Source organism: Desulfobulbus oralis (assembly GCF_002952055.1).
GTDB classification, from domain to species: Bacteria; Desulfobacterota; Desulfobulbia; order Desulfobulbales; family Desulfobulbaceae; genus Desulfobulbus; species Desulfobulbus oralis.
In genome coordinates, this window is the sequence record NZ_CP021255.1 from 1 (window position 1) to 115343 (window position 115343).

Annotated in this window: 86 protein-coding genes and 2 tRNA genes (1 of these 88 running past the window's edge); 49 read left to right on the forward strand and 39 right to left on the reverse strand. The window is 58.6% G+C overall.

All coding sequences use genetic code 11. From position 1 onward, the window contains the following. Positions 1 to 103: 103 nt before the first annotated feature. From dnaA to larC, 5 genes are all read right to left on the reverse strand, one after another. Positions 104 to 1423, reverse strand: coding sequence for a chromosomal replication initiator protein DnaA (gene dnaA, locus CAY53_RS00005; protein WP_146106329.1), 1320 nt, complete (start codon positions 1421 to 1423; stop codon positions 104 to 106). Positions 1424 to 1911: 488 nt separating this feature from the next. Next, positions 1912 to 4173 carry a glycosyltransferase family 2 protein gene (locus CAY53_RS00010; RefSeq protein ID WP_104935389.1) on the reverse strand — a complete coding sequence of 754 codons (2262 nt, stop codon included), beginning with the start codon at positions 4171 to 4173 and terminating at the stop codon, positions 1912 to 1914. A 174-nt stretch (positions 4174 to 4347) separates the two neighbouring features. Then, the gene (locus CAY53_RS00015) at positions 4348 to 7821 is read right to left on the reverse strand and encodes a glycosyltransferase family 2 protein (RefSeq protein ID WP_104935390.1); all 3474 of its coding nucleotides are present in this window, start codon (positions 7819 to 7821) and stop codon (positions 4348 to 4350) included. A gap of 9 nt (positions 7822 to 7830) precedes the next feature. Next, positions 7831 to 8796, reverse strand: a complete 966-nt coding sequence (gene larE, locus CAY53_RS00020) for an ATP-dependent sacrificial sulfur transferase LarE (RefSeq protein WP_104935391.1) — start codon at positions 8794 to 8796, stop codon at positions 7831 to 7833. Further along, entirely contained in the window at positions 8793 to 10004 is a 1212-nt protein-coding gene (gene larC / locus CAY53_RS00025; RefSeq protein WP_104935392.1) for a nickel pincer cofactor biosynthesis protein LarC, read from the reverse strand. Before larC ends, larE begins: the two co-directional genes overlap by 4 nt. A gap of 220 nt (positions 10005 to 10224) precedes the next feature. On the opposite strand from larC, the gene CAY53_RS00030 reads away from it, so the two are divergent. The 8 genes from CAY53_RS00030 (at position 10225) to CAY53_RS00065 (ending at position 16983) form a co-directional block, all read left to right on the forward strand. Continuing rightward, positions 10225 to 11031: an undecaprenyl-diphosphate phosphatase gene (locus CAY53_RS00030; RefSeq protein ID WP_104935393.1), complete on the forward strand. Its 807-nt coding sequence runs from the start codon at positions 10225 to 10227 to the stop codon at positions 11029 to 11031. A 1-nt stretch (position 11032) separates the two neighbouring features. Next, positions 11033 to 11644: a DedA family protein gene (locus CAY53_RS00035; protein ID WP_104935394.1), complete on the forward strand. Its 612-nt coding sequence runs from the start codon at positions 11033 to 11035 to the stop codon at positions 11642 to 11644. 73 nt (positions 11645 to 11717) lie between these two features. Continuing rightward, positions 11718 to 11966, forward strand: a complete 249-nt coding sequence (locus CAY53_RS00040) for an exodeoxyribonuclease VII small subunit (RefSeq protein ID WP_104935395.1) — start codon at positions 11718 to 11720, stop codon at positions 11964 to 11966. Between the two features lie 22 nt (positions 11967 to 11988). Next, on the forward strand, positions 11989 to 12885 hold the full coding sequence (locus CAY53_RS00045) for a polyprenyl synthetase family protein (protein WP_104937365.1): 897 nt from the start codon (positions 11989 to 11991) through the stop codon (positions 12883 to 12885). Between the two features lie 2 nt (positions 12886 to 12887). Next, a complete protein-coding gene (dxs, locus tag CAY53_RS00050; RefSeq protein WP_245874826.1) occupies positions 12888 to 14795 on the forward strand; it encodes a 1-deoxy-D-xylulose-5-phosphate synthase in 1908 nt (635 codons plus the stop codon). Between the two features lie 160 nt (positions 14796 to 14955). Next, on the forward strand, positions 14956 to 15897 hold the full coding sequence (locus CAY53_RS00055) for a L,D-transpeptidase family protein (protein WP_181040312.1): 942 nt from the start codon (positions 14956 to 14958) through the stop codon (positions 15895 to 15897). A 65-nt stretch (positions 15898 to 15962) separates the two neighbouring features. After that, a tRNA-Leu gene (locus tag CAY53_RS00060) sits at positions 15963 to 16049 on the forward strand. A 232-nt stretch (positions 16050 to 16281) separates the two neighbouring features. After that, positions 16282 to 16983 (forward strand): lysozyme inhibitor LprI family protein, encoded by a 702-nt coding sequence (locus CAY53_RS00065; protein ID WP_104935396.1) that lies wholly within the window; start codon positions 16282 to 16284, stop codon positions 16981 to 16983. Between the two features lie 217 nt (positions 16984 to 17200). On the opposite strand, the gene CAY53_RS00070 is transcribed toward CAY53_RS00065, so the two are convergent. Continuing rightward, a complete protein-coding gene (locus tag CAY53_RS00070) occupies positions 17201 to 18415 on the reverse strand; it encodes a bifunctional 3,4-dihydroxy-2-butanone-4-phosphate synthase/GTP cyclohydrolase II (RefSeq protein ID WP_104935397.1) in 1215 nt (404 codons plus the stop codon). A 215-nt stretch (positions 18416 to 18630) separates the two neighbouring features. Here CAY53_RS00070 and CAY53_RS00075 point away from each other — a divergent pair, with 215 nt between their 5' ends. The 17 genes from CAY53_RS00075 (at position 18631) to CAY53_RS00155 (ending at position 41839) form a co-directional block, all read left to right on the forward strand. Then, positions 18631 to 18825: a Trm112 family protein gene (locus tag CAY53_RS00075; protein ID WP_104935398.1), complete on the forward strand. Its 195-nt coding sequence runs from the start codon at positions 18631 to 18633 to the stop codon at positions 18823 to 18825. A gap of 17 nt (positions 18826 to 18842) precedes the next feature. Then, the gene (locus CAY53_RS00080) at positions 18843 to 20597 is read left to right on the forward strand and encodes a phosphohexomutase domain-containing protein (RefSeq protein ID WP_104935399.1); all 1755 of its coding nucleotides are present in this window, start codon (positions 18843 to 18845) and stop codon (positions 20595 to 20597) included. Between the two features lie 76 nt (positions 20598 to 20673). Then, positions 20674 to 21513, forward strand: coding sequence for a Fe-S cluster assembly protein NifU (gene nifU, locus CAY53_RS00085; protein WP_104935400.1), 840 nt, complete (start codon positions 20674 to 20676; stop codon positions 21511 to 21513). Next, complete coding sequence (gene nifS, locus CAY53_RS00090) at positions 21510 to 22691, forward strand: cysteine desulfurase NifS (RefSeq protein WP_104935401.1); 1182 nt, start codon at positions 21510 to 21512, stop codon at positions 22689 to 22691. Before nifU ends, nifS begins: the two co-directional genes overlap by 4 nt. A 62-nt stretch (positions 22692 to 22753) precedes the next feature. Beyond that, entirely contained in the window at positions 22754 to 23710 is a 957-nt protein-coding gene (locus CAY53_RS00095) for an FAD-dependent thymidylate synthase (RefSeq protein ID WP_104935402.1), read from the forward strand. 277 nt (positions 23711 to 23987) lie between these two features. Then, positions 23988 to 26297 carry a type IV-A pilus assembly ATPase PilB gene (gene pilB, locus CAY53_RS00100; RefSeq protein ID WP_104935403.1) on the forward strand — a complete coding sequence of 770 codons (2310 nt, stop codon included), beginning with the start codon at positions 23988 to 23990 and terminating at the stop codon, positions 26295 to 26297. Continuing rightward, positions 26294 to 27097 carry a glycosyltransferase family 2 protein gene (locus CAY53_RS00105; protein WP_104935404.1) on the forward strand — a complete coding sequence of 268 codons (804 nt, stop codon included), beginning with the start codon at positions 26294 to 26296 and terminating at the stop codon, positions 27095 to 27097. The genes pilB and CAY53_RS00105 overlap by 4 nt, the downstream gene beginning before the upstream one ends. Positions 27098 to 27336: 239 nt before the next feature. Beyond that, a complete protein-coding gene (locus CAY53_RS00110; RefSeq protein WP_181040314.1) occupies positions 27337 to 31818 on the forward strand; it encodes a lectin-like domain-containing protein in 4482 nt (1493 codons plus the stop codon). A 44-nt stretch (positions 31819 to 31862) separates the two neighbouring features. After that, the gene (locus tag CAY53_RS00115) at positions 31863 to 33362 is read left to right on the forward strand and encodes a TolC family protein (RefSeq protein WP_181040315.1); all 1500 of its coding nucleotides are present in this window, start codon (positions 31863 to 31865) and stop codon (positions 33360 to 33362) included. Between the two features lie 351 nt (positions 33363 to 33713). Further along, a complete protein-coding gene (locus CAY53_RS12820) occupies positions 33714 to 34166 on the forward strand; it encodes a Panacea domain-containing protein (RefSeq protein WP_181040317.1) in 453 nt (150 codons plus the stop codon). Further along, positions 34142 to 35149, forward strand: a complete 1008-nt coding sequence (locus CAY53_RS00125) for a RelA/SpoT domain-containing protein (RefSeq protein WP_104935408.1) — start codon at positions 34142 to 34144, stop codon at positions 35147 to 35149. Before CAY53_RS12820 ends, CAY53_RS00125 begins: the two co-directional genes overlap by 25 nt. A gap of 263 nt (positions 35150 to 35412) precedes the next feature. Next, positions 35413 to 36081 carry a CsgG/HfaB family protein gene (locus tag CAY53_RS00130; protein ID WP_219842679.1) on the forward strand — a complete coding sequence of 223 codons (669 nt, stop codon included), beginning with the start codon at positions 35413 to 35415 and terminating at the stop codon, positions 36079 to 36081. Then, positions 36056 to 36442: a DUF4810 domain-containing protein gene (locus CAY53_RS00135; protein WP_104935409.1), complete on the forward strand. Its 387-nt coding sequence runs from the start codon at positions 36056 to 36058 to the stop codon at positions 36440 to 36442. The genes CAY53_RS00130 and CAY53_RS00135 overlap by 26 nt, the downstream gene beginning before the upstream one ends. Beyond that, complete coding sequence (locus tag CAY53_RS00140; RefSeq protein WP_219842680.1) at positions 36432 to 37100, forward strand: DUF799 domain-containing protein; 669 nt, start codon at positions 36432 to 36434, stop codon at positions 37098 to 37100. The genes CAY53_RS00135 and CAY53_RS00140 overlap by 11 nt, the downstream gene beginning before the upstream one ends. Before the next feature lie 262 nt (positions 37101 to 37362). Further along, positions 37363 to 38250 carry an efflux RND transporter periplasmic adaptor subunit gene (locus CAY53_RS00145; RefSeq protein WP_146106331.1) on the forward strand — a complete coding sequence of 296 codons (888 nt, stop codon included), beginning with the start codon at positions 37363 to 37365 and terminating at the stop codon, positions 38248 to 38250. Then, complete coding sequence (locus CAY53_RS00150; RefSeq protein WP_104935411.1) at positions 38247 to 39662, forward strand: efflux RND transporter periplasmic adaptor subunit; 1416 nt, start codon at positions 38247 to 38249, stop codon at positions 39660 to 39662. Before CAY53_RS00145 ends, CAY53_RS00150 begins: the two co-directional genes overlap by 4 nt. Beyond that, positions 39662 to 41839 carry an HlyD family efflux transporter periplasmic adaptor subunit gene (locus CAY53_RS00155; RefSeq protein ID WP_104935412.1) on the forward strand — a complete coding sequence of 726 codons (2178 nt, stop codon included), beginning with the start codon at positions 39662 to 39664 and terminating at the stop codon, positions 41837 to 41839. The genes CAY53_RS00150 and CAY53_RS00155 overlap by 1 nt, the downstream gene beginning before the upstream one ends. 72 nt (positions 41840 to 41911) lie before the next feature. Here CAY53_RS00155 and CAY53_RS00160 read toward each other — a convergent pair whose 3' ends face one another. The 5 genes from CAY53_RS00160 to lon form a co-directional block, all read right to left on the reverse strand. Further along, entirely contained in the window at positions 41912 to 42385 is a 474-nt protein-coding gene (locus CAY53_RS00160) for a hypothetical protein (protein ID WP_146106332.1), read from the reverse strand. 62 nt (positions 42386 to 42447) lie between these two features. Continuing rightward, positions 42448 to 42891: an IS200/IS605 family transposase gene (tnpA, locus tag CAY53_RS00165; protein ID WP_104935414.1), complete on the reverse strand. Its 444-nt coding sequence runs from the start codon at positions 42889 to 42891 to the stop codon at positions 42448 to 42450. Next, positions 42884 to 45010, reverse strand: a complete 2127-nt coding sequence (locus CAY53_RS12350) for a tetratricopeptide repeat protein (RefSeq protein ID WP_146106333.1) — start codon at positions 45008 to 45010, stop codon at positions 42884 to 42886. The genes tnpA and CAY53_RS12350 overlap by 8 nt, the downstream gene beginning before the upstream one ends. 435 nt (positions 45011 to 45445) lie before the next feature. Continuing rightward, entirely contained in the window at positions 45446 to 46867 is a 1422-nt protein-coding gene (gene mltG, locus CAY53_RS00175) for an endolytic transglycosylase MltG (RefSeq protein ID WP_104935416.1), read from the reverse strand. An 83-nt stretch (positions 46868 to 46950) separates the two neighbouring features. Continuing rightward, the gene (lon, locus tag CAY53_RS00180; protein ID WP_104937369.1) at positions 46951 to 49380 is read right to left on the reverse strand and encodes an endopeptidase La; all 2430 of its coding nucleotides are present in this window, start codon (positions 49378 to 49380) and stop codon (positions 46951 to 46953) included. Between the two features lie 264 nt (positions 49381 to 49644). Here lon and CAY53_RS00185 point away from each other — a divergent pair, with 264 nt between their 5' ends. Further along, positions 49645 to 50460: an LbetaH domain-containing protein gene (locus CAY53_RS00185; RefSeq protein ID WP_104935417.1), complete on the forward strand. Its 816-nt coding sequence runs from the start codon at positions 49645 to 49647 to the stop codon at positions 50458 to 50460. Here the strand turns inward: CAY53_RS00185 and CAY53_RS00190 are convergent. Beyond that, on the reverse strand, positions 50408 to 50821 hold the full coding sequence (locus tag CAY53_RS00190; RefSeq protein WP_146106334.1) for a hypothetical protein: 414 nt from the start codon (positions 50819 to 50821) through the stop codon (positions 50408 to 50410). The two genes, CAY53_RS00185 and CAY53_RS00190, sit on opposite strands and share 53 nt — an antisense overlap. 25 nt (positions 50822 to 50846) lie before the next feature. Here CAY53_RS00190 and CAY53_RS00195 point away from each other — a divergent pair, with 25 nt between their 5' ends. The 8 genes from CAY53_RS00195 (at position 50847) to trpC (ending at position 58291) form a co-directional block, all read left to right on the forward strand. After that, on the forward strand, positions 50847 to 51452 hold the full coding sequence (locus CAY53_RS00195) for a hypothetical protein (RefSeq protein ID WP_104935419.1): 606 nt from the start codon (positions 50847 to 50849) through the stop codon (positions 51450 to 51452). 154 nt (positions 51453 to 51606) lie between these two features. After that, positions 51607 to 53124, forward strand: coding sequence for an anthranilate synthase component I (gene trpE / locus CAY53_RS00200; RefSeq protein WP_104935420.1), 1518 nt, complete (start codon positions 51607 to 51609; stop codon positions 53122 to 53124). Beyond that, entirely contained in the window at positions 53125 to 54069 is a 945-nt protein-coding gene (locus CAY53_RS00205; RefSeq protein WP_104935421.1) for a hypothetical protein, read from the forward strand. It begins immediately after the preceding gene. Beyond that, positions 54062 to 55069: a hypothetical protein gene (locus CAY53_RS00210; protein ID WP_104935422.1), complete on the forward strand. Its 1008-nt coding sequence runs from the start codon at positions 54062 to 54064 to the stop codon at positions 55067 to 55069. The genes CAY53_RS00205 and CAY53_RS00210 overlap by 8 nt, the downstream gene beginning before the upstream one ends. Next, on the forward strand, positions 55063 to 55692 hold the full coding sequence (locus CAY53_RS00215; protein ID WP_104935423.1) for an anthranilate synthase component II: 630 nt from the start codon (positions 55063 to 55065) through the stop codon (positions 55690 to 55692). Before CAY53_RS00210 ends, CAY53_RS00215 begins: the two co-directional genes overlap by 7 nt. Positions 55693 to 55700: 8 nt before the next feature. After that, entirely contained in the window at positions 55701 to 56453 is a 753-nt protein-coding gene (locus CAY53_RS00220; RefSeq protein WP_104935424.1) for a DUF4145 domain-containing protein, read from the forward strand. Between the two features lie 29 nt (positions 56454 to 56482). After that, positions 56483 to 57511 (forward strand): anthranilate phosphoribosyltransferase, encoded by a 1029-nt coding sequence (gene trpD, locus CAY53_RS00225; RefSeq protein WP_104935425.1) that lies wholly within the window; start codon positions 56483 to 56485, stop codon positions 57509 to 57511. Between the two features lie 3 nt (positions 57512 to 57514). Continuing rightward, a complete protein-coding gene (gene trpC, locus CAY53_RS00230) occupies positions 57515 to 58291 on the forward strand; it encodes an indole-3-glycerol phosphate synthase TrpC (protein ID WP_104935426.1) in 777 nt (258 codons plus the stop codon). A 66-nt stretch (positions 58292 to 58357) separates the two neighbouring features. On the opposite strand, the gene CAY53_RS00235 is transcribed toward trpC, so the two are convergent. After that, a complete protein-coding gene (locus CAY53_RS00235) occupies positions 58358 to 59248 on the reverse strand; it encodes a septal ring lytic transglycosylase RlpA family protein (protein ID WP_104935427.1) in 891 nt (296 codons plus the stop codon). A gap of 118 nt (positions 59249 to 59366) precedes the next feature. Here CAY53_RS00235 and CAY53_RS00240 point away from each other — a divergent pair. The 3 genes from CAY53_RS00240 to ppnN all read left to right on the forward strand — a co-directional run bounded on the left by CAY53_RS00240 (position 59367) and on the right by ppnN (position 61534). Next, positions 59367 to 59443 (forward strand) — tRNA-Thr (locus CAY53_RS00240). A 122-nt stretch (positions 59444 to 59565) separates the two neighbouring features. Then, the gene (locus CAY53_RS00245; protein ID WP_104935428.1) at positions 59566 to 59979 is read left to right on the forward strand and encodes a hypothetical protein; all 414 of its coding nucleotides are present in this window, start codon (positions 59566 to 59568) and stop codon (positions 59977 to 59979) included. A 175-nt stretch (positions 59980 to 60154) separates the two neighbouring features. Further along, positions 60155 to 61534: a nucleotide 5'-monophosphate nucleosidase PpnN gene (gene ppnN, locus CAY53_RS00250; RefSeq protein ID WP_104935429.1), complete on the forward strand. Its 1380-nt coding sequence runs from the start codon at positions 60155 to 60157 to the stop codon at positions 61532 to 61534. A gap of 938 nt (positions 61535 to 62472) precedes the next feature. Here ppnN and CAY53_RS00255 read toward each other — a convergent pair. Further along, a complete protein-coding gene (locus CAY53_RS00255) occupies positions 62473 to 63228 on the reverse strand; it encodes a thioesterase II family protein (protein ID WP_104935430.1) in 756 nt (251 codons plus the stop codon). A 968-nt stretch (positions 63229 to 64196) separates the two neighbouring features. Here CAY53_RS00255 and CAY53_RS12355 point away from each other — a divergent pair. From CAY53_RS12355 to CAY53_RS00290, 7 genes are all read left to right on the forward strand, one after another. Continuing rightward, a complete protein-coding gene (locus CAY53_RS12355; RefSeq protein ID WP_146106335.1) occupies positions 64197 to 64583 on the forward strand; it encodes a hypothetical protein in 387 nt (128 codons plus the stop codon). Further along, positions 64544 to 71299, forward strand: a complete 6756-nt coding sequence (locus tag CAY53_RS00265) for a non-ribosomal peptide synthetase (RefSeq protein ID WP_104935432.1) — start codon at positions 64544 to 64546, stop codon at positions 71297 to 71299. The genes CAY53_RS12355 and CAY53_RS00265 overlap by 40 nt, the downstream gene beginning before the upstream one ends. After that, the gene (locus CAY53_RS00270; protein WP_104935433.1) at positions 71299 to 75633 is read left to right on the forward strand and encodes a type I polyketide synthase; all 4335 of its coding nucleotides are present in this window, start codon (positions 71299 to 71301) and stop codon (positions 75631 to 75633) included. The genes CAY53_RS00265 and CAY53_RS00270 overlap by 1 nt, the downstream gene beginning before the upstream one ends. A gap of 39 nt (positions 75634 to 75672) precedes the next feature. Beyond that, complete coding sequence (locus CAY53_RS00275) at positions 75673 to 77859, forward strand: TonB-dependent receptor (protein ID WP_104935434.1); 2187 nt, start codon at positions 75673 to 75675, stop codon at positions 77857 to 77859. A 69-nt stretch (positions 77860 to 77928) separates the two neighbouring features. Continuing rightward, positions 77929 to 81204: a non-ribosomal peptide synthetase gene (locus CAY53_RS00280; protein ID WP_104935435.1), complete on the forward strand. Its 3276-nt coding sequence runs from the start codon at positions 77929 to 77931 to the stop codon at positions 81202 to 81204. Further along, the gene (locus CAY53_RS00285; RefSeq protein ID WP_104935436.1) at positions 81201 to 86762 is read left to right on the forward strand and encodes a non-ribosomal peptide synthetase; all 5562 of its coding nucleotides are present in this window, start codon (positions 81201 to 81203) and stop codon (positions 86760 to 86762) included. The genes CAY53_RS00280 and CAY53_RS00285 overlap by 4 nt, the downstream gene beginning before the upstream one ends. Continuing rightward, complete coding sequence (locus CAY53_RS00290; RefSeq protein WP_104935437.1) at positions 86759 to 87895, forward strand: saccharopine dehydrogenase NADP-binding domain-containing protein; 1137 nt, start codon at positions 86759 to 86761, stop codon at positions 87893 to 87895. Before CAY53_RS00285 ends, CAY53_RS00290 begins: the two co-directional genes overlap by 4 nt. Before the next feature lie 276 nt (positions 87896 to 88171). Here CAY53_RS00290 and CAY53_RS13635 read toward each other — a convergent pair whose 3' ends face one another. The 4 genes from CAY53_RS13635 to CAY53_RS12825 form a co-directional block, all read right to left on the reverse strand. Beyond that, the gene (locus tag CAY53_RS13635) at positions 88172 to 88804 is read right to left on the reverse strand and encodes a CatB-related O-acetyltransferase (protein ID WP_104935438.1); all 633 of its coding nucleotides are present in this window, start codon (positions 88802 to 88804) and stop codon (positions 88172 to 88174) included. Between the two features lie 61 nt (positions 88805 to 88865). Next, positions 88866 to 90632 (reverse strand): ABC transporter ATP-binding protein, encoded by a 1767-nt coding sequence (locus CAY53_RS00300; RefSeq protein WP_181040319.1) that lies wholly within the window; start codon positions 90630 to 90632, stop codon positions 88866 to 88868. Beyond that, complete coding sequence (locus CAY53_RS12360) at positions 90625 to 92457, reverse strand: ABC transporter ATP-binding protein (protein WP_146106336.1); 1833 nt, start codon at positions 92455 to 92457, stop codon at positions 90625 to 90627. The genes CAY53_RS00300 and CAY53_RS12360 overlap by 8 nt, the downstream gene beginning before the upstream one ends. Positions 92458 to 92474: 17 nt before the next feature. Further along, the gene (locus CAY53_RS12825) at positions 92475 to 92984 is read right to left on the reverse strand and encodes a hypothetical protein (protein ID WP_181040322.1); all 510 of its coding nucleotides are present in this window, start codon (positions 92982 to 92984) and stop codon (positions 92475 to 92477) included. On the opposite strand from CAY53_RS12825, the gene CAY53_RS00310 reads away from it, so the two are divergent. From CAY53_RS00310 to CAY53_RS00320, 3 genes are all read left to right on the forward strand, one after another. Next, positions 92967 to 95027 (forward strand): efflux RND transporter permease subunit, encoded by a 2061-nt coding sequence (locus tag CAY53_RS00310; protein ID WP_181040323.1) that lies wholly within the window; start codon positions 92967 to 92969, stop codon positions 95025 to 95027. The two genes, CAY53_RS12825 and CAY53_RS00310, sit on opposite strands and share 18 nt — an antisense overlap. Before the next feature lie 29 nt (positions 95028 to 95056). Then, positions 95057 to 95848 carry an outer membrane lipoprotein-sorting protein gene (locus CAY53_RS00315; protein ID WP_104935441.1) on the forward strand — a complete coding sequence of 264 codons (792 nt, stop codon included), beginning with the start codon at positions 95057 to 95059 and terminating at the stop codon, positions 95846 to 95848. A gap of 206 nt (positions 95849 to 96054) precedes the next feature. Continuing rightward, positions 96055 to 97278, forward strand: a complete 1224-nt coding sequence (locus CAY53_RS00320) for a DUF1302 family protein (protein WP_146106337.1) — start codon at positions 96055 to 96057, stop codon at positions 97276 to 97278. Between the two features lie 215 nt (positions 97279 to 97493). Here CAY53_RS00320 and ribD read toward each other — a convergent pair whose 3' ends face one another. From ribD to CAY53_RS00425, 21 genes are all read right to left on the reverse strand, one after another. After that, positions 97494 to 98633 (reverse strand): bifunctional diaminohydroxyphosphoribosylaminopyrimidine deaminase/5-amino-6-(5-phosphoribosylamino)uracil reductase RibD, encoded by a 1140-nt coding sequence (ribD, locus tag CAY53_RS00325; RefSeq protein WP_104935443.1) that lies wholly within the window; start codon positions 98631 to 98633, stop codon positions 97494 to 97496. Positions 98634 to 98635: 2 nt separating this feature from the next. After that, positions 98636 to 99106, reverse strand: a complete 471-nt coding sequence (gene nrdR / locus CAY53_RS00330; RefSeq protein WP_104935444.1) for a transcriptional regulator NrdR — start codon at positions 99104 to 99106, stop codon at positions 98636 to 98638. Positions 99107 to 99186: 80 nt separating this feature from the next. After that, positions 99187 to 99612: a ribose 5-phosphate isomerase B gene (rpiB, locus tag CAY53_RS00335; RefSeq protein ID WP_104935445.1), complete on the reverse strand. Its 426-nt coding sequence runs from the start codon at positions 99610 to 99612 to the stop codon at positions 99187 to 99189. 12 nt (positions 99613 to 99624) lie between these two features. Beyond that, positions 99625 to 100863, reverse strand: coding sequence for a beta-ketoacyl-ACP synthase II (gene fabF, locus CAY53_RS00340; RefSeq protein WP_104935446.1), 1239 nt, complete (start codon positions 100861 to 100863; stop codon positions 99625 to 99627). A 9-nt stretch (positions 100864 to 100872) separates the two neighbouring features. Then, positions 100873 to 101106: an acyl carrier protein gene (acpP, locus tag CAY53_RS00345; RefSeq protein WP_104935447.1), complete on the reverse strand. Its 234-nt coding sequence runs from the start codon at positions 101104 to 101106 to the stop codon at positions 100873 to 100875. A gap of 66 nt (positions 101107 to 101172) precedes the next feature. After that, entirely contained in the window at positions 101173 to 101919 is a 747-nt protein-coding gene (gene fabG, locus CAY53_RS00350) for a 3-oxoacyl-ACP reductase FabG (protein WP_104935448.1), read from the reverse strand. Then, complete coding sequence (locus tag CAY53_RS00355; RefSeq protein WP_104935449.1) at positions 101916 to 103106, reverse strand: FAD-binding protein; 1191 nt, start codon at positions 103104 to 103106, stop codon at positions 101916 to 101918. The genes fabG and CAY53_RS00355 overlap by 4 nt, the downstream gene beginning before the upstream one ends. Before the next feature lie 4 nt (positions 103107 to 103110). Continuing rightward, the gene (locus CAY53_RS00360; protein WP_104935450.1) at positions 103111 to 103896 is read right to left on the reverse strand and encodes an electron transfer flavoprotein subunit beta/FixA family protein; all 786 of its coding nucleotides are present in this window, start codon (positions 103894 to 103896) and stop codon (positions 103111 to 103113) included. Beyond that, entirely contained in the window at positions 103896 to 105044 is a 1149-nt protein-coding gene (locus tag CAY53_RS00365) for an acyl-CoA dehydrogenase family protein (protein ID WP_104935451.1), read from the reverse strand. The genes CAY53_RS00360 and CAY53_RS00365 overlap by 1 nt, the downstream gene beginning before the upstream one ends. A gap of 20 nt (positions 105045 to 105064) precedes the next feature. Further along, positions 105065 to 106042, reverse strand: a complete 978-nt coding sequence (locus CAY53_RS00370) for a beta-ketoacyl-ACP synthase III (RefSeq protein ID WP_104935452.1) — start codon at positions 106040 to 106042, stop codon at positions 105065 to 105067. Beyond that, entirely contained in the window at positions 106039 to 107079 is a 1041-nt protein-coding gene (gene plsX, locus CAY53_RS00375) for a phosphate acyltransferase PlsX (protein WP_104935453.1), read from the reverse strand. Before plsX ends, CAY53_RS00370 begins: the two co-directional genes overlap by 4 nt. A 6-nt stretch (positions 107080 to 107085) precedes the next feature. Further along, positions 107086 to 107271 carry a 50S ribosomal protein L32 gene (gene rpmF / locus CAY53_RS00380; protein WP_104935454.1) on the reverse strand — a complete coding sequence of 62 codons (186 nt, stop codon included), beginning with the start codon at positions 107269 to 107271 and terminating at the stop codon, positions 107086 to 107088. Between the two features lie 44 nt (positions 107272 to 107315). Beyond that, positions 107316 to 107858 (reverse strand): YceD family protein, encoded by a 543-nt coding sequence (locus CAY53_RS00385; RefSeq protein ID WP_104935455.1) that lies wholly within the window; start codon positions 107856 to 107858, stop codon positions 107316 to 107318. Between the two features lie 138 nt (positions 107859 to 107996). Continuing rightward, positions 107997 to 108632 (reverse strand): MlaC/ttg2D family ABC transporter substrate-binding protein, encoded by a 636-nt coding sequence (locus CAY53_RS00390; protein WP_104935456.1) that lies wholly within the window; start codon positions 108630 to 108632, stop codon positions 107997 to 107999. An 18-nt stretch (positions 108633 to 108650) separates the two neighbouring features. After that, positions 108651 to 109496 carry an MlaA family lipoprotein gene (locus CAY53_RS00395; protein WP_104935457.1) on the reverse strand — a complete coding sequence of 282 codons (846 nt, stop codon included), beginning with the start codon at positions 109494 to 109496 and terminating at the stop codon, positions 108651 to 108653. Between the two features lie 10 nt (positions 109497 to 109506). Then, positions 109507 to 109974: an outer membrane lipid asymmetry maintenance protein MlaD gene (gene mlaD / locus CAY53_RS00400; RefSeq protein ID WP_104935458.1), complete on the reverse strand. Its 468-nt coding sequence runs from the start codon at positions 109972 to 109974 to the stop codon at positions 109507 to 109509. Between the two features lies 1 nt (position 109975). Further along, positions 109976 to 110770: an ABC transporter ATP-binding protein gene (locus tag CAY53_RS00405; protein ID WP_104935459.1), complete on the reverse strand. Its 795-nt coding sequence runs from the start codon at positions 110768 to 110770 to the stop codon at positions 109976 to 109978. After that, the gene (locus tag CAY53_RS00410) at positions 110770 to 111603 is read right to left on the reverse strand and encodes an MlaE family ABC transporter permease (RefSeq protein ID WP_104937371.1); all 834 of its coding nucleotides are present in this window, start codon (positions 111601 to 111603) and stop codon (positions 110770 to 110772) included. The genes CAY53_RS00405 and CAY53_RS00410 overlap by 1 nt, the downstream gene beginning before the upstream one ends. A 14-nt stretch (positions 111604 to 111617) precedes the next feature. Then, positions 111618 to 112181 carry a hypothetical protein gene (locus CAY53_RS00415; RefSeq protein ID WP_104935460.1) on the reverse strand — a complete coding sequence of 188 codons (564 nt, stop codon included), beginning with the start codon at positions 112179 to 112181 and terminating at the stop codon, positions 111618 to 111620. Positions 112182 to 112313: 132 nt separating this feature from the next. Further along, entirely contained in the window at positions 112314 to 112919 is a 606-nt protein-coding gene (locus CAY53_RS00420) for a PAS domain-containing protein (protein WP_104935461.1), read from the reverse strand. Positions 112920 to 112956: 37 nt separating this feature from the next. Further along, on the reverse strand, positions 112957 to 113187 hold the full coding sequence (locus CAY53_RS00425) for a hypothetical protein (protein ID WP_104935462.1): 231 nt from the start codon (positions 113185 to 113187) through the stop codon (positions 112957 to 112959). 717 nt (positions 113188 to 113904) lie between these two features. Here CAY53_RS00425 and CAY53_RS00435 point away from each other — a divergent pair. Both CAY53_RS00435 and CAY53_RS00440 read left to right on the forward strand, forming a co-directional pair. Beyond that, a complete protein-coding gene (locus tag CAY53_RS00435) occupies positions 113905 to 115338 on the forward strand; it encodes a UbiA family prenyltransferase (RefSeq protein WP_104935464.1) in 1434 nt (477 codons plus the stop codon). Next, positions 115332 to 115343: the beginning of an FAD-binding oxidoreductase gene (locus CAY53_RS00440; RefSeq protein WP_104935465.1), read on the forward strand. 1287 nt of this gene lie beyond the right edge of the window; only the first 12 of its 1299 coding nucleotides appear in the window; it begins with the start codon at positions 115332 to 115334; the stop codon falls past the right edge of the window. Before CAY53_RS00435 ends, CAY53_RS00440 begins: the two co-directional genes overlap by 7 nt.

The window sequence follows — 115343 nt, forward strand, 5'->3', positions numbered from 1 at the left end:
GAAGACGAAAAAGCGGCGGACCGGATGTAAAATCGGGCAAAATAACCGATTGCCCCCTATCCGGCAAGGAAAGTGTTGCGCCCGGCGCCCGGCAAAGTCGGGATCAGCGGCGTTTTTCCAGATCCTTGGAGAGCAGGTCCACCTGCTCGCGCACCGCGGTATTCTGCGCCATTTTCTGGGTAATGGTCCTGATGGCGTGCAGGACCGTGGAGTGGTCGCGCCGGTAGAGGGCGCCGATCTCGGCAAGCGAATGGCCGGTAAACTTGCGGGTCAGGTAAATAGCCACCTGCCTGGGAAACACAATACTGCGTTTACGGGAACGGGAGCACAGATCCTCCCGGCCCACCCTGAAGCGGGAGCTGATGTGCTGGCAGATGGCCTCGGCCGTCAACTGGGCCGGCATGCACGCGAAACCGTCCAGAACCTCCCGGATCATGGCCAGATCCGGCGGGCTGCCGCGCAGCCGGCACCGTGCCCTCACATTCATGACAGCGCTTTCCATGCGGCGGATATCGCCGGTGAGCTGCTCGGCCATGTACTCGACCAGCTCGCCGGCCACCGCCATGTTCTGGGCGGCCAGCTTGTGCTGGATGATGCGCACCCGGGTTTCAAAGGCAGGCGCCTGAATGCTCGCCAACAGGCCCGAAGTCATGCGGCTTTTGAAATCGGTGTCCAGGCCGCTGATCCTGTCCGGCGGCAGGGAGGAGGTCAGGATGACCCGGCGGCCGCTCTTCAGAAGGCTGTCCAGCACCACGTTCAGCTCTTCCTGGGTTTTGTTCTTGCCGGTCAGGGTGTGCACGTCTTCCAGCAGGAGCATGTCGCAGTCGTCCAGATAGCGTTCGGCGAAGCGATCCATGGTCCTGGTCCGCAGCCCCTGCACCATCTCGGCGCTGAACTGCTGGGCCGTGAGATAGCGCAGACGGGTCGCGGGCGCGCTGCGCAGCACCTGATGCACCACGGCCTGAGTGAGGTGACTCTTGCCCAGTCCGGTTTCACTGCTCATGAACAGACAGCGGCCAAAGGTGTAATCGTTCAGGGCCAGGGCCTTGCAGGCCGACTGGGCCAGGATGTTGGATTCGCCGACCATGAACTGGTCGAAGGTAAAGGCCGGATGCAGGGAGCGGAGCCTGGCCTCGTGCCGGGGCAGGCCCGGCAGTCGCAGTTGCCGCTCGTCTGGGGCGGCAGGCGCGCCACTGCCCGCCACCCGCAGGGCAACCCGGCCCTGCCCGCCTGCGGCCAGATGTTTCTGCCGGATCAGTTCCAGATAGCGCTGTTCCACCCAGGCACAGAAAAAACGGTCCGGGCCGGCCAGCACCATGGCGTCGTTCTCATCCCCCTGGCAGACCAGGGGTTTAATCCAGAGCTCATACTCGCTGGCAGGCAGGGTCGAAGCCAGAGAGTTTCGGACAGCATCCCAAAGCATGCAAAAAACCACGAGATAATGATTGGACAGGAATACGGCAAAAAAAACAATGCCTCCTGCCGGTCTCCGATCGGGGCCCGGCTGCAAGCATGGGCCAGGATATAGCAGAGAGCGGAGCAGCAGGCAAAAACGACTGCCGGCTGTTTGCAGCACAAAAACAAATGCCGGCAAGCGGCTCTCCTATCATCCTGCAAAGACGTCAATATTTTGCCGCCACCCTTTCAGTTTCCCGATTTTCCGTTCATCCGCAGCCAGACCTGAGAAGAAACGTGAGAACGAGCGGATATCACGGCCAGCCGCAATTTTCCACAGTCCGGCTCAGGCAAAACGAGGTCTGCAGAACGCGATATTGCTCCACAAATCTCAAAAAACCTGCATTTTTTACATTGGCGAAGCCGGGCTGCAGCTATCCCACCGTGTCTGCATGCTTTTCCAGACAGCGGCCGGCAAAAAAATTCCGGCAACAGCGCCGGCGCACAAGCCGCCGCTCATGCCGGCCGGCCGCGAAACCAGGCCGTGAAATCGGCCTCGCTCACCCCGGAGCAGGCCAAAAGGTTCCGGTTGTACCAGGGGTCGCCCCTGTTCAGAAGTTTTTTCCAGCGCGCCTGCAGCAGCAGACGGTCCGCTTCCGCAGCGCTCAGCAGAGCTTCAGAAACGGCCACCGGCCCGCATTCCGCCACGGCCCAGGGCGTGTACACATGCCGCAAACCACGGTTGTGCAGGCGGAAGCAGAGGTCAAGCTGGGCAAAGGCCAGGGTCCGGAAGGCCGGATCATAGCCGCCGCCTGCCAAAAAGAGCCCGCGCCTCACCAGAAAGAGCTGCTCGGCCACGGCCCAGGCATACTGGGCGCAGTGAAAGCGGTTGTGCTGCACCGACACGTCCCGGAGAAAGCTGGCATAGTAGAGGGGCGAGGCATTGCCCAGATCCGGCAGCGAGCCCCGATGCCGGTGCGGGCCGGCCGGCTGTTCCAGCCAACCGGCGCTCAGGCCCAGGGCCATGTCCTGGCCGTACTCCAGCAGTGCGGTCAGGCATTCCGGCCGCAGGCGCCGCACTTCGGCGCCGACAAAGAGCAGATACCGGCCCTCCGCCCGCGCTGCCGCCCTGTTGCGCCACTCCACAGGGCTGTTGCCTCCAGCCGGCTCCAGCCACTCCAGATCCGGCCAGGAGTCCTGCAGGGCGGCCCGGCAGGCCTCCGGCAGGGCCTCATCCCCACAGACGCTCACCCTGCAGCACTCCGGCAGACGCCGCCGCGTCCTGTAGAAGAAGTGCAGCTCGGTGGCTTCGGCCCGGGCATCCAGATGTTCCCGCATCAGCGACGCTGCCAGGGCCCGGCGGCCGGCCTCGCCGGCATAGGCCTTCTGTTCGTGGTGGATGCTGGTGGAGCCGGCGTGGGCCCGCCAGTGATAGAGCACCCGGGGGATATGCCGGATTTTTTCGCTCCGCTCCGCGACCCTGAGCGCCAGGTCATAGTCCTGGGCGCCGTCACAGTCCGGATCCAGGCCGCCCAGCTCCTGAAAAAGCCGCCGCCGCAGCACAAAGAAGTGCATGAGGTGATTGTGCGTGCGCAAAAGCTCCCGGTTGAGCGCGCACTTGAAGAGCGTATCCAGGGGCCTGCTCTCCAGATTGATCAGGCGCTCGTCGCTGTAGAGCGCATCCGGCTCTTCCGCGTCGATCATGCGCGCCACCTGATACAGGGCATCGGGCGCCAGCTCGTCGTCATGATCCAGAAAGGCCAGCCACTCGCCCTCCGCCAGTTCGGCCGCCCGGTTGGTGGCTGCGGCAATGCCGCTGTTTTCCGGCATGGCCGCCACCCGGATGCGCGGATCCAGCCGGGCATACCCGGCCAGCAGCGGCGCTATATGGGCCTCGGTGCTGCCGTCGTCCACCAGACAGAGCTGCCAGTAGGGCCAGGGCTGCATCAGCACCGAATTTACGCAGCGCCAGAGCTGGTTTTCGCTGGTATTGTACACCGGGGTCAGAATACTGATGCAGGGCCGCTGCCTCCGGGCCAGCGCCGCCACCTCGGGGCAGGGATAGCGGCCCTCGTGCAGCCCCTGCCGCAGATAGTGCAATAGCGGATCGCCCGTCTGCCCGGCCGCCTGCATCTGCCTCCGGTAAAATTCTGGATCGAAGCAGGCATTGGGCCGGAAGCCGGCCCGCCGGCCCTCGTCCGCGTAGTGGAGCAGGGCGGCCAGCCGGGTGGCATCGGGTGTGAGGTACTGTTGCCGGTAAAAATCCGGGTCAAAGAGCGCGTTGGGCCGGCTCCCCTCCTCCGCCCCGTGGGCAAGGTAGTGCAGGAGCAGCAGCGTGGGCCAGGCCAGAGCCGCGCTGGGATTGGCTTTCCGGTAATAGTCCTGGTCAAAGAGGGGAAAGGGCTGCAGGGCCGGATCCCCTGCCCCTTCCAGATAGCGGGCCAGGGGCGTGATCCGGGAACCCGGCTCCGCTCCGGTTTGACGCAGCAACAGTCCGGTGTCGAAGAGCGGATGCGGCTCGCAGCCTGCGCGGCCGCCCTGGCGGATATAGTGCCAAAGCGGATTCTGCGGCTTTGCCGCGAGATAGCGCTTCCGGTACCAGTCGCCCAGAAAGAGCGGGTGCGGGTCGCGGCCCTCGCGCCAGCCGCGCAGCAGATAGTGCAGCAGCGGCAGGCAGCGCCACCAGCCCAGTTCCGGCGTGTTCCGGCGGTAAAAGCCGGGGTCGAAAAGACGGTAATCGGCGCCCAGAAGCAGGCGCGGCAACAGGTGCTTCAGCATGGCTGCACCGGAAAAAGGTCAGGCCCCCCGCCGGCGGGCGGCCTCGGGTCGTGAAATGGCATTGCGGGCATGGCTTGCACTTTCTGATGGTCCTCCTGCTGGCCACTCGGCTCGGTCGGCGTCCGCAGGCAGCGGGTGTCGATGCCTGGCGTTGCGGCGAAAACTGCCGCGGCTTCAGAAAAAGCGGATTCTGCAGGCAGGCAGCGCTTCGGCCAGACGCACGCTGTCCAGGCAGGAGAGCAGGTCCTCAGGTGCAGAGTCTGCGGCCAGAACCCGGCTGCATCCGGCCAGACTCAGGCCGTAGAGCCGCTCCAGCCCGGCCACGATGGCGGCATCCGGCATGCTCAGCGCCGCGGCGTGCACCAGCGACTGAAAGAGCCTGTTGTCCCGCTCCGGTTCCGGGGCCCCGGCAAAGGCCTCCAGCCCGGTCACGTCCATTACATAGGGCAGGCAGCGCATCAGGCTGCGTTCAAACCACATGAGCCCGGATGGGGGGGCGGCGAGCCACAGGGCGTCGAACCAGCCGTCAGCCTCTGGCGACACCTCGAAAAAGGCGGAGCCATGGGCTGCGGCATACGACTGAATCAGCCCCTGCCGGAGCAGCGCGCGGGCAAAGGCGAGGGGCCTGGAGTCCGGCCCCTTTTCGGGCAGCGCCAGCAGCAGCCTGAGGCCGGAACTTTTGGGGGCGACATAGCCGGCTGCAAAGGGACTGGGCCAGTGGCGCGTGTTCAAAAGCGTCCTGGGCTGCATGGACCGGTCGTAATCCACCTTGGACAGGGTCAGGTTCGGGTTGTAGGCCGGATCATGGTACCAGGCATTGGGCCAGCGTTTTTTCAGCAGCGACATCTCGTTCCAGAAACGGGCCTTTTTCTCCGGCGTACTGTCCGCGCCGCGGGAACGGGATTCGTGATGAAAGAGCATGGCTCTGGGCGTCCACAGGTTGCGCAGGCCCCGGGCGCGCAGTTTCAGGCAGAAATCGATGTCGTTGTAGCCCACCGGCAACGCGGCTTCGTCCAGCCCGCCCACCGCCTCGTAGACGGCCTTGCGCACCGCAAGACAGGCCCCGGTGACAGCGGAATAGCCGCGCAGCAGGAGCGCCAGATTGCAGTAGCCCTGCGCATCTTCCGGGAAATCCGCATAGGCGTGGGCCGCGCAGCCGGACATGCCCAGCAGCACGCCCGCATGCTGCAGGTGGCGGTTTGAGTACAGCAGCTTGGCGCCGACCGCGCCCACCTGCGGCAGGAGCGCCAGACTGGTCAGTTCGTGCAGCCAGTCGGGAGCGATGACCTCGGTGTCGTTGTTGAGGAGCACCACCACCTCCCCTCTGGCCGCGGCCACGGCCCGGTTGTTCAGGCGGGAATAGTTGAAGGCCCCCTTGTCGACAAGCAGCCGGACCCGGCCCTGCCGCTCCAGCTCGGAAAAGTACGCCACAGCCGCCGGATCGTCCGAGCCGTTGTCCACCAGCACAATCTCAAAGGCCGGGTAGCCGGTCTTTTCATAAATGCTGTCCACGCAGCCGCGCACCAGCTCCGCGCCGTTTCTCGTGGGAATCAGGATGGAAACCAGGGGCGCTTCGGCCATGGGCTGAAACAGCAACTGCTGCACCGAACCCATGGCCGGGTCGGTGCTCGCCCTGGCCGGAACGCCCATCCGGGCCAGATGCCCGCTCACCGCCTTCTGCGCCGCAAGGCGGGCATAGGGCTTTTCGGCAACGCTCGCGGCCGTGCTGCCCGCGCTCATGCGCCAGTGGTACAGGACCCGCGGGACATGCACGATCTGCGCCGCGCTCAGGTGCTCCACCGCCCGGGCTGCCAGATCATAGTCCTGCGAACCCTCATAGCCCGTGCGGAAGCCGCCGATGGCCGTCAGAAGCGCCCGGTGGTACACGCCCAGATGGGTTATCAGGTTGTGGCCGCAGAAGAGCCAGGGATCCCAGTCGCACTTGAAATACGGCTTGGTGCGCAGGCCCTGGCTGTCGATCTTGTCCTCGTCGGAGTAGACTATGCCCGCATCCGGCTGCCGGTTCAGCGCGGCCACCACCCAGAAGAGGGCGTCCTCGCTCAGCTCGTCGTCATGATCCAGAAGGGCCACGAATTCGCCGCCGGCCAGGGCCAGCGCCGAATTGGAGGCCCTGGAGATATGGCCGTTTTCCGGCCGGAACAGCACCCTGATCCGGCTGTCTTCCTGCTGGTAGCGGCGCAGGATGCCGGCGATTTCCGGCCTGGTCGAGGCGTCGTCGGCTATGCAGAGTTCCCAGTGCGGATAGAGCTGGGCCTGCACCGATCCGATGGCGGCCTCGAGAAAGGCCGGCTCCGGGTTGTAAACCGGCATGACCACGGAAATCAGCGGCTTGAGGGCAAAGTCTCCGATATGCCGCCGCATGAGCGCCCGGTCTTCTTCCTGCAGGCCGAAAAAGAGGTCGCTCCAGGCCACATAGCGGTTGCCCCGCCGGCCCTTTTCCCTGGGATCAAAGGGTGCCATGCCCGCCTGCTGCCCCAGCCGCAGGAAGTGCAGCAGCGGCGGCATGCCCGACCGGGCCGCGTCCGGGCACTGACGCAGGTACCAGGCGCTGTCGAAATAGGGGCCTGCCTCCCGGCCCTGGGCGGCGCCAATGCGCAGGTAGTGCACGAGCGGATTCATGGCCAGAGCCGCCACGTCGGCATAGCGCCACAGATACCAGTCCGTACTGAACCAGGGGCCGGGATCACGGCGTTCCTGCACCCCGAAAATCCAGTAGTGCAGGACCGGATCCAGCCCGTTTCTGGCGATTTCCGGGTACTGGCGCAGGTACCAGGCCTTGTCGAAATAGGGATTGGGATTGACCTCCGGATCATCCACATGCTGCAGGTAGTGGGCCAGGGGCAGCAGGCCGCCGGCCACGGCCTCCGGCCAGGTGCCCGCGTACCAGGCGGAATCGAAGAGCGGGCCGGGATCGCAGTGCTCCTCTGCCCCGTACTCCAGGTAGTGCTGAAAGGGATGCAGCCCCATCCGGGCGGCCTGCGGATAGGCCTGGGCATACCACGTGCTGTCAAAGTGGGCGCTGGGCTGGGGGCCGTGGGCCAGAAAATGGGCCAGCGGCTCCAAATCGTTTGCCCGCTGATGGGTACGCCGGTACCAGGCCGGGTCGAAGTAGGGGTTGGGCCAGCAGCCGGCGGCTGCGCCCTCGTGCATGTAGTGCCAAAGCGGGTGCTGGTCTTCCGGCAGTTCCGGATGCTGCTCCAGATACCAGCCGGTGAAAAAATAGGGATTGGGCTGGTAACGCGCCTCCCGCCCGTGCAGCAGATAGTGGAGCAGCGGGTTCATGCCGCTCCGCCGCACTTCAGGGTAGCTGGCCAGATACCAGGAGCTGAAAAAATACGGATTCGGGTTGCGGCCTTCCCGGATGCCCCTGCTGCAGTAGTGCCAGAGCGGGTCCAGGCCCGAGGCCGCCAGTTCCGGATCCGCCTGCAGATAGAAGTGCCGATCAAAAAGCGGGGTGTGGGCCAGGGCCGCTTTGAGCCGGCGGTAGGCCGTCCGCTGCCGGAAGGAGCAGCGGCCTGCCATGCGGGCCAGGAGCGACTGCCCGCCCCTGCCCGGCCGGGCGGAGTCCGGAGGCTCCTGCCAGGAGACCGCGCCCATGCGCTGGGAATACAGTGGGGGCTGCTGCATGCAAAGACCTCATGATCGGAAGAAGAGCGCATTGCAGCGCTGAAAAAGCCAATGGCCATGCCACAAAAAAAACCGGCGCGCGCGGCCCGGGCAGCGGCCGGGGATGCCCGGAGGGAGCGCCGGTGGAACAGCTAGGCCCCTTGCCGTGGGCCCCCCGGCAGAAAGGCCTGCCGGCAGACTGCAGCGCCCCGGCTGGTCAAGGGCCAGATCCAGCGTCACGTACCGGTAGCCCAGGCTGCGCAGGCGGGTCACGACCACTGTCCGCAGCTCGGCCTCCAGCAGGCGGGGCAGGTCCTCCGGCGGCACTTCGATGCGGGCCAGCTCGCCGTGGCTTCTGAGGCGCAGTTGCAGAAAGCCCAGGCTGCGCAGCAGGCCTTCGCCGGCATCGATGCGGCGGAGCGCCGCTTCGGTGACGGTCGCGCCGTGGGGCAGCCGGGTGAGCAGGCATGAGCCGGATGGCCGGTTCCAGACTGCCAGACCCTGGGCCCGCGCGAGCCGGCGAATCTCCGCCTTGACGAGCCCTGCCGCCAGCAGCGGACTCTGCACCCCCAGTTCCTGCACCGCCCGAAAGCCGGGGCGAAGCTCCAGGAGGTCGTCCGCATTGCTGCCCTCCAGCAGCGTCGCAAGCCCCTCCGCCCTGGCGATGGACAGCAGCTCGCCGAACAGCGCCCGCTTGCAGAGATAACAGCGCTCCGGCGGATTGGCCAGGATGGCATCCGGAATGGGGCGCTCCAGCAGGAGATGGCGGGTGCCGAGCGCTGCGGCAAGGCTTTTGGCTGCGGCCACATCGTCCGCCGGCGTGTAGGGCGTGACCAGGGTCACGGCCAAAAGCCGGTCGCCCAGGGCCTCACGGGCCGCGGCGAGCAGGAGCGCGCTGTCCACGCCGCCGGAAAAGGCCAGCACCGCGCCTTGCAGGCCACGCAGCCAGGACAGCAGATCTGCGTAGCGCCCTGCGGTCTCCGGGGAGGGCCTCATGGCCCATAGTGCCGCATGACCCGCGCCATCACGGCCGCCAGCGGCAGATCGTGCCGCGCCGCCAGGGCCCGGCAATCCTCGAATTCCGGCTTGGCGTGCAGGACCTGCCCCGCAAGCAGCGCCTCCTTGACGGCAACCGGGCCGAACTCCGTTGGCACCGTCACCATGCGCCGCTCCAGCTCCGTCTTCTCCAGCGGGAAACTCTTGAGCCCGAAGCTCGTGGTATGCCGCAGGACCAGCGCCCGGAAGCGGGCCTCGTCCCGGGCCGCGCACAGCAGCGAAAGCTGCACCGCAGGCCGGTTCTTCTTCATCACAATCGGGGTCAGGTGCACATCCATGGCGCCCGCATCCAGGAACAGGTCCACCAGGGCGCCCACCTGCTCGGGGCTCATGTCGTCCAGATTGCACTGCAGAAGCCGGGCCGCCACGGTCTCTGCCCCGGCCTGGCCGCCTGCGGACACTCCGGCCTCCCCATCCACCTCGGCCAGATGCACCCGCAGCACGTTGGGCAGCACGCCGCCCTGGCGCTGCCCGATGCCGTAGCCGGTTTTCCGCACCGTCATGGCAGGCCGGCTGGTAAAGCGCGCCACAGTGGCAGCCAGAATGGCCGCACCGGTGGGCGTGGTGGCCTCGAAATCCGTGCCGCCGCGCCGGGTCGGCATGCCGGCCAGAATGGCCTCGGTAGCCGGGGCCGGCACCGGCAGCAGGCCGTGGGCGCAGCGCACCGTGCCGCCGCCCAGCTCGGGGGCCGCCGCCCAGACCTCGTCCACGGCCAGACGCTCCAGACAGAGGGCCGCCCCCACGGCGTCCACGATGGAGTCAAGCGCGCCCAGCTCATGAAAGTGCACAGTGGCCACCGTCTGCCCGTGCACCCTGGCCTCGGCCTCGGCCACTTTCCGGAAAATCGTGAGCGCCGTTTTTTTGACGGAAGCCGCCAGTTCGGCCCTCCCGACAATCTCCTGAACGGCCGCAAAAGTCCGGCCCTGACCTTGCCCCTGCTCCTGGCTTCCTATCAGGCGCACATGCACGCTGAGACCGTGCATGCCGCCCTGGGCCGCCTCGCTCAGCTCCAGCGCGAATTCGCCGTCCAGCCCCAGGCGGGACAGGCCGTTCGCAAGATACTCCGGCTCCACGCCCAGATGGAGCAGGGCCGCCAGATTCATGTCGCCGCTGATGCCGGCAAAGCAGTCATAGTAGAGAATGCGCATAGTCGCTCCGTGCTCGCAGGGCAGAAGAACAGCACCTGAGGATAATGACGGAAAGCCCGACATTCTGCAAGCGCTCCCAGGCCAAAAAGCGTCTTTTCCGTCCCGATTGCCCCGAATAATGGCCGAAGGCCCGGCCCTTCAGCCACAATCTCCTTGCGGGACCAGGCCGCCGGCGGTATGGGGGAACGCAATTTTTCCTCTTCCGCTTAAAGAATAGAGCATGAGTCCTTTTGAACTGCTGCAATCCGTCATCCTGGGTCTGGTGGAAGGCCTGACCGAATTTCTGCCCATCTCCAGCACCGGCCACCTGATCATCGCCGGCAGGCTGCTCCACTTTGACAGTGAGCAGGCAGCCACCTTTGACATCGTCATCCAACTGGGCGCCATTCTGGCCGTGTGCTGGCACTACCGGCAGCGGCTGGGTCTGGTGCTGGTCACGCTGGGCAGCCGCTCCGACAGCCGCCGCTTTGTCCTGCATCTGATGCTGGCCATGCTGCCGGCTGCAATCATAGGCCTGTTGCTGCACCGCTTCATCAAGCTCTATCTGTTCAATCCCCTCACCGTGTCGCTGGCCCTCATCCTGGGCGGCTGTATCATGCTTTTCATCGAACGCGGAGAACGGCCGGTCCGCATCGGCACCGTGGAGCAGCTGGACTGGCAGGACGCCCTGAAGCTTGGCTGCGCCCAGGCCGTGGCCCTGCTCCCGGGCGTGTCCCGCTCCGGGGCCACCATCATGGGCGGCCTGCTCTTTGGCCTCTCCCGGCAGGCGGCCACGGAATTTTCCTTCTTTCTGGCCATCCCGACCATGTTCGCGGCCACCGGCTTTGACCTGTTGCAGTCCTGGCACGCGCTTTCACAGGAGGCACTGCTCTTTATCGCCGTGGGCTTTATGGTGTCCTTTGTCAGCGCTTTGGTGGCGATACGCACTCTCCTGTGGTATGTAGGCCATCACAACTTTCGCGCCTTTGCCTGGTACCGCATTCTTTTCGGGATGCTCGTTTTGCTCTTTTTCACCTATATCGCCTGACATGACCGAACTTATCAGTGAGATCGCCATAGCCATCCTGGAGCGCAGCACCTATTTCGGCGCCTTTTTCCTGATGATGCTGGAAAGCATGGTCGCGCCGGTGCCGAGCGAAGCGGTCATGCCTTTCGTCGGCTTTCTGGTGGCCGACGGCAAATGGCATCTCGGGCCGGCCCTCCTGGCCACCACCCTGGGCTCCTTCACGGGCTCGCTCGCCTCCTACCTCATGGGTTATTACGGCGGCAAGCCGCTGGTGCTGAAGGTGGGCCGCTATCTGCTCCTGAACCCCCGCGATCTGGAACGCACCGAACGTTTCTTCAGCCGCAGACGCGGGCTGGTCACGGTGTTTCTTGCCCGCTTCGTCCCGGTCGTGCGCCATCTCATCTCCATTCCGGCCGGCATGGGCAGGATGCCGGCGCTGCCCTTCCTGCTGGTCTCCACCCTGGGCGCGGCCCTGTGGAACGGCTTTCTGCTGTACTGCGGCATGGCGCTCAGAAGCCACTGGCAGACCGTGCAGCACTATGCGCACAAAATCGATCTGGTGGTGGTCATCATCTGCATCCTGCTGCTGCTGTGCTTCATTGTCCACCGTCTGAAAAGCCGGCAGAGCGCCTGAAAAGTGCCGGCAAAGGAGAGATTTCCGTGCAGACCGTCCCGTTTCGGAGTACCTTTCTGCAACATTGACGCCCATGGTGAAAAAAACCTTTGAAAACGCCCTGAACCGACTGGAACAGATCACGGCCGAGCTCGAGGCCGGGGATCTGAGTCTGGAGAAAAGCCTCGCCAAATTCAGCGAAGGCGTCGAACTGGCCAGATTCTGCAGCGAGGCGCTTCAGGAGGCGCGGGGCCGGGTCGAGCTGCTGCACAGCGCTGACGGTACGCTGAGGGCCGAGCCCTTTGCCGAAAACAGCGCGGACGACGAGGAGCAGCCCATCTGAGGGGCCGATGCCGGAGAAAACGATGGAAATACAAGCCTACCTGCGGGAGCGCCGGGAACTGGTCGAAGCGGCGCTGGCCAGACTGATGCTGTCCGCAAGCGGCCCCTTTGCCCGCCATATCGAGGCCATGCGCTACAGCCTCTTTTCCGGCGGCAAACGGCTCCGCCCCATTCTCTGCCTGGCCGCAGTCGACGCGGTGGACGGCAGCGAGGCCGCCCGCCAGGGGGCCATGCCGCCTGCCTGCGCCCTGGAGTGCATCCACACCTATTCGCTCATCCACGACGACCTGCCGGCCATGGACGACGACGAGTTCCGCCGGGGCAAGCCGACCAACCACACGGTGTACGGCGAGGCCGAAGCCATCCTGGCGGGCGACGGCCTGCTGACCTGGGCCTTTGAGCTTTTGAGCGGCAAGGCCACGGCCGGGCTGCCGGAACAGGCGCGGCTGGCCATCATCCAGTGCATCGCCCGGGCCGCCGGGCCGCTCGGCATGGTGGGCGGGCAGTCCCTCGACATGCTCTATCAGGGCAGGGATGCGGGCTACGATGTGCTGCACAGCATCCACAAGAGCAAGACCGGGGCCCTGATCTGCGCGGCCATCGAGGCCGGGGCCATCGCCGCCGGGGCCAGTCGGGAACAGACCCGTGCCCTGCACGACTACGGCGCCCAGGTGGGGCTGGCCTTCCAGATTGTGGACGACCTGCTGGACCTGGAATCCACCATGGAGGAGCTGGGCAAGAGCGTGGGCAAGGACGTGGAAGCCGGCAAGCTCACCTTTCCAGCCATTTTCGGCGTGGAAACCTCACACATCATGGCCAGAGACGCTGTCGGCGCGGCCCAGAAGGCGCTCGCGGACTTCGATGAAAAGGCCGACCCCCTGCGCGCCCTGGCGCGCTACATCGTGGAGCGGAGGAAATAGTCGTGCTGCTGGTGGACAAGGAACCGCTGGTCCGGAAAAAACTGCTGGCCGGCATCGGCTCGCCCCAGGATCTGCGTGAGCTGGCGCTTGCCGATCTGGAAGACCTGGCCGAGGAACTCAGGGAAAGCATCATCGAAACGGTTGCCGAAACCGGCGGCCATCTGGCGCCGAGTCTGGGGGTGGTCGAACTGACCCTGGCCCTGCACTACGTCTTCGATACGCCAAAGGACAAACTCATCTGGGATGTGGGCCATCAGGCCTATGCCCACAAGCTGCTCACAGGCCGGCTCGCCCGCTTTCATACCCTGCGGCAATACGGGGGCATCTCCGGTTTTCCCAAACGGGTGGAGAGCGAATACGACACCATCGAAACCGGCCACAGCTCCACCTCCATTTCCTTTGGCGCCGGACTGGCCGCTGCGGACCGCATCCGGAAAAACAGGCGCAAGGTGGTGGCGGTCATCGGCGACGGCGCCATGACCGCGGGCATGGCCTTCGAGGCGCTGAACCATGCGGGCGGCATGGACGAAGACCTGATCGTCGTTTTGAACGACAATGAAATGTCCATCTCGGAAAACGTGGGCGCGCTCTCGAGCTTCATGAGCCGCCGCATGACCGGCAAAACCGTCCGCCGGCTGCGCGACCACGTGGAGGAGCGCCTGCTGGCCCTGTCCACCGTGGGCGAAAACATTCTGGCCCTGCTTCGGAAGAGCGAGGAGTGCACCAAGGCCTTTTTCACGCCGGGCATGCTCTTCGAAGCCCTGAAATTCAAGTACGTGGGGCCTATTTCCGGCCACCAGCTGGAAGATCTGATCCCCACGCTCACGAACGTGCGCGACCACAACCACGGGCCGGTGCTGGTGCACGTGATCACCACCAAGGGCAAGGGCTATGTGCATGCGGAGCGCCAGCCCGGCAGCTACCACGGCGTCGGCAGCTTCGACATCGCCAGCGGCAAACCCAGGGCACAGCCGGAGGCCGCGCCTTCCTACACCAAAATCTTTGGCCAGACCCTCTGCCGCATCGCCGAAACGAACCCATGCATCGTGGGCATCACCGCCGCCATGCCGGACGGCACCGGGCTCGCGCCCTTTGCTGCGGCCTTTCCCGAGCGGTTCTTCGATGTGGGCATTGCCGAGCAGCATGCCACCACCTTTGCCGCCGGGCTCGCACTGGCCGGCATGCGGCCCTGTCTGGCCGTGTATTCCTCCTTCATGCAACGGGCCATGGATCAGCTCATCCACGACGTCTGTCTGCCCAATCTGCCGGTGACCATTGCCCTGGACAGGAGCGGCGTGGTCGGCGAGGACGGTCCCACCCACCACGGCGTCTTTGATCTGGCCTGCCTGCGCCCCGTTCCGAATCTGACCCTGATGATGCCTGCGGACGAAAACGAGCTGCAGCACATGCTCTACACCGCGCTCAATCTGGGCAGCCCGGCGGTATTGCGCTATCCGCGCGGTGCAGGCTGCGGGGTGGCGCTGGATGCCGAACTGAAGGCCCTGCCCGTGGGCAGGGGCGAACTGCTCAGGGCAGGAAGCGATCTGCTGCTGCTGCCGGCCGGCAACCGGGTGCATCCGGCACTGGCGGCGGCGGACAGACTGGCCAGGGCGGGCATCCAGGCAGCGGTCATCAATCCCCGTTTTCTGAAGCCTTTGGATGAGGGGCTGATCTGCGCCTGGGCCCGGAAAACCGGCAGAGTGCTGACCGTTGAAGACGGCTGCATCGCCGGCGGCTTCGGCAGCGCCGTCATGCAGTGCCTGCAGCGGCATGGCCTGTATGTGCCGGTCAGAACCCTCGGCTATCAGGACGCCTTTATCGAGCAGGGGCCGCAGGCCACTCTCTGGCGCGAGGCCGGCATCGACAGCGGAGGAATAGAGCAGAGCGCCCTGGCCTTCTTGAAGCGTTGAAAGGACCAAAGCCCCTGAAAAAGGGGGCAGGGGCCAACAAAAAAAAGCGCTGCAAGAAAAACCGCATTTTTTGCTGGACAGACCTGTCCCGGGCGGCGCATATATAGGGTAGCTTTCGAGGATTACTGATTTTCTTTCGCAAACCAGCACCCAGGCCCCCATGTTGCCCGCATCCCTGTTCCGCTTCTCTCGTCCTGACGGCCGGCGTCGCAGCGGCCTTTGGCTTTTGACCCTGTTGCTGCTGGCCCTGGCCTTCACCGGCTGCGCCCGGCAGGAGCGGCCCCAGACCCGCAACAACGGCAGCGCAGGCTCGCTGTCCCCGCTCTATTCCCGCCTGCCCGAACGCAGTGAAGAACAGCGGCCGCTCCTTGCCCACTCCAGCACGCCGCAGAGCGAGCTGTCGATCGCGGTCGGTCAGAGCCAGTCCCTGCGCCTTCAGGGCGAATTCCAGAAATCGGGCCTGGCGCTGGGAGCGCCGATCTTCATCCGCATCTTCAAGGAAAGCCACGAGCTGGAACTCTGGGTCCAGCGTGGCGAACGCTACTATCTCTTCAGAAAGTACCCCATCGCCTATTTCTCGGGCGGACTGGGCCCCAAATTGGAAGAAGGCGACCAGCAGGCGCCCGAAGGCTTCTATGCGGTCAGCCCGCAGCACATGAATCCGTGGAGCAATTTTCACCTGGCCTTCAACGTGGGCTATCCCAATCAGTACGACCTGGAGCACAATGCCTCCGGCGGCCTGATCATGATTCACGGCAAGCGGGAATCCATCGGCTGCTTCGCCATGACCGACCGGATTATCGAAGAGATCTACACCATTGCCGACCGGGCGCTCAATGCCGGCCAGCCCGCCTTCCACCTGCATATCTTCCCTTTCCGCATGACGCCCGCCAACCTGCAGCGCCACGCCCATTCGCCCCACTTTGCCTTCTGGCGCAACATCCTGCACGGCTACACGCTCTTTGAACTGACCCACGTGCCGCCGCTGGTCACCGTGCAGAACCGGCATTATGCCTTTTCTCCGGGTCGTGCCGGCCGGAATGCCCTGGCGCCCCCTGCCAATATGGTGAGTATCGGCCACGATCTGCAGGTGCTTCCCTAAGCGGCCACTTTGCAAAAGAAAGTCTTGACAAGGCCGCCCGAATACAGCATATTGGCCGCCGCAGTGCCGAAGTGGCGGAATTGGTAGACGCGCTAGGTTCAGGGTCTAGTTGGGGTTCCCCAGTGGAAGTTCGAGTCTTCTCTTCGGCACCAATCTGATACGCTGCAGCCTCTGTCGCTGCTTGTACCCCGGAAAGCTTCTGTTTTTCGGGGTTTTTCCTTACCTGCCCGCTCTCGCCAGCGAGAGCCGCCTTTCATTTTCACCTGCCCCGGGGCAGCGCCTGTCTGTGCCTTTGCCCTGTCCAGTGACTGGAGTATATTTGCGTATCCTGCGCCGTGGAGCTTGGCGCAGAGCGCCTCATCCCAACAATCAAAGGAGTCCCATATGTCTCTGTTTCGTTTCAGCGCCCTGGCTGTGGCCTGCCTGCTCGCCGCAGCGCCCGTTTTCGCAGAAGAACTCAAAATGACCGACAAGCTGCACCGGCAGCTTATCGACACCGACCCGGCCTACAAGGCTGCCGACGCCCTGTTGGAGCGAAGCTGGCAGCTTGCGAAAAAACGGCTGCCAGCCGCCACCTTCAAAAGTCTGCTGGCAGAGCAGCGCAACTGGGTGAGCATGGGCCGCAACGCCAGCGCCAATGAGCTGGCCGCCTCCATGCCGGCGGCTGCCGCCTTCACCCAGGCCACCCTGAATCAGGCGGACGAAGTGGCCGAGCTGGTCTCAGCGCCTGTGCATCCGCGCATCACCGGCGAATACCTGAGTCCGGACGCCAAAAAACCGGTTGCCTTCAAGGTGCTGATGAATGCGGACGACCGGGCCGTCTCCATCCGCATGGATGTGGGCAGCGGGGACGAACTCGCCTCCTGCTGGTACAGGAGCGCTCCCAAACCGGGCCGTGGCTGGATCCTGATGCAGCGGGACGAGAACGACGAGCCCAGCCTGACCGCTTCCACCCCCTCCACTGGCGGCGGCAGCGACGGCTTCCGCATCCTCTTCACCCAGGGCGAGGCCCATATCGAAGCCGGAACGACGCAGAAACTCTGCGACAAGGCGCTGAGCTTTTCCGGCGACTATCCCCAGAAGTAGGGCCTGATTGCCGTGCAATCGAACGCTTCGCCCTGAAGCCGTTGCCGGATCAGGCAACGATAGGGGCCAATACTTGGCCCGGCAAACAGAAGCCCGGCGCCTACAGACAACAGGCCGGGCTTCGGGGTGAACACGCTTTCTGCATGCAGGCCCAGGCATCCGCACGAACACCGCGCCGCTCCCCAGGGGAGCGGCGCTCCGGGCAGCGGCGGATTTTTCAGCGCAGATGGGAGCAGGAGAGCTTGTGGCCCATTTTCAAGGCCTTCACCCGCAGGTAGCCCTCGTTCTCCGGGCAGGCCTGCATCTCGATCGGCACGCGCTCGACAATTTCTATGCCATAACCGGAAAGTCCCACCACCTTCTTGGGGTTGTTGGTCAACAGCCGCACCTGGTGGATGCCCAGATCCACCAGCATCTGGGCGCCGGTGCCGTAATCCCGCAGATCGGGCGCAAAGCCCAGCTTGACGTTGGCTTCCACCGTATCGTAGCCCTGATCCTGCAGGGCGTAGGCCCGGATCTTGTTGGCCAGGCCAATGCCCCGGCCCTCCTGGCGCATGTAGAGGAGCGCGCCCCGGCCGGCCTGCTCTATCTGCCGGAGTGCAGCGCCCAGTTGACCGCCGCAGTCGCAGCGCAAGGAGCCCAGCGCGTCACCGGTCAGGCATTCGCTGTGGATGCGGGTGAGGACAGGCTCCGGCCCGGCAAGCTCGCCCTTGATGAGGGCCAGATGCGTGCCTGTCTCGATGTCGCTCTCATAGGCAATGACCCTGAAATCGCCGAAGCGGGTCGGCAAATGGGCCTCGGCCACACGGCGCACGCTCACCTGCCCCCGGTCCAGCCGGTAGCGGATGATGTCCCTGACCGCGGCGATCTTCAGGCCATGTTCTTCGGCAAAAAGCTCCAGATCGACCATCCGGGCCATGCTGCCGTCGTCCTTCATGATCTCGCAGATGACCGCCGCCGGTTTCAGGCCGGCCAGCCTGGCCAGATCCACACTGCCCTCGGTCTGGCCGGTGCGGGAGAGCACGCCGCCGCCCCGGGCACGGAGCGGGAACACGTGTCCCGGTGTCACCAGATCTTCGGGCCTGGCCCCATCGGCCACGGCAGCCCGGATGGTGGCGGCGCGATCCGCCGCGGAAATGCCCGTGGTCACGCCCTCCCGCGCCTCGATCGAAATGGTGAAGTTGGTGCCGAAGCGCGAGCCGTTCCGCTGGGCCATGAGCGGCAGGCGGAGCTGATCGATCAGGGCCGGAGCCATGGGCAGGCAGATGAGGCCGCGGCCGTATTTTGCCATGAAGTTGATGGCCTCGGGGCTCACGAACTGGGCGGCCATGGTCAGATCGCCCTCGTTTTCCCGTTCCTCGTCGTCCACCAGAATGATCATCCTGCCCTGCCTGATGTCAGCCAGGGCCTCTTCCACGCTGCACAGTGCCATGATGCGTCCTTTCCGCCCACAGGGGCCTTGAATTTTTGGGGAACAAGCAAACCGAAATTTTTTCTGCAAAATAGAAAACCGCCCGGCTTCTGTCAACCGGCGGCAGGGCCCGGAACCCCACGCTTCCTCTTTACTGTTTTGGCCGGCAGGGATACTATGATGACCTTTCGCCAGGATGGTCCTTTGCCAACCAAGCCCCCAACGGACGTGAAAACATGATTGCCCCCGAACTCGTGGAAATTCTCGCCTGCCCGGCCTGCAAGGGCCCGGTCGAGGCGGACGAAGCACGGCAGGCCCTGGTCTGCCGGAGCTGCAAGCTGGCCTTTCCGCTGCATGCGCACGGCGGTGTCATGCTGCCGGTGCTGCTCGTGGAAGAGGCCCGGCCGCTGGACCTCAGGTCCGAAAATTAAGCCCAAAGGAGCCGATTATGCCGACCACCGAAAGCATTGCCGCAAAGATCACCCCCTTCATCGTTCCCGGCGACCATGCCCAGAGCCGCTACTTCGAGGCGATAAAGGCCCTGGTGGCCGGCCGCGATCAGGCTAAGGGCAGCGAACGCGCCGCCTGGCAGCAGGCCATTGACGAGGTGTACGCGCTCGTGGCCGACGAGATCAGAAACCGTGCGGGACAGCCCCTGAAGCCCGTGTCCTTCGGCACCTCCGGCTGGCGGGGACTGCTCGGCAAGGAACTCTTCGTCCGCTCCGTGGCCGTGGTCACGGCCGCCATCCTGAGCCTCTACAAAAAGGCCGAACAGGATGGGGAGCTGGCCGGCGCCCTGGGTGTGGCCAGTTTCGCCGAAATGCGGGAGCGGGGCTGTGTGCTGGGCTTTGACAACCGCTTTGGCGGGCCGATGCTGGCGCTGGCGGTGGCCAATGTGCTGGCCGCAAACGGCGTCCGGATCCTGTATGCGGGCGAAGCCACCACCGGCGCGCTCTCCGCCTCGGTCCTGGTCAGGCACGCGGCCTTCTCCATCAATCTCACCCCCAGCCACAACCCGCTGGAGTACGGCGGCTTCAAGTACAATGCCGCGGATGCCGGCCCGGCCGCGCCCATCCTGACCGAACACATCACCCGCACGGCGCGGGACTGCATGGGCCGGCAGAGCGTCCCCCTCCTGCCCCCGGACCTCGACCTGCAAAAGCCGCTGGACCAACTGCCCGACGTGAACCACGAGGACGCGCTGGCCAGTTGGCAGCGGCTCGTCCGCGAGGGCAAAAGGCGTCACGGTCTGGACTATGACCAGCTTGTGCAGGATTTTGCCGCGCGTGACGACATCTTTGTCTGCCTGGACCCGGTGCACGGCGCGTCCCGCGACATGCTGGCCGCTCTTTTGGGCAATCCGGACGCCGGTCATCTGAAAATCCTGCGGCACACGGCCGACCCGACCTTTGGCGGCATCGCGCCGGAGCCCTCCTCCGCCAACCTGCGGCCCGTCATGGCCGAACTGCAGGCGGCCGGACAGCCGCTCAGGCTGGGCGCCATCATCGATCCGGACGGCGACCGCATCCGCTTTACGGACGGCCATGTGGAAATTTCCATGAACCAGTTCGGCGCCATGGCCTACCACTACCTGCACGAGCACAAGGGCAAACGCGGCATGGCGGCCAAGACGGTTGCCACGAGCAATCTGGCCAACGCTTTGGCCGCGGGCTTTGGCGAAGAGCTTTTTGAACCCCGGGTCGGCTTCAAGGAATTCAAGCCGGTCATCGGCAGGGCGCTGGTCTGCTTCGAGGAATCCGACGGCATCACCGTCATTGGCCATACCCCGGAAAAGGACGCCTTCATCGGCCTGATGCTGGCCCTGGACATGACCCTGACCCTCAAGAAGCCCCTGGGCGCCTATCTCCATGAAATCGAGGAGAGGTACGGCTATTACTATCCGGCCAAGGACAGCGCGCTCGTCTCGCAGCAGGGCGAAACGCTGCTGGCGGCTTTAAACAAACTGGCCCGCTACGATGTGGGCGCCACGCTGGAGGTGGGCGGCAGAGCGCACACAGTCAAGCGGGTCATTGCCATCGATGGCCGCAAGCTGATTCTGGACGACGATTCCTGGATCATGATCCGGCCATCCGGCACGGAACCCAAGGTGCGTTTCTATGTGGAGGCGCGCAATCCGGAAGGTTGCGGCCAACTGGTCGAAACCGCCAAATCGCTCCTTGCCGAAACCGGCCTTCTGCCATAAGGTAGGGCCAACATCGGCAGGCCGGGATTTGCATCCGGCACTCCGGTCATGTTTACCCAAAACAAGGTGAAACCTTATGTGGGACTATACAGATGCGGTGAAAGAGCACTTCATCCACCCCAAAAACGTGGGTGAAATTGAAAATCCGGACGGCGTCGGCAACGTCGGCTCCATTTCCTGCGGCGACGCGCTCCGCCTGACCATCAAGGTGGACAGGGCGACGGAGGTGATCACGGACGCGAAATTCAAAACCTTTGGCTGCGCCTCGGCCATCGCCTCCTCCTCCATGCTGACCGAAATGATCATCGGGATGAAGCTGGAAGACGCGGAAAAGCTGAGCAACGACGACATCGCCCGCGCCCTGGGCGGTCTGCCCAAGGAAAAGATGCACTGCTCGGTCATGGGCCGGGAAGCGCTGGAAGCGGCCATTGCCGACTACCGGGGCGTGACCCTGCCTATGGCCCAGGGCCAGATCGTCTGCGAGTGCTTCGGCGTGACCGACCTTGAAATCATCCGCGCCATCCGGGAAAACGACCTGAAAAGCATCGAGGACATCACCCACTTCACCAAGGCCGGCGGCGGCTGCGGCCGGTGCCACGAGCGGCTGCAGGAGATTCTGGACCGGGAATTGCACAGCGAGGCGGCCAGGACCGCGCCCCCCAGGAGCAGGCGCATGACCTCGCTGGAAAAAATCAGGAAAATCGAAGCGGTCATCGAACAGGAGATCCGGCCCACCCTGAAGAGAGACCACGGCGACATTCAACTGATCGACGTGGACGGCGACAGGGTCACGGTGGCCCTGCGCGGCGCCTGTGTGGGCTGCCACGCCGCCTCTGCCACCCTGAAAGACTATGTGGAAAAGCGCCTGCGCGAGCAGGTGCTGGATACATTGGTCGTCGAGGAGGAGCGGGCATGAGCGGGCAGCTTATCTACATGGACAACAACGCCACCACCGCGGTCGCGCCCGAGGTGCTGGAGGCCATGCTGCCCTATCTGAAGGAGATGTACGGCAATCCGTCCTCCATGTACGATTTCGCAACCGGCCCGGCCGCGGCCCTCAAAAAGGCCCGGGAGCAGGCGGCGGCCCTGGTCGGCGCCCAGCCGGACGAGATCGTGTTCACCAGTTGCGGCACGGAAAGCGATTCCACGGCCATCTTTTCGGCCCTGCAGCGCCAGCCCGGCAAAACCCACATCATCACCACCCGGGTCGAGCACCCTGCGGTCAAGAATCTGTGTGCGAACCTCGAAAACCTGAGCGGCCGCAAATACCGCGTCACCGCCCTGCCGGTGGACCGGGAAGGCCTCCTGGACATGCAGCAGTACCAGGACAGCCTGACGGACGACACCGCCCTGGTCAGCGTGATGTGGGCCAACAACGAAACCGGCGTGCTCTTTCCGGTGGAAGAGATGGCGGTGATGGCCAGGGAGCGCGGCATTCTCTTCCATACCGACGCGGTCCAGGCCACCGGCAAGGTGCCCATGCGCCTGGACGATTCGGCCATCGACTTTCTCTCCTGCTCGGGCCACAAGCTGCATGCGCCCAAGGGCGTGGGCTTTCTCTTCGTCCGCAGGGGCGCGCCCTTCATGCCCTTTCTGAACGGCGGCCATCAGGAGCGCGGCCGCCGGGCAGGCACGGAAAACGTGGCCGCCATCGCGGCTCTGGGCAGGGCCTGCGAACTGGCGGCCCAAAACATGCCGGAAGAAACCAGGAAGGTGCGGGCGCTGCGGGACAGGCTGGAGAACGGCCTGCTGGCGCGGGTGCCGAAGGCCCTGCTGAACGGCCACAAGACCCGGCGTCTGCCCGGCACCTGCAATATCAGCTTCGAATATGTGGAAGGCGAGGCCATCCTGCTGCATCTGAACCGGCACCGCATCTGCGCCTCTTCGGGTTCGGCCTGCACCTCGGGCTCCCTGGAGCCCTCCCATGTGCTGCGCGCCATGGGCGTCCCTTTTACCGCGGCGCACGGCTCCATCCGCTTCAGCCTGTCCGGCTACAATACCGAGGCCGAGGTGGACAGGGTGCTGGAGGTCGTCCCCGGCATCATTGCCGAGTTGCGGGAACTTTCCCCCTTCTGGGCCGATCTGAACCGGTGATTCGGGGAAAGCCCTTCAGGGCCGCCCTGTGGGGCGGCCCTTTCTTTTTTGCAGGGTGAGACATGCGTATCCTTGATCCTTCCTTTACCATCCTGGACAATCTGGACCGGCAGAGCCTGGCGGCGCGCGTGGAGTACTGCGGCCGGGTCTGCTACAAGAGCGAGGCCAGCATCGATGCCCATTCGGCCGGGCCCTTTGTGCGCAGGATGCTCCAGCGCCAGCACAGCTCGGTCTTTGAAATGGCCATGCTCAGCCTGGACATCCGGCTGCGGGACGAGGCGCAACTGGCCGCCCTTTTTGCCCGCCAGCCCAGATTCCTGCAGATCAGCCTGCCAGGGCCGGACAAAACGCGGCTGCTGCTGACCGGCTCCATCCGCGCCCTCCGGGACTTTCTGCAGGGGGAACAGGACGCCCTGCGCGACGCGCTTGGCGCCTTTCTGCTGGCGCGGCATCCGCTGTTCTTCGCGGATGTGGTCCCGGCTGCGGCCCAGGCGGATGCGGACATCGAGATCCGCAAACTGCCGCTTGCCGCGGTGGAGGAGCTGCCCCCGGCGCTCCTGGCCGAGCACCGCTTTCTGGCCGTGCGTTTTGTGGTCAACCGGGCCGTGAGCCACGAGCTGGTGCGGCACCGGCGCTGCTCCTTTCTGCAGGAGAGTCAGCGCTACTGCCGCTACAACAGCGAGCGCTTCGGCGGCGAGGTGGCCTTTATCCGGCCGCTCTTCTTCCCGGAGGGCAGTCCCGAATTCCTGCTCTGGCAGGAGGCCATGGCCCACTGCGAGCGCATCTACCTCAAACTGCTGGCAAGCGCCTCCCCCCAGGCGGCACGTTCGGTCCTGCCCAACTCCTGCAAGACCGAGATCATCGTCTCCGCCAATCTGGGCCAGTGGCGGCACATGCTGGCCCTACGCACCTCGCAGGCCGCGGATCCCAGTATGCGCGAGGTCACAATACCCCTGGCCCGGGAGCTGGCGCGGCGCTACCCGACGCTCTTTACCGCAGCAGAACACCGGAGCCAGTAAAAGTCGGGTCATACCTTCAGCTTTCTCCTTCGAGCCGGCAGCTTTTCTGAACGCACCAAGGAGCGCCCAGTGAAACACAATATCGGTGTTTTTTGGAGTCAAACTGTCCAATTATCGGCAGATCAACTAAAAAATATAATAAATCCAGTAAATTACATATAGAGTGCCAAAAAGATGCCTTCTTTTTTGACCCCTATCCCCTTTTTATGTACAATATGCCCCATGCATGAAGACGATGCAGGGTCATTCCTTTTTTTCTCCACCGTGACGGCACCCCATGGCTAAACCGACAGAAATGCGCACCTCGACCAAGAGAACGGTCAAGGATCAGTCAGGCGCCAGCAAGCAGAAGATTGGCGAACTGCTGAGCAAGGCAGGCTATATCAACTCCCAGCAATTCGAGCAGGCCAAAACCCTGAGCCGCCGCAGCGGCATGCCCCTCAGCAGGATTCTTCTGGAGAACGGGGTCATCGAGGAAGATACCATCCCCAACTTTCTGAGCCGCATGCACAACTTCACCCCCATCGATCTGGGGAGTGAAGAGCCCAGCCAGGAGGCGCTGAAAAAGCTGCCCTTCGACATAGCCCGGGACTACCTGGCCTTCCCCATCAAGGTCTTTGCCAACGGCATGCAGATCACGATGGTGGAGCCTACCGACACCGCGGGCGTCGAGGAGCTGCAGGACAGGCTGCGCACCAACCTGCAGGTGGGGGTTTCGAGCTACCGCTCGGTCATCGATGCCTACAAAAAATATTACGGCATCAGCAATGAGGAGTATGAACACTTCTTCGGACTGGACGAGGAAGCGGGCCACGAGGACGCGCCCAGCATGCTGGAGGTGGACGACTTCGGCTCCCTGGTCGCCGATGCGGCCGAGGAATTCGAGATCGGCCCGGACGAGGCGGCCGAGAGCAGCATAGCCGAGCAGTTTTCGGCCACCGACGCGCCCATCATCAAGCTGGTCAACGGCATTCTGGTGCAGGCCGTGCAGAGCGGGGTGAGCGACATTCATATCGAGCCCTTCGAAAAGACCATGCAGGTGCGCTACCGCAAGGACGGTTCGCTCTACAAGTCCATGAACCTGCCGCTCAACATCAAAAACGCCCTGGCCGCGCGCCTGAAGATCCTGGCCGGGCTGAACATCACCGAACGCCGCGTGCCGCAGGATGGCCGCATCCAGATCCGTGTGGGCCGCAACAAGGCGGTGGATTTTCGTGTTTCCACCCTGCCGCTCCTGCACGGCGAAGGCATTGTGCTCCGTATCCTGGACAAGGGCTCGCTGAACGTTGACCTGACCCAACTGGGCTTCACTCCGGACACCTTTGCCTCCCTGAAGCGCTGTCTCAAGCGGCCCCAGGGGCTGCTGCTGGTCACCGGGCCGACCGGTTCCGGCAAGACCGTCACCCTGTATTCGGCCCTCAACTCCCTCAACACCGAGGACATCAAGATTCTGACCGCGGAAGACCCGGTGGAGTTCAACTTCAAGGGCATCAACCAGGTCAACGTCAACACCGAAGTGGGCATGACCTTTGCCGCGGCCATGAAGGCCTTTCTCCGGCAGGACCCGGACATCATCATGGTGGGCGAGATCCGCGACATCGAAACCGCGGAAATCGCCATGAAGGCGGCCATGACCGGCCATCTGGTCTTCTCCACCCTGCACACCAACGACGCGCCGGCCACGGTCAGCCGTATGGTGGACATCGGCGTGCCCGCCTATATTCTGGCCTCCTCCCTCACCATGGTGCTGGCCCAGCGCCTGGGCCGGCGGCTCTGCAAGTACTGCAAGACGCCCGCCGTCTATGACGACGAGACCCTGCTCGCCGCCGGCTTCAAGGAAAGCGAGCTGCGGGATCTCCAGTTGTACAAGGCCAAGGGCTGCCCCAAGTGCAACGGCCGCGGCTACAAGGGCCGGGTCGGCTTCTTCGAGCTGATGGAGGTGACCCAGGATGTGGCGGCAGCCATTCAGGCGCAGGTTTCCGAGGAGCAACTGCGCAAGGTGGCTGCCCAGGCCGGCATGTACACCCTGCGCGAGGCGGCCCTGCAAAAAGCCCGGGAGGGCATCACCAGCCTGGAAGAGGTGCTCAAGCGCACCGTGGCCCACGAGGAGACCCTGCCGCCCTATCTGGTCAATCCGGACACCGAAGAGTACAAGGACGGGGACATCATCATCCAGGAAGGCAACAATGATACCGACTTTTTCCGCCTGATCCGGGGCAAGCTCTCCGTGCTCCGCTCCAATAAAAAGATTGCGGCCATCACCGAACCCGGCGAGTACTTCGGGGAAATGGCGGCCATTCTGGAACAGCCGCGCACCGCGACCGTGCGCTCCATGGGCCGCTGCAGCGTCAAGCGCTTCCCCGGCAACAAGCTCTGGGAAATTATCGAAAAATACCCGGACATTGCCAAGCCGCTCTTCCGCAGCCTGAGCGACCGCATCAACAAGACCGACAAGCTGATGGTGCAGATCGCGGACGCCCAGATTGCGGCCAGCCGCGGCGCGGCGGCCGCGCCCGCACCCGGGATGGCCCATCCCGGCCCGGCCATGCCGACCCAGATGCCCCATCCCGGCGCGCCCCAAGCATGAACCAGATTTCGGCATACATTATCGCCTACAATATCGCGGACAAAATCGAGGCCGCGATCAACTCGGTTCTGTGGGCGGATGAGATTGTGGTGGTGGACTCCCACAGCGAAGACGGCACCACGGAAATCGCCGGGCGCCTGGGGGCCCGGATCGTCCAGGTGACCTTCACCAGCTTTGGCGACCTGCGCAACCAGGCCATGGCCGCCTGCACGCACGACTGGATCTTTTCCCTGGATTCGGACGAGCGCTGCACGCCGGCGGCCCGGGATGAAATCCTGGCCTGCCTGGAAAACCCGCAGGCCGACGCCTACTATGTGCCCCGCCGGAATTTTTTCATGGGCCGCTGGATCTGCCACAGCGGCTACTATCCGGATTACCGCCAGCCCCAGCTCTTCAGAAAGGGCGCTCTGGTGTTCAAGGACGGCGATCCGGTGCACGAGGAGTTCCGCATTGTCAGCCCAAAGCCGGTGGGCTACCTCAAAGAGGCCATCTGGCAACTGCCCTTTGCCGATCTGGCCGAGCTGATGCGCAAGGCCGACCGCTACTCTTCCCTTGGCGCCAGAAAGCTCGACATGAACGGCCAACACGGCTCCATGGGCCGGGCATTCGGCCATGCCCTCTGGGCCTTTCTGCACATGTACCTCATGAAACGCGGCTTCCTGGACGGCTGGCCGGGCTTCATGATTGCCTTCAGCAGTTTTGAAAGCACCCTGTTCAAGTATGCCAAGCTCTATGAAATGCAGGCGAAACGGCAGGGGCAGTGGGAGCCGCCCCCTTCCCCACCCCTGCGCAGATCCTGAATCGGGCGGAAAGGGCCGGCGTCGCTGCCGGCCCTTTTTTTGTCCGATTGCACTTCCCGCCCGCTGCCAGGCGTGAAATGTCACCGCGGACAGGTGCCGCAGCTTCACATTGTCATTGCAATCCTGGGGGCGAAAGATGATAATGCGGATAAAAATTCACTTTGTTTTCCACTGCGCCGGGCCTGAGGAAAAAGCGGCGCCGTTACGACAATTTACGCAGATGTGCAGGAGAAATGCCCATGAGCGCCCAGCAAAAATCCCCTCGTCGTTCCACCCTTGCGGGCAAACGCCCGAGTCTGTTGATGGCCCTGGAACCCCGTATGCTCTACGACGGTGCAGGAGCGGAAGTGGTGGCCGATGCCGCAGCGGCAGAGGCTCTGGTGCCCCAGGACAGTAGCGCGGCCCAGGAGACGGCAAGTCCGGAAAACGGTGCGGCAAGCCAGCCCGCGGCCGAGCCTGCCGAGGCGGGCGCCCAGGAGACGGCGGCAGGCGAGGGGCAAGGCAGCAGTGACGACGCTGCCGCCGCGCCTGCGGTGAGCGGTCAGGAGGAGGCGGGAAGCGCTGCCGGGACTTCGCCCGCCGCTGCGACAAACGGAAACTCCGCTGCGAACACGACGGCCGCCTCTCATGATGCCGGCGCCGCACCGCCGGATGCCGAGGACGAGGAAACAGCCGCGGCAGCCACGGAGGCAACAGCCACCGGCAGCGCCGACCATGATGATCGGAGCGGCACCGAGGCGGACACGGCAGAGCCTCTGGCCGGGCTGGAGGGTCAGAGCATCCGCCAGGTGGTCTTTGTGGACAGCGCGGTGCGCGATCACCAGACTTTGGTTGATGGCATCAGCGGCGGCAGCGAGGCCGGGCCTGCCGGCACGGTGGGCACGAGCGGCTACAGCCTTTCCGGCAGCACGCTGGTGGTCACCCTGGGGGAAAAACCCCTGGACGACATGCATGCTGTGCTGGAGCACTGCCATGATCTGGATGCCGTGCACCTGGTTTCCCACGGCAGCGAGGGCGAACTCATGCTGGGCGGCAACCGCATCAACGCGGGCAATCTGGGCGAGCATGCGGGGCTCTTCGAGCGTCTGGGCAAATCCCTGAGCGCGGACGGCGATCTGCTGCTCTACGGCTGCAAGGTGGGCAGGGACGGTGCGGGTCAGGCCTTTATCGACCAGGTGGCGGCGCTTTCCGGTGCGGATGTGAACGCCTCGACGGATGATACCGGCAACGCCTCTTCCGGCGGCAACTGGAATCTGGAGGTGGCCACCGGGCCCATCGAGACCGCCGCCCTGCTCAACGAACAGAATGTGGGCAACTGGCAGGGCACCCTGGCACAGGTAACGATCGGGGGCCAGGACCTGCTGCGCCACATGACCTACAACGGGACCGGCGGTAATACGGCAGCGGCCGTCGACACCGATACCTTCCGTCTGACCCGGGCTGAAAAGCACACGAGCGGCTCGGCGATGTCCAATATCCTCATCGACCTGACAAAGGACTTTACCCTGGAATTCAAGGCCTGTTTCAGTGCCGAAGGCCAGTCCAACGACGCGGGCGCAGACGGCATCGCCTTTGTGCTGCACAAGGATCCCAGGGGCCTCCATGCCACCGGCAGCACCGGGAAAGGCATCGGTGCTCAGGGCATCGAAAAGGGTCTTGCCGTGGAGTTCGACACCTACTGGAACCAGGGCGAAGACGAGAATGGCTACAGAGATCACACCTCGGTGTGGGACACCGACGAGAGCGATCCGGCCACAAAATATCTGAATGTCCAATCAGGCGGCTCTTCCTCCCATATCCAGATACTGCCCAAGGAGCTGGAGGACGGCCAGTGGCATGCGGTCAGCATGTCCTGGAACGCGGACAGCAAAATGCTGAGCTACACGATAGACGGGAAGACGATGAGCGTGCGGGTCGACCCGAGGGCCTACTTCGGCGGCACGGAGGTCTACTTCGGCTTCACCGCATCCACCGGAGGCTCAGTCAATGAGCACAGCGTGCAACTGGTGAGCCTGAAGGGTACCCTGGTCAACAAGGAGCCGGTGGCGCACGCCGATACGGTCACCGCCCAGGCAGGCAAAACGGTTCAGGTGGATGTCGTGCAAAACGATACGGACGCCGATCCCGGCGATCAGGCCGCCCTGCATGTAACCGCCATCTACGACGAGCGGGACAGCGCCACAGCGATCCCGATCAACCCCGGCCAGACGATCACCCTGTCTTCCGGTACCAGGGTGACTCTGGAACATGACGGCAAACTGTCTGTCGTCATGGCCCAGGGGACAAACGACCAGGAGGCCTTCTACTACACGGTCAGCGATGACAAGGGCGGCTTCAGCAAGGCGGCGGTGCATCTGCAGCGGGACAGCGACGGCGACGGCGTGGCCAATGTGGAGGATATCGACGACGACAACGACGGCATCCTGGATGCCAACGAGGGGCACAAATGTGTGGTGAAAGAATCCTTCGAGACGCCGAAGAGCCAGAATGTACACAACAACTGGTACCCCGGAGGAACAAGCCTGAACGGTTTTGAGACCGATGGGGCAGGCTTCAACGTCATCGCGGTCGGCGACGGCAGCCCGGGAGAAACCCTGCATTACAATTATTCAGGCCCGGACGTGGCCCAGGACGGCCTGCAGTATCTGGATCTCGGTGGTACCGGCACCCTATCCAAAACCTTTACCCTGAGCGAACAGAGTCTGGTGGACGTGTCCGGCTGGTTCTCGCGCCGAGAACTTGCTTCCGGCACCGTCAAGATCGACATTCTCGACAGCAGCAACAATGTCGTCTTTTCCACGACAAGCGTGGATCTGGCCGGGGCCAGCCGGAACACCTGGTATCTCTCCCAGGCCTACGGCCAATCGCTTGCCGCCGGCACCTACACCCTGCGAATACAGCTCCCCAATAACCTGAACGTGGACAATATCCGCGTGTGCGCTTCCCGTGACAGCGACGGCGACGGCAAGGCCGACCGCCTGGACATCGACTCGGACAACGACGGCATCACCGACAATGTCGAGGCCCAGGCGACCAGGGGATACAAGCCGCCATCCGGACATGATGTGGATCGTGACGGTCTGGACGACGCCTACGACGCGAATCTCGGCGGTGCTGCCGCCTCCCAGGGCTTGACGCCGGTGGATACGGACAGCGACGGCACGGCGGATGTGCTGGATGCGGATTCGGATAACGACGGTATTGCCGACATTGCCGAGCGGGCTGACGGCCAGCCCACCACGCTGACCTCTCCTGCGGATACGGATGGGGACGGTCTGCTCGATATTTTCGAGGCTGGCAATGTGCATGACGGCTTTGACGTCAACGATAAAAACTGGGATAGCGGCCAGTTCAACCTGGGGCGCGTGCCCGCCCTGAACCCCGATGGCTCCAACGCCGTCCCCCTGACGGATGGTCAGAGTTATTCCCGTGACCTGCTCTTCCGCGATGTCAACGATCCGCCGGTGGCGGTGGACGATATCGTCACAACCCCGGAGGACACGCCGCTCAACGGCAATGTGCTGAACAACGACAGCGATCCCGACGGCGACACGCCCCTGATCGTGGGCAGTGCAAGCATCGATACGAATGGCGACGGCACTCCTGATTCTTTGAACTTGGGGACACCCACCACGCTGACCAACAATGCGGGAGTGACGATCGGCACCCTGCTCCTGCGGGCCAATGGCAGCTACACCTTCACCCCGGCTCTGAACTACAGTGGCCCGGTACCGGAGCTGAGCTATACGGTAAAGGATCCGGGTGGCAAGACAGCCACAGCGAAGCTTAAAATCGCCATCACGCCGGTCAACGATCCGCCGGTGGCGAATCCCGATACGGCCACGACTCCGGAGGATACGCCGATCAACAACATCAATGTGCTGGGCAATGACAGCGATCCGGACGGCGATCCCCTGAGCGTGACCAGTGCCACGGTCGATCCTGCCAAGGGCACGGTGGGCGTGAACCCGGACGGGACCCTGAACTTTGTCCCGACCCCTGGCTTCACCGGCACGGCCATCATCACCTACACCATCTCCGATGGGCACGGCGGTACCGCCACCTCCACGGTGACCGTGAGTGTGCAGCCGCCACACGGCGGGACGCACAGGCCAAGCCCTGCGCATCCCCACGTGCCTTCTGCGCCGTCTGCACCTGCCCCACGGCCGCCCTTTGGTTCCACCGGCCTGCACATCCTGTACGGCAGCCCGGCCAGCCATGGCCTGGGCGCCGGCCCCTGGTCGGGCGGACAGACGGCTGCAGGGCCTGAGGCCGCTTTTGCCGGAACAGGGGCAGAGGGCACGGAAACGCCCCGCATGCTTGGTCTGGACACGGGTCTCGATTTCGACCACAATGGGGATCAGCTCGTGGGCACGGAGATCAGCCAGTACATCCACGACACCGTCAACCACACCTGGGAGCGGGTTGAGCGCTGGTACGGCACGGGTACGCCCGGCGCCGAACTGCTCCGCTATGACGCCCTGGGTGGGGCCCAGGATCCCTTCAACGGCTTCCACAGCCCGATCGAGAGCAGGATGCTGGAGGATCTGGGCCGTCTGCTGGACAATGTGGTGAGCGGCTCGGCCCTGAGCGGCGACGGGGCGAGCGGGCTGCTGCCTGTTTTTGCCGAGTCCCGCACCCTGCAGAACCAGCTCAGCCGGGCTGATATCATGGGTCGGGAAGTGGATCGTTTGAGTCGAATCATGGATGGCGGGCACTGATGCGTCCATCCTCGGAGAATCAGAGAGACAGACAAGGAGACAAGATGAATGCAACGATGAAACGAACAGGCGTGACTCTGGGCATGGCGGTGCTTCTGCTGTCCGGCTGCGGCACGAAGAACCCGAAGCCGGACCTGGACCTGCGCCAGGAGCGGAGCGCGGCCTTCCACGAACGGATGGGCGCGGATGCGGCGATGGAGCCGATCCATGGGGAATTGACCCTGCCCCTGGCCATTGCGCGGGCGATCAAGTACAACCTGGATCACCGGGTGAAGCTGATGGAAAGCGCGGTGGCCCGGGAGCAGCTGACTCTGGCCCGGATGTCGTATCTGCCCACGGTGGTGGCCTCGGCGGGCTATTCCTCCCGCAGCAACGAGGCGGGTGCGGTGAGCCGTTCGCTGCTGACAGGCGACATCAGCCTGGAGTACTCGACCTCGCAGGAGAAGGACCACACCCTGAGCACGCTCAGGGCCTCCTGGGACATGATCGATTTTGGCCTGACCTATTTCACGGTGAGCCAGAAGACAGAGGAGATCGGCATAGCCGAGGAACAGCGGCGCAAGGTGGTGCAGAACATCATCCAGGATGTGCAGGAGGCCTACTGGCGGGCCTACATCGCCCAGGAGCTGCTGGCCGAAGTGGATGCCCTGGCTGCCGAGAGCGAGAAGGCACTGGTGCACTTCAAGGGTCTGGCCCACAAGGGCAAGGTGGATCCGAAGGAGGGCCTGAACCAGCAGCGGGAGTTGTTGCAGATCCGCTACAACATGCGGGGCCTGCAGGAGCAACTGGCCCAGGGCCGGATTCATCTGAACGCGCTTTTGAACCTGCCGCCGAACAGCCAGTATCATCTGCAGGCGGTGGTGCGGGAGTCGCTGCCGGTGATTGCGGCGAATGCGGACAAGCTGGAGGGCATGGCCCTGGCCATGCGTCCGGAGCTGCGCATGGAGGACAGCAAGCTCAAGATCAGTCAGGCCGAGGTGAAGAAGTCGATTTTGGAGATGCTGCCCCATGCGGAACTCTGGGGGCAGTTGAACAACGACACCAACCGGTACCTGTACAACGAGAGCTGGGGCGAGGTCGGCGCCCAGTTGAGCTGGAACCTGCTGGGGGCTGCCCAGGGTCTGGGCCGGCACGGGGTCTACAAGGCCGAGACCGAGCTGGCCGAGGCCCGGCATCAGGCCCTGTCCATGGCGGTGCTGGCGCAGGTGCATCTGGCGGTGAACCGCTACGGCATTGCCCTGAAGAAGTATGAAGACGCCTCGGAACTCGAAGAGGTGAGCGGGAATCTGGCCGCCATGCTGCAACGGGACAAGAAGCGCGAGGGCACGGCAGGTTATGGTCGCATCCGGGCCAACCTGCAGGCCACGGCGACGAAGATGGAGAGCATGCTGGCCTATGCGGAGGTACAGAACGCGCTGATGCGGGTCTACAACAGCCTGGGCGTGGATCCGATGGAGGAGATGACGGACGAGGCCGGTGTTGCCGAGCTTGCCGGCCGGATCGAGCGGCACCTGCAGAAGGTCAACGAAAGCCTGGTGCAGTGAGCTGAGCGAACAGCGTCTGCCTGCACGGAGGGAGCGGCTCTGCCGCTCCCTTTTTTTGTGGCAAAGGCCGAGCCGGGCAGACAGACAAGGGTTGAGCCACACCTGCTGCCGGCCTTTGAGTATTTTCCACGCTGCCCTGTATGCAAGTCTGCCTCGGCCCACGCTCACATTGTCATTGCAACACGAAGGGAAAAAAAGATAATTAAGGCAAGCAATGAAAAGGCGAAAGCGCAGCGGAATGAATACAGCGGAGCCCACACGCTTGGAGGATGCAAGTGGCGAAGGCCCCTCATGGCAGATGCCAAGCTGGGCATGAAGGCTGGCCTCGCCCGATTTTCAATGAGGTGGACAATGGTTGAAGCGGTTGACGTCGCAGCATATATCTTGACTCTGACCGGCCCGGTCACCACGATGAAGCTTCAGAAGCTGGTATTCTACACACAGGCCCGGTTTCTCGTCAAAAATGGCAAACCCCTGTTCAGGAACCGCATAGAGGCGTGGATCAACGGGCCGGTGGTGCCCGACCTGTTTCATCGGCACACGGGGATGTTCATGATAGGACCAGGACAGCTTGCGGCAAGCGCCGGGCTTTCGGACAGGGCCAGGGAGGCGGCGAGTGCGGTCGTCCGTGTGTTGGGGCCATTTTCCGGCGAACAGCTCAGACAGCTCAGCCACAACGAGAAGCCCTGGCAGGATGCACGCCATGGACGCGAACCGGAGGACAGGAGCGACCAGGAAATAAGCATTGAGGCGATGCGTACCTTTTACTCCAGCCCTGAATGCGCAAATCCCGCACTCAGGTGAACGAGGGCAAGGCCCCTTCCAAAAAGCAGATCAGGAGGGCCGGTGATTTGCTTGCCGGCCGCAAGGCTGGAGCAATGGCACCTGCGGACAAAACAGAGGCCTTGGCCATCCTGGGGTATTGGCGTGCGGTCCATATGGCTCCCCTGCACAAGACACTGGATCTGCTTGAATCAGTATGTGGCAGGGACGAATCAACCATTCTGGTCAGCCGATTGAAGAGGCTGGAATCCATCATTGACAAACTGAGGCGCTCTGGCCATCGATCTGATCTGAGTCAGATGCAGGACCTGGCCGGCTGCCGCCTGATCGTGCCGCATGATGACGATGTTCGCCGCATGGCCAACGAAATTGGGGCGGCCGGAGTTTCCATCAGGAAGGACTACCTGACTGTCCCACAAGACTCTGGTTACCGGGGCATGCATCTCATTTGCCGTCATGATGCGGCAGGCTATCAGGGGCTGCGTGTTGAAATCCAGATACGGTCGCGTCTTCAACACGCCTGGGCAACAGGAGTTGAAACCTATGATCTGATTGCCCGGGGCAACCTGAAGGCAGGCGAAGGCAAGGCGGAGGAGAGGCGATATTTTCAAATTCTCTCTGCCCTGATGAACTCCGGGCTTGAAGATGAAAGGACTTTAAGGGAAGAATTACAGGCAATTGACAGGCAATTAAATATTTATCATCGCCTGCGCGCGGCTGAGAATTCGATGTTTATCCAGGACAGCGATAAGCAGATTTGCCGCGCTGGAAGCTGTCTGCTCACCGTGAACACAGAGGAGCAAACCATCAACCTTGAGGTCTATTCAGCGCAAGAGGAGGCCGCTGCGGCGGACAAGTACACCGAGCTTGAAAGCCCAGGACAGGTGGGGCGCATTTACCTCCTGGCCCGCGCCGCCTCCCGGGAGCACCTGGAAATTGCCTTCCCTAATTACTTTTCGGGAATCAGGGAGTTCATGGCCCAACTTAAAGGGCTTTTGCAGTGAATCTGGCCGCAAGGCGCTGCCATTCCGCTCCTTGCCCCCAACGCCTGAGCGCAACCAAGCCGGACAGCCTCCTGGTAGAGAAAACTGCCGCCTGACGGGGGCCGAGCCGGGCAGACGAAGATGGTGGTGCAACGGGCCCGCTTTTGGTACAATCCTGCGCACAGGCGGGGCGTCTTCCCGGCCTGCGACATCATGGTCGCGGGCATGATCGGGCCAGGGCGCTCTCCGTTTTCTCTTCTTCCCTGACGATGTGAGGAAAACCCATGCATCTCATGAAAATTTGTGCTGCCGCCCTCCTTGTCTGCTGTCTTGGCGGCTGCGCCACGGAAAGCTCCAGGGTCGTGCCGACAGAAAAGGTCAAGGCCTATGACCGCCCCTACAGCGGCACCAGGACTTCTATTTCCGTGGGCAAATTCGACAATAAATCCAGCTACATGAACGGCGTGTTTTCAAACGGGGACAACCGCCTTGGCAGTCAGGCCAAGACGATCCTGCTCAGATGCCTGCAGCAGTCGGGCAGGTTTACGGTGCTCGACCGGGAGAACATGAGCGAAATCAGGCAGGAAGCCGGGCTGGCCAGGACCAGGCAGGAGATCCGGGGGGCCCGCTACGTCATCACCGGGGATGTCACCGCCTTTGGCCGGAAAAATATCGGCGACCGGCAGCTCTTCGGCATCCTTGGCCGGGGCAAGGAGCAGATCGCCTATGCCAAGGTGGATCTCAATGTGGTGCGGGTCAGCGACTCGGCTGTGGTGTATTCCGCGCAGGGGGCTGGAGAGTATGCCCTGTCGCACCGTGAAATCATCGGCTTCGGGGGTACGGCCGGCTACGATGCCACCCTGAACGGCAAGGTGCTGGATCTGGCCATCCGCGAGGCGGTCGACAACTTGGTGCAGGGGATCGACAATGGCGCCTGGACGCCTGCCGAATAAGCGGCCGCTCCTGGCCCTGCTGCTTCTGTTCCTGCCGCTTGCCGCCTGCACGCCAAGACACTTGCTCTACCAGTGGGGGCCCTATCAGCCCATCTCCTATCAACTGATGCAGCAGGATCCCATCACCTTGCAGGAGCAGATCCATGCCATGGAGGAGCACAGCCGGCAGGTGGACAGCGCCGGCGGCAAAGTGCCGCCGGGCTATCATGCCCAGCTTGGCCTGCTCTATGCCCACACCGGGAATATGGAGCGGATGCGTGCGGAATTCATGCGGGAAAAGGAGCTGTTCCCGGAGTCCGCGGTCTATATGGACTTTTTGCTGGCCGAGAAAAACAAGCCGGAGCGGCAGAGTGAAAAATAAATCTTTCCTGTACGTCCTGCTGATGGCGCAGACCCTGCTCTTTTCGGCCTGCGCCACGCGCGAGCCCGCCGATTACACCGCCTTTGCCCAGGCCAGGCCAAGGTCGATTCTGGTGCTTCCGCCCATCAACCACAGCACTGAAATCCAGGCAGGCAACAGTCTGCTTTCCTGGAGTTCCATCTCCCTTGCGGAAAAGGGCTACTATGTGATACCGGTGGCGCTCAGCAACGAGACCTTTCGGCAAAACGGCATCACCGAGCCGGAAGAGGCCCATGCCCTCCCCCTGGAGCGGCTGCGGAAAATATTTGGCGCGGATGCGGTGATGTACATCACGGTGGAACAGTTCGGCACCAGCTTCATGGTGCTGACCAGCCTGACCCAGGTGCGGGCCAAAGCCCGCCTGGTCGATGCCAGGAGCGGTACGGAGCTGTGGCACGGCGAGGCGGAGAGGCACAGCAACAGCCAGGGCGCCAATCAGGGACTTGTGGGCATGCTGGTCAGCGCGGTCGTTGATCAGATCATCAATACCAGCACAGACCGGGCCCATACCCAGATAGCCCCGATTGTTTCCGGCCAGCTCTTCTGTGCAGACAAATACGGGCTCTACCCCGGCCCCTACGCGCCGACTCCGGAAAAGCAGGCAGGCGCGGGGAAATAGGAACGGGCGCCAGCCGCGGCTGCAGGCGCGGCCCAGGGGATGGGGCGGACAGCGAGGCCGGCATGGGCATCAGCCAAAACGGGCGCGGCGTCCTCCCGGCATCCGCCTGCACGCACGGGGAGCGGCTCTGCCGCTCCCTTTTTTGTGGCAAGCGGCCTGCGGGCTGGCGAAAATCCGGCAGCCACTCTATAATGGCGGCACAGTATACAGTGCCCGCGTTGCAAAAGGGCGGGCGAATGCTCTCATCATCCTGGTGAAAGACATGCACATTGCCCAGAAGTTCCGGCGCCGCCAGCTCCTCCCGGCGCTGATCTGTTTCCTGCTTGCCGCCCCAGTCCCGCTGAAAGCCGAAGTGAGCGCAGGCCTTCAGGAACAAAGCCCAGGCGCAGATGCCGGCAGCGGGATCGCCGCCCCGGGCACGCAGTCCGGCCTGGACGGGATGCAGCCCCTGCCCGGGCCGGGCGCGACAGGCCCGGTTCAGGCTGCCGCTGCCCAGAAGATGCGCGTGCTGGTGGTGGCCAACAGGGAGGCCACCATTGCCGGCCGCCTGTACGGCACCATCAGCCAGATTCATGTCAGGGAAAGCGAGCGCTTCAAGACCGGGCAGACCCTGGTCAGCTTCGACTGCAGGGAGCTGGCCGCGGAAAAGGCGGTGGCCCAGGCCGAACTCCGGCTGCACAGCACCACCAACAAAGCCAACGCCGAACTCTATGCCGAAAAGGTGATCGGCTCCCTGGAAAAGGATCTGTCCCAGGCCAAAGTGGCGGAGGCCAATGCCAAGATCAAGGCGGTCAACGCCAAAATGGCCAACTGCAGCATCACCGCGCCCTTCGACGGTCAGGTCGTGGAGCTGAAGGCCAAGGCCCACGAGACCCTGCAACCCGGCATGCCCATCATGCTGATTCAGAATTCCCATGATCTGGAGGCCCATGTGCACGTGCCCTCCGCCTGGATGGTCTGGCTCAAACCGGGAGCACGCTTCAGGGCCCATATCGAGGAAAGCGGGACCGCCTACGAGGCCCGGGTGACTGCCCTGGGCGCACGGGTGGATCCGGTCAGCCGCACGGTGAAGATCTACGCGGAGATTCCAGGCGATCATCCGGAGCTGCTCCCCGGCATGAGCGGTTACGCGGAGTTCGACCGGCAATGAGCCAGGGGCCGGACAGAGCGCAGGCCAGACCGCCCGCGCAGGAGGACGGCGCGGCCAAGTCCGCGGGCCCTGCGGAAGGGCTGGTCCGTCTGATCGCCCTGGAGCGTCAGGCCCGCCGCTGTGAAAGCCGGCAGGAGCTGGCCTTCACCATGGTGAACTGGACGCATCGCCTCATTCCCTACTACCAGGCCCTGTTTTTTCGCAGGGGCGGCGGGGGCAATGGGGCCAGCCCCGTGCTGGAGGCGGTGTCCGCCGTGGCCACGGTGGACGGCAACACGCCCTTTGCCCTGTGGGCAAGAGACTTCTGCCGGAGCATCCTGCAAAGGTATCCGGAGGTGAAACTGCAGCAGATCGATCCCGGGCGGCTGGACAAGGCCACCGTTGCGGGCTGGCAGCAGTGGTGGCCGGCGCAGGTGCTGCTCTGCCCGCTCAGGGGGCGGAATCAGGCCCTGCTGGGGCTGCTCCTGCTGGCGAGAGAAGAGCCCTTTCTGCCGCAGGAACTCTCCCTGCTGGAGGTGCTGAGCGACGCCTACGGCCATGCCCTGGCCGCCTTCCAGAGCGAGGCCAGGCGAGGTTTGCCGGCCCTGTCCACAAAAAAACGGCGGACTGTCGGCCTGACGGTGGCCGCCACCCTGCTGGCCCTGCTCCTGCTTGTTCGCATTCCGGAAAGCGTGCTGGCTCCGGCGGAAATCGTGCCCAGGGACCCCCTGATCGTCAGCTCTCCGGTCAGGGGCCAGATCCGGGACATCGACGTGCAGCCCTACCAGATGGTGCGGCGGGGGCAGTTGCTCTTTCATCTGGACGACACGGAAATGGTCAACCAGTTGGCCCTGGCGCAGAAGAACCTGCAGGTGGTGCAGGCGGAATACCTGCGCGCCGAACAGAAGGCCTTTTCCGATCCGCTCAGCAAGGCGGATCTCGAAGTGCTGCGGGTGCAGGCCGAGGAGAAGGCCCTGATCGTCGATTACACCCGGCAGGAACTGGAGCGGCAGAAGATCAGCGCGGCCCAGGACGGGATGGCGCTGTTCAGCGACCGTAACGACTGGATCGGCCGCCCGGTGGCCATCGGCGAAAAGGTGATGACCCTGGCCGACCCGACCAGGGCGGAAATCCGGATCATGATGCCGGTGGACGACGCCATCGCCCTGGAACCGGGCGCTGCGGTCAGGCTCTTTCTGCGCACCGACCCGCTCAACCCTGTGGCCGCCACCATCAGCCGCACCAGTTTCAAGGCCGAGGAGCAGCCGGGCGGCGGTCTGAGCTTTGTGCTGAAGGCCACCTTCGACGGGCCGGAACAGGAGCGGCGCATCGGCCTGCAGGGCACGGCCAAGGTCTACGGCGGCAGGGTCTCGCTGTTCTACTACATTTTCCGCAAGCCGCTCTCGGTCATCCGGCGTGAGGTGGGACTCTGATGACCGGGCTGGCGGTGCAACAGAGCTGCGGCATGGCCGGCGGCGGGAAAGCGCCCGCGCCCGCGGCCTTTTTCGGGCAACTGCGGCCGGATGTGGATCTCTACCCCGGCACGCCCCAGGCGGACGGTTCGCCCACCTGGGTGCTGCACGATCCGGTGGCCAACCATTTTCTCGAAATCGGCTGGCTGGAATTCGAGATCATCAGCCGCTGGAGCCTGGGCAACAGCCAGGCCATTGTCCAGAGCATCAACCGCGAGACCGCCCTGACGGTCAGCGAGGCAGACATCAAACGAACCGGCCTCTTTCTGGAGTCACAGCAGGTCCTGCTGGACGATCCGCAAACGCTCCTGCGCAAAAGCCGGCTGGCCGCCCGGAAAAAATACGGCAGCGTGCTCAGGTTTCTGGTGTCCCACTACCTCTTCTTCCGCGTCCCCATCCTGCGACCGGATGCCTTTCTCGGCAACACCCTGTGGCTGGTGCGACCGCTGTTCGGCGCGGGCTTCCGCTGCTTCCTGGGGATCGCGGCCCTGCTCGCGCTCTTCCTCGTACTGCGGCAGTGGGACGCCTTCATCCGCACCACCCTGGAGTTTCTCAGCTGGGATTCGCTCGTCTACTACGCTGCCGCCGTCTTTGTGGCCAAGTGCTGCCACGAACTCGGCCATGCCTACTGCTGCAAACACTACGGCCTGCACGTGCCGGTCATCGGCATCGCCTTTCTGGTGTTCTGGCCTTTTCTCTACACCGATACCGGCGAAAGCTGGAAACTCACCTCCAGAAGGCAGCGGCTGCATATCGTGGCCGCCGGCATGGCGGCGGAAGGCGCGCTGGCCGTGCTCAGCACCCTGGCCTGGACCATCCTGCCGCCGGGCGTCCTGCGCAACACCGCCTTTTTTCTCGCCACCACCTCCTGGATCATGACCCTGGCGGTCAACATCAGCCCCTTCATGCGCTGGGACGGCTACTACCTGCTCTCCGACCTCACAGGCATCAAGAACCTGCAACCCCGGTCCATGGCCCTGGCCAGGTGGCGGCTGCGCGAACTGATCTTCGGCTTCGGCGATCCGCCGCCGGAAGAGGTCCGGCCCGGTGTCCGGCGTTTCATGATTCTCTATGCCCTGGGCGTCTGGCTCTATCGCCTGATGATTTTTACCGGCATCGCCCTGATGGTCTACCACTTCTTCATCAAGGTGCTGGGCATTGTCTTGGGCACAATCGAACTGCTCTGCTTCATCTGGCTGCCCATTCAGAAGGAACTGCTGCTCTGGTACAGGAAGCGCAGGGAAATGCACTGGAACCGGCACAGCATCGTCAGCCTCGCCCTGCTGACGCTCCTGGCCCTGCTCTTCTTCCTGCCCTGGCGCAGCTACCAACTGCTGCCGGCCGTCCTCCGGCCTGCGGAATTCACCGAACTCTATCCGCCCTTTGCCGCCAGGATCGAAAAGGTGCATGTGCACCCTCCGGCCAGGGTGCACAAGGGCGAGCCGCTCTTTGATCTGGCCTCGCCCGAACTCGACTTCAACATCAGACAGGCGGCGACCGAGATCAAGCTGGCCGGAGCGCTGCTGCAGCGGGCCAATACCGACGTCGATCTCCTGCGGGAGCAGCGGGAAGTGGCCATCGAGCAGAATGTCAAGGCCCAGCAGCTCTACCGGGGCTTCCGGGAAAAGGCGGCCATGCTCCATATCACCGCGCCCTTCGACGGCGTGGTGGTGGCCGTTGCCGACGAACTCAGGCCGGGCCTGTGGGTCGACGAGGGACAGAGCCTGGGCATGATCGCCAATACAGAGGGGCCTGCTTTGGTCTTTGCCTATACGGATGCGGAGGGACTGCCGGCCCTGAGCGAGGGGGCGGCGGGATTCTTTTACGCGGAACACCTGGGGGGTGAGCGCCTGCCGGTCTCGGTCATCCACATCAGCCGGGTCAATACGGCCCTGCTGGGCGAGCCGCTTCTGGCCTCGGTGCACGGCGGGCCGATCGCCGTTGAAGAGGCTGGGCATCCAGGGCAGTACCGGCCCAGGGATTCAATTTTTCTGGTCGTCTTTGCGGTTGCAGAGAAGGGCCGGCCCCTGCGCGCCATCCAGCGGGGCCACGTGCGGGTGGCCAGCGAGCCGCGCAGCTACGCCCTGCGCATGTGGCGCAACCTGCACTCCCTGCTCATCCGGGAATCGGGCTTTTAACGGCAGAAGCGGATGGCGTATCCGGGGCGCGCCAGATGCCCAGCGGGTTTGGCCGGGCCATGTGGCAACAGGCTACTTGAACCAATAGGGAGTGGATCTGGCCCAGGGCGTATCCCCATAGCGCCTGTGCAGCACGAGAAAGGCCCGGCGTGAATAGGCGGCATGTGAGCCGTCACGACGGCAGCCATAACGTGTTGTCCGCACTGCCCGATACAGATCCGCTGCGCGCTCATTCCGCTCTTCCGGGCTGCGTATAAAGGGCTGTGCAAATTCCCTGCCGATGACTGCGGTGCTCAGATACTGCGGACCAGAAGGCACTCTTTCCAGAGCTGCAATTTCCTGCTGATCAATCAAGGCGAAATAAGGATGCTGATTCAGCAACTGTTTTTGCTGCTCAAGATATGGTTTTATTTCATCTTCACTCATATCTGATGAAAAAATTTTATTGTCTATAGGAATAATTTTCATTAAATCAAGATATGGTTTTATTTCATCTTCACTCATATCTGATGAAAAAATTTTATTGTCTATAGGAATAATTTTCATTAAAGTGAATTCTCTACCGCCTAAAGGCGGTAGCTTCGAACCATTGCCGCCTGCAAGGCGGCTTACGGAGCCAGGGTAAAATCGTCATCGTGGGCTCGCTCCTCCAAGTCCTGCTCTGCAATATATTGCATGATGACATCGTCTGTGACATTGCCTGAACTGGCGGCAAAATATCCGCGACCCCACAGATGACGGCCCCAAAATTGCCCGGACAAACGTCGGTTTTCTGCAAGCAGCTTGCGTGAGGTTTTCCCTTTTATGCGGCCAACCAATTTACTCACAGAAATCTGTGGAGGAAGCGAAACAAACAGATGTACATGATCTTTGGAGACGTGCCCTTTCAAAATATCTATATCCATGGATCGGCATATTTCTCGTATCAGATCCCGTAAACGCACGGCCACGTCTCCAAAGAGAACCGGTTTGCGATACTTGGTAATCCATACAATATGGACCTTGAGGGAATAAATTGAATGCGAGCCTTTGCGATACGCATAGTCATCCATAGTATCGCAAACCTACTGAAGTCTTCGCCTCAAGGCGAGGGATTTTCTCCCATTCCCAGAAAGAGACATTAAAAATTTCCTCTTTCAATGAGGAGATATCATAGCGACACCACCAATTATTATCATTTGGATTATGGGAATCTATATCAAATTCTGAAAATTTTACTATATGATTATTTACAGGATCCTGACAAAATCCCAAATATACTGTAGGCCTTAATCTGGGAATTTTTAAGAGTAACGATATATATTTATAATAATCATCTTTTGAAATATGTTCATTTATCAATTCACGAATCGATGGATTAAGGTTGCCTGCCAAATCCGCATATTCCTCAATTTTTTTATTATCATAGTTTAATAGAATTGCTCTGGTAAAAATAGTTTTTGCTATCATTTTTCTGTATTCTTTATATATAAGCTTATTGGTAGCTATACGATATAGCTCTTTCAACGGTAATATATCAACCATAGCCCGCCAAAAGTAGTCATCATTCTCATAATTATCTGAATAATAATGGTATATCTTATGAGAAGATAAGGCGATACTTTCCGCTTCTTCAATATTCAAGGCCAGTATACTTTCCCATCTATAAAAGCTATAAGGAAATTTCTTTTTAATATCTCCGAGAAATGAACGCGCTTCGTTAAATTTCCCGGTATATATATACCATCTGAATATATTGCTCAGAACCGACTTAAATTCAATGGAGTATACGCCATATTGCTTCCATTTTTTATCAAAATAATCCCAGTGCTTTTTGAGCAAAGCACTAATTTCTTCTGCTTCTCCTCTTGCCAAATGGATACGTATGACATGTTGCCAAAGACTTAAAAACCATGATTGAAATTCCTGCGTTTCTTCTGCCCATGGAGATTGAAGCAATGGCTTGGCATCTGCCATTATCTCTTGGGCCAACATATCATGAGGATGAACACGCTGTATGGCAACTTGCAGCCAAACACCATCCTTGGTTGTCTTCCATTTTTTCAGAGCGTGAAGGACAATATCCCTGTTTTGTTGCCAGTAAGGATGATCTTTCTTATGGAGAGACCAGAGCCAGTCAACATCAAAAATATTATACGCCCACTTGGCCTGCATCCAATCAATAAAGTCATCTTTTCTAGCCAAGGTTTTGACCGCCTGCATCTTAATACTTTTTGGGGTACCAGCAGTTATCCACCAATTTACCGCTCTAGAATCTGGATCATATAGCGGAAAATAGGTATCAATTTGCTGCAAAGCATTGTTTTTTTCTATAAGCATTTGATCAGTTTTTTCTATTTCTTTTAAATTCGAATGAATAATTTGATTAAGCCAATCCAGATGAGTTAATACTGTATTACGAGGAATGTTAAAATCGTATGGCCTAAATAATATACCTGAATTACCCATCATTATAAATCTACTCATCATTATAAATCTGTAATCTCTAGCAATATAATGAATTAAATGTAGCGAAGGATCAGATACAATTTTTTCTATTTTATTATAAGCTTCTGGAATATGCCCCATATATGCTAGAGTACGAATAGTCATATAAGAAGCAAATGGCCGCTGTGGAGCATCTGCCATCTTTTCAAGATCTTCATAATATTTCAATGCTTCTTTGTAATCACCAATATAAAAATGCCAGCTTCCAAGTTGATAAAGAAAATCGCTTTGCGCTCGCTTAGGTAATAATTTATAATTTGGTCGTATTGGCGGATTATATTGGTTGGATGAAGAGGAACATGCTGAAAATACTCTATTTTGGTTTGCCGCCCATATTTTTAAATATGGAGATTCCCCTCCATATTCTATAGAAATTTCCCGAAAAGTTCTTATTGCCTGATTATAATTAAAAGATATGCCTGCTGAAGATACATTTTCTGTATATATTTTACCTTGGATCCCTATATAATTTAATGATTTTGACCATACTTCTTTATGTTTATTATATTTATTATAATAATATCCATATGATATTGAATCGTTATATGGCATACACCATGAATCTGTAAATAACCTTTCTGACATCAACTTTGGTCTCTTGATTTCATCACACATCAAATTTTCAATATTACTAAAGTAGAATATAAGCAATAAACTGATTACAAATGCAGTATTCTTGTTCATTTTTCCTCTCCTGTGAATTCAAATTGCCAATGCACCACGGGTGGAGACAGGACGGGATACTGGCCAAGGTGGAAGGCCGACAGGCAGCAGCCAAAAGGAGTTCACCATGCCCACAGCCATCTTACACTGGAAGAGCGCACCAGTAACGAAGTATTTGTAGCCATGGCCATGAGTTGCCGGAAAGTTGCAGTGTATCCTGGCAGAAGCCATACAAGCGCGTGCCGGGAACTGCGCCAGGGCAGCTCCAAATCCGGGGCATCAACTGCCACCAGATCACGGCAGGCATGCTCCACAAGGTTGCACAACGGCTGAATGACCGCCCTCGCAACGGGCTACGCTGCCAGTCTCCCGCTGCAGTTTTTCACCACGCCCTAACTGGGCTCCACCTGCAATTGGAATGCACCGAACCTTAACATATAATTTTCAGCAAACAATTCAATCAGGTGCATCAGGGCCGCTGCCCTGAACCTGTTTGCCCTTGCCCGGCTTGTCGGCCTTTTTCCCGGGCCATGCCGCCGGCCCTTTTTCAGTGTCGCCTGCCGCCCTGCCTTCGCCCTGTGTCGGCCCTTCAGCCGTCATGTGCCGCCCCTCCGCCCCGCCCTCCGGATCAGAGGACATGGTGTTGGCCGGGGTGCCGTCTGCAACCCCACCACCCTGCTCCGGCGGGCGCCGCCCCTGCTTCTGATAGCGCTGCACCGCCCGGTTATGCTCGGCCAGGGTGTTCGAGAACACGTGGCTGCCGTCGTTTCTGGACACAAAATACAGGGCTTCCGAGTCGGCAGGGGCCAGCACGGCCGACAGCGCGGCCCGGCCGGGGCTGCAAATCGGCCCGGGCGGCAGGCCCTTGAGCATATAGGTGTTATGACTCGAAGGGCTGCGCAGGTCGGCCTTGCGCAGTTTGCCGGTATAGGCCGCGCCCAGGCCGTAGATGACGGTCGGGTCGGATTGCAGCGGCATACCCTGACCGAGGCGGTTCAGAAAAACCCGGGCAATGAGCGGGCGCTCGGCTGCCCTGCCGCTCTCCTTTTCCACTATCGAAGCCAGGATCAGCGTATCGTGCGGACTCATGCCGGCCTGCCCGGCCGCGGCTCCGGGCAGCTCCCCCCAGACCTGCCGGAAGCGCTGGACCATGCGGTGCAGCAACTGCGCCTCCGTTATGCCCCGCTCCATAAAATAGGTATCTGGAAAGAGGTAACCCTCGAGGCTTTTGGCCTGCACCCGCTCGCTCTTCAGGAAGGCCGGATCATGGCAGAGGCGCAGAAATTCCTGGGCATCCACCCAGCCGCCGCCGGCAAAGACCGCGGCGATCTGCTCCAGCCTGAGGCCCTCCACGATGGTGACCGGATGGCGCAGCACCTCGCCGCGCGCGATTTTGCGCAGCACCTGGGGCGCAGTCATGCCAGGGGCAAAGCTGTATTCACCGGCCTTGAGCCGCCCGCTCAGGCCGGAAAGGCGCAGCCAGACCAGATAGCGGATGTCGTCCGGCACAAGGCCCTTGTCCGCCAGCAGCGCGCCGATCCGGCGCACACCCGAACCCGGAGGAATCAGCACCGTGACCTCCGTACCCGGGCCGACCGGCTGACGGCAGAACTGCCAGAACCAGCCGCCCAAAAAAACGGCAATGCCCAGCACGAGCAGGAGCACAGCGGCGAAGCTGCGCCGCCATTTCCTAAGACCTGGGCCGCCGCCCGCATCGGCCATCGCCGAAGGCGCCTGCAGCTCCGGCCCCTCCTGCCGCCCCGCACCGCATGACGCTGCGTCCGAAACGCCTGCCGCTTCTGCCGACCCGGCTTCCAGTTCCGGGTCTGAAGCAGTTTTTTCCGATTTCTGATCTGCTGGCAGTTCCCTATCCGGCATAATTCGGCGATCCTCCAAAAAAAGACTCCCCGCACCGGCAGGAACGGGGAGTCAGAAAGATGAAAGGCATGGCAGGAAAAACCTCAATCGTTTTGCCGTTCCTCGGTGTCCGGCTCCGATTTTCCGGCTTTGCTCCGCGACTTGCGCGGCTTTTTTCCGGCCCCGGCCCCGGAGGCATCGCCAAAGGCACGGGCAATGACCTCATCCATGTGCTGCACCGGGTAAAAGCTCAACTGATCCCGCAGTTCCTCCGGAATCTCCACCAGATCCTTCTGGTTTTCCATGGGAATCAGAATATGGGTAATACCCGCCCTGAGTGCGGCCAGAGCCTTCTCCTTCAGGCCGCCAATGGGCAGCACCCGCCCGCGGAGCGTGACCTCGCCGGTCATGGCCAGACCCTTGATCACCGGCTTGCCGCTGATGGCTGAAAAAAGCGCCGTGGTCATGGTGATGCCCGCAGAGGGCCCGTCCTTTGGAATGGCGCCGGCTGGCACGTGAATGTGGATATCCACAGTATCGAAATACTCCGGCGCCACGCCCAGCTCTTTGGCCCGGCTGCGGCAGTAGCTGAGCGCCGCCTGCGCGGATTCCTTCATCACCTCGCCGAGCTGCCCGGTCAGGAGCAGCTTGCCTTTGCCCGGCAGAATGCTGGTCTCTATCTGCAAAAGCTCGCCGCCCAGCTCCGTCCACGCCAGGCCCACGACCAGACCCGGCTCGCCGCTGGCATCCAGCTCGCTTTCCGGCAGGAACTTGGGCGGCCCCAGGTATTTCTCCAGCATGGCGCTGGAAACTGAATACGGCCCTTTGCCGCCTTCAGCCACACGGCGGGCGATCTTGCGGCAGACCTTGCCCAAAGCGCGCTCCAGATTACGCACGCCAGCCTCGTGGGTGTATTCGCGCACCACACGGCGCAGAATCTGGTCCTCCATCCTGATCTGGCTGGGCCTGATGCCCGAAGCCTCGATCTGGCGCGGCAGCAGGTATTTGCGGGCGATCGCCATCTTTTCCTCCAGCGTGTAGCCGGACAGCTCGATCACCTCCATGCGGTCGTGCAGCGGCCCGGGGATCGTGTCCACCCGGTTGGCCGTGGTGATGAACATGACCTTGGACAGATCAAAGGGCAGGTTCATGTAGTGATCGGAAAAGGTGGCGTTCTGCTCCGGATCCAGCACTTCCAAAAGCGCGGAGGACGGATCGCCCCGGTAGTCGTCGCCCACTTTGTCGATTTCATCCAGCATGAAGACCGGATTGTTGGTGCCCACCTGCTTCAGGCCCTGCAAAATGCGGCCCGGCATGGCGCCGATATAGGTGCGGCGGTGGCCGCGGATCTCGGCCTCGTCGCGCATCCCGCCCAGGGAGAGGCGGTAGAATTTCCGCCCCATGGCCCGGGCAATCGCCTGACCCAACGAGGTTTTGCCCACGCCCGGCGGACCGGCAAAGCAGATGATCGGCCCCTTGGTGTCCGGATTCAGCTTGCGCACGGCCAGAAATTCCAGGATGCGGTTCTTGATCTCTTCCAGACCGTGGTGGTCTTCGTCCAGCACCTTTGCGGCCTGGGCCAGGTCCAGCACGTCTTCCGAACTCTGCTTCCATGGCAGATCCAGAAACCAGTCGATATAGGTGCGGATGATATTGGCCTCCGAGGCGTCCGGGTGCATCATCTCCAGCCGCTTGAGCTGCTTCCTGGCCTCTTTCTTGGCGTATTTGGGCATCCGCTTCTTGCGGAGCTGCCGCGCCAGCTCCTCGATTTCCTGCGAATAATCGTCCTCGTCGCCCAGCTCCCGGCGCAGGGCCTGGATCTGTTCACGCAGGAAGTATTCCCGCTGGCTCCGGGACATCTCCTCCTTGGCGTCAGACTGGATCTTCGCCTGCACCGTGGAGACTTCCAGCTCCTTGTTCAGCAGTTCGGAGACCAGTTGCAGCCGCTCCAGCGGGTGGATGCTTTCCAGAATCCTCTGGGCCTCCGAGGCCTTCAGACGCAGGTTCGCGCCAACCAGATCGGCCAGCCGGCCCGGCTCCTCGATGTTGTTGATGACCATCATCAGATCAGCCGAAAGATGGCCCCTGAGCGACATGATCTTTTCCATCTGCTCGCGGATGGCGCGCATGAGAGCCTCGGTTTTCACCGAATGTTCGCCCAGTTCCGGCTCATGCACCAGCTCCAGCTCCACCCTGTAGCAGGGTTTGGTCTGCAACGTCTTTTTGATGCGCGCCTTGGACAGGGCCTGCACCAGCACCTTCAGCCGGCCGTCCGGCAGCTTCAGAGTGCGCATGATCTGCACCACCATGCCCACCTGATACAGGTCTTCGGGGCCCGGTTCATCTGTAGTCGGGTCTTTCTGGGTCACCAGCATGAGGAGTTTCTGCTGGGAAAGCGCCTCGTTCACCGCCTCGACCGAGCTGTCCCGCCCCACAAAAAGCGGGATGATCATATAGTTGAAGACCACCACATCCCGCACCGCCATCAGGGGCAGCACTTCCGGGATTTCGAGGTCCTGCGGCGCTTCCGCCATTTCCGTCCCGCCATGGGTGCCGGCATCATCGATATCCACGTGTATCTCCTTCGCGCATGCGCACGTCAGCCAAACAGCATTGAAAGTAGGGCTCAAGAATAAACACCGTGGCCATGAAGTCAAGAAAGCGCGCCCGCAGACACCGGCCTGCAGCCGCATTCGCTCCCCGGGCCCAAACAGGGCGAACGGGGCGCCGGTCGCTTTCTGCTTGTGCCGGCGGGGCTCTCGTTTTACCCTTGCAGTCTCAACACTCTGGAGGTGCCCATGTACGATCCGGCTTCATATTTTGATTTGTCGGCAAGCAGCCATGCCGCTCTTTTCGCTGGCTGCGAACAGGTCTGGCAGGCGCTGACCCGTTTACAGGACTATGTGCAGGCGCAGGTGGCACAGGCGGCAGGCGGCCTGCTGCTGCCCGCTGATCTGGGAAACGGCATCCCGCTCGCCGCGCCGCTGGTCCTGCACGAGGGCAGGGTGCTGTCCGGCCGGCATTTTGCCATTGCAAGCGGCAGCATCGCGAAAGGAGAACTTGCGGTCAGAGACGAGAAGGGGCGGCTGCTGGCAGGCGCCTCCGTGGTCATGGCAGGCGCGGTCCTGATGGGCAGCGGCATCAAAATCGGCCGGGGCGTCCTGATCGAGGCGGACGCGCTCATCAAGGCCCCGGCGATCATCGGGGACAACAGCGAGATCCGGCAGAGCGCCTACATGCGCGGCAACTGCCTCATCGGTCGCGGCTGCGTGGTCGGCCATGCCACGGAAGTCAAGCATTCGGTCTTTCTGGACGAAGCCAAGGCCGGGCACTTTGCCTATCTGGGCGACTCCATTCTGGGCCGGGATGTCAATCTGGGGGCAGGCACCAAGTGCGCCAACCTGCGCTTTCTGCCGGGCAGGGTCATGATAAGAACCGGACAGGGCCGGCTGGACAGCGGACTGCTCAAGTTCGGCGCCATTCTGGGCGACCGGGTGCAGACCGGCTGCAATTCGGTCACCAGCCCGGGCACGCTGATCGGCCCGGACTCTCTGCTCATGCCTAATGCAACCGCAGTTTCTGGAATACACCCCGCCAGAAGTCGCCTGCCCTAGTGTCGATGGCGTAGGGATCGCCGCCGCCGTACTCGTAGAGGGCGAAAAAGAAGGCAAAGCAGATGCCCACGGCAAAGAAGATGCGAAGCACCCGCGTCCAGGGCGGCCGCTGCTGCTGCCCGGAAATGCGGCGGTAGACAAAGATCAGAATGAAGGTGAAGCCAATGGTATAGGGTGCGGTGAGCAGCATCTGCGCCAGCGTGTGCAGCACCGTGGCCGCCAGGCTCTGGCCCAGCCGCAGATGGAAAATCACGTAGCCAAGGCCAGCGAAGAAGAGCGTCAGGACGCCCTGCCGGGGCGTCTCCGAGGCGCCCGCGGGCCCTGACCGGCGCGGAGCCGGCATTTCGGTTCTGTTGTCCATATTTTTCATTCAAGTGAGAGTTGCCATGTTGCCTGTTGCCTGCATGCTGCTGGAAAGTGCGGCCAGCCCCGACTGGGTACTGCCCCTTGTAACGGCTTTCTCGCCGCTTGTCCATCTCTGCCCGCTGCCCGGTCCCGGAGCAGAAGAGGCCGGACTGCGCCGGCTCGCCGAAAAGGGCCGGCTCCTGGCGCACTGCAGCCTGCCCTGCCCCAACCCCTGGTTCATCACGCAGAATCCGATAGTCGCGGACGCGCTTCTGGCCGCCTGCCGGGAGGCCGGCGGTGCGCCCATGGCCCTGCCCGGACTCCTCCTGCCCGCCACCGCCGGTCCGGAGCTTCTGCAGCAGCAGTGCCCGGAACTCCTGGACGGCCTGGCCGCCCTGCAGGACGCAGCGGACGAAGACGTGCAAAGACTGGCCGATGCCTGTGCAGAGAGCCTGCGCCACAGCGAAGCGAGGCCAAAGGAGGGGCCGGGAGCGCTCTGCCGCCTCCGGCTCTTCGTGCTGCCGCAGACGAGTCTGGCCCTGCTCCTGGCCGACCTGACGGCAGGGGAAAGGCCTGGCCTGCAGCCCCAAACCAGGCCCTGTCTGCTGGGGCTTCTGCAAAAGGCCGGGCAGGCGGCCGGAGGCTGAAGCTCCCCAACCGCCAAAAGGCCCCTGCCGCCTCTCTCCTGCAAGAATATTTGCCAAACAGGGCGGCACAGCGGTATATTGGCCGCCCTGGGGCTTTTTTCCGTTCCCGGCCGGACGATCCCGGCCGCACGCTGTCTTAACCCGGCCAATACCAATGTCCAGCTCCTTTTCCGCCATCCTGCCCGATACCGCTGCCTTTGCCGCGGCGCTTCAGAACCACAATCTCGTGCCGGTGCACCGCACGATGCTGGGCGATCTGGATACGCCGCTCAGCCTCTTTGCCAAAATCGCGGAAAACAGCGAGCAGGTCTTCCTGTTCGAGTCCATGGAGGGCGGCGAAAAATGGGGGCGTTACTCCTTCATCGGCTTTGACCCGCTCATCACCTTTACCAGCCAGGGCCCGCACTACCGCATCGCCTACCCAGGCCTGGCCGGCATGACGCCGGTGGAAAGAGACGGCAATCCGTTCCAGGCCCTGCGCGAGCTCATGCGCTCCTTCAGGGTCGCGAAGCCTGACGACACGGCGATGCTGCCCCGCTTTTACGGTGGACTGGTCGGCTATCTGGGCTATGACATGGTGCGTTTTGTGGAAAAGCTGCCAGACCGGCATCCCATGCAGGACATGCCGGACAGTGCCCTGTTCATCCCGCGCATTCTGCTGATTCATGACCACCTGAAGCAACTGCTGCGCGTCGTGTGCACGGTGTGGCTTCCCGAAACATCCGGGCTCGACGCCACGGCGCTCCACGCCCAAGCCTGCAGCCGCATCGACGCGGTGTGCGCCCAACTGCGGGGGCCGGTGCCAGCAGGTCTTTGCCGGCACGAACCTGCAGCAAAACATGTATTCCACAGCAGCGCCGGGCCGGACGGCTACCGGAAAATGGTCGAGCGCGCCCGGGAATACGTCCTGGCCGGCGACGTGATTCAGGTGGTGCCCTCCCAGCGTTTCGAGGCCGAGGCCCATGTGACGCCTTTTGCCGTATACCGGGCCCTGCGCCACGTGAACCCCAGCCCCTATCTCTTCTTCCTGCGCCAGAGCGGCATCACGCTCATCGGCTCTTTACCGGAAATTCTGGTCCGGCTGGAAGAGGAGCGGATTACGGTGCGCCCCATTGCGGGCACCAGAAAACGCGGCAGGACCGCGGAGGAAGACCAGGAACTGGAACGGGAGCTTCGAGCCGACGAGAAGGAGCGGGCCGAGCATCTCATGCTCGTGGATCTGGGCAGAAACGACGTGGGCCGGGTGGCGACTCCGGGCACGGTTCAGGTGCAGGAACTCCTGGTGGTCGAGCGCTACAGCCACGTGATGCACCTGGTTTCCGGCGTGCAGGGCCGCCTGGCGCCGGGGAAAGACCAGTTCGACGTGTTTGCCGCCAGCTTCCCGGCCGGTACGGTGAGCGGCGCGCCCAAGATACGGGCCATGGAGATCATCGACGAGCTGGAATGCTGCCGCCGGGGGCCCTATGCGGGCGCGGTGGGTTACTTCGGCTTTTCCGGCAACATGGACTTCTGCATCGCGCTGCGCACCTGCGTGCACACCGGCAAAACCCTGTGGGTCCAGGCAGGCGCCGGCATTGTCGCAGACTCCGATCCCGAAAGGGAATACGAGGAAACCGTCAACAAATCCATGGCCATCCGAAAGGCCGTGGAACTGGCCGAACAGGAGCTGTAAATGGCAGAACAAGAACAGCAGAAGCCCTCTACCCCGGTCCAGGTCGACACGAGTCCAGTGCCTGCCGAAGCAAAGGCGCCAGGCTGGCGCGGCAGCCCGCGCCGGGTGCCGTTCTGGAGCGGCCTGCGCTGGCTGGCACGGGCCTGCGGGCTGGTCGTGAGGCGGCCGCTGTCGTGGCTCGGCGCCCTGCTTCTGGTGGAAGCGTTGACCGTGGCCGGCAGCCTGCTGCTGCCGCGCCTGGCGGACGCCGGGTGGCTGGCCTCCAGGCTCACCGGATATGGAACCCTGGTGGCCTGGACAGGCCTGTGGGTGCTGCTGGCGGGCGGCGTGGCCCGCATGGTTGCCGCCCAGGGGCGCGGCGAACCCGGCCATGCCTGCATGGTCTTTGCCGCTTTCCGGGAAAAGCGCCTGTGGCCGCTCGCGCTTGTGGTTGCGCTCTACGCGCTGGCCCTGCTGGTGATGGCGGAATTGAGCGGGAATCAGATCAATTTTGACGGATATGACATCATCTCGGCCAATACGAGCTTCATTTGGCTGGACCTCATCGTGGGCCGCTGTCTGCTGGACTGGCTGCCCGCTTGGCCTGTGGAGTGGCAGCTCCTTGTGCATCTGGTGGTGCTGGGGCCGCTGGCCGTGGCCCCAGCCCTGCTGGCTACGCTGTTGGGCCCGGCCCTGACGGTGCCGGCCGGGCAAAGGCCGGGCCAGGCAGCGGCGGCCCTGCTCCTGGCCTGCCGGAAAAACGCTCTGCCCCTGATGATGGCCTGGTGTCTCGGGCTGGCTCTCTTTTTCGGGGAGACAGACTGCATGCGTTTGTTGCCCTGGCCGGATAGTGAACTGACCGCTGTGGAGACCGCTCTTTGCAATGCGCTCTTTTTCCTGTGGCTGATTGCAGGCGCCCTGGCTGTACACGACATGTTTCCCGAGGTGGCAGAGCCCGATGCCTGAAGCAAACTTCAACCCCTACGCCGCACCCAAGGCGGATCTGAGCCCGCCGTCCGGGCCGGAAGACGGGAGCGGCAGCCCGCGCCGGGTGCCGTTCTGGAGCGGCCTGCGCTGGCTGGCACGGGCCTGCGGGCTGGTCGTGAGGCGGCCGCTGTCGTGGCTCGGCGCCCTGCTTCCGGTGGAAGCGCTGACCGTGGCCGGCAGCCTGCTGCTGCTGCGCCTGGCGGACGCCGGGCGGCTGGCCACCAGGCTCACCGGATATGGAGCCCTGGTGGCCTGGCCGGGCCTGTGGGTACTGCTGGCGGGCGGTGTGGCCCGCATGGTTGCCGCCCAGGGGCGCGGCGAACCCGGCCATGCCTTCATGGTCTTCGCCGCTTTCCGGGAAAAGCGCCTGTGGCTGCTCGCGCTTGTGGTTGCGCTCTACGCGCTGGCCCTGCTGGTGCTGCTGTCCACACCCCTCCTGAGCATGGGTTTAGATCTGTCCTACATAACGACAGATGCGCTTTCCCGGACCAGCACCGGGCTGCCATACCTGGCCGTGATGGTGGCGGCCCTTCTTGATGACTTTGCCGTGTTTCCCGCCTCCGAAGCCATTCAGTCCATGGTGTGTCTTTTGGGGCTGGGTTCGCTGGCTGTGACCCCTGCCCTGCTGGCTACGCTGTTGGGCCCGGCCCTGACGATGCCGGCCGGGCAAAGGCCGGGCCAGGCAGCGGCGGCTCTGCTCCTGGCCTGCCGGAAAAACGCTCTGCCCCTGATGATGGCCTGGTGTCTCGCAGTGGCGTTGTACGTGGTTCTTGTCGAGACAACATGGCAGGGCAAGAGAATGCTCCCCTCATACTTAGACGCCATGGCCATCTTGTGGAACGCGCTCTCCTTCCTGTCCCTGATTGCAGGCGCTCTGGCCGCCCGGGATATTTTTTATCAGGAACAAGGCGCCGCTCCGGCGAAACACGCAGCTTGGCCGGCACAGGAACCCCGCAATCCACAGGACAGCTCATGCTGATACTCATCGACAACTACGATTCCTTTACCTACAACATCGTGCAGATGCTGGGTACGGCTCCGCCGGGGGCCCCCGCAGACTGGCAGCCGCCGGAACTCAGCGTGTTCCGTAACGATGCCGTCACGGTGGCGGCGCTTATGGCGCTCTCGCCGACACGGCTCATCGTCTCGCCCGGCCCCTGCACCCCCAGCGAAGCCGGCATCTCGGTCAGGGCCATTCTCGCGGCCAGCAGCCGCGAGCCGCCCATTCCGGTGCTGGGCGTGTGCCTGGGTCACCAGGCCATCGGCCAGGCCTTTGGCGGCAGGGTGCTGCGTGCGCCCAGGCCCATGCACGGCAAAACGAGCCCCGTCACGCATGACGGCAAAGGCGTGTTCGCCGGCCTGCCCTCGCCCTGCACCGTGATGCGCTACCATTCCCTGATCGTGGAAGAGGCCAGCCTCCCCGACTGCCTCACGGTCACGGCCAGAAGCGCGGACGACGGCCTGATCATGGGTCTGCGCCACAAAAGGCTGCCGGTGGAGGGCATCCAGTTTCATCCGGAATCCATCATGACCACGGACGGACTCGGGCTGCTGCACAACCTGCTCCGGCCCGATTATCCCGCACTTTGGCAAAACCAGTAGGAAGCGCTATGGATACGCCCGATTTCCTCGGCGATGACCCGCGTCTGGCCGCATTCAGCGAAGGGGTGGACAGCGCGGAAAAACTTTTGGCCACTGATCCGGCCGCATCCGCGGTGCGCAGCCGCAGCGTGATGGAACAGATCATCCGCTGGATCTACGAGGTGGACGGCTCCCTGCGCCAGCCGCCGGAAAATACGCTTGCCGGACTGCTGCACAGCGCCGGATTCAGGCAGATTCTGCGATCGGAACTGTGGCGGCGACTCGTCGGCATCCACACACTGGGCAATACGGCGGCCCACAGTGCAGGCCCCATTCCCCGGACCCAGGCCGAAGAGGCGATCGGCGCCCTGCGCGAATTGCTGCGCTTTGCGGAAAAGCGCTATCTGCACCAGGAGGCGGCCGCCCCCACGCCGCCCGCGGCAGAATGGCGGGAAGCGCCGTCCACCCGGAACACTGCCATTGTACAAGCACGAGGCGGCAGTCTGTTGGGCAGGGTACTGAGATCCACCGGCAAGGGGGCTGTGCTGGTGCTGATCCTGATCGCGCTGTTCTTCGCCCTGGCCCATTTTGAACCCACCAGGCCCACTGTGCGCAGGCTCTGGGCCAAAACCCGGCTCTGGGTGCCCAGCCTGCCCGAAAACCCCGCAAGCATCATCGAAACAGACAGGGGCGAAACCGTGCGCTGCTGGCAGGGCCCGGACGGTAAAAAAATCTACGGCAATGTGCAGCCTGCCGACGGCAGATTCAAACCCTGCAAATAAGCTTCGCTTTTCATGAAAGAGCGTACACTATGAACCTCAGGGAAGCGATTGCAAAGATTGTAAACCGTGAGCACCTCACGGATCTGGAAATGCGCGCCGTCTTTGGCGAGATCATGAGCGGCGACGCCAGCGCCGCCCAGATCGGCGCCTTCCTCACGGCGCTCCGCATGAAGGGCGAAACCATTGACGAGATTGTGGGGGCCACCCGGGCCATGCGGGAGCGGGCCACCTTCGTGGACACCGGCGTGGACACAGAAAACAGTGTGTTGATGGACATCGTGGGCACGGGCGGCGACGGCTCGGGCAGTTTCAACGTGTCCACCTGCACCAGTTTCGTGGTGGCTGCCGCGGGCGTCAGGGTGGCCAAACACGGCAACCGGGCGGTATCGTCGCGCTGCGGCGCGGCCGATGTTCTGGAGGCCCTGGGCGTGAATCTGGAGCTGGCCCCCGACCGGGTGGCCGCCTGTGTAGCGGAGATCGGCATCGGCTTCCTCTTTGCGCCCAAACTGCACCGGGCGATGAAGCACGCCATTGGCCCGCGCCGGGAAATCGGCATCCGCACCATTTTCAACATCCTGGGCCCGCTCACCAATCCGGCAGGCGCAAACGTGCAGTTGACCGGCGTGTTCACGCCCGCCCTGACCCGGGTGATCGCCCAGGTGCTGATGCGGCTGGGCATGAAGCGGGCGATCATTGTCTGGGGCGAAGGCGGGCTGGACGAGATGACCGTCACCGGTGCGACCCATATGGCCGACGCCCATGACGGCAGGGTGACCGAATCCGTGCTCCTGCCGGAAGAACTGGGCCTGAAGCGTGCCACCATGGCGGACATCCGGGGCGGGGCCGACGCGGCGGCATCGGCAGCCATGGTGCGGGCGGTGCTGGCCGGCGAAGCGGGCCCCAGACTCGACATGGTGCTGCTGAACGCGGGCACCGCGCTGATGGCGGCCGGCAAGGCTGCGGACATCCGGGAGGGCATGGCGCTGGCCCGTGAACTCATTCAATCCGGCGCGGCGCTCGGGAAGCTGGATGCGCTGGCAGCCTTTGCCGGGGCCTGAACCATGGCCAGTATTCTGGACAGGATTGTTGCGAGGAAGCGCGAGGAGGTGGCAGCGCTGAAACGGCGCGGCCTGCCGCCGGAGCGGGAAAAAGACGGGCCGCGCGGTTTCATCCGGGCCCTCGTCGCAAGGCGCGCGGGGGGCCAGGTGGCGATTATCGCGGAGGCGAAAAAGGCCTCGCCCTCCAGGGGGCTGATTGCGCCGGACTTTGACCCGGTCGCCATGGCCCGGCACTATCAGGCGGCCGGAGCCGCAGCGGTTTCGGTGCTGACCGAACGGCATTTTTTTCAGGGCGGGCTGGACGATCTCGTGCAGGTGCGGGCGGCCGTGCAGGTGCCGGTACTGCGCAAGGATTTCATCATCGATGCCCTGCAAATCGAGGAGGCGGCGGCCGCGGGCGCAGACGCCGTTCTGCTGATCGCAGCCATCCTGAGCCCAGGCCAGCTCAGGGCCTTTCGCGAGCAGGCGGCGGCATACGGCATGGACGCCCTGGTGGAGGTGCATGACGAGGCGGAACTGGAGAGCGCATTAACAAGCGGGGCACAGCTTGTCGGCGTGAACAACCGCAATCTGCACGACTTTACCGTGGATCTGGCAAGGAGCTTCCGGCTGAAGGCGCTCGTGCCGGACAGCGTGCCGCTGGTCAGCGAATCCGGGATCACCAGTGTGCACGAGCTGCTCCGCCTGAAAGAGGCGGGCATCACCGCCGCCCTGATAGGCGAAAGCCTGATGCGCAGCGGCAAGAGCGGCCCGCTGCTGGCCGAACTGGCCGGGGCCTGAAGACACACCCGCAAGCCGAACAGCCCCTGCCCCCGGCCTCAGGCTGGCTGCCTTGGCGGCCACATCCTAACGCGCCAGCAAAAGCGTGTAGCGGTAGCCGCTTTCGCGCATATGGGCCTCGTACTTCCGGGCCTCCCGCAGGGAGTGGCTGGCAAAGACCAAAACACGGTAGAGGTTCATGCCTGCAGCCGGATACTGCTGAATCACCACGTCGCGGCCCAGCCGGGCAAAGCTGCGGGCCCGGGTGCGGGCCTCTTCCAGGTGTTCGAAGGCACCCACCTGCACGAAGAAATTGCCCCGGTCGAAATCAGGCACAGGACTTTTCCGGGGCTGCGGCCGGGTCGCTGCCGGCGCCTGGGGCCGGCTCGGCGGCGCCGGCCCGGGACTCGCCGCCATGGACGCCTGGGGCCGCTCGCCGGCCTCTTCCAGCGCCACGATTTCCACCCGCGCCGTGCCTCTTGCCACCACCCCGAGTTCCCGGGCCTTGGTGTAACTCAAATCGATGATGCGCTCCCGCACAAAGGGCCCGCGGTCGTTGATGCGCACCACGCTGCTGCGACCGTTGTCCAGATTGCGCACCAGCAGGATGGTCCCCATGGGCAGGGTTTTGTGGGCCGCCGTGTCGCCGTACATGTTGTAGATTTCACCATTGGAGGTGTGCCGGCCGTGAAAGGGCTCGCCGTACCAGGAGGCCACACCCCGCTCACGATAGCCCTTGGCCGAGGGGATGGGCACATAGGTCACCCCCTTCACGACATAGGGCCTTTGGGTGGCTGGAATCTTTCCGCTGGAGCCGGCCTTCTTCTTGCCAGGCAGAGCGATGTGCGGCGGCGGCTTTGGCGCCTTGTGGCCACACCCGGCGCTGGCCAGGGCGAGCAGCAGACACGAGATGACAAACAGCGCCAGGGGCGCGGAATGCGGGCATGGGCAGCGGACAGGGGCGGAAAAAGTGACCATGGTTCAACAGGAGACAGGGGTTTGAGGACGCGGCATCTTCTTGACAGCATAGTATAAAACTGCTACATGAGAAGCCAAATTCCTGCCCGCGCCGCGCCGCGTGCAAAAAAACCTTTGGGCCGATATAGCTCAGCTTGGTAGAGCGACTGATTCGTAATCAGTAGGTCATCAGTTCAAGTCTGATTATCGGCTCCAGTTGTGAGCCCGCGCCCCTTCGGGTCTGCGGGCTTTTTTTATGCTTGTGATCGGGTCTGCCGGTGGAAAATACCACGGTGCGCGGGCAGATGCAGCATGCTGACGGGCAAAGAATGCAACATATGAAAAAGGCGCGGCATATCCTGGGCTGCGTGGCTGTCCTCCTGGCGGTGTCGCTGCTCGCCGGCTGCGATACCGGCAACAGGCAAAAGAACCCCTCAAAACAAGGCCGGCAGATGACCGATCAGGAGCGCTTCTGCTTTGACCAGGGGAAATGGGCGGAGTGGAGCGACCGCCTGGAAGAGTTCAAGTTCGACGACGATCTGGTGGCGCTGTACGCCATCCGGGTCGGGCTTTGCACCATGGTCATGCAGGACCGCATCGACACCGAAAGGGCCATCAAAATTTTCCAGACACGCCATGATGCCCTGATGCAAAAGTGGAACGAGCGCTGGAAAGTCTGGAGCCAGCATCAGCAGGGGGCTGCCCCGCAAAACGGTCCGGCGGAGCAGAAGCAGCCGGAAAAAGCACAGTAGAGCACCTGGCTGTTCTCCGCAGTCCAGGAGCTGGCTCGGCATCCGCCTTTGCCGCCTCCGGTCGGCTCTGTCTGACTGCAACAATCCGGAGGCGATTTCAGCCCTCTCCCTGTGCGACCACGGGCCAGACACCAAGGCGGCCTCATGGCCGCATCCCATTTGCCAAGGATTTCCCATGCCAAACGACCTCATGCTCCGTGCCCGCATCAGCCCCAAAGGCCATCTCGACCTGCTCTCACGGCAGGAGGTCACTGCGCTCCTGCAGGTGAACAGCGGGCCGCTCGCCCGTATTTTCCGCAACTGCTCCCTGGCCGTGCTCAATCATGACGAGTACCAGATAGACGACGATCAGGCCCTCCTGGAGCGCTATCCGGACTATGAGGTACAAGTCATTCAGGACGAACGCGGCATCAAGCTGGAACTCAGGAACGCCCCGGCGGCGGCCTTCGTGGACGGCGAGCTGATCCGCGGCATCAATGAACACCTGTTCTCCGTACTGCGCGACCTGGTCTACATCGACAGCGGCACGGCCAGGCAGTTCGATCTGAAAAGCTCGGACGGCATCACCAACGCGGTGTTCCGCATTCTGCGCAACGCGCGCGTGCTCAAGGCCGGCCTGGAACCCCGGCTCGTGGTCTGCTGGGGCGGGCATTCCATTTCCTGCGAAGAGTATGACTACAGCAAGGAGGTGGGCTACCAGCTCGGGCTGCGTGACATGGACATCTGCACCGGTTGCGGCGCAGGCGCCATGAAAGGCCCGATGAAGGGCGCCGCCGTGGCCCACGCCAAGCAGCGCAACTCTTGCGGCCAGTATCTGGGCATCACCGAGCCGGGCATCATCGCCTCGGAATCGCCCAACCCCATTGTGGCCGATCTGGTCATCATGCCGGATATCGAGAAACGGCTGGAGAGCTTTGTGCGCCTGGGCCACGCCATCATCGTATTTCCCGGCGGCGCAGGCACCATGGAGGAAACCCTCTACATCCTGGGCGTGCTGCTCGACCCGGCCAATGCCCGCATCCCGCTGCCCCTGGTGCTGACCGGCCCGGCCAGCGCCCAGGACCACTTCGCGCTGATGGATCGCTTCCTCACCGAAACTCTGGGGCCCAAGGTGAAAAACCTCTACCGCATCATCATCGACGACCCGGAAGAGGTGGCCCGCTACGTGGTCAAGGGCGTGCGCGAGGTGCGCGACTACCGCAGGGCCACAGAGGACGCCTTCTACTTCAACTGGCACCTGCGCATCCCTCTCGACCTGCAACTGCCCTTTGCGCCGACCCACGAGAATATGCGCACCCTGCGGCTCACCAAGGACAGGCCGGTCAACGAACTGGCCGGTGATCTGCGCCGCGCCTTTTCGGGCATTGTCAGCGGCAACGTCAAGGCCTCCGGCCTCAAAGCCATTGCCGAACAGGGCCCCTTTGAACTGCAGGGCGACATCAGCATCATGAAGCCCATGGACGAGCTGCTCGCCGCCTTCGTGGCCAAGCAGCGCATGAAGCTCCCCAGCGCCAACAAGCAATACACGCCCTGCTACAAACTGGTTGGCGCCTGAGGCAGCAACCGCCACCCCACCCTGCTGTGGCAAGAGGCTGAAAGCGCGCCAAACCGTGCCGCAAAGCCGCAGGAACACAGCAGAGCCAAAGCGCCCCAAAACCTGCAAAAGCGCGTCTGGAGGACGGCAAAGAAAGGGGCAAGAATCCTGTCCGTATTCGCCGAACAGCCGGGCTGTTATACCTGGCTGGCCTTAGCACGACATGGCTGCGCCGGAAGCGGGGCCAGACTGATCCGGGAGCAGGCCCAAAACTCGACCCCGCTGAAACGAAGGGGCACCTGCCCTGACCTGTCCCCCCCAGAGCGGCAGGGATAAAGCCTGCCGCTCGCGCGAGCCACCGCGCCCAGCCGATGCCGCGCTTCTGGCGGTGCCCAGGCCCGATCCGCTTTCCTGAGCGCAGTATGGTTTCGTCTCCTCGTGTCCAGGGCAAAGCTGGCCAGACTTTCCCCACGGGTAAGCCCGGTCCAAGGGGTTTTGGCTCCATCCAGGAAAGCTGATTCAGCCCCTTGCCCACAAGACGCGATGCCCCGGAACATAGCTTTCTTTCAAAGACCACTATCACCATTTTAAATGGCACTTTTTCAGAGTCGGCGGTTTTAGCGGGGCCCTCGGGCATCTGGCGCACAGTGGCTGCGCTCCGCCAGCGCCAAGGCCGGCGGAACCGTGGCCATCCATGCCCAAATGCCCTGCCCGCCCCAGCCTCCATGGGGCCGGAGTCAATGAAAGCCAGAGGGAATCGGCCAGGCTCCTGTAGCCGTGGGGCAGTAACAGGGAACGCCCCCTCCCCTTCCCCGGCCTTCTTTCGGAAACACGCACCAGGCAAGCGATACCCGCCCCACTGCGCTTCGACTGAAATACTGTAAAAAATGCTCCTCTGGCCGAGTGTTCAAAATCCAGATAATTCAGCCGAGTTGACCGAAACCTCGAGGCAAAAGCGCTCAAATCAAAGCGCCAAGATCGGCGTTCAACTGCACAAGCAGGCGGTCTGCTGCACTCTTTATAAAAAAATGCCCTCCAGGAAACATGCGGAGCACAAATGAACCACTGGCATGCTGCCGCCATGCAGACAGCTCTTCCAGTGTGATGTCCTGGTCCTCTTCACCGCCATACACGCAAAGAGGACAGGCAAGTGGAGGACCGGCTTGGAACGTATAGGTTTCGTCCAAAGTGAAATCAGCCCGTAAAAGAGGCAAAAAAACAGCCATCAGTTCCTGGTTCGCTAAAAGGGCTTCCGGAGTGGCCGAGTAACGGCGCAGTTCTTGAAGAAAAAGCTGATCGGGCAGATGGTGCAGAGGACGCGGTTCCCGGATATGTGGTGCCCGGCTGGCGGCTACGAGGAGACAACGTAGGGGCAACTTGTTTTGTTGGGCACAACGTGCCAGTTCAAAAGCGATTTTTGCCCCAAGGCTGTGGCCGAAAAACGCAAAAGGCACATCGAACAGGTGGTACAGCCCTGTAAAAATCCGCTCAACCAAGTGCGACAGAACGAGGCATGCTTGCTCGTTCATCCGGTTCTCACGGCCGGGGAGCTGCACACTGCAAACCTGAACCTGTGCTGGCATATGGCTTTGCCACTGGCGAAACACCGAAGCGCCACCACCCGCGTGGGGAAAACAAAAAAGCCGGAAAGCAGCGCCGCTGGTTTCCGGAGCCGGAAACAACCAAAGATTTTTTTCAGGATTGTCTTGTTTCATGGAGTTCTAAAGGCATAACGAACCAGCCGGGCCTTGCAAAAACGAAGCCGCTTGCCCTGATTATGTAAAAGTTTCCAATGCGCTTGAGCAATTACAACACTTTTGTGCAGCACCTGTAGGCGGTGCATGTCGAGTGAATTTTCTCAACAAACGATGCATTCACGTTGCAAACGCAGCACTGAGAGCCTGGCTGAAAACTTCAGTGAAGATCTGGCTTAAAAAGCCCCTTATTCAGCCTTTACCCTGAGAGCAGTTCGGCAACGTACTGCCTTCTGCAAGGCATTGCCGCAAAATCCTGTCCCGTTCCCGTCACGCTGCAAGCGACCAGCAAAAGCGGTCCGCACACCACTTGCCGGAGCCAGCCCTCGAATCCGGCCACTTCCGGGCGAATCTCAAGCGTCAACGAAATCGCCGCAAAGTCCGTGGCACCGCATACAATTTTGGCAGCACCCTGGTATCGGGAAAGGCGACTACCCTGAGCTCCGCCACGCACGGTAGCGGAAAACGGGTTTGTGTACTCGTGGCAGCTGGCCAGCGCCATCTTGCCTTTCGAAGCGCAGGCAGGCTCAAGCGCCCAATTCCCCGCTCGAGGATCGTCCGGCAAGCAGACAAAGGCCTGCCTCTGCTCCCTCCCACACACAATGTCCCCCTGGATTCCTGGCGGCTCCAGACAGTTTTCTCGCCTCCCTGGGAGGCACAAACACCTATCCGCGGCCTCTCTCTTGCCAGTTTCGACGGAAAAAATCAAAAAATATTTTTTATATGATAAATATTTTATATTTTGTACTATTTTTTACGCTTAAAAATAATTTACTTAAAGGAAAGAGTTTAGTATCTTCATTCGGAAATAATTGAGTTCTTCATTCACTTCGAATTCGATAACTTTTTCCAGAAAAGTATTACATGCTGTTTTCACAAGCCCTTGAGTCCCGTGAGCAGGGAAAATCGGCCAGACGGAAGAGACAAACATGCTGAAACCGAAACACCAAAGCGATTGGTCGATACCGACTGGAAAATCTGTGCGCCGGAGGAGGTGCGCCTCCTCCACACCGGGCAAAGCCGATGTGACAGGCGTGTCTGACGCCGCTCTTGCCGGAAACGGCCACTCCTGTAAGACCTGGCCGAACCAGAGGCCACTGCTCCTGAATCGTTACGATTTCCTGAAAAAGCAGGACACTGCCTGCCACAATTTCCCGGATCAATTCGAGTTGCTCGATGCCCGACACTTTGCCAACCTTATCAACACCGACAAACATCAAGGGCAGGCATTGATCGGGTATTCTTCGTTAAAAGTGTCCCAGCGGAGTTTCGAATCATGGAGAGCCTCAGCCTGTCAGTCGGGGGCCAGGGGATGAACGGTATTACGCCTTATTCCCGGGATAATGCACGCCGGGATGTCAGCAGCATGCTCGCGGGCTCAACAGATTTTGCAGATGAAGACGACCTCATCAGCCTGGGACTTGATTCCATGAAAATTATGCGCCTCGCCGGCAAATGGCGCCGTGCAGGCTGCAATGTGACCTTTGCGGAATTGATGTCGTCGCCCCGTTTGGCCGATTGGCTGCTTTTGTTGGAGCACAATGCGACGGCGAGCCCCGTTGCCGCACAGACACGATCTGAAGTGGCGGCGGCCACAGCAAACGAAAGGCCCTTTCCGCTGACCGATGTACAGTATGCCTATTGGATTGGCCGGCGCGACAGCCAGGTGCTGGGAGGGATGGGCTGTCATGCATACCTGGAGTTTGACGGCGCCAACGTTGAGCCCCAGTCTCTGGCAAGGGCCTGGCAAATGGTACTGCGAAGCCATCCCATGTTGCACGCCAGATTTCTCGAGGATGGTACGCAGCAAATCCCTGCTGTTTTCACTCCACCCCAGCTTGAGGTAACGGATCTGCGGACTGAAACGCCACAACGCCTGGCCGCTGGTCTGGAGGCAATCCGGGCACGCCTGTCCCACCGACGTTTACGGGTGGAACAGGGTGAAGTGATAGGCTTGGCGCTGAGCATGCTGCCCGAGGGGCGCACTCGCATTCACCTGGACGTCGATTTGCTGGTAGCCGACCTGCAAAGCTTGCACAACATCGTGCGTGATTTAACCCTGGCCTTGACGGGCAAGACATTGCCCGCACCGCAGGATTGGAGTTTTGCCGCATATCTGGATTGGGAGCGGCAGACCCATGAGGCGAAAAGGCGCACGGATGAGTCCTGGTGGCAGGAACGCCTTAACGATCTGCCACTCGCGCCGGGCCTGCCTTTGCGAGAAAATTGGCGCGACCTGCGGCAGCCCATCTTCACTCGACGCAGCCGACGCATATCTTGGCTTGAATGGCAGCGTTTTGAAGGCCATTGTCGCAAACGGGGCCTTACTCCGGCCATGACACTGCTCACAATCTATGCGGATGTGCTGGCACGCTGGAGTGGCACATCTCGCTTTACCGTCAATCTCCCTCTGTTTAACCGGCCCGACGGCGTACCGGGGCTCAATGAAGTGGTAGCTGACTTCACCACCATTCTGATCTTGGCGGTAGACTACCAAGAGCGCCCCTTCTGGGAACGGGTCAAAGATATACAAACGTGTTTTCACCGGGATGCGGCACACGTATACTGGTCAGGTGTGCAGGTACTGCGCGCCCAGAAACGCCTGCACGCCGGCAGTGACGACAGGCCTCAGGTCGTGTTCGCTTACAATCTAGGCTCAAGGCTGGCAGATGCCGCAAGCGATGCGGTACTGGGGCGCCTGAGCTACATGATTTCGCAGACGCCGCAGGTGGGCTTAGATTTTCAGGTGCATGACCTGGAAGACGCTGTGCTGCTGGCCTGGGACAGTGTAGACGACATTTTCCCGGAAAGGCTTATTGATGACATGTTTGCCGCCTGCATGGCCCGCATGCAACAGGCCTTGGATGATGACGAGAGCAAACTCAATCAGGCAATTGTTCTTCCGCAACAGCCCACAACTTCCGTTCTCCCCATCTCTGCCCTATCCGACCACCGCCTCCTCCATGATGCTTTTTTTGCCCATGCGCAAAGGAACGGTGATGCCCAGGCCTTGATTGATGGCGCAAGCGGCGTCTGCACTAGCTATGGCATGCTGGCCCGACAGGCACGGCAAGTGGCGGCATTATTGCAGCGGGAGGGCATTCGACCAGGCGACACCGTCGCCATCACTCTGCCGCGCGGAACGGAACAGGTCGCCGCCGTTTTGGGCACTGCGGCCGCAGGTGCCTGCTATGTGCCCATGAGCCCAAGCCAGCCCGTACCACGCATGGCGCATATGTACATTCAGGGCCGTGTTCGTTGTACTCTGACCAATGAGACCTTGGCCAATACACTGGTTTGGCCACAAACAGCAAAACCAGTGGATGTCAACGCGGCTTGGGACCTTCCGGACGATGTGTCCCTGCCCTTTCTGCCAAGCGACGCACTCGCCTATATTATCTTCACCTCCGGCTCTACCGGCATGCCCAAGGGCGTTGTCATCGAGCATGCGGCCGCCTGTAACACCATTGCCGCTGTCAACCACCTGGTGGGTGTGGGCACAAATGACCGCCTGTTGACGGTGTCTGCCTTGGATTTCGATCTCTCGGTCTACGACATTTTTGGTGTTTTGGGCAGTGGTGGCCAATTGGTGCAGGTGGGCGATGCCAGCTGGCGGGATGCGGCCGCCTGGCTTGACATGATACAGCGGCATAACGTCACCATGTGGAATTCCGTACCCACTTTGCTGGACATGCTACTGACCACAGTTGCCGGAAAGGCGGGGAGGCAAAACCCATCTACGCCTTTGCCCCTTAAAACAGTCCTCCTCTCCGGTGACCGAGTGGGGCTTGACCTGCCCTCCCGCCTCTGGACTTGTGCACCATCCTGCCGCTTTTTCGCGCTGGGAGGCGCTACCGAAGCCGCCATCTGGTCCAATGTTTTTCAGGTGACAAGTCCGCCGCCCACGCACTGGCATTCCATTCCTTACGGGCAGCCTTTGTCGGGACAGTGCTATCGCGTCGTCGATGGTCAGGGGCGCGACTGCCCTACCTGGACGGCCGGTGAATTGTGGATAGGTGGCACTGGATTGGCTCGAGGCTATGCCAACGATCCAGAACAAACAGCTCGACGCTTTGTGGTGCAGGATGGCTCGCGCTGGTACCGCACCGGCGACCAGGGTCGTTTCTGGGCTGATGGTACGATAGAATTCCTGGGGCGCTTGGATTTCCAGCTTAAAATCCGCGGACACCGTATTGAACCGGGCGAAATTGAAGGAGCGCTGCGCCGTCACCCGGCAGTTCGCCAGGCTGCCGTGCAAGGCGTCGACACCGGTACGACACGCCGATTGGTCGCCTGGGTCGTGTTCAATAAAGACATTGCAAGGAGCGAACTGCGGGCCTTTCTGGGGCAGAATTTACCCTCCTTCATGATTCCCGAGCAGTACGTGGCAATGACTGCACTACCGCTTAATGCCAATGGCAAGGTAGACCGCAAGGCGCTGCCGCTTCCGGACGAAATCACCTCATCAGAAACAGTCGATGATCCACCATGTACACCGCTGGAACAGAAATTAGCCGTAATCTGGCAGCAAGAGCTGGGTCTGACTCGCGTGGGCCGACAGGATAATTTTCTGCAGTGCGGCGGTGATTCCCTGATGGCGACCCGCCTCGTGACCCGTATCCGACGCGAGCTGGGATGTGACTTGCCGCTGGATCAGCTCTTCCTGGAGGGTACAATTGCAGCGGTTGCTGCACGCCTGGAGCGACATGATGCATCGCCCGTACTGCCAGAATTGCCACAAATTGTACCGAGCCCCAAAGACCGTTTGAAGAGGTTTCCGTTTACAGACATTCAGTATGCCTACTGGATCGGTCGCAGCAACGCCTATGAGCTGGGGCAGGTATCGAGTCATATTTTTTTCGAAATTGACAGTCAGATTACAGATATCCCGCGCCTGAACGCCGCCTGGCGGCGTGTAGTCGCACGGCACGACATGCTGCGCGCTGTATGTACGGAGGATGGGCAGCAGGTACTGGCCGATACACCGGACTACAGCTTGAGCGTCCAGGATTTACGCGGAATTGCTCCAGAGAAGAGGGAGCAGCTACTCGCAGGATTACGGCGCGAGATGAGCCGCCAGATACTCCCCGCCGACCGCTGGCCACTCTTTGATTTGAGGGCCGTGCGTTACGACGCTGAAGACGGCGAGCGCACCCGCCTCTTTCTCGATTTTGACGCGCTGATCGCAGATGCCTGGAGCGTCTTTCTGGTGCTGGGCGAATGGATGGATTTTTACGAGCAGCCAGCCCTGCGCCTCCCGGAGCTGACGCTCTTCTTCCGTGACTGCGTGCTGGCAGGCACTGAGTTGGAAAAAAGCGCCGGCTACCAGGAGGATCGCGATTGGTGGCTGGCGCGGCTTGATTCCCTGCCGCCAGCGCCAGCACTGCCCCTGGCCTGTCGTCCCGAAGAGCTCCGGCACCCTGAATTTCTCCACTTGGGCGACCGATTGCCCGCCCCTCTCTGGACATCGCTGCAGGAAAATGCCGCCAAGGCAGGCATCACGGCATCCGGCCTTCTGATCAGCGCCTACGCCGAGGTACTGGGCCGTTGGAGCCAGAACAGCCACTTTACCCTGAATCTGACTCTTTTTAATCGACAAGCGCTGCATCCCCAAATGGATGTCATTGTGGGCGACTTTACCTCGCTCTCCCTGCTGGAGGTCGACCTTCGTTCAGCGCCCAGTTTTGCCGACCGCGCCCGCGCTCTCCAGCGTCAGCTCTGGACCGATATGAACCATCGCCAGTACAGCGGTATTCGGGTGCTACGCGAAATGACACAGCGGGCAGGGCGGCGCGCCTCGATGCCGGTTGTCTTCACTGGCGCTCTGGGTCTGGGGCGTGGCGGGCATGAGCAAAGGAAAAGCGCATCATTGGAAAGGTTGGGGCAGCTCGTTTTCGGCTGCGCTCAGACGCCGCAGGTCTGGCTGGATTATCAGGCCTATGAACAGGAAGGTGGCCTCGTCGTTAATTGGGATGCAGTCGACGGTTTGTTTCCCGCCGGTCTGCCAGAAGCGATGTTTGCCGCCTATATTGATCTGATGCACGCTTTGGCCCGCCAGGAAACCTGGGATCTGGAAGATCCCGTACGCCTGCCTGCCGCGCAACTGAGTGCGCGGGAAGACTTTAACGCCAGTGACTGCCCTCAGGATGACTGCACACTGCCGGATTTGGTGCTTCGGCAGGTTGCGAGCCACAGCGATTCTATTGCAGTCATCAGTGCAACCGGAACGATCAGCTATGGGCAGTTGGCCGGATACGCCCGGGCTGTCGCTCTGGCAGCCGTGCGGTGTGGTTTGCGCCACGGCGCTGTAGCCGCAGTGGTCATGGAAAAGGGGTGGGAACAGGCGGCCGCCTGCCTGGGCATTTTGATGGCCGGCGCGGCCTATTTGCCACTGGATCCGGAGCTACCCGAAGAACGGCTGCACTGGATTCTGGAGGACAGTCAGGCAAAAATTATTTTGTCGCAGCAGTCGGTGATAGCGCGACTCCCCTGGCCAGCGGGCATTCAGCCTATTGCCGTTGATGGCTTGGAGCCGGCCGAACATGGACCGGAGACCGCTCCAGCAAACCCGAAGGACTTAGCTTACATCATCTACACCTCCGGCTCCACAGGCAGGCCCAAAGGCGTGATGATTAACCACCGGGGCGCGGTCAATACCATTTTGGACATCAACCGCCGCTTTAACGTAAATTGCGAAGACCGCGTCCTGGCGACCTCTGCCCTGCATTTTGACCTCTCGGTGTATGATCTCTTTGGCGTATTGGGCAGTGGTGGTGCAGTGGTCATGCCCCCGTCCGATGGCCTACGCGATCCTGAATGTTGGATTGGACTCATCCAACAACATGGCATCTCGCTTTGGAACTCTGCGCCTGCGCTCATGGAGATGCTGGTATTGCATTTAGAGCGCGCGCATCTCAAGTTGCCCAATACCTTGCGTCTGTCGCTGCTGTCCGGCGATTGGATTCCGGTTGCGCTGCCGGCCCGTTTGGCCAAGTTGGCCCCAAACATGCACATCGTCAGCCTCGGTGGCGCCACAGAAGCCTCCATCTGGTCAGTTGCCCACTATCCAGTAGCCGAGGAGCGCCCGGACTGGGCTAGCGTGCCCTACGGACGGCCGTTGGCCAACCAGCGCCTCTATGTCCTAAACGATGCAATGTCTCCGTGCCCGGACTGGACACCCGGACACCTGTATATAGGAGGAACAGGCCTGGCCATGGGCTATTGGCATGCCCCGGAAAACACGAAAGCGGCTTTTATACGCCATCCAAAAACCGGGGAAGCCCTGTATAAAACCGGCGATCTGGCTCGATTCAGGCCAGAAGGTCTACTGGAATTTCTGGGCAGGGACGATTTCCAAGTCAAGATTCGGGGCCAGCGTATCGAACTGGGAGAAATTGAGTACTGGCTGCTGCGGGAACCAGGTGTGCAAGCCGCAACTGTGGTGGTGGCCGGCAGCGGTGACGACGCTTACCTCGTCGCCTTTGTCGCACCCCGCCCGGCACATGGTTCAACACCAAGCGAAGGTTGGCTGGATAATCTGCGACGCAAACTGCCGGCATCCATGGTCCCGCGTGCTGTAACCGCCTTGGAGACCATGCCCCTGACCACAAACGGCAAGGTGGACCGGAAAGCGCTGATAGAGCTTGCAAAAAACAGTTCAGCCCCTCCAGCCGCAAAAAGGGCCCTTATCTCCCCCCAGAGTGAGGCCGAACAACAAGTGGCGTCTCTTTGGATGGAAGTGTTGCACTGTCCTCAGGTTGGCCGGGAAGAAAACTTCTTTGAGCAGGGGGGCAACTCGCTTTTGGCAGTTCAGCTGGCGCATAGGCTACGGGATACGTTCCACCAGGATTTTCCTATAATTACCGTATTTGCCAATCCGACAGTGGCAGCTCAGGCATGTCTGGTCAACGGCAAACAACAAGATGGGCAAGATGGCGCGACTCTCCGTGGTGAACGCAGATTTCAGGCATTGCGCCAAAGATTTGCCCAAACGGTGGGCAAGCAAACAAATGACAAAAAAGGGATGATATAATGGAAACGACAACCCTGCCGGGCATTGCCATTGTAGGTATGGCCGGCAGATTTCCTGGTGCCCCAACCTTGGCGCAGTTTTGGCGCAACCTCAAGAACGGGGTTGATGCTCTTCATGCGTTTACTGACAATGAAATTTCTTCCCTCGTTCCCCAGGAGGTAAGAAACGCACCTAATTTCGTAAAGGCCGGTTACGTCCTGGACGATATAGACTGCTTTGACGCGGCCTTCTTCAACATAAGCGCACGCGATGCCAGTTATATGGATCCGCAACACCGTCTCTTTTTGGAGTGTGCCTGGGAAGCGATGGAAAACGCAGGGTATGTACCAGGCACACAACAAGGCCCGGTTGGCGTTTACGCGAGTGCAGCGATCAGTACGTACCTGGTGCAACTCGCAGGCGAATTTCAGCCCTGGCAGCCCACCCGTTTCTTTGATGTGCTTTTGGGTAACGATAAAGACTATATTGCTTCTCGAGTCTGCTATAAGCTTGGGCTGAGTGGTCCCAGTTTAGTAGTACAAAGTGCCTGTTCTAGTTCACTTGCCGCCGTTTGCTTGGCCTGTGATAGTCTGTTGAATGGCCAGACTGATATGGCATTGGCAGGGGGAGTATGTCTGACCATACCACAACGGCATGGCTACTTGTGCGTGGATGGCGATGGCTTTCTGTCACCCAAAGCTCAATGCAGAGCCTTTGATGCAGAAGCCAATGGCACTGTGCAGGGAAACGGCGTTGGCGTAGTAGTGCTCAAGCGAATCAAAGATGCAGTGCAAGACGGTGATACTATTCATGCGGTCATTCAAGGTTTTGCTCTCAACAATGATGGTGCTGGACGTGCCGGTTTCACCGCTCCTAATCCCATTGGACAGGCACAGGTGATACGAGAGGCCATGGCCATGGCCGGAGTTAGGCCCGAGGATATATCCTATGTGGAAGCCCACGGCACGGGCACTGCGTTGGGTGACCCTTTGGAAATCCAGTCGCTCTCTTCGGTTTGGGGCAAAGACTTTACACCACGGAGCTGCCCAATCGGCTCTGTCAAGACCAATATCGGCCACCTCAATACTGCTGCTGGTGTGGCGGCACTCATCAAAACGACTTTGTCCATTGAGCATGGTCAAATACCTCCCAGTCTTCACTTTGAACGGCCCAATCCTGCCATCAATTTTGCGGCTACTCCTTTCTATGTCAACACGACCCTGCAAAATTGGCCTTTAGGCAAGGAGCCACGCTACGCTGGTGTGAGCTCTTTCGGCTTTGGCGGTGCCAATGCCCACGTAGTACTGAGTGAAGCCCCCACAATTCGCCATATGGAAAAACGTCGGACCTGGCAGGTCCTGCCTCTGTCAGCCCGGAGCTCGGAAGAACTGAGTGCCATGCTTGAACGGCTACACGAACACTTGAAGACAAATCCCAGCGATGTAGGCGACGTAGCCTACACATTACAGGTAGGGCGTAAAGTTTTTCCTTGGAGAACAACTCTTGTCTGTAAGGATCTTCCAGAAGCCATAGCCCAGCTCGAGCATGGTAGTCCAATTTGTGGCCCATCATCAGAGAGCCCATTAGCACCACTGTTTTTCCTACCGGCTGACGGAGTATTTTCTGGACTAGCATCCAGGCTTTACCAGGATGAACCGGTTTTTCACCAGGTCCTAGACGAGTGTAGTGCTGTTCTAAAAGAAATTGCAGGGCAAGACATTGTCCCATGGCTGGCCGGAACGGCGAGGAGCTCGATACAAGCTCATCCCGGTGCGCTGTGCGCCTTGCAGATAGCCCTAGGACGTTTATGGCTGTCTTGGGGTGTAGAGCCGGCCTCTTTGCTGGGGCATGGTGCTGGCCTTTGCGCAGGTGCGGAGCTGAGTGGGCTGCTTGACCGCAAAGCGGCCTTGGCCTTGGCCTGCGCATTGGTAGAAAATGCCGACGATAAGCCACAAGCTGCGCTACCGACGCTACTACCCAAACTGCCACGTTGGCCACTTTACGCCGCAGCTGGCGGTTTAGTTACGGCCCAGAAAGCTCCAAATAGTGACTTTTGGTTACAACAAGCCCAGGAAAAGCCAAATGTTTTGAATGTACTTGCCACCATCCCTCAGGATGGCGTTGGGGCCCTGCTGATACTAGGAGGGTACGAATCGACGCAATTAACCGAACTCACGCGAAGCAGCACTATACCAATAATTACAAGCCTAGATATAAGCAAAGATAAAGAACCAAAAGATAAAACAATATATAGTGCTTTAGGAGAATTATGGCGTGTAGGCTGTACTGTTGATTGGCAAAGCACTACAGTACATAATGACTGCGGTAGACGCGTTCCTTTACCTACATATCCTTTTAAACGTCAGCGCTTTTGGCTGAAACGACCACTCAAGACCTTGCCTGAAGAAGCCACACATAGAGAATCAGTCAACTCTGATTTAGCAAATTCAGTTGAAATGTCTGATTGGTTTTATGAACCAGTTTGGCAACGTCTTCAATCACGATTTAAGCCTCTTCCTGCAATCCAAATAAAAAAGGAAAATTGGCTACTTTGTATGGACGAAAGCGGCTTCGGCGAATTGTTTGCCGCCCTTTTGCGTCAGTTAGGCCAGCAGGTAACAATGGTCCGTCGAGGTAAAAATTTTAATCCTTCCGGTCAAGATACCTTCAGCCTGCGGCCAGAATGCCAGGATGACTGGAAGACACTGTTTGATGCTTTATCAGTTTCTGGAAGAAATCCTAATCGTGTGGTGTATTTCTGGCCAATTGATGACACAGATAATACAGTTAACCTATATACAGATTGCTACAATGGCTTAATTCAATTGATTTGTCTTCTAGGAGAACAAAAGAATAATAATCAATACAATATATCTGTTATTTCTCGTCAATTACACGTGGTATTAGGTGAAGAAGATGTTAAACCGGAAAAATCATTACTTTTGGGACCATGCCTTGTATCGACACAGGAATACCCCAACTTACGTGTTCTCGTCATAGATCTACCTAAGGAATCAAAATCAACATCCACGTATATTGAACCATTGTTAAGTGATATACTTGCAAATACTGAAACAATTACTGAATCGTGCCATATTTTGGCTTATCGAGGTGGTTTTCGTTGGGCACGCCATTTCACGCCACTACTGCTTGAACCTCAGAAGGATAACTTTGCTTTTAAGCATGGCGGTACTTATATCATTGTTGGTGGATTGGGTGGTATCGGTACAGTAATAACCAAATTTCTCGCCAAGGAATATAAGGCTCGCTTGGTCATAATAGGACGATCACCGCTGCCACCTCAGGAACAGTGGCCCCAACTCATCGAAAATTCTGTCGATACGGCATTAACCACTCGCCTTCGGCACCTTATTCAGCTCAAGGCACAAGGAGCTCAGGTACTGACGTTTAGTGCTGACATTGCCGATGAGGTAGCTATGCGACAGATTTTTACCGAAACTAGTGCAGCTTTTGGAAAATTAGATGGGATTATTCATGTAGCGGGAATCAACCGACAGAATCTCATGTGTCAAGTCGCTAATGCAGAGCATGAAACTATCATATCTGGAAATCTATGCTCAAAAGTACAGGGAGCTTACGTTTTGGAACGTCTCTCCACAGAATTTCAACCCGGCTTTTTAGCATATTTTTCATCTTTGGCTTCCTTTGGTGGGTTGTCAGGAAGTGTTGAATATACGGCAGCAAATGCCGTACTGGATACTTGGGCCGATTGTCCAGCCATTGGTTTTCGTCGAATCGTTATCAACTGGAATTACTGGCTTGGTGTAGGAATGGGAAAAAATACAGTAAATGGAGCATTAACCGACGGTTTAACACCGGATCAAGGAATGATAATATTTCAACGAATATTAGATTCAGATTGTACACATATTGCCATATGCACACGCGATCTAGATACATTAATATATCAAGCACGACAACAAAAGAGTAATATTAAACATAATATTCCAACAGAAGAACGTAGTAAATCTGCAGATAGACCAGAGATAGATGCAGATTATATATCTCCTAATAATGAATTAGAGATTACTCTATGTAATTTATGGGCAGAAGTTTTGGAAATTGCCAATGTTGGATTAAATGATCCATTTTTAGACTTGGGTGGCGATTCCTTAGCGGCTATTAAGCTGGACGCACGCCTACGCGAGATTTTTAATATCAAGATACCAGTTAACGTACTATTTACTCACAATACGGTAACTAAGTTGGCATTATATCTTCTAGAAAATGAAGAATATACTGGACAAGTTCTAGAAACAGCACAAGCATTTCAAAAAGTCAAAAATATGAGCTCTGAAGAGATTAAAGAAGCTCTTAAACAAATTAATGGATGATTACTTATCATCCTCAACCCCAAGAAAAGGAGAAAAAAGATGAATTACCCTGTAAACTGTAATCTGCAAGAAGATGCAAGAAACGCAAAAAATAAAACTCTTTTAAAAACAAAGAGTTTTAATTGGCCTGTTCTAAGCTATCTATTAGTAGGTATAATGAGCGCTAGTACAGTTCATGCGGAAAACAATGCAAACAAAGAGACAAGCTATACGCTTGAAGAAATTACAGTTACCGCTCAGAAGCGGGAGGAAAAAGTACAGAATATACCAATCAGTGTTAATGTTCTTAATGATCAGCAAATTGAAGATGCTAATATTAAGGATACTACCGAACTAATTCGATACATACCTAACGTTTATACAAAGGATTCTGGTTCATACCAACAGATCAACATTCGTGGTGTAGGTAGTTTTGTTACCTCTCTGTATCCTACCACAGCGATGTACATTGACGATATCAACCTACCCATCGTATACATGCAAAATCAAGAACTCTTTGACGTGGAACGGGTGGAAGTGCTCAAGGGCCCGCAAGGAACACTCTATGGACGTAATTCCGAAGCAGGCGTCATAAATATTGTGACCCGCCAACCAGATAATGACTTGCGTGGCAAGGTGTTCACTCAACTTAGCGTCTTTGACACTGATGGTGACTGGGCACCAGGCTACCAATTGGGTGCAAACGTAAGCACCCCCATCGTAACAGATATTATGTACTTCAGTCTGGCAGGTAAATGGAATTACGACCAAGGCCCCATTACCAATGATTTTAACAATGACGATGAAGCCCGCAAGATCAATCGTGGATTCGGGCGCACTCAACTGCGCTGGACTCCCACCGAGCAACTCGATATCTCGTTCTTAGGTGATATCTCAAGCAGCGACGAGAATTTTGGTTATGGCCGCTATAAAGATGGTATGTTTAAAACGGAGCGCCTGCATATTGCCCGGAATGATAAAAATAATCGCAACTGGAACGGTGATAGCGAGAGCCTACGAGTGAAGTATAAAGGTGAAGAAATTGACCTAACCTCTATAACTGGCAGGAGATATTTCTCTGATGATGCAAATTGGGATATGGACATGACAACTCTGCCTACATCATATATGAACACATTTATGACAGAAAAGGTAGACATGTGGACTCAGGAATTCAGATTCAGTTCTTCTGAAAAAAATGAAAGTCCACTCGCTTGGCTTTTAGGTATTTATGGATTTACAGAAGATACAAAGGTTACAGGTGACTACCTAGCTGGCATGCCAGGCATGTCTAATAATACGTACCGCAATACAGATATTGACTCAGACGGTTTTGCTTTATTTGGTCAAGGTACCTATACTATAATTGACCGCTTACATCTTACAGCAGGATTACGGTACGAGTATAACAGTCAATGGGGTGAGCAGCGCTTTACATCTGAAATGGAACCAAATTATCCTACAAGTACAATGAATTACAAAAAACATTTAACGGGTGATGAATTGCTACCGAAATTTTCGGTGAGCTATGATTTTACAGATGACGTTATGGGCTACGCCACCGCTTCTCGCGGTTTTTTAAGTGGTGGCTTTGATTATGTTTCAGCTACTAACAATGAAACTTTTTATTATGAACCAGAGTATACGTGGAACTATGAAGTTGGTGTAAAAACTTCATGGCTTGATAATAAACTACTTGCTAATTTGGCAGCTTTCTATATTGATATGACAGATAAGCAAGCATCTGAAGTATTGTCCCTCAATCAAGCAAAAATATCAAATATAGCAGAAGCGAATTCTAAAGGATTTGAGATAGAATTACAAGCTCGTCCTGCCACTGGATTGACCTTTTCTGGTGGCTTTGGTTACACTATGACAGAGATTACCAACTGGTATGATCCAGTCACACAGTATGACTACCACGGTAACGAACTTCCCAATGCTCCACGTTTTACCTATAATCTTAGTACCATGTACCAGCATAGCACTGGTTTATACGGACGCGTTGATTTGTTGGGAACAGGTAAGTTCTACCATGATGCTACCAATATGCAGGAGGAATCTGCATATGAGTTGGTAAATATTCGGTTAGGTTATTCTGGAGAGCACTGGGATGTTTCGCTTTGGTGCAAGAACCTCTTTGACCGTTCCTACTATACCGTGCAAGCTCCTATTCCAGGGTACGGCACGTTGGCTTTCGACGGCGATCCCCGGCAAATCGGGATGACAGTGGCCTGGCGCTTTTAAACGTATAATTTTTGAATTGGAACGCACCACGTTCTGGTGCGTTCCAATCTTTGCAATTCCGAGGTACAGATGCTTTCTTCTGACCAGCGTTCTCTGATGGCCCAATTGCTGAAAAACCGCACAGCCGCTGCAGACGCCAAAAATTCAATACTTCAACCCAATTCGGCCGATCGTTTTTTGCCATTTCCCCTAACTGATGTACAGCAGAGCTATTTAGCTGGACGTGGTAGCGGTATGGACTTGGGCGGTACCGCTACTCGCGGTTACCAGGAATTTGACATCAAAAATCTGGACCCAAGACGCTACGAGCATGCCTGGCTGTGCGTTATCGCTCGCCACGACACGCTGCGCACCATCATAAACGCAGATGCCACCCAACAAGTACTGCCCAAAATCCCTTCTTGGAAACTACTCGTCAAAAACCTACGCAACCTGCCGACAGCTCAACAAAACTTGGCGCTCGACGCAGTTCGCCAGGAAATGACAAAAACAGTGACGGATCCCCAAGTCTGGCCGCTCTTCGATGTACGGATTTCGTTGCTGGATCATGGTTTGGCCAGAGTGCATCTGGGTATTGATGCATTATTACTGGATGCGTCTAGCTTTCCAATCTTGCTGGAAGAACTCCAATTTTTTTACGACCACCCTGATGCTGTTTTACCAGAACCAGAACTACGCTTTCGTGATTATGTGCTGGCCCTAGAAGCCAGTAAGCATGAACCCGAATTTGCCCGGGCTCGGGATTACTGGCTAAAGCGCCTGCCCACCCTAGCCCCAGCTCCCGAATTTCACGGCACATCTACGCTTCGAGAAGAGGACAGGCATTTCCGCCGATACTCCTTGGTCTGGCCACTAGCCGAATGGCAGGCGATGGAGCGCAAGGCTGCACACATGGGGATCACCGGTGCTTTTGTTTTGTTGGCAGCCTATGCCGAAGTCATTCGCCTATGGAATCGCTATTGCGACTTTACTCTAAGTATTTCCCGTTTTAACCGAGTAAATCTTCATCCAGGTGTGCCAAAAATTCTGGGTGATTTCACTGATATCTTGCTTTTGGAGTGCCGTTGTCCGTCTGGAAGTACCCTCTTGGATCGAGCCCAACTTTTACAGCAGCAATTCTGGCAAGATATGGAGCACGCACGCTTTAATGGCGTCCAGGTTATCCGCGAACTGCGGCAAATTCGGCCCGATAGTGCCGCAATGCCTGTGGCTTTCACCGATATTCTCAAGGCTGGCGACATTGGCCAATCTGCCAGGCTGGGGGGCGAAGAGCTGGAGCTACGCCACGCCGTTAGTCAGACAGCCCAAGTGCTCATTGACTTCAATGCTATCCAGTTTGCTGGTGAGGTACGTTTTAATTGGGATGTGGCGGAAAATGCCTTCCCTGCTGGTCGCATTGAGGCCATGTTCTCGGATTTTTCCGGCTTGCTCAGACGAATGGCCATTGAGGATGAAGTCTTCTCCGAGACGTTTCCCCTGAGAGCGCCTGTGGATGACAGGACTCGTCACGCAACAGCCAATGCCACAGCGACCCCACTTGAGCAACGAATGCTACATCAATTATTTGACGCACAGGCGTTGGCGTACCCAGATGCATCAGCTGTAATCACCCCGGAGCGGCGGCTCAATTACGGCGAGTTGCGCGGATTGGCCCGTACCTTAGGCGAGCAAATTTGGAGTCAAGGAATTAAGTCTGGTGAATTGGTAGCCGTGGTTATGGAAAGAGACTGGGAACAGGCTCTGGCTGTGTTGGGCATTCTTTATGCTGGGGCAGCTTACTTACCCATTGACCCGAATTCTCCTGCGGATCGCCTGCATAACCTGCTGGCCGAAGGCCGGGTTAAGCTGGTACTGACTCAGCAACGGCTTACCCAAAGCCTAAATTGGCCGGCGGCCCTGCAAGTCCTGGCCGTTGATGAATGGGCGGCAAGCGCGTCACTCCTACCGCAGGAGCAAGCAACCCGATGGCACCAATCTCTGGACGATTTGGCCTATGTAATCTTTACCTCAGGATCAACGGGGAAACCCAAAGGAGTGGGGATTACACATGGCGCAGCGGTCAACACCTTGGCCGATATCAACCGGCGCCTTGGAGTTACCCATAAAGATGCAGTGTTGGCCTTATCAGATTTAAATTTTGATCTGTCGGTGTATGACCTTTTCGGACTGTGGGCTGCTGGCGGTACTGTGGTATTTCCTGCGTCGGATCGAACTCGTGATCCAGGTCACTGGGTTGAATTGATGACCTCTACAAGTGTCAGCCTGTGGAACACTGTGCCGGCCCTGATGCAGGCACTTATTCCCACTTTGTCAGAAAAAAAGAGCAAAAAACTTAAGCTGCGTGCAGTTTTGCTCAGTGGAGACTGGGTGCCCGTAACTCTCCCTGGCGACATTCATAAGTACTGGCCCGGTGCCAGAGTGCTTGCCCTAGGAGGAGCTACTGAGGCGGCAATTTGGTCTAACTGCTTTGAAATCGGCAAGGTACCAGAGGAGTGGTCCCGCATTCCCTATGGTCGCCCACTGGCCAATCAACATCTCCACATTTTAAATGACGCCTTGCAGGAATGCCCAGACAATGTGTTGGGCCAAATTTTTATCTCCGGCAAGGGCCTGGCGCAGGGCTACTGGAACGATCAGCAAAAAACAGACATGGCCTTTCTTATCCATCCTGAAACCGGTGAGAGACTGTACCGAACTGGAGATCTAGGCTTCTGGAGGTCAGATGGCAATGTGGAATTTATGGGGAGACTTGATTTTCAGGTAAAAATAGGTGGTTATCGTATTGAACTTGGGGAGATTGAAGCGATTCTGGGCCGACATCCAGGCATCAAGGACTGCGTGGTCTCGTGTATCAGCCGCAATCCCGGCAACAGTCGCCAACTGATCTGCCATTATGTCCCAGAGATAGGGCAGGAGCTTGAAGCAGCCGACCTGCGTTCCTTTCTGCTCTCCTCTTTACCTCGCTATATGACTCCCGATCTATACGTACGGCTTAAGGCTCTCCCGCTTAATGCCAACGGTAAAGTCAATCGTCATGCGCTCCCCATACCAGTAGATGTAGACGCCGCCACCAAGAATTTTGAACCGCCGCAGGCAGGTTTGGAAAGCTTGATAGCCGGTTTTCTGGCTGAGGCAACAGGTCAGCCGCACATTGGCAGACACGACAACTTTTTTGAGCTGGGTGGCAACTCGCTTATGGCCATGCAAATCATGCACCAGATCCAGCAACGTCTCGACGTCAGTTTGCAACTTGGCAACTTTTTTGACGCGCCCACGGTAGCCAGTCTGGCGACACTAGTGAACCAATCCATGAAAAGTGAGACAATAGAGGAAGGAACATTATGATCGCTCAGGAAATACTGGCAGATCTCGAATCACAAGGTGCGCGGTTCTGGGAGGAAAACGGAGCTCTGCGCTATTCCGCCCCTAAAGGATTGATGGATCAAAAACGACGACAGCAACTTGCGGCTGTTAAGGAACAGTTGCTGCCATTGTTACGTAGAAGGGGCAATGGCGAAGGAAACTTGAGTATAACGACCATTAAACCTGATCCTACTCGTCTGCATGAACCCTTTCCACTCAACGATATGCAGGCCGCATACCTAGTAGGGGGGAATGAACTTTTTGAAACAGGTAACATCTCCTGCCATGCCTATATTGAACTATACAAAGATAATATTGAAATTGAATGCTTGCGCGTTGCCTGGAATGCACTTATCGCCCGACATCCCATGCTACGTGCTGTAACCTTACCAGGTGGTAAACAGCAGATATTGGAAAAAGTACCAGAATACGATATTGCAGTACAAGATTTACGTGATATTCCTGAAAAGGAACATCAAAAACTACTTACAAGTATCCGGTCAGAAATGGAACAGCAAACATTTGCTACCGGAACTTGGCCCCTTTTTGCTCTCAGAATTTCACTTTTGCCTAAAGGTGCCGGTATTCTGCATATGGGATTTGATCAGATCATTGCCGATGGCTATAGCCTGCAACTGATTTTTCGTGATTTACATGCATTATACGAAGGTCAGGGCGATATATTACCCAATCTGAATTTAAGCTTTAGGGACTGCATATTATCCAACCAGATACAGGAGCAGTCAGCACAGTACCAGAGGTCGAAAAACTATTGGGAGCACCGTATCCCCCTTTTGCCAGACTCGCCTCATCTGCCCTTGGTCGTAGACCCATCCACCATTACCCTGCCCCACTTTACCCACCGCAGTTTTCGCTTGGAAAAGGACACTTGGGATTGTCTCAAGGCCCGGGCTACGGAACAAGGGCTGCCAGCTTCAAGCGCGGTTCTGGCAGCTTATGCAGACGTACTTGCCTCCTGGAGTGCAGAGCAGCAGTTTACCCTGAACATGACTCTGTTTAACCGACCGCCCCTGCACCCCCAAATCATGGATGTAGTGGGTGAATTTACGTCAGTCAGCCTTTTGGAAATTGATCGTAGCAAGCCTTATAGCTTTATTGAATTTGCCAAATCTGTACAGGCCCAGCTTTGGCAAGATCTTGATCACCGCTATTACAGTGGGGTCAAGGTAATTCGTGCCTTGGGAAAAGCACGGCAAACAGGAACGAGTGCACAGATGCCAGTAGTCTATACCAGTACTATCGGTATCACCCCGCAAGGCCCATTAGCCCGCTATGGCCTGCCCAACTTCGGTGAAGTCTTGTACTCTGCCACGCAGACACCTCAAGTTTGGCTAGATAATCAGGTATTTGAGCAGGGAGGCACGCTAGTCTGCCACTGGGATGCCTTGGAAGAGCTCTTCCCCAACGGCATGCTGGACGCCATGTTCACCGCTTTTGAAGCCCTACTGCGCCGCCTGGCCACAGATACAGCTAGCTGGCAAAGTACAGCTCGCCCGCCATTGCCAGGCCCGGTTCAGGAGCTTCGTCAGCATTTTAACGCAACAGATGCACCTCTTGATTCCTCTTTACTCCATCACCTTTTTGATCGTAGTGCCCAGCGCTATCCGGATCGTATTGCTATTATTGCGGGGCAAGCACGTCTGAGCTACGCTGAACTGCGACGGCGTGCCCTTGCGCTGGCACAAGCACTGCGCAAACGGGGAGCTGGCCCTGAGCAACTCGTCGCGGTGATGCTCGAAAAGGGCTTGGATCAAATTGTAACTGTACTGGGCATTCTTTATTCAGGCGCTGCATATTTACCTGTTGATCCAACTTTACCCATGGCCAGACGGCAAGAATTACTGCAATTGGGAGAAATATCTCTGGTCGTTACAAATACATATATTGGACAAGAATTTGTCTGGCCTCAAGGAATCGAAGCTCTTACTTTAGACAATCTCGAACTACCGTCGAACATATTTATTCCAAATGAGGAACAAGAACCAGAAACTCTGGCCTACGTTCTATTTACCTCAGGTTCCACAGGGAATCCCAAAGGAGTTGCCATTGAGCACAGGAGTGCTGTAAATACTATTTTAGATATCAATCGGCGTTTCCGGATAACAGAACAGGATGTTGGCTTGGCACTTGCCTCACTTAGCTTTGACCTTTCTGTGTATGACATATTTGGATTACTAGCCGCTGGAGGTTCTGTAGTTATCCCTGACGCGGATAAGCTCAAAGAACCTGAACACTGGCTTGAACTGATACTACAACATGGTGTTACCTTCTGGAATTCTGTTCCTGCTCTTTTAAATATGTTGTGTGAGTCCGGAGCTGGAACAAATATGACTCTGCATACACTACGAGTGATCTTGCTCTCCGGTGATTGGATCCCACTGGCTCTGCCCGAAACGGCACGTAGCCTTGCACCACAATCTCAAATCATAAGCTTGGGTGGAGCGACCGAAGCATCTATCTGGTCATTATGTTATCCGATTGAGAATGTTGATCAATCATGGAAAAGTATCCCCTACGGCCGCCCCCTCACTAACCAGCGCATGTACGTACTGGATGGTACACTCTCGCAACGTCCCGACTGGACACCAGGAGATTTGTATATCGGCGGCGTCGGACTAGCCCGGTGCTACTGGCGTGATCCGGAAAAAACTGCTGAGAGTTTTCTGATACATCCCGTCACCGGAGAACGGTTGTACAAAACCGGCGATATGGCCCGGCACCTTCCCGGCGGTGTGCTGGAGTTTTTGGGCCGCAAGGACGGCCAGGTGAAGGTAGGAGGCTTCCGCATTGAACTGGGGGAAATTGAATGCGTCCTGCAAAAAATGCCTGGCGTGTACGAAGCCGCGGTGACTGCAGACCAAGACAGCGTGAACGGCACTCGCCTTTTGCATGCCCATATCGTGCCAGAGAATGATACCAGCTCCATGATTCTACTTCCCACAGCGGCGGAGCATGAGTGCGGCACTAGCTGGCGTTCACTTTTGCTGAGCAGTCGCACCGCAGCTCATAAACTCCCCGTCGGTGTGACTGATATCCAAAACTTTGCCGATTTCTGGATAAATCTAGATGAGCTGTGCCTCGCTAACATGTGCAGAACGTTGCGCGACTTGGGCGTTTTTACCAAGCGCGAGACTCTGACTGTGGATGAGATTATTGCACGTGGCCAAGTCACCTCGACTCATCGAAAGCTTCTGGTGCGCTGGCTCAATGCCTTGTCGCGTGAGGGCTTCCTGACCAAACAGGGACACGACCGCTACGCCTGTCCAGCTCCCCTACCGGAAAACGATTTGGCCGCGCTCTGGAATCTGGTGCGAAGTTTAAGCCCCGCCATTGGACATCCTGGAGAGCTCCTCACCTATATGGAGCGCAGTTGCGCTGACTTGATTCAGCTTTTCCGGGGAGATGTCAACCCACAAGAGCTACTTTTTCCCGAAGGCGCTTGGAACGTGGCAGAGGATGTATACCAATATAATCCCATGAGCCAGTACTTTTTCTCCATTTTAGCGGCTGCTTTTGCCGCCTTGGTACAAGAACGACGCACTGCTGGCACGTTCCGGGTTTTGGAAGTTGGCGCAGGCGTAGGTAGCTCCACAGCGGAATTGCTCCCATTGGTAGATTCGGGTCACACACACTACGTCTATACAGATATTTCGCCATTCTTTTTTGATAAAGCCAAAACCAAGTTCAGTGATTACAATTTTATAAAATATGCCTTATTTGATATTAACATTTCACCATTTAATCAAGGGTTTGAAAAGAATAGCTTTGATGTAATTATTGCCAACAACGTACTGCACAACGCTGCAGATATGCGACAGACAATGAACTGGCTTAACTCATTGCTGGATCAAGATGGATGCATTCTCATTCTGGAACAAACAGGCCCGAACTATCCATTACTAGTAACCATGGAGTTTTTGATTGACTTCAGTGAGCTAAAAGATGAACGCCTAGGGCAAGATTCACCTTTTCTCAGTGAAGAACGCTGGATGAATACGTTAGCAGCTTGCGGTTTTTCCCAATGTGCATCCTTGCCGCCAGCGGGACATCCCTGCGCGGCATTGGGTCAACATGTGCTGATGGCACAGAGTGGCAGGCAAGCTTTTCGTCTCAACGAGACGGCTGTGACTGAATTTCTGCGCCTGCGTTTGCCTGCTTACATGATTCCAAAAAAATTCAGTTTACTGGAGCGCATTCCTCTCACGGAAACTGGAAAAGTTGATCGCAAAGCATTGGGTAGTGGATCTAATAATACTGCAGTCAAAAGTAGTTGCAAATCAACTTACGTGGAACCATCCGATCCTCTTGAAAAAAAATTGGCCACCCTCTGGGCGGAAATTTTAGGTATGGATAAAGTAAGTATGAACGATGACTTTTTTGCGTGTGGCGGCGATTCTTTGCAACTTACTCGACTGATGGCCCGCATGCGCGAAATCTTTAGTGATTATATAGGACTTGAAGCTCTTACCTTACGCACACTTTTTGAGAAACCAACCTTGGTTGGCATGGCCCAGGCGCTACGTAGTCTGGTTGATAATAGTAATATTCCTGAAGATACAGCAGATCATAGCATTGATTCGCCGCTTGTACTTATGAATTCGGCAGGTGAACAAAAGCCATTCTTTATTATCAGCGATGGCCGTGGTCGACTCTTTGTTTACAATCATTTACGTCGCCACATTGACTGCAACAGACCATTATATGGACTGCAAGTACATGACATAAAATCCTATATTGACTCTGGGGCAAATATTGGAAACCTTGCAGAAAATTATATTCAGGCTATCCGTAGCGTGCAGCCAGTAGGACCATACCACTTAGGTGGCTTTTGCATGGGTGGTATTATTGCTTATGAAATGGCAAGACAACTAAAAAATGCAGGCGAAAATGTTGAACAAACTATTTTAATTAGTTCAATGAAGCCGCCATTCTTAATCGATGACGAAGTCTTTATCTTTTATATGCTCTGTAAAGAACTGTTGATTCCCTTGGAACGTGTGGGGTTAGAAGTCAGCGCTGAGGAATTCAATAATGTGGCTGCACAGTTTCAAAATTTAGGTTGCACGGCATCTACCTCTACAAATTGGCAGGAGCAAATGCGACATGGCCCAGGTGCATCTTTCCTAGCCAAATACCAAAAATTATCAGATATGAACAGAGATGCGCGTCTCGACTTAGCCTATAAACTAGGCGCTGAAACCGGCAACCAATACATTTCCCGAATGTCGAAGGAGGAATTAGCAGATATCTTTGCCATTTACCGCGTCAGCGTGGCCTCGGTGGCGCGCTATGAGCCTCAGCCCTATGATGGCGCCGTTACCGTGTTTGTGCCAGCTGAGCGCGACGCTGTGATGTCAAAATCTATGGATATTGTAGAAATATGGACTCGATCTGGGGCACAAAATGTCACATTTATCTCCACTCCAGGCAGCCACGTCACCTGCTTGGAGGAGCCTTATGTGAGCCAGCTGGCAGCTCGTTTGAATGAGCTCCTGCGGCACTCAGGGAGGCGGTCATGAGTGGATTGCCGCTCATCGGTATATTGGGCGCCCGTGGTACAGCTGGACAAGCCTGTGTGCAGGCACTATTGCGTGATACATCTTTCACATTACGCTTGGGCGGCAGAGATGCTGAAAGGGGTGCGGTCCATACGGCCCAGTTAGGGAGCCGTGTACACTTTGTGCCAGTTGACATTCAGGACGCTCAAGCTCTGAAAAACTTCGTGCGTGGCTGCCAGCTTGTCATCAACTGTGCAGGTCCGTCCCGTCTGATTCTGGATACGGTTGCTCGAGCTGCCCTTCAGGCGGGGTGCCACTATCTTGATCTGGCAGGCGACGAAGTGCTGTATCAGCGTACAGAGGACCTACACGCGACACTGTACCAGAAGCGGCTCTGTTGCCTACTATCGATTGGTATTTTTCCAGGTTTATCGGGGCTTTTCCTTGATTACTGCTTACAGGAGGGGGACAGCAGAGCTCAGGATACCAGCCTTTTCTTTGCTAATTGTGGTGAAGCCATGTCACAAACTGCAGCCCTTGATATCGTGTATAGTCTGAGGGACGGCTTTGGGCTGGGGATGCATCGCTTGCAAAATGGTCAAGTGGTCCGGGACAATGCTGGACCACAACTGGTCAATCTTCCTTTTTTACGTGAAAGCTTAGCTCTGTATCCCAGCTTGAATTATGAGTGCCAACGGGTGGCCACTCGGCGCCGAACGCCAAACCTACGGTGCTGCGTCTCTATGCCGTCACACACGATGCAAACTCTCTTCCAAATACGCGCAGCGGAATCTTGGCAGCACCCAACTGAGGTAGAGCAGTCTGCCCGACAGCTTGTCGCTGCTTCCTTGCTCGACTGTAAGGATTTTTTACCATTCACTTGGTATCAGGTGAAGGCAAAGGGGGAAAAAAATGGAGAATATTGGCACCTTGATGCGGAGTTGATTTGGAATAAGCCTAGTGTCCAATTGGTGGGTCGTATGATAGCAATTACGGTTCAAATGATAATTTCAGAACATTATCTACCAGGTCGGCATCTATTCCACGAATCGCTGGATATACCAGATTTTTTTCGATTGTTGACTAGTGGTGAAGGTGCACCTAGACTCTCGCTTAATATGAATACAGAGTCATTAGAAATAGGCTACATATGAAAACCCTATAAAAGAGATGGGGAGGGGTCTTTATTTGTTTCAATAGTATTATTCAATTTTAAATCACTACTACCTTATAGATTTAATCTTTCGATTAACCATTATGAATAAATATTATCAATAATTACTAAATAAAATGAAGCCAATAAATTATTAATTTGGCTTAAAATCTACAGGATTATCTGCACTCTGTATTCCAAACTGGATGTCATCATTCTTAATTTCGTTTTATTCACTCTCACTATTGAAATAATTATACGATATCATCAATATGTTTTAAGCTATTTTAACCAATTCCTGTACATTTCCACCTACTATAATATCTAAGTATTTAAAAATTTTTTCTGCATTCCAATTCCACCAAGCAATGCCCTGTAACAATTCGATCTCCTCCGGAGAAAAGCGCATACGGATGAGTCTAGCCGGGTTACCTCCCACGATGGCATAGGGAGGAACATCTTTGCTTACAACTGCACAAGCTCCTATGCATGCGCCATTTCCAATATGGACTCCAGGTAATATCGTTGCATTATACCCAATCCAAACATCATTTTCTATAATTGTATCACCTTTCATGGGTAATTCAGTGATAGGCGGCATCACTTTTTCCCATCCATGCCCAAAAATCTGGAATGGATAAGTAGATATACCTGTCATTCTGTGATGCGCACCATTCATAATAAATTTTGCTTGCCGGGCGATACCACAAAATTTACCAAAGACCAGCCGGTCCCCCATAAATGGATAGTGGTACAAGACAAAATTCTCAAAATTCTCCACCCCCTCCGGTAGTTGTACAGCTGTATAATCGCCGGCAATAATATTTTGATTTTTTATAATATTTTTAAGAAAATGAACAGTAGGTACAGCCGGCATGGGTTTTGCCATTTCTGGTGAAGGTCCATACATGAGCTCCTCCAATTTGTTAGGTATAAATTTATACTTACTCAAACTCAATCGCTGAGAGGGTCTATTCACTATCGACAGCGACTGCTTCAGCTTCGCCTACCTTCCAGGACAAGGAACTCTTGCGATGCTTCCACAACCGCTGGTAAAGGAAACAACTTTTCAAAAGTTCTTCATGGCTGCCAATTGCCGCTATATTTCCCAATCCATCTAAGACAGCGATCTGCTCAGCCTGAGTAATGGTCGTAAGGCGGTGAGCCACCAAAACCACTGTTTTAGAGCCAACCAATGCATCTATGGCCTCTTGAATCTGGCACTCATTTTCTGGGTCAACCGAGGCAGTGGCCTCATCAAGCAGAACCACAGGTGCATCTTTAAGCAGAGCACGGGCAATGGCAATACGTTGCCGTTCACCCCCTGAAAGTGTCGCGCCACCTTCACCCACAGGAGTATCGTAGCCCTGTGGCAGACGGTCTATAAAATCATGACAGTGCGCGGCACGGGCCGCCCGTTCCACATCTGCATCAGATGCATCAGGTGAACCAAAGGCAATATTTTCTCGTACCGTACCCTGAAACAGGTACACATCCTGAAAGACCATACTCAGCGCCCCGAACAATGCTTCGGAGGAAAGCTCGCGTACCGGTACGCCACCCAGACAAATTTCACCACCATCTACATCCCAGAAGCGTGCGATCAGACGCAGCATTGTTGTTTTGCCAGATCCGGACGGACCAACTATAGCAGTTACCTTCTGAGCCGGAATCTCCAGAGAGATATTGCGTAACACGGCATTATCGTCGTAAGCAAAGCTCACATTTTTAAAGTTGATATCAACTGGTCCGGGCGCCAAAGTTCTACAGCCATGTACCTGTGGTTTTTCTGATAGGATCGCCTCGATACGATCAAGGGTAGCCTCGGCTGATTGAGTGATTTCATATACAGGACCCAGAGCCTTTATGGGTTCATACATGCGTAAAGCCAATATCAAAAAGGTCAACCACACAAAAATACTTATCGATCCATTTAGTAAAAGCACAGCACCCAAAATCATTAGCAGGACAATGCCAATATCCAATATAAACTGAAAGGTCATTAAAAGTGGTGTAGAACGAAATACGAGAGATAAATTGTCTTTTCTGCTACGTTCAAGGGCAGCAGCAAAACTATGAAACTGCGTAACTGCAAGACGAAAGCCTTTGACCACCTCCATACCCTGTACATATTGAACAACCAATGAGCTCACTTTGGTCATAGCCTCGTTGCGCTGCCGTACCCCCTTGCTAAGTTCTCGCCGACACTGTTGCAAGACTGGAAAGGCTAATGGTACTGGTATAAGTGCAGTCAATGCCAAACGCCAGTCAATCGACAAAAGGAATGGCGCTAGCACTATTGGAAAAATTAAAGAACTAATAAATTGTGGAAATGCCATCCGTGGCAGCAGTGTCAGCATCGTCAATTCCTCAGAAACCAAAGCCGCCAAATTGCCAGCCGTCTTGTGCGAAAAGGCACACATTGGCAGGTTTCTCAAATGCTCACCAATACGAAGACGCACCCTTTTGCACAACTGGGTACCCAGAGGATAAGCCTTTTTGGTAAACAGCCAGCAAAAAAGTCCCTGCCCAAGGTAGCCAAACGCCGTACCAAGTGTATACACTATCACACGTTTGGTAGTCAATTTGCCTACAAGTAAATCGTTGAGTACCAAAATCATGATGCCATAAGGCATACCCATAAATAGTGTCTCGACAGCCTTAAAGGCGGCCGCGACACTCAAAGGTCGACGCATTTCAGGAAAAAGCCACACCAAGCGGCGCATAAGCTTAATCATGAAGGTCCCCCCCCTTTTTCTGATTGAGACGCCATTCCTTGCTGGCCACATGTGCCTGCCATAAATTGCGATACAGTTCACTTTCGGCAAGCAGGCGCACGTGTGTACCTCTGGCCGCTACTATGCCACCGTCGAGCACAACTATCTCATCAGCCGAGGTGATGGTTGAGAGCCGGTGTGCCACTACAATAAGAGTTTTGTCGTGCACCAATGCATTCAGTGCTAGCTGGATATCCGCCTCATTTTCAGGATCGACGAAGGCTGTGGCCTCGTCAAGTACCAGTATGGGGGCATTCTTAAGGAGAGCGCGAGCTATGCAGAGGCGTTGTTTTTCGCCGCCAGAAAGCGCACCGCCTTTCTCGCCAACCACGTACTCATAACCGTTTGGAAGCGCCATAATAAAGTCATGGCACCGGGCGGCCCGTGCCGCGGCTTCCAACTCTTCCTGAGTTGCATCGGGTTTGCCCACACGCAGATTAGCAGCAACAGTGTCGTTAAATAGAAAAATATTCTGAAAGACGAAAGAAACGTGGCGCATCAGTTCGTTGGCGTCAACCTGCCTAATATCCGCGCCTCCCAATCTTATTGCCCCATTCTTGACATCCCAAAAACGCAAAATGAGCTTAGCCAGCGTGCTTTTTCCTGCCCCCGATGGCCCCACCAAGGCCAGAAAGCGGCCAGGTTCCAGGTTGACATTAACATCACGCAATATGTCGTTGTCTTCGTACGCGAAGGACACATGTTCTACCCTCAGCGAGGCATCCTGAGGTGTGGCAGGATTTTCCACCTCTGGCAACTCTGTGCTGAAGAGCAGGGTGTCGATGCGCTTTCGCCCCTCCACCTGCTGTTCTAAAAAAGAACCCATCATTATCAATTGCTGGATAATTCCACCCAAACCCAAACCTATAAGCAGAACCAAGACGAGTGCCGAGATAGTCACATGGCCATGCAGCCACAAAAGCGAGCCCAGAGGCAAAATAAGCAGCATATTGGCGTTTGCTGCCACCTGAAAAAGTGTCATGGGTAAGGCCCAGTGCTCACACATTATATCTTCGTAATATGAACATTCGGACACACTGTCCACATATTTATTAAATGACGACTCAGTTCGAGTAAAAGCCTTGATAACCGGCATACCATGAATGTATTGCACCATTGTGGTGTTCATCTTTTCGCTAGCAGTAAAGAAAAGAGAGCGTGATTCACGATTGCGAGAAATTGTCAAAGCCTGTGCAAAAAAGCCAATAGGTAACGGTGCTATAGCCGCCAATGCCAACCTCCAGTCTAACCAAAATAAAATTAATATAGTCATCAGGAGCAAAAGCGTACTACCTACCAAATCAGGCAGGTTATGACCGATAAACAATTCCATTTGTTCAACATCTTCCAGCATTACTTTTCTAATTTGACCACTGGTCTTACGATTAAAAAATCCAAGAGGCAAACGAGGTAATTTTTTTGCAATAGCTAAACGAAGATGATGCAAAATATCATAAGCAGTAATATGTGATAATACTGCGGCGAATCCAGCAAAAACATACCTAAAGACCAGGCATAACGTAGCAGCCGTCACATAAGGCCATACCGATGTCGACTGGATGCTGCCGTCATCGACCAAACGGTCAATCAAAAAAGACAATATCACAAATGGTGCTATACTCAGCAGCTGCGCGACCAACGAAAAAACGCAGGCTACCATCACTTTACCTTTGTGCTGAGCAGCCATGCTGAGCAAACTGCCAAGCGCATTTGCATCTTGAGAGTGCATTCTTTTTCCTTCGTTCATACGTAACGTGGATGAAAATGGCGTAATCCCTATACCCATGCTCCACTATTTAACACCTAACTTTTAGCTGGAAAACAAAATATTTTTTTAGAACGAAAAAAAATTAATTTCAATAAAATTAGCGAAACAGAAGTCAACCCCTCTTTGCGTTTTTTTCGCAAAAGATAAAAATGGAATCCCGAAATAGCAGAAAAAATAGCGTAAAATGAATAGAAATTTGAGCTGTATGACTCCCCAGAGAGTTTAGTAAGGATAAAAAAATGAACAATATCAACCACATTCCACTTTCCGGATTTTTTTCCGCCTTCTGCCGCTGCGTCGTTCGTTGGCGCTGGTTGTGCCTGATTACCGTTGCTGCGATAAGTATCTTTTTTTTGACACAGCTGAACAAAATCCGCTTCGACAATTCCTCGGACATCTGGTTCGTTGACGGTCATCCCTCTCTGGCTGCCAAGGCCCGTTTTGATCGCATCTTTGGCAACGATGAATTTGCCTATCTGCTCTTCACCAGCGACAAGACACCATTCACGCCTGAGCATTTCCACCTGATGGACCAGTTGGCCCATGCCCTGGAACAAGGTGTCCCCTATGTCCGGCAGGTGAATTGGCTTGGCAATGCAGAGCGCATCAAGGGCAGGGATGGCGAAGTCGAGATCAAGCCTTTTTTTTCACAGTCTCCGCGCACGCAGGCCGAGGTCGACCAGAAACTCACAGAGGCGCTTGATGAACCGAATTTTGCCAATAACCTCATTTCCCCTGATAAGACCGCGTTGACCATGACGCTGGATCTGAACACCTACCCTCCGAAAGAGGAAGATCTCACACCCCAGAAAACCATTGTCAACGCCATAGATGCCATCCTGGCCGAGGCCCGTTTCGCCCCCCTGAAGCCTCTGGTTGGGGGCCCGCCCCACTACAATATACGCTACAGCGAATTGGTGAGGCGGGATATGGGCAAGCTGTTTGGCCTGGTGATTCTGGTACAGATGGGACTTCTGCTCTTCTTTGGCCGAGGCCCCCGGGCGGTGGTGACGCCACTTGTCATCACCACCCTGGCTGTATTCTGGACAATGGGCACGATCGGGCTTTTAGGCTTCACCCTAAACCTGCTCTCCTCTGCCCTGCCCACCATGCTGATCTGTGTGAGTATTGCCGACTCTGTCCATCTCATTGCCGCCTTCTCACACGAAAGCAGACAGGGCATGACGCGCAAGGAAAATCTGGCCAGCGCCATGGGGGAAGTGGGGCTCGCCATGATGCTGACCTCGCTGACCACCGCGATCGGTTTTCTGGCCTACCTGACCTGTGCTGTGAAACCGTACCGGGAGATGGGTATTTATGTGGCCTGCGGCGTTGTTTACGCCTTTCTGCTGACCATCGTATTGACACCGGTTTTCTACTCTTTTGGCCGGAGCCCGATAGCCAGAAAGCAGAAATCCCCCCGAAAGGTCGATTTTCTCAATCGCCTTTTGGACCGGATGCTGCAAGCCAGCCTGCATCTGGTGTGCAACCGGCCACGGGCCGTAAGCATTGGCTTTATTCTCGTCATGGTCCTCACATTTTTTGGCTATCTCCAGGTAAAGGTGGAATCCAATACGGCCAAGCTGCTTTTCAAGGGCCAGCCCCTGCGTGACACCTTAGACGAAATCGACAGACGAATGGGAACCAGTATAACGCTGGAATTTCTGCTCGATGCCGATGGGGAAGCAGGCATCAAGGATCCTGACTTCATGAAGAAGCTGGACCGGCTGACCATGGCTGCCGAGGCAAACCCGCTTGTGACAAAGGCCGACTCTGTCTCCCGGGTTGTCAAGCAGATGCGCCAGGCGATGCACGATAATGACCCGGCCTATTACAGCATACCGGATACGGCCGACGCAGTGGCCCAGTACCTCTACTTTTACGAAAGCTCTGGCGGTGCAGCCATGGACAGGCAGGTGGGTTTTCTGTCCGACGTGGTGCGGCTCTCCATCAAGTGCCCGTATTTCGATACGGCCCAGGCCCGTCAACTGCTGGAGGAAATGCAAAAGCAGGTCCGCGAAATCTTTGGCCCGGAAATGAAGGTCGTCGTCTCCGGCGGCATGTCCCGCTATATTGAACTGAACGACATCCTCTACGCCGGCCAGCGGCACAGCTTCATTGCCGCCACGCTTGCCATTGGCATTGTCATGATGACAGTTTTACGTGCCGTACGTTTTGGCCTGCTCAGCATGCTGCCTAACATATTTCCCGTTTTTGTGACCATGGGCTTTCTGGGTCTTGTTGGCCTGTACCTGGACGTGATTACCGTAAGTTTTGCCGGTGTCATCATCGGGGTGGCGGTGGACGACACCATTCACTTCTTCACCCGCTTCAAGCAGGAATTCGCCCGCTTGGGCAACTACAAAAAAGCCCTGGCAGCCACATATTTTTCCGTAGGGCGGCCCATTATTCAGACCAGTGTACTTTTGGTCATAGGCAATGCCGTACTGCTCTTTTCCTCGGTGCTTGGCTTCTTCAAGCTGGGTCTGCTCTTTGGCGTGGCCTTCAGCGCGGCCCTGCTGGCCGATCTCTGGTTCGCGCCGGCTCTGATCTTACTCTTTCACCCTCTGGGCAGGGAACGAGCCTGACCCCTTATTCACCAACAGGAGAATGACCGATGAAACCTTATTTATTCTGGATACTTGCCCTTTTGTATTCACTGCATGTCCCGGCCATCCAGGCAGAAGAACTGAGCGGCAGGGATGTCATGCTCAAGGTTGAAGCAATTGACCGTAGCTATAGCGATCGTCATATAATCAACACTATGATTGTGAAACGCGGAAATGAGCAATTGATACGAAAAATGGAAAGCTATACCAAAAAATATGGCAAGGATCGTCAAGATGATCGCACATATATCCGTTTTTTGGAACCGGCGGATGCCAAGGATACCCAATATTTGACCTGGTCTTGGGAAGATTTGTCCAGAGGAGATGATATGTGGATCTATATGCCTGCCGAAAGCTTGACACGTCGTGTTTCAAGTGGTGGAAGAAAAGGGGCATTTATGCGTTCTGATATAGCCAATGAAGATATTCAAAAGCGATCTATTGACGCATTTAACTATAAACTTCTCAATAGTGAAAAAATTGATGGTGTAGATTGCTGGGTTGTTGAAATGACTCCAATACCAAGCATTGAAGATGAAACCAGCTACTCCAAGCGGATATTTTTTGTACGTCAAGATATTCATCTACCTGCCAAGATAGATTATTATGATAAGCGAGGTCGATTGCTGAAGCTTGAAACACATGGCAGATATAAACAGATTGATGGTGTCTGGACCGCGACCAAACTGCTGTTCACAACCCCTGACCGTGGAACGACTACCATCATGGACCGTAGTGAAGTCACCTACAACCAAGGTGTGGATGAAACACTCTTTCAGCCGCAAAACCTTAAACGATGAATGTCTGCCCCAAAAGATTTTCCTGCTGTTGGGGCCTGCTCCTACTCCTCTTTTGGTCACCGCTTGCCTTTGCCGGTGACGCGCCACTTGCGGGTGACCCCTTTGCCGAAGACTCCGCGCCTGAAGGCCTTGCCCAAGGTGCGGAAGCCTCGGCAGACAGGCAAAGCAGCAACAGAATCTGGAGTTCTTTTGTACAGAAAGGCTGGTTGGAAAGCCGCAACCAGTTGCGATTGCGGGATGGCCGGGCCATTTCAACCCGGCAGCGGCTCTGGCTGGAGGGGGGCTACAATTTTCGCACAGCCTCAACCCCGGGAGGAGCCGGGGCGCGGCCGGATATTACCCCCAGTCTCTTTCTCTCTGGCAGGCTGGATGCGGACATGGCTGCCGCGAGTTTCTCCGACGATGTCAACGATGTCTCAGCCGCCCTGCAGGAAGCCTATTGCACCGTGGACGGGCAGTATGCAGATTTTTTCGTTGGGCGAAAGATGGTGCGCTGGGGCACTGGCGATGGCATCAATCCTCTCGATCTGATCAATCCGCAGGATCACCGTGATCCCTTTTCCTCTGGGCGCAGCGATAATCGCCTGCCGGTCTTCCTCGGGCAGGCCGCCTTCTCACTGCCCGCGGTCGGGCCGTTTGAGGCTCTGTCCCTGCAGGCAGTGCTCGTCCCTCTTGCGCAGGTCACCAAAGTGCCCGGCCCTGGCTCACCCTGGGAGACGCCGTCCATAAGGCACATTCGCCAGGCCGCAGCAGAGGGCAGATTCGCTCTGGAAGAGCAGGACTTGCCTTCAAGTTGGTTCAACGATGGCAAATATATGGCGCATCTGAGCACCACGTTGCATGGATGGGATCTGGGACTGGCCGCTTTTAGCGGACCGCGCAACTCGCCAGTTCTGGCCAGCATGCCCGATGCGGCAGGCCGTCCTGTGGTGAGGCCGCAATCCCCTGGCATGGCCGCAGTGGGCCTCAATTTTGCCAAAGGCCTCGAGCAGTCCACCCTTCGGGGCGAGCTGGGCCTGAAGCCCGCGTATCCGCTCCAGGTAAGGGGCAGGCCAGATTTCGAACGCAGCGACATGCTCGAGGGGGTCATCGGCCTTGACCGGACTTTTTCCCTGAACCGCTATCTGAACCTGCAGTACTACACCACCCATATCCAGGATGCCGGGAAGCTGGGGCAGTCTTGCTGGGCGCATGGCATGACCTATGAAATTTCCGACCAGTTTCTGCAAGACGATCTCAAACTGGGCGTGAGTGGCATTGTCGGTTTTTCCGGCCAGGGCTGGACCCTGCAGCCTTATGCCGAGTACAAATTTGGAGATGACTGGCTGCTTGCGTTCTCAATCATGTTGTTCGGGGGAAACGGCAGTGGCGCGTACGGTCAATACGGAGACAGCGATTTTGCCACCCTCAGAATCCGGCGTACTTTCTGATGCTATTGCCTGCGGTGCGGCCTGAATTCTGAACGACATCTTTCAAGGTATTGTCCATTCCAGACCGGAAGGCGCATTTGACAGTAAATCCTGCCGGACAGGGGCTCCTGCACTGCCGGGTGAGCTGGGCGATCTGCCCGCCGCCTTCACGGCCAAGCAGCGCATGAAGCTGCCCGCTGCAGATTACCTGGCACTCCAAGTGGCCGCAGAGCAGTTCAGGCCGGAAAAAGCGAATCCGGCGCCGTAAAATAACCGCGCAGCAGCCAGTCCGCGCCCAGGCGTCGGCTTTCCGTCTCCAGGAGGGGCTGGGTAAACAGGCCACCTGCATCCGGGCCAGCATTGGGGCCCCGCGTCAGCGGCGTGCCGGTCTCACCAACAAAGCAGGGCGCAAAGAGCAGGGCCACCTCATCCACCAGGCCGGAAGACAGAAAGGCGGCATGCACCCGGGCCCCGCCTTCCACCAAAACCGAGCACAGGCCCGCCTGCGCCAGATGCCGCAAAACCGCATGCAGATCGAGACCGCTGGCCTGCTCCGCCACCCGGATCACCTGGGCTCCGGCGGCCACCAGCCCTGCCTCCCGGCCCGCATCGGCACGTTCTCCACAAAAAAGCATAGTTTTTGCCGCTGACTGCTGCACCAGCATTTTCGCCCCAGGCGGCAGACGCAAAGTGCGGTCCAAAACCACCCGCACGGGATCGCGGCGCTCTTCGGCAGCCAGACGGCAGCTCAGGGCCGGATCGTCGATCAAGGCCGTGCCCCTGCCCACAAGAATGGCATCCAGCTGATTTCGCAGCCCATGCACGAAATGTCCGGCTTCCGGGCCGGTCATCGCCCCACCCTGCCCGCTCCGGCGGCTGATCCTGCCGTCAAGACTCAATCCGGCCTTCATCACCACCCAGGGCAGACCGCTCCGCTGCGTTTTCGCAAAGGGCAGAATGAGACGGCGGCAGGCGGCCTGCAAAACACCCTGCCGCACGCTCAGACCGTGCTCGGCCAGCAGGGCCGCACCCCCGCCCTGGACCCGGGCGTTGGGATCGCAGGTGCCCAGCACCACCCGCACAATGCCAGCGGCCAGTATCGCCTCGGTGCAGGGCGGCGTCCGGCCGCGATGATTGCAGGGCTCCAAGGTCACGTACAGAGTCGCGCCTGCCGTGTCGTGCCCGTTCCGCCGCGCATCCGCCAGCGCCTCCACCTCGGCGTGGGGCTCGCCCGCCCTGTGGTGATAGCCCCGGCCCAGAATGCTGCCCTCGCGCACGAGCAGAGCGCCCACCGCCGGATTCGGGCTGGTCCGGCCCAGGCCCCTGGCAGCCTCGGCCAGCGCCAGTTCCATATAGTATTCGTCGCCCTGTTCCATGCTCAGGCTCGGTGTTTGCCGCTTTCGCCCAGAAATTGCTTCAGTTCCGCCATGAATTCGTTCACATCGCGGAACTGGCGGTAAACCGAGGCAAAACGCACATAGGCCACCTCGTTCAGAGCCGGCAGCGCCTCCATGACCCATTCGCCAACCTGGGCGGTGGCGACTTCCTTGGCCCCCTGATCCTGCAGCTTCTGTTCAATGCTGTCCACAAAGGCGTCAATGTCCGCCGCGCTGACCGCCAGCTTTTCGCAGGCCTTTTCCAGGCCGGCCACCATCTTCCGGCGATCCCAGGCCTCGCGGCGGCCGTCCTTTTTGATTAAGAGCGGCATGGTCATTTCAACGCGCTCAAAGGTGGTAAAACGCCGGCCGCAGCGGGCGCAGGCCCGGCGGCGGCGAATGATGGCCTTGTCCCTGCTGACGCGGGAGTCGATGACGCGGGAATCGCTGTGGCTGCAATAGGGGCATTTCATGGCGGTTTGTAGCGCAGTTCACAAAAAAAGCCGGCTGCCCGGGAAGGGACCGCCGGCTGCAGAGGGCATCCAGACACCACTCAGCAAAACAGCTCGATCCGCCTCTGGTGCCGGCCGCCGGCAAATTCGGTGGCCAGCCAGACGGCCACGATATCCATGGCCAGCGCAGTCCCCAGAATCCGGCCGCCCAGGCAGAGCACGTTGGCATTGTTGTGCTCCCGGCTCAGACGCGCCCCCAGGGCGTCGTGGCACAGGGCCGCGCGGATGTAGCGGTGACGGTTGGCCACCATGGACATGCCGATGCCGGTGCCGCAGACAAGAATGCCGCGCTCGAAGGCGCAGTCCTTCATGGCCAGACAGAGCCGGTCCGCGAAATCCGGATAGTGTACCGGAGCCTGACTGTCGCAGCCCAGGTCCTGCACCTCATGCCCCAATTCCCCGAGAAAAGGAACGAGCGCCTGCTTGAGGAGGTAGCCGGCGTGATCCGAAGCAATGCCGAGCTTCACAGCCGCTCCGCCTCAGGCATAACGACGGAAGGCCAGTACGCCGTTGGTGCCGCCGAAACCGAAGGAATTGGACAGGGCGACCGACACCCGCTGCTCCCTGGCCACATTCGGCACATAGTCCAAATCGCAGGCCGGGTCGGGATTGTCCAGATTGATGGTCGGCGGAATGAGCCCGTGGTGCAGGATCAGGGCGCAGAAGGCCGCCTCGATGCCGCCGGCAGCGCCCAGCATGTGTCCGGTCATGGACTTGGTGGAACTGACCGCCAGCCTGTAGGCATGCTCGCCAAACACGGTTTTGATGGCCTGGGTTTCACAGCGGTCGTTTAAGGGCGTCGATGTGCCGTGGGCGTTGATGTAATCGACCTCTTCCGGATTGAGCCGGGCATCGCGCAGGGCCATGGCCATGCAGCGGGCCGCGCCCTCGCCGTCTTCCGGCGGCGCGGTGATGTGGCTGGCATCGCTCGACAGGCCAAAGCCGATGATCTCCGCGTAGATGCGGGCGCAGCGCTTGCGGGCCGATTCCAGCTCTTCCAGCACCAGCATGCCGGAACCTTCGGAGATGATGAAGCCGTCCCGGTCCCGGTCAAAGGGACGGCTGGCCAGTTCCGGCGCATCATTGCGGGTGGACAGCGCCTTCATGGCGGAAAAGCCGCCCACAGCCAGTGGGCAGATGACCGCCTCCGCCCCGCCGGCGATCACCACATCGCAATCGCCATAGGCAATGTGGCGGAAGGCCTCGCCCACCGCATGGGTGCCGGCGGCGCAGGCCGTGGTCTGCGACAGATTCGGCCCCTTGCAGCCCAGCCGGATGGACACCTGACCCGAGACCATGTTGGGAATGACGCGGGGGATGAAAAACGGCGTGATTTTACGCGGCCCCCGCTCCAGCACAACCTGATGGCATTCCTCGATGGTGGGCAGGCCACCCATGCCGCAGCCCGTGATAACGCCGATCCGCTGGCTGTTTTCGTCATTGACGGACAGGCCGCTGTCCTGCCAGGCCATTTCGGCGGCAGCCACCCCGTAGCGCACGAAAAGGTCGGTGTTCTTGGCCTGCTTCCTGTCAAACCAGGTGTCAGCGTCGAAATCCCTCACTTCTGCGGCAATCTGCGCGGGATAGCCCGAGGCGTCAAAGCGGGTAATCGGTCCGACCCCGCTCTTGCCAGCCAGAAGCGCCTCCCAAGTGGCGGTGACGCCGCTGCCCAGCGGGGTGACCAGTCCAATGCCGGTGACAACGACCCGTCTCTTCACGGCAGGGCCTTACTTTTGCAGCTTCGCCACATAATCGATGGCGTTTTGCACAGTGGCGATCTTCTCGGCCTCTTCGTCCGGAATTTCCACATCGAATTCCTCTTCCATGGCCATGATCAGTTCGACCAGATCCAGGGAATCAGCGCCCAGATCGTTTACAAAGGACGCTTCGGGCACCACTTTTTCGCGGTCAACACTGAGCTGCTCCACGATAATGTCAATCATCTTGTCTTCTACAGCCATGATCTTCTCCACAAAAAACTATGTTGGTTCCAGGTTGGGCGCAGGACGGCTCAGCCGCCCTGCAGGTTAACACATGTACATGCCGCCGTTGACGTGCAGGGTCTGGCCGGTGATGTAACGGCTGTCGTCGGAGGCCAGAAAGGCCGCTGCCGCAGCGACATCGTCCGGGCTGCCCAGATCCCCCGCAGGAATCTGGGCCTTCAGGGCTGCCTGCACCTCATCGGGCAGTACGGCTGTCATGTCGGTTGCAATAAAGCCGGGCGCAATGCAGTTGACCGTGACGCCGCGGCTCGCCAACTCTCTTGCCATGGACTTGGAAAGACCGATCAACCCGGCCTTGGCCGCGCTATAGTTCACCTGTCCGGCATTGCCCGAGCAGGCCACCACCGAGCTGATATTGATGATGCGGCCCCATTTCTGTTTCATCATGGCGCGCATCACCGCCTTGCTGCAGAGGAAGGCGCTCTTGAGATTGGTCGTGAGGACGGCATCCCAGTCGCTCTCAGACATGCGGGCCATCAGGCCGTCCCTGGTGATGCCCGCATTGTTGACCAGAACGTCAATCCGGCCTTCCCGCTCCAGAATGGCCCGGACCTGCTCCTGAACGGCCACCGTCTCGGCAACGTTGAAGGGTGCGAGAAAGCCCTCAGCCCCAGCCTCCCGCACAAGGCGCAGGGTTTCTTCCGCAGCCTCCGGCCGGGACACGAAGTTGACGCCAACCCGCATCCCCATCCTGGCCAGCCGCAGGCAGACAGCGCGGCCAATGCCGCGGCTCCCTCCGGTCACCAGGGCAACCCGCTTGTCGGTGCTCATTGCTTTGCCTCCCGCAACTGCCTGGTCAGCTCGGGGATAATTTCGTAGAGATCGCCCACCAAACCGTAGCTGGCCACATTGAAGATAGGCGCTTCAGGGTCCCGGTTGATGGCCACGACCACCTTGGAGGACTGCATGCCTACCGTATGCTGCACCGCTCCGGAGATGCCGCAGGCAACGTAGAGTTTGGGGCAGACTGTTTTGCCGGTCTGCCCGACCTGATGGGGATAGGGGATCCAGCCGGCGTCCACGGCCGCCCGTGATGCGGCGACCGAGGCGTTCAGTTCGTCCGCCAGCTCGCGCAGCAGGGCAAAGCCCTTCTCCGAACCCAGACCGCGGCCACCGGCGACCAGGGCCTCCACCTCCTGAATGTTGACCTGATCACCCGCACTTTGGACACTTTCCAGAACGGTCGCGGCAGACTGGACTTCATCGTCCGTAGGCACAATCTGCAGCACCTCGCCTTTCCGGCTCGGATCGGGTTCCGCCGGAGTCATGACCTTGGGCCGTACGGTCGCCATCTGGGGCCTAGTGTTCGGGCATTCGATGGTGGCCATAATATTGCCGCCAAAGGCCGGCCGGGTCTGCAAAAGCAGACCGTCCTCCTCGCGGATGCTCAGGCCCGTGCAGTCGGCGGTCAGGCCGGTGCCCAAGAGGGTGGCCACATAGGGCACCACGGAGCAGCCGATAGCGGTTGCGCCCGCAAGCACCACTTCGGGCTTGCGCTCCCGGATAATGCGGGCCAGCAGTCTGGCATAGATGTCTTCCTGAAACTGGGCCAGGGCCTTGTGCTGCACCAGAAGCACCGTATCCGCACCGGAGGCGATGAGTGCAGGCGCATACCGATCCAGTCCCTCGCCCAGCACCACGACGGCAAGCCCCGCGCCTCGCTGGTCGGCCAGCTTGCGGCCAATGCCCAAAAGCTCGTGGGTCACCGGCGCCAGGATGCCGTGACGGCATTCGGCAAAAACCATAATGCCATGGTAGGCGGACAGATCCTCCTGGGGATGGCTTTCCACCTTGTCCAGGCTCAGAGCGCCGCTCGGGCAATTTTCCACGCAGGAGCCGCAAAGACGGCACTGCTCATTGACCACCGCGTATTCGCCCTGCACCGCAATGGCGCCAAAGGCGCAACTGCCTTCGCAAATACCGCAGGCCGTGCATTTTTCCTGGTCTATTCGTAACATGCCTTTACCTGTTGAGTAGGGGTCTCAGGCTCTCGACCAACTGGCTGACCTGCTCCTGAACAGTGCCGCAGAACATCCTGCGCTCGCCCCTCGCCTCTGGAGAAAAGACCCGCACCACCTTGGTGGGCGAGCCGGCCAGCCCGATGCACTTCGGATCGGCATTGATGTCCTTGGCCGACAACACGGTGCAGACAGCCTTCTTGGCCTGCATTTTTCCCTTGAGGGACGCGACGCGCGGCTCGTTGATGTCCTTGACCACGGTCATCAGCGCCGGAAGCGGCAGGCGCAGAACATCGAAGCCGTCGTCCATCATACGCTCCACTTCGATATGATGCTCATCAACCTTGCGGGTCTTCTGCACGCAGGTGGCATAGGGCAGGCTCAGCCGACAGGCCAGTCCCGGACCGACCTGGGCCGTGTCGCCGTCAATGGCCTGCTTGCCGCAGATCACCAGATCCGCAGGGGGCAAGGTACGGATGGCCTGGGCCAGAGCGTAAGAGGTCGCCCAGGTATCTGCGCCGGCAACCGCCCGATCGGAGACCAGCACGCCGGCATCCGCACCGCAGGCAATGGACTCCCGCAGCACGGCCTCGGCCTGGGGCGGCCCCATGCTCAGGACCGTGACCGTTCCGCCCTTTTTTTCCTTGATCGCCACCGCCTCTTCCAGGGCGTGGCGGTCATAGGGATTCATGATGGATTCCACGCCTTCCCGGGACAGGGTATTGGTACGGGGATCCATCCGGACATCCTTGGCGTCCGGCACCTGCTTGACACAAACGATGATGTGCATCAGGAATATTCCTTGTTCAGTTCCTGGCCAACGACATTGCGCTGAATCTGGTTGGTGCCTTCGTAAATCTGCAGGATCTTGGCATCGCGCATCATCTTCTCGACCGGATACTCCTTCATGTAGCCGTAGCCGCCCAGCACCTGCACGGCATCGGTGGTAACCTTCATGGCCGTATCGGTGGCAAAGACCTTGCACATGGACGAGACCTTGGACATATCCTTCGGATGCTGATCGATATGGCGGGCCGCCGCATACACCAGGCTGCGGGCCGCCTCGGTCTGAATGGCCATGTCGGCCAGCATGTGCTGCACCGCCTGGAAGGCGATGATCGGCCGCTCGAACTGCACACGCTGCTTGGCATAGGCCACTGCCTCGTCCAAAGCCGCCTGCGCCAGACCCACGCCCAGGGAGGCGATGCCCGGACGGGACAGATCCAGCGTCTTCATGACCGTGATGAAGCCGGTGCCACGACGGCCAACCATCCGGCTTTTCGGAATGCGGCAGTCTCTCATGACGAGCTCGCGGGTCGCAGAGGCGCGAATGCCCATCTTGTTTTCCTTCTTGCCGTAGGAAAAACCGGGATCCCCCTCTTCCACCACGAAGATGGAGGCGCCGCGCGCGCCCTTGTTGGGATCGGTGATCGCCACGATGGAGTAGATCTGTGACTCGCCGCCATTGGTGATCCACTGCTTGGTGCCGTTCAGCACCCAGCAGTCGCCGTCCTCAACCGCAGTGGTCCGGATGCCTGCCGCATCGCTGCCCGCGTTGGCCTCGGTCAAACCAAAGGCAGCCCAGCGCCTGCCAGTCGCGATATCCGGCAGATACTGCTGTTTCAGCTCCTCGCTGCCGGCCAGAATCACGGGAAAAATACCCAGGGCGCTGGCCGCGAAGCTGGTGGCGATGCCGACGCAGCCCATGGCCAGTTGCTCCATGGCCAGGACAATCTCGAAGCAGCCGCCGCCCAGGCCGCCGTACTGTTCCGGCACAAAGATGCCGAACAGGTCGGCCTTGGCCATGTCCTGAAGGATCTCCCGGGGGAACTCCCCGCTCTCGTCCAGTTCCGCCCGAACCGGCAGGATCTTTTCACGGGTGATTTCCTGGGCGGTTTCAACAATCATCTGCTGGGTTTCATCCAAAAAATGATCCACTCGAACCTCGCTCTGCTGAGTTACCAGCGTAACAGAAGGGCGCCCCAGGCCAGGCCGGCGCCGAATGTACACAACAGGACCAAATCGCCTGAACGCAGACGCCCGCCGCGGCAGGCCTCGTCCATGGCGATGGGAATGCTGGCCGACGACGTGTTGCCGTAACGGTCCAGATTGGTAAAAATCTTGTCTTCCGGCAGGGCAAGCCGCTCCCGCAGATTGTTGATGATGCGGATGTTCGCCTGGTGTGGAATCACGAGGGCAATGTCGGCAATGTCCAGATGCTGCGCATCCAAAAGTTCCCTGACCGCGCCTGCCATCAGACGCACCGCGTGCCGGAAAAGCTCGGCGCCGTTCATCTGAATAAAGGGGCCCTTCCAATTGCTGGGCTGCAGTTCCTTGTTCATGCTGGCCGGCGCTTCGGTGTACAGCAGATGCCAGAAACGGCCATCCGCGTGCAGCCGGGCATCCAGGATGCCGCGCTCGCCTTCTGCGCCCGTCAGGACGGCCGCGCCCGCGCCATCGCCAAAGAGCACGCAGGTGTTCCGGTCCTGCCAGTTGACGCGGGTGGACAGGTTTTCCGCCCCGATCACCAGCACCTTCATGTCCGGTCTGACGCCAATATACTTGCCGGCCAGATCCATGCCATAAATAAAACCGGCGCAGGCAGCGCTGATGTCGTAGGCAAAGGCATTGACCGCGCCCAGCTCGGCCTGCACGAAGCAGGCGGTGGCGGGCATGATCATGTAGGGGGAAACGGTGGCCAGGACTATCAAATCCAGGTCGGCGGGGCTCAGATGGGCCGCTTCCAGGGCGCGACGGCCGGCCTGGGCGGCGATTTTGTGCAGCTCTTCGCCCGCGCCGGCGATATGGCGCTCACTGATACCCGTACGGCTTTTGATCCAGGCGTCAGAGGTTTCCACCATCTGCTCGAGCCGGGCATTGGTGAGCACGCGCTCGGGCAAACAGGAGCCGGTGCCAAGAATTACCGCTCTGCTCATGGCGCTGCACTTTCCGGTTCGACCCGATACTCGCCCAGAAGACCGACAATGGTGGCGTTGATGTCGTGGCGCGCCATATCGGCGGCCACGATGCAGGCCCGGCACAGGGCCGCCGCGCTGGAGGCGCCGTGGCAGACAATGCCCGTCCCGTTGATCCCCAGAAGCGGAGCGCCGCCGTATTCGGCGTAGTCCACCTGTTTTTTGAAGGCGGCCAGCGCGCCGCGCATCAACAGATAGCCAAATCTGGCCCGCCAGCTCTTCAGGATCTCGCCGCGGATCATCTGCAGGGCCGCTTCGCCCAGACCTTCGCTGGCCTTCAGCAGGATATTGCCGATAAAGCCGTCACAGACCACCACATCCACATCGCCCCGGTACACGTCCCGGCCTTCCACATTGCCGGCAAAGTTGAGCGGACTCGCCTGCAGCAGCGGAAAGGTCTCCTTGACCAGGGCATTGCCCTTGCCGGTTTCCGCACCGATGCTGAGCAGGCCCACCCGGGGATGTTCCTTGTGCAGAACGCGCCGCACATAGCAGGTCGCCATGACCGCGAACTGGTACAGATGCTGGGCCCGGCAATCCACGTTGGCCCCAATGTCCATGATCATGACCGGCCTGTTCCTGGCCGTAGGGAAAAAACTGGCAATGCCCGGCCGGGCAATGCCCGGAAGCCGCCCCAGCTTCTTGACCGCAGCGGCCATGATGGCGCCGGAATTGCCGGCAGACACCATGGCATCGGCCTGACCCTTTTTGACCAGGTCAAAACCGACCACCACGGTGGCATCCTTTTTTTTGCGAATGGCGTCAACCGGCATGTCTTCCATGGTGACGACCTCGCTGGCCGGATACACCGACACCTGGGCCTGCGCTGCCGTATCCCCCTGGGCGAGTTCCGCCAGCCGCGCTTTGAGCCGCTCTTCCGGGCCGATCAGGATGACATGCAGATCGTCACAGGCACGCACCGCAGCCAAAGCGCCCAAAATGGCGACATCCGGCCCGGTATCGCCACCCATGGCGTCCAAGGCAACATTGACGCGCATACGCCCTTATTGCTCTTCCTGGAAATAGACAATCTGCTTGCCCTTGTACTTGCCGCAGCCGGAGCAGAGCTGATGCGGCATCCTGGGCTCGCCGCATTCCGGGCACTTGCCGATCTGCAGCTTGTCCAGGGCGTCGTGGGAGCGACGCAGCCGGGTACGGGAATGGGAATGACGACGTTTTGGCAGAGCCATGCTTTCCTCCAGGGATATGAACCGGAACAGATCCGGTCAGAGCTTCATTTGTTCTTCGTTTTTCCGAGCCTCGGTCCAGCCAGAGCCGCAAAGGCCGAGACAGTATTTTTCTGTCCGCAGTCGCAGGGCTGATCGTCCCTGCTGGCCCCACAGTACGGACACAGACCAGCGCAACTGTCCCTGCACAGGCGTTTTTCCGGCAGAGTCAGAAGCAACTGCTCACGCATCAGGGCCTCCAGCTCGACACAGGGACTGTCGAGTTCGATCAGGTCCAAATCAGATGCTTCGAAAATCGGCGCAGCGGCATCCGCAGGAATGCCGTTGCCGCTCACGCCCGGAGCCACCGCCCGCACGAGAAACGGCGCATCCAGCCGAAATGGATAGGTGCGCAGACAGCGGTCGCACTGCAGCAGGACCGTACCGGAAAGCCGGCCTTCGATCGTCGCCCTGCCCGGCCCCGCAGGCTGCACATGACAGCGGGCCTCCAGCGGGCCATCCGGCTCACACCCGCAATCCTCATCCAGTGTGAGCAACTGCCAGACAAAATCACGGCCCGCCAGCGGCAGTTCTTCAAAATACACCAGCATAGGCAAAACTGTGGAGACTTATGAGCGCGCCACTATACAGGATTACACAGGAAAAGCCAGTGGAAAATACAGGGAGCACCCCCGGCGCGACCTGCAGGACCTGGCCCCGCGGCAGAGGTGCTCCCGCTTCCGGGCTTATTATTTCTTTGCAGTCCTGGCCGTCTTGAGCTCCCCTATTTTCTCGTTCAACTGCCTGATCAGGCCGTCAAAACCTGATTTCTGCAGGACGGAACGGAGCTGTTCCGTATAGTTACGCACCAGACTGATGTTTTCCGCGACAATGTCATAGGCAGTCCATTCAGAACCCTTGAGCTGCATGATGTAGGAAATGGCGACCGAGGAACCGTTCTGGAAGCGGATGCTCGTAGGCACCACCGCCCGGTCGGCGCCTTTGAAGCGGGGCTCGCCGTAGACAATCGCCTCGCCGTTGTAGGTGTCGATCTTGTCCATGTAGGTGTAGCCCAAAAGCTGGGAGAAACGATCCTTGAACAGGTTTTTCTGCTCGGCCGTCAGGCTGTTCCACTGCGGCCCCAGTACCCGCTTGGACATCTCATCAAAATCGAAACGCTCGCTGGCAAGGGCCAGAAAGCTCCTGAACTGCTCCTCCCGGCTCTGCTTCTTGTAGGCATCCGTTGTCAGCATGGCGGTGATCTTGCCGATCACCGGTTTGACCTGTTCGACCGGGTCCGGACCGGCGGCCATGACCGGATTCCGGAGCATCAGAGCAAAAAGAAAAGCCGCGAGGATGAGGTACATGTTTTTGAAAGTGCGCATGGTCAAAGCACCTGTCGGTTATTTTTCGTAGTTGATGTTGAGTGGTTCAATATTGAAGGCGGGCGGCTGCACGGCCGGGAACTCCGCCGCATTGCCCGTCTTGGCGCTTTTGGTATGCCGCAGTTGGGCATAGCCGTTGCGGAAGGCGACATAGGGATCCAGGCTCATGGCCTTCATTTCCTGATACTGGCCCAGATGCAGGGAAACCCCGTTCACGGTCTGGCCTGCGTAGACCACGGTCATGGTCGTGAAATCATCATTCCAGGGCGTGTAAAAGCCCCGGGCCAGACCATCGCCGGCAGAGCCGGTCAAATCGCGCAGCGTGGTGGGGCCCAAGAGCGGAATCACCAGGTAGACGCCGTCGCCAACACCCCAGGTGGCCAGGGTCTGGCCAAGCGTTGCCTGCTGCACCCGACCGATATTGAATTCATGGCCCGCCGGATCGGCCAGGCCGAACACACCGGCCGTGGAGTTGATGAGAAAGCGGGACAGGGCCAGACCGGAGTCGGCAAAGCGCCCCTGCAGGAGGCAGTTGACCGAACGCACCGGCTCGCCCAGATTGTAGAAGAAGTTGCCGATGATGGTACGAAAGTCCCTGGGCACCACCCGGGCATAGCCCCTGGCCACCGGATCCAGCACCCAGATGTACAGCCTGTCGTTCACCGTGAACATGACCCGGTTGAAGGGCTCCAGCGGGTCATAGATGGAGGCCACCGTCTCTGCCGGCGTCTCGTAGGCCGAATCGTCGAGATAATCCACATCTTCGGCGGCAAGCGCCGGCGCAAAGGCCAGCAGACCCAAAAGCGCCAGCAGCCAAAAGGCCGGCAGCGCACGGCCGGCCCGCGCGTTCCTCGCTCTGCTCATGGCACCGCTCCTACTTGCCGGCTCCGCTGCCGCCAAGCTGGCCAAAGGCGAACTTGGAAATCAGCGACTCGATGTCCACGGTCGATTCCGTGTCCACCACGGTGTCACCTTCGCCGTACAGCTCGCTGTCGCCGCCCAGGGTCAACTGGATGTACTTGTCGCCGATGATGCCCTGGGTCTTGATGGAGGCCATGGAGTCCTGCGGCAGCTTCACCTCCCGCTGCAACTGCATGGTCACCAGGGCCATGTTGTTCGGATCCAGGCGGATGCTCTGCACCGTGCCCACATTGACGCCCGAGATCTGGATCTCGGCCCCGTTCTTCAGGCCAGACACATTGTTAAAGGACGCGTTCAGGGTGTACGTCTTCCCCTGGCTCAGAAGCTGCACCTCGCCCAGCCTGAGCGCCAGCCAGCCAAAGGCCAGGAGGCCGATTGCCATGAACAGGCCCACCATAATTTCAACACGGGAATTTTCCATGTCACACTCCCCTGTCTGTAAAGCCCGGGCTCGTCACGGTCCGGGCGAATTCTCGAATGGCCGGCTTGTGGGAATCCACAATCTGGCCGGCATCGGTAAAGGCGTCCAGCTCGCCCCTGTTGATGAGCACGATCTGGTCAGCCAGAGCAAAAACCTGCGGCACGTCGTGGCTCACGATAATGGCCGTGTAGCCCAGCCGTTTCTGGGTCACCTCGAAGAGCCGGTAAATCTCCCTGGTCATCACCGGATCGAGACCGGTCGTGGGTTCGTCAAAGAGCACCAGTTTCGGATCGAGCTGGAGTGCCCGGGCCAGCCCGACCCGTTTTTTCATGCCCCCGCTGAGCTGGGCCGGAAACTTGTCTTCGTGCCCGGAAAGCTCAAGCTGTTCCAGGGTGGCCGCCACCTTGCGCCGGATCGCGCCCTCCTCCAGTCGGGTGCGCTCCCTGAGCGGCAGGGCAACATTTTCAAACACGGTCAGGGAATCGAACAGCGCGCTCCCCTGGAAGAGCACGCCAAACTGCATTCTGAGTTCGCGCAGGGCATGAACACCCAGGGCCGCCACGTTTTTCCCGAAAACCAGCACCTGCCCGGCATCGGGTTTCAACAGACCCAGGATCAGCTTCAGGGTCACGCTCTTGCCCTGGCCGCTGCCTCCGGCAATGACCGTGGTCTTGCCTGTGGGCACATCGAAGCTGGCCTCATTCAGGACCAGGTGCCTTTTCTCGCCCCGGCCGAAACTCTTGGATACCGCCACAAAGCGGACCGCGGCTCCGGCGGCATCGTTTTCCGTCGTCATCACATGAGCACCGAGGTCAGCAGATAATCAAAAATCAGAACCGTAATGGCCGAATAGACCACCGCCTGGGTCGTGGCCCGGCTGACGCTCTGGGCGCCGAAACCCATACCCCGAATCAGATGGACGAAAAAGCCGCGGCCCGTGCAGATCCAGGCCACCAACAGGCCAAAGACCAGTGACTTGATGAAGCCCATGCGGATATCGGCATTGGTCACGCTGTGGGCCATGCCGGCCATGAAGGAGCCGCTGTTTGCGCCCATCATGTCCACGCCAACCACATAGCCGCCAAAAATGCCCACCACGTCAAACACGGCGGTCAAAAGCGGCATGGAAATGATCATGGCCAGAAATTTCGGGGAAATCAGATAGCGGAAGGGATCGATGGCCATGCAGTCCAGGGCGTCGAGCTGTTCGCTGATGCGCATGATGCCCAGCTCCGCACACATGGCCGAACCGGCCCGGCCGGCCACCATGATGGCGGTGAGCGTGGGCCCCAGTTCCATGATGAGGCTGAGCGCCACGATCGTGCCCAACATGCCATCCGCGCCGAAACGATGCAGGGCGTTGTAGCCCTGCAGGCCCAAAACCATACCGGTGGAAAGCGAGGTGAAGAAAATCACGCCCAGTGATCCGGCGCCGACGAAGCGGAGCTGCCTCAGCACCTCGCCCAGACGGAAGGGCAGCCGGAACATGCCGACCAGGGCCCAAAACAGAAAAAAGCCCATCCGGCCCAGATCGGTCAGGGAATCCAGAGTCAGATAGCCAAGCCGGCCAAGTCCGGCAAGGGGACCGGAAAATCGTGGCGGAGCGGAAGAGGCAGGTGTAGGGGACATACGCTCTACGGACATCATTTTTTGACGTTAAAATGCACGTCGCCCGTGGGGGTGGTGACGGTGAGCCGCTTTTTCTGCGGAACAAATTTGTACTCATCCGGCGCCACTCGTGTCAACAGAAGCAGGAGATATCCGTGCGCCACAGGCTTGGCGTGGGGGCGGTTCCGCTGTTCTATGCGTTTCAGTTCCTCAAGCACTTCCGGATGCTGTTTCGCGTTGCTCGTCAAAGACCACATGGCAGCCTCAAAGACAGCCTCCAGAAAGGCGTTCTGTTGTTCCTCCTCCGTCAGCGCCCGCGTTTTCTGCACCGCCTGCGCCTTCTGCAGCGAGCCCGCATAGCTGCCCAGTTCCAAGGCATCCACTATCCTGGCAATCGCCTTTTTTTTGCCATGCTGCAAATAATCCTGCCAGAGCCAGTCCAGATGTTGGGGCGTACTGATGGGTTCTTTGTAGATGTCGAAGCCAGCGGGTTTGGCTGGCACCGGTATTTTGGTCGAATAGCCTGCATCCGCAGCAACGGGCACGGCCAGCATGGCCAGAATGCAGAGCAGCAAAAGTATGGCAATGCCTTGTTTCATGGCTCCTCGGGCGAAAAAGGAGGGGATAAAACCCCGCAAGAGGCTGCCTACCTTAAGGCATTTTTGCCGAAAGGGCATGGAAAAAGTGCCACAGGGGCAGGCGGCCCGTCTGGGAGAAAAACCGGGGCAGGCTCAGAATGGGCTCTGCTCGGAAGATGCAGGGAGGGTGCAGGCGGCGTTCTGCTCCTGCATCTGCCTGGTCAGGGCATCGATGTGTTTCAGGTTGCGGATGACCACGGACAGTTCGTTGGCCATGGCGCCTTCGGGCACTTCGTTGGCCATCAGTTCCGCAGTGCCCAGCGCGGCAAAGAGCGGATTGCTGATTTCATGGCAAAAGGCCCGGTGCCGCCTCCAGACCTCGGACAGTTCATGTTCGGCCGTGACATCCCGCAGGCTTTCCACAACATAGTCCACCCTGCCGTTGCCGCCGTCCACCGGAAACGCGGAGCGCTCGATCCAGCGCGTGCCCTCTGCGCCCGTCCTTTGCTCAAGCACGCTGGCCTCGACGCCGGAAAAGGCCCGTTCCACCGGACATCCGTCCCCGCCCCGACACAGTTCGGCACAGTACTGGCCTATCACCCCAGCGGACTTTTCCCTGACGGCAGCCAGAAAAGGCCGGTTGGCGAGCACGATGCGGCGCTCACGGTCCAGCACCGCCAGTGGCCGCCGCAATGAGTCGATAATGGTCGATAAAAAACGCCCGCAATCCCCAAACCCGCTCATCTGTCCATCTCTCATGCCTGTTCACCTGCCGGTACTCCTGCCACGTTCGCTTTCAGCTCGGCCCGGCCAGGGGCCTGAGGCCGTGGACGTCCGCACCCAGGCCCGTGGCCGTGCGGGCCCCTGCCTGCGTGGGACAGGCGGTCAGCATGATGGTCTTCATACCGGAGCTGATATCCTTGACCTGCTCCCGGCCGTGTTGTCCCTGGCCAATGGCCACAACAATAAGGGCAAAATGTACGAACGCAATGAACGGCACATCAAGTTTGTCCTGTCCGGTTGCCACGGGCCTGAACGCTCCTGTCTGCAAAAGAGCCGCCCTGTTTCATGGGATGCTGCGCAGGATCACGCTCATAATCCCGGGCAGTGACCCCGCGTGTGGGTGCGGAGGAAGGACAGGAGGACAGCCGAAACTGCGCACAGGAGTCTGCATGTCCTTGCTCTCAGCCCCTACCCGTCCAGCGGAGGCCGGCAGGCGGCAACTCGGAGTGCTTGAGTCCAGGGCCAGACTGTGCAGCATCGATAAAGCTTACGATCCGCTCACCAGGCTCAACCAGGCCATCGATTGGGAGCTGCTTCCTCTCAGGCACTCCCGTTGCGTTTAGCTTGTAAATCCAGGGCATTTTTAATTTATACTTAGATACCATGCAAGCATCTGTATTTTCCAGTAAAATTTATAATATAATATTATTATGAAAAAACAGATAGTTGCAATACATAATATATTTTTTGCGTGTGCACCCGGCCACCCGCGCAGAAAAAAACATATGAGAATAATTATTATTATATTATTTTTAATAATCACTTAAAACTATAAAAATTAGTAAAAACAAATAGTTGAATGCGTAGCTGGTGGGTATGTCAGGGAAAAAATTGAGTACAATTTTTTGCTGAATTTTTTAATTTTTATGCTAAAATTAGAGGCACGATAATTTGGAAAAGGTGCGCTGGTTTTGGCTTGGCAGTGGTGGGTGTTACATAAGGTGCTGTTCCCGAGGAGAGTATGATGACGCCCTGTCTTCCCCTGGTTGTGGATCTTGATGGGACCCTGGTCCATACCGATCTGCTGTACGAAGCGATCCTGCTCGTTTTGCGCAATAAACCGCTGCAAGCCCTGCGTATCCCGCTCTGGCTGCTTGAGGGCAAGGCGGTTTTGAAGAGGAAGCTGGCGCTCTATGCGGCCATACAACCCTCTTCCCTGCCCTACAATGATGCATTGCTCTGCTGGCTGCGCGAGCAACACCGAAATGGGCGCCGGTTAGTCCTCTGCACGGCGGCGGATGAATGTTATGCCCGTCAGATTGCCGCACACCTGCACCTCTTTGAGGAGGTGGTCGCCAGTGATGGCAGGACCAATCTGGCGGGGGCGAAAAAGGCCGATGCTCTTGTGCAACGCTTTGGCAAGGCCGGATTTGATTATGTGGGCAATGCGGCGGAGGATCTTGCTGTATGGCGCGCCGCCAAGCAGGCGATTGTCGTCAATGCCAGCCCGGCAGTGGCCAAACGGGTACGAACAGCGTGTTCTGTGGAGCGCGAGTTCGCAAAAAAAAGAGCCTGGCGTCTGTGGGTGCGCATGCTGCGGGTACACCAGTGGGCGAAAAATTTGTTGTTGTTTGTACCGCTGTTTGCCGGTCATCAACTCAAAAACAGACACGATTGGCTTACTCTTTTTTTGGCATTTTTTTCTTTCTGCTGCTGTTCCTCCGCTGTTTATATAGCGAATGATCTTTTTGACCTGGAAAGTGACCGCCAGCACCCACGCAAACGCAATAGACCGTTTGCTTCGGGTCAAATGCCGATTTTTACAGGAGTTATTACTATACCATTCTTGCTGCTCATGAGTTTTCTTTTGAGTCTGTATGTTGGAATAATTTTTTTACAAATTCTCGTCTGTTATGCTCTTGGTACCTGTGCTTATTCATGGAAATTAAAGCAGATAGCCATTGTTGACTGTTTAGTTTTGTCATTTTTATATACCAGCAGAATTTTTGCAGGAGCAGGAGCAATTGACATATATCCTTCATTCTGGCTCCTCGCTTTTTCAGTTTTTATTTTTTTATCGTTAGCATTTGTAAAAAGATATGCAGAAATACGTTCATGTATGAAGACGAGGAAACATAGTATTACTGGAAGAGGATATTATTCTTCAGATGCTTCTTTAATTCAGATAATAGGAGTTACTTCGGGTTTTTCCTCCATCGTCGTTTTTTTATTTTATATTAATAGTGATGCTGAAATTATTTATGATAATCCATTGGTAATTTGGGGTGCTGTCCCGGTTGTGTTGTTTTGGATTAGTTGGATGTGGCTACAAGCTCATCGGGGTAATATGCATGATGACCCGTTGATCTTTGCATTTAAGGATAGATCCAGTCAGATCTGTGGTATTTTATTCATTGCAATCATGTATATTGGAGCAGTAGGACTTCCATGGTAAAGATC

Excerpts from the sequence above, each read along its gene's own strand:
- CAY53_RS13635 (WP_104935438.1), bottom strand. The coding sequence starts at position 88,804 with ATGTATGGACCTTCACCAGAAATGGCAAAACCCATGCCGGCTGTACCT.
- CAY53_RS12360 (WP_146106336.1), bottom strand. The coding sequence starts at position 92,457 with ATGGGTATAGGGATTACGCCATTTTCATCCACGTTACGTATGAACGAA.
- mltG (WP_104935416.1), bottom strand. The coding sequence starts at position 46,867 with ATGCCGGATAGGGAACTGCCAGCAGATCAGAAATCGGAAAAAACTGCT.
- CAY53_RS00190 (WP_146106334.1), bottom strand. The coding sequence starts at position 50,821 with ATGGACAACAGAACCGAAATGCCGGCTCCGCGCCGGTCAGGGCCCGCG.
- CAY53_RS00040 (WP_104935395.1), top strand. The coding sequence starts at position 11,718 with ATGGTGAAAAAAACCTTTGAAAACGCCCTGAACCGACTGGAACAGATC.
- CAY53_RS12825 (WP_181040322.1), bottom strand. The coding sequence starts at position 92,984 with ATGGGCCAACTGGTCCATCAGGTGGAAATGCTCAGGCGTGAATGGTGT.
- acpP (WP_104935447.1), bottom strand. The coding sequence starts at position 101,106 with ATGGCTGTAGAAGACAAGATGATTGACATTATCGTGGAGCAGCTCAGT.
- CAY53_RS12355 (WP_146106335.1), top strand. The coding sequence starts at position 64,197 with ATGCTGAAACCGAAACACCAAAGCGATTGGTCGATACCGACTGGAAAA.
- CAY53_RS00215 (WP_104935423.1), top strand. The coding sequence starts at position 55,063 with ATGCTGATACTCATCGACAACTACGATTCCTTTACCTACAACATCGTG.
- CAY53_RS00245 (WP_104935428.1), top strand. The coding sequence starts at position 59,566 with ATGAAAAAGGCGCGGCATATCCTGGGCTGCGTGGCTGTCCTCCTGGCG.
- CAY53_RS00035 (WP_104935394.1), top strand. The coding sequence starts at position 11,033 with ATGACCGAACTTATCAGTGAGATCGCCATAGCCATCCTGGAGCGCAGC.
- CAY53_RS00370 (WP_104935452.1), bottom strand. The coding sequence starts at position 106,042 with ATGAGCAGAGCGGTAATTCTTGGCACCGGCTCCTGTTTGCCCGAGCGC.
- CAY53_RS00070 (WP_104935397.1), bottom strand. The coding sequence starts at position 18,415 with ATGGCACTGTGCAGCGTGGAAGAGGCCCTGGCTGACATCAGGCAGGGC.
- CAY53_RS00265 (WP_104935432.1), top strand. The coding sequence starts at position 64,544 with ATGGAGAGCCTCAGCCTGTCAGTCGGGGGCCAGGGGATGAACGGTATT.
- CAY53_RS00155 (WP_104935412.1), top strand. The coding sequence starts at position 39,662 with ATGACCGGGCTGGCGGTGCAACAGAGCTGCGGCATGGCCGGCGGCGGG.
- CAY53_RS00315 (WP_104935441.1), top strand. The coding sequence starts at position 95,057 with ATGAAACCTTATTTATTCTGGATACTTGCCCTTTTGTATTCACTGCAT.
- rpmF (WP_104935454.1), bottom strand. The coding sequence starts at position 107,271 with ATGGCTCTGCCAAAACGTCGTCATTCCCATTCCCGTACCCGGCTGCGT.
- trpC (WP_104935426.1), top strand. The coding sequence starts at position 57,515 with ATGGCCAGTATTCTGGACAGGATTGTTGCGAGGAAGCGCGAGGAGGTG.
- CAY53_RS00075 (WP_104935398.1), top strand. The coding sequence starts at position 18,631 with ATGATTGCCCCCGAACTCGTGGAAATTCTCGCCTGCCCGGCCTGCAAG.
- CAY53_RS00210 (WP_104935422.1), top strand. The coding sequence starts at position 54,062 with ATGCCTGAAGCAAACTTCAACCCCTACGCCGCACCCAAGGCGGATCTG.
- CAY53_RS00115 (WP_181040315.1), top strand. The coding sequence starts at position 31,863 with ATGAATGCAACGATGAAACGAACAGGCGTGACTCTGGGCATGGCGGTG.
- CAY53_RS00285 (WP_104935436.1), top strand. The coding sequence starts at position 81,201 with ATGATCGCTCAGGAAATACTGGCAGATCTCGAATCACAAGGTGCGCGG.
- CAY53_RS00205 (WP_104935421.1), top strand. The coding sequence starts at position 53,125 with ATGGCAGAACAAGAACAGCAGAAGCCCTCTACCCCGGTCCAGGTCGAC.
- pilB (WP_104935403.1), top strand. The coding sequence starts at position 23,988 with ATGGCTAAACCGACAGAAATGCGCACCTCGACCAAGAGAACGGTCAAG.
- CAY53_RS12350 (WP_146106333.1), bottom strand. The coding sequence starts at position 45,010 with ATGAACAAGAATACTGCATTTGTAATCAGTTTATTGCTTATATTCTAC.
- CAY53_RS00310 (WP_181040323.1), top strand. The coding sequence starts at position 92,967 with ATGGACCAGTTGGCCCATGCCCTGGAACAAGGTGTCCCCTATGTCCGG.
- CAY53_RS00010 (WP_104935389.1), bottom strand. The coding sequence starts at position 4,173 with ATGCTGAAGCACCTGTTGCCGCGCCTGCTTCTGGGCGCCGATTACCGT.
- CAY53_RS00110 (WP_181040314.1), top strand. The coding sequence starts at position 27,337 with ATGAGCGCCCAGCAAAAATCCCCTCGTCGTTCCACCCTTGCGGGCAAA.
- CAY53_RS00290 (WP_104935437.1), top strand. The coding sequence starts at position 86,759 with ATGAGTGGATTGCCGCTCATCGGTATATTGGGCGCCCGTGGTACAGCT.
- CAY53_RS00395 (WP_104935457.1), bottom strand. The coding sequence starts at position 109,496 with ATGAGCAGAGCGAGGAACGCGCGGGCCGGCCGTGCGCTGCCGGCCTTT.
- CAY53_RS00300 (WP_181040319.1), bottom strand. The coding sequence starts at position 90,632 with ATGATTAAGCTTATGCGCCGCTTGGTGTGGCTTTTTCCTGAAATGCGT.
- CAY53_RS00105 (WP_104935404.1), top strand. The coding sequence starts at position 26,294 with ATGAACCAGATTTCGGCATACATTATCGCCTACAATATCGCGGACAAA.
- nrdR (WP_104935444.1), bottom strand. The coding sequence starts at position 99,106 with ATGAAATGCCCCTATTGCAGCCACAGCGATTCCCGCGTCATCGACTCC.
- CAY53_RS00355 (WP_104935449.1), bottom strand. The coding sequence starts at position 103,106 with ATGTTACGAATAGACCAGGAAAAATGCACGGCCTGCGGTATTTGCGAA.
- CAY53_RS12820 (WP_181040317.1), top strand. The coding sequence starts at position 33,714 with ATGGTTGAAGCGGTTGACGTCGCAGCATATATCTTGACTCTGACCGGC.
- CAY53_RS00405 (WP_104935459.1), bottom strand. The coding sequence starts at position 110,770 with ATGACGACGGAAAACGATGCCGCCGGAGCCGCGGTCCGCTTTGTGGCG.
- CAY53_RS00150 (WP_104935411.1), top strand. The coding sequence starts at position 38,247 with ATGAGCCAGGGGCCGGACAGAGCGCAGGCCAGACCGCCCGCGCAGGAG.
- CAY53_RS00125 (WP_104935408.1), top strand. The coding sequence starts at position 34,142 with ATGCGCAAATCCCGCACTCAGGTGAACGAGGGCAAGGCCCCTTCCAAA.
- trpE (WP_104935420.1), top strand. The coding sequence starts at position 51,607 with ATGTCCAGCTCCTTTTCCGCCATCCTGCCCGATACCGCTGCCTTTGCC.
- plsX (WP_104935453.1), bottom strand. The coding sequence starts at position 107,079 with ATGCGCGTCAATGTTGCCTTGGACGCCATGGGTGGCGATACCGGGCCG.
- CAY53_RS00055 (WP_181040312.1), top strand. The coding sequence starts at position 14,956 with ATGTTGCCCGCATCCCTGTTCCGCTTCTCTCGTCCTGACGGCCGGCGT.
- CAY53_RS00420 (WP_104935461.1), bottom strand. The coding sequence starts at position 112,919 with ATGAGAGATGGACAGATGAGCGGGTTTGGGGATTGCGGGCGTTTTTTA.
- CAY53_RS00275 (WP_104935434.1), top strand. The coding sequence starts at position 75,673 with ATGAATTACCCTGTAAACTGTAATCTGCAAGAAGATGCAAGAAACGCA.
- CAY53_RS00390 (WP_104935456.1), bottom strand. The coding sequence starts at position 108,632 with ATGCGCACTTTCAAAAACATGTACCTCATCCTCGCGGCTTTTCTTTTT.
- CAY53_RS00160 (WP_146106332.1), bottom strand. The coding sequence starts at position 42,385 with ATGAAAATTATTCCTATAGACAATAAAATTTTTTCATCAGATATGAGT.
- nifU (WP_104935400.1), top strand. The coding sequence starts at position 20,674 with ATGTGGGACTATACAGATGCGGTGAAAGAGCACTTCATCCACCCCAAA.
- CAY53_RS00270 (WP_104935433.1), top strand. The coding sequence starts at position 71,299 with ATGGAAACGACAACCCTGCCGGGCATTGCCATTGTAGGTATGGCCGGC.
- CAY53_RS00255 (WP_104935430.1), bottom strand. The coding sequence starts at position 63,228 with ATGAAACAAGACAATCCTGAAAAAAATCTTTGGTTGTTTCCGGCTCCG.
- CAY53_RS00235 (WP_104935427.1), bottom strand. The coding sequence starts at position 59,248 with ATGGTCACTTTTTCCGCCCCTGTCCGCTGCCCATGCCCGCATTCCGCG.
- CAY53_RS00415 (WP_104935460.1), bottom strand. The coding sequence starts at position 112,181 with ATGAAACAAGGCATTGCCATACTTTTGCTGCTCTGCATTCTGGCCATG.
- CAY53_RS00360 (WP_104935450.1), bottom strand. The coding sequence starts at position 103,896 with ATGCACATCATCGTTTGTGTCAAGCAGGTGCCGGACGCCAAGGATGTC.
- larC (WP_104935392.1), bottom strand. The coding sequence starts at position 10,004 with ATGCGCATTCTCTACTATGACTGCTTTGCCGGCATCAGCGGCGACATG.
- CAY53_RS00080 (WP_104935399.1), top strand. The coding sequence starts at position 18,843 with ATGCCGACCACCGAAAGCATTGCCGCAAAGATCACCCCCTTCATCGTT.
- nifS (WP_104935401.1), top strand. The coding sequence starts at position 21,510 with ATGAGCGGGCAGCTTATCTACATGGACAACAACGCCACCACCGCGGTC.
- CAY53_RS00185 (WP_104935417.1), top strand. The coding sequence starts at position 49,645 with ATGTACGATCCGGCTTCATATTTTGATTTGTCGGCAAGCAGCCATGCC.
- CAY53_RS00410 (WP_104937371.1), bottom strand. The coding sequence starts at position 111,603 with ATGTCCCCTACACCTGCCTCTTCCGCTCCGCCACGATTTTCCGGTCCC.
- CAY53_RS00045 (WP_104937365.1), top strand. The coding sequence starts at position 11,989 with ATGGAAATACAAGCCTACCTGCGGGAGCGCCGGGAACTGGTCGAAGCG.
- CAY53_RS00435 (WP_104935464.1), top strand. The coding sequence starts at position 113,905 with ATGATGACGCCCTGTCTTCCCCTGGTTGTGGATCTTGATGGGACCCTG.
- CAY53_RS00195 (WP_104935419.1), top strand. The coding sequence starts at position 50,847 with ATGTTGCCTGTTGCCTGCATGCTGCTGGAAAGTGCGGCCAGCCCCGAC.
- trpD (WP_104935425.1), top strand. The coding sequence starts at position 56,483 with ATGAACCTCAGGGAAGCGATTGCAAAGATTGTAAACCGTGAGCACCTC.
- CAY53_RS00135 (WP_104935409.1), top strand. The coding sequence starts at position 36,056 with ATGGCGCCTGGACGCCTGCCGAATAAGCGGCCGCTCCTGGCCCTGCTG.
- mlaD (WP_104935458.1), bottom strand. The coding sequence starts at position 109,974 with ATGGAAAATTCCCGTGTTGAAATTATGGTGGGCCTGTTCATGGCAATC.
- CAY53_RS00030 (WP_104935393.1), top strand. The coding sequence starts at position 10,225 with ATGAGTCCTTTTGAACTGCTGCAATCCGTCATCCTGGGTCTGGTGGAA.
- CAY53_RS00015 (WP_104935390.1), bottom strand. The coding sequence starts at position 7,821 with ATGCAGCAGCCCCCACTGTATTCCCAGCGCATGGGCGCGGTCTCCTGG.
- CAY53_RS00280 (WP_104935435.1), top strand. The coding sequence starts at position 77,929 with ATGCTTTCTTCTGACCAGCGTTCTCTGATGGCCCAATTGCTGAAAAAC.
- CAY53_RS00095 (WP_104935402.1), top strand. The coding sequence starts at position 22,754 with ATGCGTATCCTTGATCCTTCCTTTACCATCCTGGACAATCTGGACCGG.
- CAY53_RS00065 (WP_104935396.1), top strand. The coding sequence starts at position 16,282 with ATGTCTCTGTTTCGTTTCAGCGCCCTGGCTGTGGCCTGCCTGCTCGCC.
- CAY53_RS00130 (WP_219842679.1), top strand. The coding sequence starts at position 35,413 with ATGCATCTCATGAAAATTTGTGCTGCCGCCCTCCTTGTCTGCTGTCTT.
- CAY53_RS00385 (WP_104935455.1), bottom strand. The coding sequence starts at position 107,858 with ATGCTGGTGTATTTTGAAGAACTGCCGCTGGCGGGCCGTGATTTTGTC.
- tnpA (WP_104935414.1), bottom strand. The coding sequence starts at position 42,891 with ATGGATGACTATGCGTATCGCAAAGGCTCGCATTCAATTTATTCCCTC.
- dnaA (WP_146106329.1), bottom strand. The coding sequence starts at position 1,423 with ATGCTTTGGGATGCTGTCCGAAACTCTCTGGCTTCGACCCTGCCTGCC.
- ppnN (WP_104935429.1), top strand. The coding sequence starts at position 60,155 with ATGCCAAACGACCTCATGCTCCGTGCCCGCATCAGCCCCAAAGGCCAT.
- larE (WP_104935391.1), bottom strand. The coding sequence starts at position 8,796 with ATGAGGCCCTCCCCGGAGACCGCAGGGCGCTACGCAGATCTGCTGTCC.
- fabG (WP_104935448.1), bottom strand. The coding sequence starts at position 101,919 with ATGAGCACCGACAAGCGGGTTGCCCTGGTGACCGGAGGGAGCCGCGGC.
- ribD (WP_104935443.1), bottom strand. The coding sequence starts at position 98,633 with ATGGAACAGGGCGACGAATACTATATGGAACTGGCGCTGGCCGAGGCT.
- CAY53_RS00220 (WP_104935424.1), top strand. The coding sequence starts at position 55,701 with ATGGATACGCCCGATTTCCTCGGCGATGACCCGCGTCTGGCCGCATTC.
- CAY53_RS00145 (WP_146106331.1), top strand. The coding sequence starts at position 37,363 with ATGCACATTGCCCAGAAGTTCCGGCGCCGCCAGCTCCTCCCGGCGCTG.
- lon (WP_104937369.1), bottom strand. The coding sequence starts at position 49,380 with ATGGCGGAAGCGCCGCAGGACCTCGAAATCCCGGAAGTGCTGCCCCTG.